This is a genomic window from Aquibacillus koreensis (genome assembly GCF_025154055.1).
Classification (GTDB): Bacteria; Bacillota; Bacilli; order Bacillales; family Amphibacillaceae; genus Aquibacillus_C; species Aquibacillus_C koreensis.
In genome coordinates this window covers 1-115,343 of record NZ_JAOALK010000007.1, presented here as the reverse complement: position 1 = coordinate 115,343, position 115,343 = coordinate 1, and the positions used below count along the sequence as shown (strand labels likewise).

At 37.7% G+C, this 115,343-nt stretch carries 124 protein-coding genes, 1 tRNA gene and 2 riboswitches (1 of these 127 running past the window's edge); of the genes, 83 read left to right on the top strand and 42 right to left on the bottom strand.

Annotated elements, in window-relative coordinates:
* From NYQ66_RS01650 to NYQ66_RS01610, 9 genes are all read left to right on the top strand, one after another.
* Positions 1-1,149 carry the 3' portion of a NupC/NupG family nucleoside CNT transporter gene (locus NYQ66_RS01650; protein ID WP_259866149.1) on the top strand. 66 nt of this gene lie to the left of the window's left edge, so only the last 1,149 of its 1,215 coding nucleotides appear in the window; the start codon falls outside the window, past its left edge; the stop codon is at positions 1,147-1,149.
* Between the two features lie 27 nt (positions 1,150-1,176).
* Positions 1,177-2,481: a pyrimidine-nucleoside phosphorylase gene (locus tag NYQ66_RS01645; RefSeq protein WP_259866147.1), complete on the top strand. Its 1,305-nt coding sequence runs from the start codon at positions 1,177-1,179 to the stop codon at positions 2,479-2,481.
* A gap of 107 nt (positions 2,482-2,588) precedes the next feature.
* Positions 2,589-2,762: a XapX domain-containing protein gene (locus tag NYQ66_RS01640; protein WP_259866145.1), complete on the top strand. Its 174-nt coding sequence runs from the start codon at positions 2,589-2,591 to the stop codon at positions 2,760-2,762.
* A 38-nt stretch (positions 2,763-2,800) separates the two neighbouring features.
* A complete protein-coding gene (deoB, locus tag NYQ66_RS01635; RefSeq protein ID WP_259866143.1) occupies positions 2,801-3,985 on the top strand; it encodes a phosphopentomutase in 1,185 nt (394 codons plus the stop codon).
* Positions 3,986-3,995: 10 nt separating this feature from the next.
* Complete coding sequence (locus NYQ66_RS01630; RefSeq protein ID WP_259866141.1) at positions 3,996-4,820, top strand: purine-nucleoside phosphorylase; 825 nt, start codon at positions 3,996-3,998, stop codon at positions 4,818-4,820.
* 27 nt (positions 4,821-4,847) lie between these two features.
* Positions 4,848-5,249, top strand: a complete 402-nt coding sequence (locus tag NYQ66_RS01625; protein ID WP_259866139.1) for a cytidine deaminase — start codon at positions 4,848-4,850, stop codon at positions 5,247-5,249.
* Positions 5,250-5,270: 21 nt separating this feature from the next.
* A complete protein-coding gene (gene deoC, locus NYQ66_RS01620) occupies positions 5,271-5,936 on the top strand; it encodes a deoxyribose-phosphate aldolase (RefSeq protein ID WP_259866137.1) in 666 nt (221 codons plus the stop codon).
* A gap of 338 nt (positions 5,937-6,274) precedes the next feature.
* Positions 6,275-8,638, top strand: a complete 2,364-nt coding sequence (locus tag NYQ66_RS01615) for a polyprenyl synthetase family protein (RefSeq protein ID WP_259866134.1) — start codon at positions 6,275-6,277, stop codon at positions 8,636-8,638.
* Positions 8,639-8,868: 230 nt separating this feature from the next.
* Entirely contained in the window at positions 8,869-9,399 is a 531-nt protein-coding gene (locus NYQ66_RS01610) for an RNA polymerase sigma factor (RefSeq protein ID WP_259866132.1), read from the top strand.
* Between the two features lie 273 nt (positions 9,400-9,672).
* Here NYQ66_RS01610 and NYQ66_RS01605 read toward each other — a convergent pair whose 3' ends face one another.
* The 4 genes from NYQ66_RS01605 to NYQ66_RS01590 form a co-directional block, all read right to left on the bottom strand.
* Positions 9,673-12,735, bottom strand: a complete 3,063-nt coding sequence (locus NYQ66_RS01605; RefSeq protein WP_259866131.1) for an efflux RND transporter permease subunit — start codon at positions 12,733-12,735, stop codon at positions 9,673-9,675.
* A gap of 373 nt (positions 12,736-13,108) precedes the next feature.
* Entirely contained in the window at positions 13,109-14,470 is a 1,362-nt protein-coding gene (locus NYQ66_RS01600) for a PFL family protein (protein WP_259866128.1), read from the bottom strand.
* 15 nt (positions 14,471-14,485) lie between these two features.
* Positions 14,486-14,758: an ACT domain-containing protein gene (locus NYQ66_RS01595; RefSeq protein ID WP_259866126.1), complete on the bottom strand. Its 273-nt coding sequence runs from the start codon at positions 14,756-14,758 to the stop codon at positions 14,486-14,488.
* A 118-nt stretch (positions 14,759-14,876) separates the two neighbouring features.
* Positions 14,877-14,952, bottom strand: a riboswitch (glycine riboswitch).
* Positions 14,953-15,133: 181 nt separating this feature from the next.
* Entirely contained in the window at positions 15,134-15,499 is a 366-nt protein-coding gene (locus NYQ66_RS01590) for a helix-turn-helix domain-containing protein (protein ID WP_259866125.1), read from the bottom strand.
* A gap of 207 nt (positions 15,500-15,706) precedes the next feature.
* Between NYQ66_RS01590 and sda (NYQ66_RS01585) the strand changes: the two genes are divergently transcribed.
* Complete coding sequence (gene sda / locus NYQ66_RS01585; RefSeq protein WP_259866123.1) at positions 15,707-15,859, top strand: sporulation histidine kinase inhibitor Sda; 153 nt, start codon at positions 15,707-15,709, stop codon at positions 15,857-15,859.
* A 62-nt stretch (positions 15,860-15,921) separates the two neighbouring features.
* Here the strand turns inward: sda (NYQ66_RS01585) and sda (NYQ66_RS01580) are convergent, their stop codons facing one another.
* The gene (gene sda, locus NYQ66_RS01580) at positions 15,922-16,077 is read right to left on the bottom strand and encodes a sporulation histidine kinase inhibitor Sda (protein WP_259866121.1); all 156 of its coding nucleotides are present in this window, start codon (positions 16,075-16,077) and stop codon (positions 15,922-15,924) included.
* A gap of 120 nt (positions 16,078-16,197) precedes the next feature.
* On the opposite strand from sda (NYQ66_RS01580), the gene NYQ66_RS01575 reads away from it, so the two are divergent.
* The 4 genes from NYQ66_RS01575 (at position 16,198) to gndA (ending at position 21,048) form a co-directional block, all read left to right on the top strand.
* Positions 16,198-16,917, top strand: coding sequence for a DUF2294 domain-containing protein (locus NYQ66_RS01575; protein ID WP_259866119.1), 720 nt, complete (start codon positions 16,198-16,200; stop codon positions 16,915-16,917).
* 425 nt (positions 16,918-17,342) lie between these two features.
* Positions 17,343-18,602, top strand: coding sequence for an MFS transporter (locus NYQ66_RS01570; RefSeq protein WP_259866117.1), 1,260 nt, complete (start codon positions 17,343-17,345; stop codon positions 18,600-18,602).
* Between the two features lie 18 nt (positions 18,603-18,620).
* On the top strand, positions 18,621-19,364 hold the full coding sequence (locus NYQ66_RS01565) for a Cof-type HAD-IIB family hydrolase (RefSeq protein ID WP_259866115.1): 744 nt from the start codon (positions 18,621-18,623) through the stop codon (positions 19,362-19,364).
* 265 nt (positions 19,365-19,629) lie between these two features.
* Entirely contained in the window at positions 19,630-21,048 is a 1,419-nt protein-coding gene (gndA, locus tag NYQ66_RS01560; protein WP_259866113.1) for an NADP-dependent phosphogluconate dehydrogenase, read from the top strand.
* A gap of 295 nt (positions 21,049-21,343) precedes the next feature.
* Here gndA and zwf read toward each other — a convergent pair whose 3' ends face one another.
* On the bottom strand, positions 21,344-22,834 hold the full coding sequence (zwf, locus tag NYQ66_RS01555; RefSeq protein WP_259866111.1) for a glucose-6-phosphate dehydrogenase: 1,491 nt from the start codon (positions 22,832-22,834) through the stop codon (positions 21,344-21,346).
* A gap of 257 nt (positions 22,835-23,091) precedes the next feature.
* Here zwf and NYQ66_RS01550 point away from each other — a divergent pair, with 257 nt between their 5' ends.
* Complete coding sequence (locus NYQ66_RS01550) at positions 23,092-23,865, top strand: TIGR01457 family HAD-type hydrolase (RefSeq protein WP_259866109.1); 774 nt, start codon at positions 23,092-23,094, stop codon at positions 23,863-23,865.
* 510 nt (positions 23,866-24,375) lie between these two features.
* On the opposite strand, the gene NYQ66_RS01545 is transcribed toward NYQ66_RS01550, so the two are convergent.
* Positions 24,376-24,507, bottom strand: coding sequence for an anti-repressor SinI family protein (locus tag NYQ66_RS01545; protein WP_259866107.1), 132 nt, complete (start codon positions 24,505-24,507; stop codon positions 24,376-24,378).
* Positions 24,508-24,516: 9 nt separating this feature from the next.
* A complete protein-coding gene (locus NYQ66_RS01540; protein ID WP_259866104.1) occupies positions 24,517-24,882 on the bottom strand; it encodes an XRE family transcriptional regulator in 366 nt (121 codons plus the stop codon).
* 342 nt (positions 24,883-25,224) lie between these two features.
* On the opposite strand from NYQ66_RS01540, the gene NYQ66_RS01535 reads away from it, so the two are divergent.
* The 3 genes from NYQ66_RS01535 (at position 25,225) to NYQ66_RS01525 (ending at position 26,375) form a co-directional block, all read left to right on the top strand.
* Positions 25,225-25,527 carry a DUF5658 family protein gene (locus NYQ66_RS01535; protein WP_259866102.1) on the top strand — a complete coding sequence of 101 codons (303 nt, stop codon included), beginning with the start codon at positions 25,225-25,227 and terminating at the stop codon, positions 25,525-25,527.
* 13 nt (positions 25,528-25,540) lie between these two features.
* Positions 25,541-25,753 carry an RING finger protein gene (locus NYQ66_RS01530; RefSeq protein ID WP_259866100.1) on the top strand — a complete coding sequence of 71 codons (213 nt, stop codon included), beginning with the start codon at positions 25,541-25,543 and terminating at the stop codon, positions 25,751-25,753.
* 94 nt (positions 25,754-25,847) lie between these two features.
* Entirely contained in the window at positions 25,848-26,375 is a 528-nt protein-coding gene (locus tag NYQ66_RS01525; protein ID WP_259866098.1) for a GNAT family N-acetyltransferase, read from the top strand.
* 17 nt (positions 26,376-26,392) lie between these two features.
* On the opposite strand, the gene NYQ66_RS01520 is transcribed toward NYQ66_RS01525, so the two are convergent.
* Genes NYQ66_RS01520 through NYQ66_RS01510 form a run of 3 tightly spaced genes read right to left on the bottom strand, consistent with a single transcriptional unit; the run spans position 26,393 to position 29,539 of the window.
* Positions 26,393-27,439, bottom strand: coding sequence for an ABC transporter permease (locus NYQ66_RS01520; protein WP_259866096.1), 1,047 nt, complete (start codon positions 27,437-27,439; stop codon positions 26,393-26,395).
* Positions 27,423-28,379 carry an ABC transporter ATP-binding protein gene (locus NYQ66_RS01515; protein ID WP_259866094.1) on the bottom strand — a complete coding sequence of 319 codons (957 nt, stop codon included), beginning with the start codon at positions 28,377-28,379 and terminating at the stop codon, positions 27,423-27,425. The genes NYQ66_RS01520 and NYQ66_RS01515 overlap by 17 nt, the downstream gene beginning before the upstream one ends.
* Before the next feature lie 2 nt (positions 28,380-28,381).
* The gene (locus NYQ66_RS01510) at positions 28,382-29,539 is read right to left on the bottom strand and encodes a COG1470 family protein (protein WP_259866092.1); all 1,158 of its coding nucleotides are present in this window, start codon (positions 29,537-29,539) and stop codon (positions 28,382-28,384) included.
* 137 nt (positions 29,540-29,676) lie between these two features.
* Here NYQ66_RS01510 and NYQ66_RS01505 point away from each other — a divergent pair, with 137 nt between their 5' ends.
* The 3 genes from NYQ66_RS01505 to NYQ66_RS01495 all read left to right on the top strand — a co-directional run bounded on the left by NYQ66_RS01505 (position 29,677) and on the right by NYQ66_RS01495 (position 31,241).
* Positions 29,677-30,249 (top strand): RNA polymerase sigma factor, encoded by a 573-nt coding sequence (locus NYQ66_RS01505; RefSeq protein WP_259866090.1) that lies wholly within the window; start codon positions 29,677-29,679, stop codon positions 30,247-30,249.
* Positions 30,249-30,956, top strand: coding sequence for an anti-sigma factor (locus NYQ66_RS01500; RefSeq protein WP_259866088.1), 708 nt, complete (start codon positions 30,249-30,251; stop codon positions 30,954-30,956). Before NYQ66_RS01505 ends, NYQ66_RS01500 begins: the two co-directional genes overlap by 1 nt.
* 63 nt (positions 30,957-31,019) lie before the next feature.
* Positions 31,020-31,241: a YdbC family protein gene (locus NYQ66_RS01495; protein ID WP_259866086.1), complete on the top strand. Its 222-nt coding sequence runs from the start codon at positions 31,020-31,022 to the stop codon at positions 31,239-31,241.
* A 109-nt stretch (positions 31,242-31,350) separates the two neighbouring features.
* Here the strand turns inward: NYQ66_RS01495 and NYQ66_RS01490 are convergent, their stop codons facing one another.
* From NYQ66_RS01490 to NYQ66_RS01475, 4 genes are all read right to left on the bottom strand, one after another.
* On the bottom strand, positions 31,351-32,820 hold the full coding sequence (locus NYQ66_RS01490; RefSeq protein ID WP_259866084.1) for a UDP-N-acetylmuramoyl-L-alanyl-D-glutamate--2,6-diaminopimelate ligase: 1,470 nt from the start codon (positions 32,818-32,820) through the stop codon (positions 31,351-31,353).
* Positions 32,821-32,943: 123 nt separating this feature from the next.
* Positions 32,944-33,300, bottom strand: coding sequence for a DUF1428 family protein (locus NYQ66_RS01485; RefSeq protein ID WP_259866082.1), 357 nt, complete (start codon positions 33,298-33,300; stop codon positions 32,944-32,946).
* 412 nt (positions 33,301-33,712) lie between these two features.
* Positions 33,713-34,720 (bottom strand): rod-share determining protein MreBH, encoded by a 1,008-nt coding sequence (mreBH, locus tag NYQ66_RS01480; RefSeq protein ID WP_259866080.1) that lies wholly within the window; start codon positions 34,718-34,720, stop codon positions 33,713-33,715.
* Between the two features lie 296 nt (positions 34,721-35,016).
* The gene (locus tag NYQ66_RS01475) at positions 35,017-35,148 is read right to left on the bottom strand and encodes a YflJ family protein (RefSeq protein WP_259866078.1); all 132 of its coding nucleotides are present in this window, start codon (positions 35,146-35,148) and stop codon (positions 35,017-35,019) included.
* 141 nt (positions 35,149-35,289) lie between these two features.
* Here NYQ66_RS01475 and NYQ66_RS01470 point away from each other — a divergent pair, with 141 nt between their 5' ends.
* The 5 genes from NYQ66_RS01470 to NYQ66_RS01450 all read left to right on the top strand — a co-directional run bounded on the left by NYQ66_RS01470 (position 35,290) and on the right by NYQ66_RS01450 (position 40,112).
* Positions 35,290-35,937, top strand: coding sequence for an MOSC domain-containing protein (locus NYQ66_RS01470; RefSeq protein WP_259866076.1), 648 nt, complete (start codon positions 35,290-35,292; stop codon positions 35,935-35,937).
* A 14-nt stretch (positions 35,938-35,951) separates the two neighbouring features.
* On the top strand, positions 35,952-36,326 hold the full coding sequence (locus NYQ66_RS01465) for a DnaJ family domain-containing protein (RefSeq protein WP_259866075.1): 375 nt from the start codon (positions 35,952-35,954) through the stop codon (positions 36,324-36,326).
* Positions 36,327-36,361: 35 nt separating this feature from the next.
* On the top strand, positions 36,362-37,081 hold the full coding sequence (locus NYQ66_RS01460) for a lysophospholipid acyltransferase family protein (RefSeq protein WP_259866073.1): 720 nt from the start codon (positions 36,362-36,364) through the stop codon (positions 37,079-37,081).
* A gap of 12 nt (positions 37,082-37,093) precedes the next feature.
* Positions 37,094-37,762: an SOS response-associated peptidase gene (locus NYQ66_RS01455; RefSeq protein WP_311201997.1), complete on the top strand. Its 669-nt coding sequence runs from the start codon at positions 37,094-37,096 to the stop codon at positions 37,760-37,762.
* Positions 37,763-37,967: 205 nt separating this feature from the next.
* A complete protein-coding gene (locus NYQ66_RS01450; protein WP_259866068.1) occupies positions 37,968-40,112 on the top strand; it encodes a sensor domain-containing protein in 2,145 nt (714 codons plus the stop codon).
* Between the two features lie 59 nt (positions 40,113-40,171).
* Here the strand turns inward: NYQ66_RS01450 and NYQ66_RS01445 are convergent, their stop codons facing one another.
* Positions 40,172-41,527, bottom strand: coding sequence for an alanine/glycine:cation symporter family protein (locus tag NYQ66_RS01445; RefSeq protein ID WP_259866177.1), 1,356 nt, complete (start codon positions 41,525-41,527; stop codon positions 40,172-40,174).
* Positions 41,528-41,866: 339 nt separating this feature from the next.
* Between NYQ66_RS01445 and NYQ66_RS01440 the strand changes: the two genes are divergently transcribed.
* Genes NYQ66_RS01440 through NYQ66_RS01430 form a run of 3 tightly spaced genes read left to right on the top strand, consistent with a single transcriptional unit; the run spans position 41,867 to position 43,522 of the window.
* On the top strand, positions 41,867-42,340 hold the full coding sequence (locus tag NYQ66_RS01440; protein WP_259866065.1) for a low molecular weight protein-tyrosine-phosphatase: 474 nt from the start codon (positions 41,867-41,869) through the stop codon (positions 42,338-42,340).
* Between the two features lie 13 nt (positions 42,341-42,353).
* Entirely contained in the window at positions 42,354-42,674 is a 321-nt protein-coding gene (locus tag NYQ66_RS01435) for a YtxH domain-containing protein (RefSeq protein WP_259866063.1), read from the top strand.
* A 20-nt stretch (positions 42,675-42,694) separates the two neighbouring features.
* Positions 42,695-43,522, top strand: coding sequence for a YihY/virulence factor BrkB family protein (locus tag NYQ66_RS01430; protein ID WP_259866175.1), 828 nt, complete (start codon positions 42,695-42,697; stop codon positions 43,520-43,522).
* Positions 43,523-43,813: 291 nt separating this feature from the next.
* Here NYQ66_RS01430 and NYQ66_RS01425 read toward each other — a convergent pair whose 3' ends face one another.
* Positions 43,814-45,748, bottom strand: coding sequence for a heavy metal translocating P-type ATPase (locus NYQ66_RS01425; RefSeq protein WP_407652035.1), 1,935 nt, complete (start codon positions 45,746-45,748; stop codon positions 43,814-43,816).
* 337 nt (positions 45,749-46,085) lie between these two features.
* Between NYQ66_RS01425 and NYQ66_RS01420 the strand changes: the two genes are divergently transcribed.
* From NYQ66_RS01420 to rbsK, 3 genes are read left to right on the top strand one after another with little or no spacing between them, the layout of a single operon-like run.
* Complete coding sequence (locus NYQ66_RS01420; protein WP_259866062.1) at positions 46,086-46,991, top strand: transporter substrate-binding domain-containing protein; 906 nt, start codon at positions 46,086-46,088, stop codon at positions 46,989-46,991.
* A 10-nt stretch (positions 46,992-47,001) separates the two neighbouring features.
* Positions 47,002-47,697 (top strand): amino acid ABC transporter permease, encoded by a 696-nt coding sequence (locus NYQ66_RS01415; protein WP_259866059.1) that lies wholly within the window; start codon positions 47,002-47,004, stop codon positions 47,695-47,697.
* A 30-nt stretch (positions 47,698-47,727) separates the two neighbouring features.
* Positions 47,728-48,630, top strand: coding sequence for a ribokinase (gene rbsK / locus NYQ66_RS01410; protein WP_259866057.1), 903 nt, complete (start codon positions 47,728-47,730; stop codon positions 48,628-48,630).
* Between the two features lie 101 nt (positions 48,631-48,731).
* On the opposite strand, the gene NYQ66_RS01405 is transcribed toward rbsK, so the two are convergent.
* Positions 48,732-49,220 (bottom strand): DUF4830 domain-containing protein, encoded by a 489-nt coding sequence (locus tag NYQ66_RS01405; RefSeq protein WP_259866055.1) that lies wholly within the window; start codon positions 49,218-49,220, stop codon positions 48,732-48,734.
* Between the two features lie 309 nt (positions 49,221-49,529).
* On the opposite strand from NYQ66_RS01405, the gene NYQ66_RS01400 reads away from it, so the two are divergent.
* The 4 genes from NYQ66_RS01400 to NYQ66_RS01385 all read left to right on the top strand — a co-directional run bounded on the left by NYQ66_RS01400 (position 49,530) and on the right by NYQ66_RS01385 (position 52,264).
* Positions 49,530-50,471, top strand: a complete 942-nt coding sequence (locus tag NYQ66_RS01400) for a prenyltransferase/squalene oxidase repeat-containing protein (RefSeq protein ID WP_259866053.1) — start codon at positions 49,530-49,532, stop codon at positions 50,469-50,471.
* A 152-nt stretch (positions 50,472-50,623) separates the two neighbouring features.
* The gene (locus NYQ66_RS01395; protein WP_259866051.1) at positions 50,624-50,803 is read left to right on the top strand and encodes a hypothetical protein; all 180 of its coding nucleotides are present in this window, start codon (positions 50,624-50,626) and stop codon (positions 50,801-50,803) included.
* Between the two features lie 44 nt (positions 50,804-50,847).
* Positions 50,848-51,126: a hypothetical protein gene (locus tag NYQ66_RS01390; protein WP_259866049.1), complete on the top strand. Its 279-nt coding sequence runs from the start codon at positions 50,848-50,850 to the stop codon at positions 51,124-51,126.
* A gap of 166 nt (positions 51,127-51,292) precedes the next feature.
* Entirely contained in the window at positions 51,293-52,264 is a 972-nt protein-coding gene (locus NYQ66_RS01385; protein ID WP_259866048.1) for an HD domain-containing protein, read from the top strand.
* A 301-nt stretch (positions 52,265-52,565) separates the two neighbouring features.
* Here the strand turns inward: NYQ66_RS01385 and NYQ66_RS01380 are convergent, their stop codons facing one another.
* Positions 52,566-53,273, bottom strand: coding sequence for a ferredoxin reductase domain-containing protein (locus NYQ66_RS01380; protein WP_259866046.1), 708 nt, complete (start codon positions 53,271-53,273; stop codon positions 52,566-52,568).
* A 520-nt stretch (positions 53,274-53,793) separates the two neighbouring features.
* Between NYQ66_RS01380 and NYQ66_RS01375 the strand changes: the two genes are divergently transcribed.
* Both NYQ66_RS01375 and NYQ66_RS01370 read left to right on the top strand, forming a co-directional pair.
* Entirely contained in the window at positions 53,794-54,276 is a 483-nt protein-coding gene (locus NYQ66_RS01375; RefSeq protein ID WP_259866044.1) for an NUDIX hydrolase, read from the top strand.
* Positions 54,277-54,352: 76 nt separating this feature from the next.
* Positions 54,353-54,643, top strand: a complete 291-nt coding sequence (locus NYQ66_RS01370; protein ID WP_259866043.1) for a hypothetical protein — start codon at positions 54,353-54,355, stop codon at positions 54,641-54,643.
* A 239-nt stretch (positions 54,644-54,882) separates the two neighbouring features.
* Here NYQ66_RS01370 and NYQ66_RS01365 read toward each other — a convergent pair whose 3' ends face one another.
* On the bottom strand, positions 54,883-56,052 hold the full coding sequence (locus NYQ66_RS01365) for an MFS transporter (RefSeq protein ID WP_259866040.1): 1,170 nt from the start codon (positions 56,050-56,052) through the stop codon (positions 54,883-54,885).
* A 186-nt stretch (positions 56,053-56,238) separates the two neighbouring features.
* Between NYQ66_RS01365 and NYQ66_RS01360 the strand changes: the two genes are divergently transcribed.
* The 3 genes from NYQ66_RS01360 to NYQ66_RS01350 all read left to right on the top strand — a co-directional run bounded on the left by NYQ66_RS01360 (position 56,239) and on the right by NYQ66_RS01350 (position 58,226).
* Positions 56,239-56,631, top strand: a complete 393-nt coding sequence (locus NYQ66_RS01360; protein ID WP_259866038.1) for an OsmC family protein — start codon at positions 56,239-56,241, stop codon at positions 56,629-56,631.
* Between the two features lie 123 nt (positions 56,632-56,754).
* The gene (locus NYQ66_RS01355; protein WP_259866170.1) at positions 56,755-57,354 is read left to right on the top strand and encodes a YczE/YyaS/YitT family protein; all 600 of its coding nucleotides are present in this window, start codon (positions 56,755-56,757) and stop codon (positions 57,352-57,354) included.
* A 74-nt stretch (positions 57,355-57,428) separates the two neighbouring features.
* Positions 57,429-58,226 carry a YfkD famly protein gene (locus NYQ66_RS01350; protein WP_259866037.1) on the top strand — a complete coding sequence of 266 codons (798 nt, stop codon included), beginning with the start codon at positions 57,429-57,431 and terminating at the stop codon, positions 58,224-58,226.
* Positions 58,227-58,287: 61 nt separating this feature from the next.
* Here NYQ66_RS01350 and NYQ66_RS01345 read toward each other — a convergent pair whose 3' ends face one another.
* A complete protein-coding gene (locus tag NYQ66_RS01345) occupies positions 58,288-59,136 on the bottom strand; it encodes a mechanosensitive ion channel family protein (protein WP_259866035.1) in 849 nt (282 codons plus the stop codon).
* A 182-nt stretch (positions 59,137-59,318) separates the two neighbouring features.
* Between NYQ66_RS01345 and NYQ66_RS01340 the strand changes: the two genes are divergently transcribed.
* The 5 genes from NYQ66_RS01340 (at position 59,319) to NYQ66_RS01320 (ending at position 62,587) form a co-directional block, all read left to right on the top strand.
* On the top strand, positions 59,319-59,468 hold the full coding sequence (locus NYQ66_RS01340; protein WP_259866033.1) for an SE1561 family protein: 150 nt from the start codon (positions 59,319-59,321) through the stop codon (positions 59,466-59,468).
* 208 nt (positions 59,469-59,676) lie between these two features.
* On the top strand, positions 59,677-60,978 hold the full coding sequence (locus tag NYQ66_RS01335; RefSeq protein ID WP_259866031.1) for a Na+/H+ antiporter family protein: 1,302 nt from the start codon (positions 59,677-59,679) through the stop codon (positions 60,976-60,978).
* A gap of 58 nt (positions 60,979-61,036) precedes the next feature.
* A complete protein-coding gene (gene pdaA / locus NYQ66_RS01330; RefSeq protein ID WP_259866029.1) occupies positions 61,037-61,825 on the top strand; it encodes a delta-lactam-biosynthetic de-N-acetylase in 789 nt (262 codons plus the stop codon).
* A 114-nt stretch (positions 61,826-61,939) separates the two neighbouring features.
* On the top strand, positions 61,940-62,113 hold the full coding sequence (locus tag NYQ66_RS01325; protein WP_259866027.1) for a hypothetical protein: 174 nt from the start codon (positions 61,940-61,942) through the stop codon (positions 62,111-62,113).
* Between the two features lie 27 nt (positions 62,114-62,140).
* Positions 62,141-62,587: a hypothetical protein gene (locus NYQ66_RS01320; RefSeq protein WP_259866025.1), complete on the top strand. Its 447-nt coding sequence runs from the start codon at positions 62,141-62,143 to the stop codon at positions 62,585-62,587.
* Between the two features lie 123 nt (positions 62,588-62,710).
* Here the strand turns inward: NYQ66_RS01320 and NYQ66_RS01315 are convergent, their stop codons facing one another.
* From NYQ66_RS01315 to NYQ66_RS01305, 3 genes are all read right to left on the bottom strand, one after another.
* A complete protein-coding gene (locus NYQ66_RS01315; protein ID WP_259866023.1) occupies positions 62,711-64,807 on the bottom strand; it encodes an RNA degradosome polyphosphate kinase in 2,097 nt (698 codons plus the stop codon).
* Positions 64,808-64,890: 83 nt separating this feature from the next.
* Entirely contained in the window at positions 64,891-66,429 is a 1,539-nt protein-coding gene (ppx, locus tag NYQ66_RS01310; protein ID WP_259866021.1) for an exopolyphosphatase, read from the bottom strand.
* A gap of 134 nt (positions 66,430-66,563) precedes the next feature.
* Complete coding sequence (locus tag NYQ66_RS01305) at positions 66,564-67,952, bottom strand: tetratricopeptide repeat protein (protein ID WP_259866018.1); 1,389 nt, start codon at positions 67,950-67,952, stop codon at positions 66,564-66,566.
* 249 nt (positions 67,953-68,201) lie between these two features.
* Between NYQ66_RS01305 and mbcS the strand changes: the two genes are divergently transcribed.
* From mbcS to NYQ66_RS01250, 11 genes are all read left to right on the top strand, one after another.
* Complete coding sequence (gene mbcS / locus NYQ66_RS01300; protein WP_259866015.1) at positions 68,202-69,776, top strand: acyl-CoA synthetase MbcS; 1,575 nt, start codon at positions 68,202-68,204, stop codon at positions 69,774-69,776.
* 409 nt (positions 69,777-70,185) lie between these two features.
* The gene (locus tag NYQ66_RS01295; protein ID WP_259866013.1) at positions 70,186-72,318 is read left to right on the top strand and encodes an ATP-dependent Clp protease ATP-binding subunit; all 2,133 of its coding nucleotides are present in this window, start codon (positions 70,186-70,188) and stop codon (positions 72,316-72,318) included.
* Positions 72,319-72,440: 122 nt separating this feature from the next.
* The gene (locus NYQ66_RS01290) at positions 72,441-73,334 is read left to right on the top strand and encodes a ComEC/Rec2 family competence protein (protein ID WP_259866011.1); all 894 of its coding nucleotides are present in this window, start codon (positions 72,441-72,443) and stop codon (positions 73,332-73,334) included.
* A gap of 66 nt (positions 73,335-73,400) precedes the next feature.
* Positions 73,401-74,267: a dimethylarginine dimethylaminohydrolase family protein gene (locus NYQ66_RS01285; protein ID WP_311201996.1), complete on the top strand. Its 867-nt coding sequence runs from the start codon at positions 73,401-73,403 to the stop codon at positions 74,265-74,267.
* 588 nt (positions 74,268-74,855) lie between these two features.
* Complete coding sequence (locus NYQ66_RS01280) at positions 74,856-75,224, top strand: GntR family transcriptional regulator (protein ID WP_259866007.1); 369 nt, start codon at positions 74,856-74,858, stop codon at positions 75,222-75,224.
* Positions 75,221-76,087, top strand: a complete 867-nt coding sequence (locus tag NYQ66_RS01275) for an ABC transporter ATP-binding protein (RefSeq protein WP_259866005.1) — start codon at positions 75,221-75,223, stop codon at positions 76,085-76,087. Before NYQ66_RS01280 ends, NYQ66_RS01275 begins: the two co-directional genes overlap by 4 nt.
* Positions 76,084-76,797, top strand: a complete 714-nt coding sequence (locus tag NYQ66_RS01270; RefSeq protein WP_259866003.1) for a hypothetical protein — start codon at positions 76,084-76,086, stop codon at positions 76,795-76,797. The genes NYQ66_RS01275 and NYQ66_RS01270 overlap by 4 nt, the downstream gene beginning before the upstream one ends.
* Positions 76,798-76,894: 97 nt before the next feature.
* A complete protein-coding gene (locus NYQ66_RS01265; RefSeq protein ID WP_259866000.1) occupies positions 76,895-77,095 on the top strand; it encodes a PLD nuclease N-terminal domain-containing protein in 201 nt (66 codons plus the stop codon).
* Positions 77,096-78,004, top strand: a complete 909-nt coding sequence (locus tag NYQ66_RS01260) for an ABC transporter ATP-binding protein (RefSeq protein ID WP_259865998.1) — start codon at positions 77,096-77,098, stop codon at positions 78,002-78,004.
* Positions 78,004-78,780 (top strand): ABC transporter permease, encoded by a 777-nt coding sequence (locus NYQ66_RS01255; protein ID WP_259865996.1) that lies wholly within the window; start codon positions 78,004-78,006, stop codon positions 78,778-78,780. The genes NYQ66_RS01260 and NYQ66_RS01255 overlap by 1 nt, the downstream gene beginning before the upstream one ends.
* A gap of 101 nt (positions 78,781-78,881) precedes the next feature.
* A tRNA-Ala gene (locus NYQ66_RS01250) sits at positions 78,882-78,954 on the top strand.
* Between the two features lie 269 nt (positions 78,955-79,223).
* Here NYQ66_RS01250 and NYQ66_RS01245 read toward each other — a convergent pair.
* Entirely contained in the window at positions 79,224-79,880 is a 657-nt protein-coding gene (locus NYQ66_RS01245; RefSeq protein ID WP_259866169.1) for a transcriptional regulator, read from the bottom strand.
* Between the two features lie 76 nt (positions 79,881-79,956).
* Here NYQ66_RS01245 and NYQ66_RS01240 point away from each other — a divergent pair, with 76 nt between their 5' ends.
* The 3 genes from NYQ66_RS01240 to NYQ66_RS01230 all read left to right on the top strand — a co-directional run bounded on the left by NYQ66_RS01240 (position 79,957) and on the right by NYQ66_RS01230 (position 83,112).
* Complete coding sequence (locus NYQ66_RS01240) at positions 79,957-80,568, top strand: DUF421 domain-containing protein (protein ID WP_259865994.1); 612 nt, start codon at positions 79,957-79,959, stop codon at positions 80,566-80,568.
* Positions 80,569-80,702: 134 nt separating this feature from the next.
* A complete protein-coding gene (locus NYQ66_RS01235; RefSeq protein WP_259865992.1) occupies positions 80,703-80,975 on the top strand; it encodes an atypical membrane-integrating protein (Mistic protein) in 273 nt (90 codons plus the stop codon).
* 188 nt (positions 80,976-81,163) lie between these two features.
* Positions 81,164-81,258: riboswitch (cyclic di-GMP riboswitch) on the top strand.
* 117 nt (positions 81,259-81,375) lie between these two features.
* Positions 81,376-83,112, top strand: coding sequence for a methyl-accepting chemotaxis protein (locus NYQ66_RS01230; RefSeq protein WP_259865990.1), 1,737 nt, complete (start codon positions 81,376-81,378; stop codon positions 83,110-83,112).
* A 68-nt stretch (positions 83,113-83,180) separates the two neighbouring features.
* Here the strand turns inward: NYQ66_RS01230 and NYQ66_RS01225 are convergent, their stop codons facing one another.
* On the bottom strand, positions 83,181-84,635 hold the full coding sequence (locus NYQ66_RS01225; protein WP_259865988.1) for a SulP family inorganic anion transporter: 1,455 nt from the start codon (positions 84,633-84,635) through the stop codon (positions 83,181-83,183).
* A gap of 132 nt (positions 84,636-84,767) precedes the next feature.
* On the opposite strand from NYQ66_RS01225, the gene NYQ66_RS01220 reads away from it, so the two are divergent.
* Entirely contained in the window at positions 84,768-84,908 is a 141-nt protein-coding gene (locus NYQ66_RS01220) for a hypothetical protein (RefSeq protein ID WP_259865985.1), read from the top strand.
* Positions 84,909-85,195: 287 nt separating this feature from the next.
* Here the strand turns inward: NYQ66_RS01220 and NYQ66_RS01215 are convergent, their stop codons facing one another.
* On the bottom strand, positions 85,196-85,441 hold the full coding sequence (locus NYQ66_RS01215; RefSeq protein ID WP_259865983.1) for a YuzB family protein: 246 nt from the start codon (positions 85,439-85,441) through the stop codon (positions 85,196-85,198).
* A 142-nt stretch (positions 85,442-85,583) separates the two neighbouring features.
* Between NYQ66_RS01215 and NYQ66_RS01210 the strand changes: the two genes are divergently transcribed.
* The 4 genes from NYQ66_RS01210 (at position 85,584) to NYQ66_RS01195 (ending at position 88,480) form a co-directional block, all read left to right on the top strand.
* Positions 85,584-86,261: a helix-turn-helix transcriptional regulator gene (locus tag NYQ66_RS01210; protein WP_259865980.1), complete on the top strand. Its 678-nt coding sequence runs from the start codon at positions 85,584-85,586 to the stop codon at positions 86,259-86,261.
* A 172-nt stretch (positions 86,262-86,433) separates the two neighbouring features.
* Entirely contained in the window at positions 86,434-86,946 is a 513-nt protein-coding gene (locus tag NYQ66_RS01205; RefSeq protein ID WP_259865978.1) for a hypothetical protein, read from the top strand.
* Positions 86,947-87,248: 302 nt separating this feature from the next.
* Positions 87,249-87,908 carry an HAD family hydrolase gene (locus NYQ66_RS01200; RefSeq protein WP_259865976.1) on the top strand — a complete coding sequence of 220 codons (660 nt, stop codon included), beginning with the start codon at positions 87,249-87,251 and terminating at the stop codon, positions 87,906-87,908.
* A 203-nt stretch (positions 87,909-88,111) separates the two neighbouring features.
* The gene (locus NYQ66_RS01195; RefSeq protein ID WP_259865974.1) at positions 88,112-88,480 is read left to right on the top strand and encodes a hypothetical protein; all 369 of its coding nucleotides are present in this window, start codon (positions 88,112-88,114) and stop codon (positions 88,478-88,480) included.
* 123 nt (positions 88,481-88,603) lie between these two features.
* Here NYQ66_RS01195 and NYQ66_RS01190 read toward each other — a convergent pair whose 3' ends face one another.
* From NYQ66_RS01190 to NYQ66_RS01170, 5 genes are all read right to left on the bottom strand, one after another.
* Positions 88,604-89,296 (bottom strand): LrgB family protein, encoded by a 693-nt coding sequence (locus NYQ66_RS01190; RefSeq protein ID WP_259865972.1) that lies wholly within the window; start codon positions 89,294-89,296, stop codon positions 88,604-88,606.
* Entirely contained in the window at positions 89,289-89,654 is a 366-nt protein-coding gene (locus tag NYQ66_RS01185; RefSeq protein ID WP_259865970.1) for a CidA/LrgA family protein, read from the bottom strand. The genes NYQ66_RS01190 and NYQ66_RS01185 overlap by 8 nt, the downstream gene beginning before the upstream one ends.
* 593 nt (positions 89,655-90,247) lie before the next feature.
* Positions 90,248-90,373, bottom strand: a complete 126-nt coding sequence (locus NYQ66_RS01180) for a YfhE family protein (protein ID WP_259865968.1) — start codon at positions 90,371-90,373, stop codon at positions 90,248-90,250.
* Between the two features lie 94 nt (positions 90,374-90,467).
* Complete coding sequence (locus tag NYQ66_RS01175) at positions 90,468-91,028, bottom strand: GNAT family N-acetyltransferase (RefSeq protein ID WP_259865966.1); 561 nt, start codon at positions 91,026-91,028, stop codon at positions 90,468-90,470.
* Positions 91,029-91,416: 388 nt separating this feature from the next.
* Complete coding sequence (locus NYQ66_RS01170; RefSeq protein ID WP_259865964.1) at positions 91,417-92,328, bottom strand: TIGR01777 family oxidoreductase; 912 nt, start codon at positions 92,326-92,328, stop codon at positions 91,417-91,419.
* A gap of 182 nt (positions 92,329-92,510) precedes the next feature.
* Between NYQ66_RS01170 and recX the strand changes: the two genes are divergently transcribed.
* Positions 92,511-93,329 (top strand): recombination regulator RecX, encoded by an 819-nt coding sequence (gene recX / locus NYQ66_RS01165; RefSeq protein WP_259865962.1) that lies wholly within the window; start codon positions 92,511-92,513, stop codon positions 93,327-93,329.
* Between the two features lies 1 nt (position 93,330).
* Here recX and NYQ66_RS01160 read toward each other — a convergent pair whose 3' ends face one another.
* The gene (locus tag NYQ66_RS01160) at positions 93,331-94,131 is read right to left on the bottom strand and encodes an HAD family hydrolase (protein ID WP_259865960.1); all 801 of its coding nucleotides are present in this window, start codon (positions 94,129-94,131) and stop codon (positions 93,331-93,333) included.
* A 188-nt stretch (positions 94,132-94,319) separates the two neighbouring features.
* On the opposite strand from NYQ66_RS01160, the gene NYQ66_RS01155 reads away from it, so the two are divergent.
* Positions 94,320-94,652, top strand: coding sequence for a YfhH family protein (locus NYQ66_RS01155; RefSeq protein WP_259865958.1), 333 nt, complete (start codon positions 94,320-94,322; stop codon positions 94,650-94,652).
* A gap of 41 nt (positions 94,653-94,693) precedes the next feature.
* On the opposite strand, the gene NYQ66_RS01150 is transcribed toward NYQ66_RS01155, so the two are convergent.
* Both NYQ66_RS01150 and sspK read right to left on the bottom strand, forming a co-directional pair.
* Positions 94,694-94,852 (bottom strand): YpzG family protein, encoded by a 159-nt coding sequence (locus tag NYQ66_RS01150; protein ID WP_259865956.1) that lies wholly within the window; start codon positions 94,850-94,852, stop codon positions 94,694-94,696.
* Positions 94,853-94,870: 18 nt separating this feature from the next.
* Complete coding sequence (gene sspK / locus NYQ66_RS01145; protein ID WP_259865953.1) at positions 94,871-95,017, bottom strand: small, acid-soluble spore protein K; 147 nt, start codon at positions 95,015-95,017, stop codon at positions 94,871-94,873.
* A gap of 132 nt (positions 95,018-95,149) precedes the next feature.
* Between sspK and NYQ66_RS01140 the strand changes: the two genes are divergently transcribed.
* A complete protein-coding gene (locus NYQ66_RS01140; RefSeq protein WP_259865951.1) occupies positions 95,150-95,419 on the top strand; it encodes a YfhJ family protein in 270 nt (89 codons plus the stop codon).
* A gap of 82 nt (positions 95,420-95,501) precedes the next feature.
* On the opposite strand, the gene NYQ66_RS01135 is transcribed toward NYQ66_RS01140, so the two are convergent.
* The gene (locus tag NYQ66_RS01135; RefSeq protein WP_259865948.1) at positions 95,502-96,491 is read right to left on the bottom strand and encodes a metal-dependent hydrolase; all 990 of its coding nucleotides are present in this window, start codon (positions 96,489-96,491) and stop codon (positions 95,502-95,504) included.
* A 153-nt stretch (positions 96,492-96,644) separates the two neighbouring features.
* On the opposite strand from NYQ66_RS01135, the gene mutY reads away from it, so the two are divergent.
* Entirely contained in the window at positions 96,645-97,727 is a 1,083-nt protein-coding gene (mutY, locus tag NYQ66_RS01130; RefSeq protein ID WP_259865946.1) for an A/G-specific adenine glycosylase, read from the top strand.
* A gap of 79 nt (positions 97,728-97,806) precedes the next feature.
* Here mutY and NYQ66_RS01125 read toward each other — a convergent pair whose 3' ends face one another.
* Positions 97,807-97,992 carry a hypothetical protein gene (locus NYQ66_RS01125; RefSeq protein ID WP_259865944.1) on the bottom strand — a complete coding sequence of 62 codons (186 nt, stop codon included), beginning with the start codon at positions 97,990-97,992 and terminating at the stop codon, positions 97,807-97,809.
* A gap of 172 nt (positions 97,993-98,164) precedes the next feature.
* Here NYQ66_RS01125 and NYQ66_RS01120 point away from each other — a divergent pair, with 172 nt between their 5' ends.
* From NYQ66_RS01120 to NYQ66_RS01095, 6 genes are all read left to right on the top strand, one after another.
* Entirely contained in the window at positions 98,165-98,341 is a 177-nt protein-coding gene (locus NYQ66_RS01120) for a gamma-type small acid-soluble spore protein (RefSeq protein ID WP_259865943.1), read from the top strand.
* Positions 98,342-98,533: 192 nt separating this feature from the next.
* The gene (ntdP, locus tag NYQ66_RS01115; protein WP_259865940.1) at positions 98,534-99,061 is read left to right on the top strand and encodes a nucleoside tri-diphosphate phosphatase; all 528 of its coding nucleotides are present in this window, start codon (positions 98,534-98,536) and stop codon (positions 99,059-99,061) included.
* 211 nt (positions 99,062-99,272) lie between these two features.
* Positions 99,273-101,060: an ABC transporter ATP-binding protein gene (locus NYQ66_RS01110; RefSeq protein ID WP_272480020.1), complete on the top strand. Its 1,788-nt coding sequence runs from the start codon at positions 99,273-99,275 to the stop codon at positions 101,058-101,060.
* A gap of 320 nt (positions 101,061-101,380) precedes the next feature.
* Complete coding sequence (locus NYQ66_RS01105) at positions 101,381-101,764, top strand: NUDIX hydrolase (protein WP_259865936.1); 384 nt, start codon at positions 101,381-101,383, stop codon at positions 101,762-101,764.
* The gene (locus NYQ66_RS01100; RefSeq protein ID WP_259865934.1) at positions 101,764-102,294 is read left to right on the top strand and encodes a hypothetical protein; all 531 of its coding nucleotides are present in this window, start codon (positions 101,764-101,766) and stop codon (positions 102,292-102,294) included. The genes NYQ66_RS01105 and NYQ66_RS01100 overlap by 1 nt, the downstream gene beginning before the upstream one ends.
* A gap of 52 nt (positions 102,295-102,346) precedes the next feature.
* Positions 102,347-102,532, top strand: a complete 186-nt coding sequence (locus NYQ66_RS01095; protein WP_259865932.1) for a hypothetical protein — start codon at positions 102,347-102,349, stop codon at positions 102,530-102,532.
* A 25-nt stretch (positions 102,533-102,557) separates the two neighbouring features.
* On the opposite strand, the gene NYQ66_RS01090 is transcribed toward NYQ66_RS01095, so the two are convergent.
* From NYQ66_RS01090 to NYQ66_RS01075, 4 genes are all read right to left on the bottom strand, one after another.
* Positions 102,558-102,998 (bottom strand): cell wall hydrolase, encoded by a 441-nt coding sequence (locus NYQ66_RS01090; protein WP_259865930.1) that lies wholly within the window; start codon positions 102,996-102,998, stop codon positions 102,558-102,560.
* A gap of 126 nt (positions 102,999-103,124) precedes the next feature.
* Entirely contained in the window at positions 103,125-104,030 is a 906-nt protein-coding gene (locus tag NYQ66_RS01085) for a dienelactone hydrolase family protein (protein WP_259865928.1), read from the bottom strand.
* A 135-nt stretch (positions 104,031-104,165) separates the two neighbouring features.
* On the bottom strand, positions 104,166-105,230 hold the full coding sequence (locus NYQ66_RS01080; protein ID WP_259865926.1) for an FUSC family protein: 1,065 nt from the start codon (positions 105,228-105,230) through the stop codon (positions 104,166-104,168).
* A gap of 678 nt (positions 105,231-105,908) precedes the next feature.
* Complete coding sequence (locus NYQ66_RS01075) at positions 105,909-107,198, bottom strand: glutamate-1-semialdehyde 2,1-aminomutase (protein ID WP_259865924.1); 1,290 nt, start codon at positions 107,196-107,198, stop codon at positions 105,909-105,911.
* 192 nt (positions 107,199-107,390) lie between these two features.
* On the opposite strand from NYQ66_RS01075, the gene NYQ66_RS01070 reads away from it, so the two are divergent.
* The 7 genes from NYQ66_RS01070 (at position 107,391) to perR (ending at position 113,273) form a co-directional block, all read left to right on the top strand.
* Entirely contained in the window at positions 107,391-107,852 is a 462-nt protein-coding gene (locus NYQ66_RS01070; protein ID WP_259865922.1) for a potassium channel family protein, read from the top strand.
* Positions 107,853-107,907: 55 nt separating this feature from the next.
* Positions 107,908-108,378 (top strand): thioredoxin-dependent thiol peroxidase, encoded by a 471-nt coding sequence (gene bcp, locus NYQ66_RS01065; protein WP_259865920.1) that lies wholly within the window; start codon positions 107,908-107,910, stop codon positions 108,376-108,378.
* 189 nt (positions 108,379-108,567) lie between these two features.
* Complete coding sequence (locus tag NYQ66_RS01060) at positions 108,568-109,566, top strand: DUF3231 family protein (protein ID WP_259865918.1); 999 nt, start codon at positions 108,568-108,570, stop codon at positions 109,564-109,566.
* Between the two features lie 190 nt (positions 109,567-109,756).
* Positions 109,757-110,866: an aminopeptidase gene (locus NYQ66_RS01055; RefSeq protein ID WP_259865916.1), complete on the top strand. Its 1,110-nt coding sequence runs from the start codon at positions 109,757-109,759 to the stop codon at positions 110,864-110,866.
* Positions 110,867-111,137: 271 nt separating this feature from the next.
* A complete protein-coding gene (locus tag NYQ66_RS01050; RefSeq protein WP_259865914.1) occupies positions 111,138-112,088 on the top strand; it encodes a D-2-hydroxyacid dehydrogenase in 951 nt (316 codons plus the stop codon).
* 2 nt (positions 112,089-112,090) lie between these two features.
* Positions 112,091-112,651, top strand: coding sequence for a cob(I)yrinic acid a,c-diamide adenosyltransferase (locus NYQ66_RS01045; protein ID WP_259865912.1), 561 nt, complete (start codon positions 112,091-112,093; stop codon positions 112,649-112,651).
* A 178-nt stretch (positions 112,652-112,829) separates the two neighbouring features.
* Positions 112,830-113,273, top strand: coding sequence for a peroxide-responsive transcriptional repressor PerR (perR, locus tag NYQ66_RS01040; RefSeq protein WP_259865910.1), 444 nt, complete (start codon positions 112,830-112,832; stop codon positions 113,271-113,273).
* Positions 113,274-113,361: 88 nt separating this feature from the next.
* On the opposite strand, the gene NYQ66_RS01035 is transcribed toward perR, so the two are convergent.
* On the bottom strand, positions 113,362-113,742 hold the full coding sequence (locus NYQ66_RS01035; protein ID WP_407652034.1) for a YgzB family protein: 381 nt from the start codon (positions 113,740-113,742) through the stop codon (positions 113,362-113,364).
* Positions 113,743-114,068: 326 nt separating this feature from the next.
* Between NYQ66_RS01035 and NYQ66_RS01030 the strand changes: the two genes are divergently transcribed.
* Complete coding sequence (locus NYQ66_RS01030; RefSeq protein ID WP_259865908.1) at positions 114,069-114,935, top strand: nucleotidyltransferase-like protein; 867 nt, start codon at positions 114,069-114,071, stop codon at positions 114,933-114,935.
* Positions 114,936-115,343: the final 408 nt, after the last annotated feature.

The window sequence follows — 115,343 nt, the reverse complement described above, 5'->3', positions numbered from 1 at the left end:
AAAAAGAAAGCGATTAATTTAAGAACGATTCTTGGTGGATTGGCAATCCAAATATTTTTTGCTTTTATCGTATTAGAGTGGGAAGCTGGACGAAATGCTTTAAAGAAGTTAACCCTTTTAGTCCAAAATGTTATTGATTATGCAAACGAGGGAATTGGCTTCTTATTTGGATCCCTAGCAGATAGTGATGAATTTGGTACGATTTTTGCATTTCATATCCTACCGGTTATTATCTTCTTTTCCGCACTAATTTCTGTTTTGTATTACCTAGGAATTATGCAATGGATCATTAAGATTATTGGCGGAGGACTATCAAAGCTATTAGGAACGAGTAAGTCGGAATCATTATCTGCCGCAGCAAACATTTTTGTTGGGCAAACAGAGGCACCATTAGTAGTACGCCCGTTCTTGTCAAAAATGACCAATTCCGAGTTGTTTGCTGTTATGACAGGAGGCCTTGCTTCTGTCGCGGGTTCTGTATTAATTGGTTACTCATTATTGGGTGTACCGTTAGAGTACTTACTGGCGGCGAGTTTCATGGCAGCACCTGCAGGCCTAGTCATGGCAAAAATCATGATTCCTGAAACAGAGAAATCTGAAACATCCGATGAATTAAAGTTAGAGAAAGATAAAGATACAACGAATGTGATTGATGCTGCAGCAAAAGGTGCTTCAGATGGTTTGAAATTAGCATTAAACGTTGGTGCAATGCTACTTGCGTTCATTGCATTAATTGCGCTAATCAATGGAATATTAGGAGGAATTGGTGGCTTGTTTGGTGCTGAAGACCTAACACTACAAAGTATCCTAGGATATATTTTCTCCCCACTTGCTTTTGCAATAGGGGTACCTTGGTCAGAGGCAGTTACTGCAGGTAGCTTTATCGGTCAGAAACTTGTATTAAACGAATTTGTTGCTTATGCAGCATTTGCACCTGAGATCGCAGCGTTATCTGAAAAAACAGTACTAGTAGTAAGTTTTGCGTTATGTGGATTTGCGAACTTAAGCTCGATGGCAATTCTATTAGGTGGTCTTGGTGGACTTGCGCCAAACCGTCGTGCTGATATTGCAAAACTAGGACTTCGTGCGGTGGCGGCTGGTATGCTTGCGTCATTATTAAGTGCAGCAGTCGCAGGTATGTTCTTCTAATACACGATCAAAAAGGATGATGATATAATGAGAATGGTAGATGTTATAAGTAAAAAAAGAAATGGTGAAGCACTATCGAAAGAAGAAATAGATTTTGTTATAAAAGGATATACGAACGGGGATATTCCTGATTATCAAATGTCTGCCTTGGCAATGGCGATTTATTTTCAAGATATGACGACAGAAGAAAGAGTCCACCTTACCATGGCAATGGTAGAGTCAGGTGATCAAATCGACTTATCCGATATCGAAGGAATTAAAGTCGATAAGCACAGTACAGGCGGAGTTGGTGATACAACAACGCTAATCTTAGCTCCACTTGTTGCGGCTGTTGGTGTACCAGTAGCAAAAATGTCTGGAAGAGGCCTAGGACATACTGGTGGTACCGTCGACAAATTGGAATCAATTGAAGGCTTTAAAGTAGAATTAGATAGTAAAACATTTAATGAGTTAGTCAATAAAAATAAAGTAGCAGTTGTAGGCCAAAGCGGTAATTTAACACCAGCTGACAAAAAGTTATATGGCTTACGTGATGTTACGGCAACGGTCAATTCTATTCCGTTAATCGCAAGTTCGATCATGAGTAAGAAAATTGCTTCTGGTGCAGATGCTATTGTACTAGATGTGAAGACTGGATCTGGTGCATTTATGCAGGAACTAGAAGACTCGAGAGCACTTGCACAAGCTATGGTTGAGATTGGCAATGGTGCTGGACGTAATACAATTGCGGTTATTTCTGACATGGATCAACCACTAGGATTTGCGATTGGGAATGCTTTAGAAGTGAAAGAAGCGATCGATACGTTAAGAGGACAAGGACCTGCAGACCTTCATGAATTATGTCTAACACTTGGCAGTCAAATGGTATATTTAGCAGGGAAAGCAGATACAATCGAAGCTGCAAGAGAGAAGTTAGAGCACGCGATGGAATCTGGGGAAGCGATTGAAAAGTTTAAGACGTTTATTGCTTCTCAAGGTGGAGATGCGTCAGTGATTGATGACCCTAGCAAACTACCAACAGCAAACTACACGTTTGAAGTGGAAGCCAAAGAAGATGGTGTGATCGCTGCGATTGTGGCAGATGAAATTGGAATTGCTGCAAGTATCTTAGGCGCTGGTCGTTCAACAAAGGATGATGTCATCGATTTAGCAGTTGGTTTGGTGCTTAATAAAAAGGTTGGGGAACAGGTAACAAAAGGAGATTCGCTTGTAACGATTCATAGTAATCGTGAAGATGTAGCCGAAGTTATCGAAAAGATCTATCAATCTTATACGATATCAAAAGAAGTTGTCGAGACGAATCAGTTGGTGTATGATATAATTCGAGCATAAGCAAAATTTTGATAGGATCCATGAGAAGTGGATCCTATTTTTAGACAACTAGAGGTAGGACGTCTTACAAATTAGTTCTACGACTATACAACGAGGAGAGAAAAATAATGAAAGAATTAATATTAAGTTTACTTGCGGGGTTAGTAATTGGTATTGCATTTAAGGTATTGAAATTACCACTTCCGGCACCACCAGTACTTGCTGGCGTACTAGGTATTGTTGGGGTATATAGTGGAGGCGTGTTAGTAGATTGGTTAGCAAGAACATTTTTTCAAGCATAAGAGATCGGTAACTTAATAAGAAAGAGGAGGAATTTTTGATGGAATCTAAGTTTAAACGTGTTTTCTTAATCGTTATGGACTCAGTCGGAATTGGAGAATCCCCTGATGCAGAAAAGTATAATGATCGTGGGGCAGATACGCTTGGTCACATAGCTGAACATAAAAATGGACTAAACATGCCAAATATCGCGAAGTTAGGTTTAAGTAACATCCGTGAAATAAAAGGAATTAATAAAGCAGACAAGGCGCTTGCGCATTTTACGAAAATGCAAGAGGCTTCTGCGGGTAAAGATACAATGACAGGACATTGGGAGCTTATGGGACTTCATATTGATACACCGTTTCGGACTTTTCCTGATGGATTCCCTGACGCATTAATCAATGAAATCGAAGCAAAGACAGGGAGAAAGATAATCGGAAATAAGCCTGCTTCAGGTACAGGAATTCTAGATGAACTTGGAGAAGCGCATATCGAGACAGGGGATCTAATCGTATATACTTCAGCCGATTCCGTTTTACAAATTGCAGCACATGAAGAAGTAGTACCTTTAGAAGAGTTGTACGAAATATGTGAGATTGCACGTGAATTAACAAAAGCACCGGAATACATGGTAGGTCGAGTGATTGCTAGACCATTTGTAGGTAAACCAGGAGCATGGGAACGCACGCCAAATCGTCATGACTATGCATTAAAACCATTTGATCGTACAGTCATGAATGAATTGAAGGATGCAAACTATGATGTTTTATCGATTGGCAAAATTGCTGATATTTATGATGGAGAAGGCGTAACAGAAGCAGTCAGAACAGTCTCTAACATGGACGGCATGGATAAGTTACTCGCTTCCATGGATCAAGACTTTACTGGTCTAAGCTTTTTAAATTTAGTAGACTTTGATGCAATCTATGGTCACCGCCGTGATCCACAAGGGTATGGGGATGCTTTAGAGGATTTTGATGCGCGATTACCAGAAGTGTTTGCGAAAATGCGTGAAGATGACTTGCTAATTATAACGGCGGACCACGGAAATGATCCTGTTCATCATGGTACCGATCACACAAGAGAATACGTACCACTTTTAGTACACCATACAGGAATCAAAGCGGGAACGGAATTACCGGTTAGAGAGACTTTTGCGGATGTTGGCGCAACGATTGCCGATAACTTTTCTATAAGAAAACCAGCGTACGGAACAAGTTTCTTAGATCATATAAAAGGTTAGGAGAATGGAAATGCAAATAGAAGCAATCAGAAAAGCGTCTAGCTTTATTTCAGAACAAATTAATCATCAACCAAAGGTAGGACTGATCTTAGGTTCTGGCTTAGGTATGTTAGCAGATGAAATTACGAATCCAGTTAAAATTAAGTATGATACCATTCCAGGTTTTCCAGTTTCCACTGTGGAAGGACATGCAGGTCAACTTGTGATTGGTGAATTACAAGGAATGCCTGTATTAGCAATGCAAGGTCGTTTTCACTACTATGAAGGCTATGACTTAGATAAGGTTACGTTTCCTGTTCGCGTGATGAAAGAATTAGGCATTGCGTCTATTGTCGTTACAAATGCAGCGGGTGCAGTTAACCCGGAACTAGATCCAGGTGATTTAATGCTAATAACCGATCACATTAATAATGCAGGAGCAAACCCCCTAATCGGACCTAACAATAATGAGCTTGGTGTAAGATTTCCTGATATGTCAACTGCATATTCGAAGGACTTGCAAGACCTTGCACGTCGCGTAGCCGGGGACCTATCGATCAGTCTTAAAGAAGGTGTTTATGTTTGGAATAGTGGACCTAGCTACGAAACACCAGCTGAAGTTCGTATGCTTCATCAATTAGGGGCAGATGCGGTTGGTATGTCAACTGTACCAGAAGTAATCGTGGCGCGTCATGCAGGTATGGAAGTCGTTGGAATCTCTTGTATATCCAACATGGCAGCAGGTATTTTGGATCAACCATTAACGCATGATGAAGTAATCGAGACAACGGAGAAAGTAAGAGAAGTGTTTTTAAGCTTTGTAAAACAGCTAGTAAATAACATGAAAAACAACTAATCCTAAGGGCAAAGGGATGTGACTAAAATGTTGAACAAACATTTGATTGAAGAGGCGAAAAAGGCAAGAGAACAAGCTTATGTACCGTACTCTAAATTTAAAGTAGGTGCTGCATTACGTACAACCGATGGTAAAATTTATCATGGGTGTAATATCGAAAATGCAGCGTATTCGATGTGTAATTGTGCAGAGCGTACAGCTTTATTTAAAGCCTATTCCGATGGAGAAAGAACCTTTGATACCCTTGTAGTGGTTGCCGATACAGACAACCCTGTTTCTCCATGTGGTGCTTGTCGCCAAGTTATTTCCGAGCTGTGTGCGCCAGAAATGAAGGTAGTTTTAGCAAACATGAAAGAAGACGAATATGAAACATCGGTAGCGGATTTACTTCCAGGTGCATTCTCGCCGAGTGATTTAACAAAAAACTAAATGTATGAAAGGGGATCAAAAATGAACATAGCAAAGATGATTGATCATACCGTATTAAAAGCAGATACAACAAAAGAGCAGATTGTTACAGTATGCCAAGAAGCAAAGGAAAATGGTTTTTACTCCGTTTGTGTAAATCCTACTTGGGTAGAAGAAGCAGCTTCACTACTTAAAGATTCCGAAGTAGAAGTTTGTACGGTTATTGGGTTTCCATTAGGTGCTTCCACTTCTGCTGTAAAAGCATTGGAAACGAAAGACGCAATTGCAAAAGGTGCAACAGAAGTAGACATGGTGATCAATATTGGTATGTTAAAAGACGGAAATGATGAAGCTGTCCAAAAAGATATAGAAGCAGTAGTTAATGTTGCAAAAGGTAAAGCGTTAGTTAAAGTGATCATTGAAACAAGTCTATTAACAGATGAAGAAAAAGTGAGAGCATGTCAGCTAGCTGTTAAAGCAGGCACAGACTATGTGAAAACATCTACCGGATTCTCCACTGGTGGAGCAACGGTAGAAGATATTAAGTTAATGCGCGAAACAGTTGGACCAGATCTAGGGGTCAAAGCATCAGGCGGTGTAAGAGACCAAAAGGGTGCGCTCGCCATGATTGAAGCAGGTGCTACAAGAATTGGCGCAAGTGCGAGTGTAGCAATTGTAAAAGGTGAAGTTTCTAATAGCGATTATTAAATAAAAGTGTAGCTGGATGAAGGCAATCTATATTATAGGTTGCCTTTTTTTGTACGTTAAGAAAGTATAAATTTTTAGCTAGGAAGTCATTCGACGTAGTGAAAAATTTAAGTAGTACCAAGTATAAGAAAAGCTAACACATTCGCTAAAGGACGAGCGAATGCGAGTTTTTCTAATATGTGAGAAAGTTTAATATTATTTGTTGGGAAGTGTAATCGCATTGGCGTAGTGAATGTTAGAATAGAAGATAGAGAGCGTGAATAACTTGAAACAAATACACAGGTTATTTCGTATTCCTTATTAATTAAAATCTAGATCATAAATCGAGGTTATGTATAATGAATCAACCGATTATCACGCATACAGAGTCAAGTTACCGACAAGCGGAAGAGAAGGCCATAAGGTACTTTGAATCGTTATATAGTCAAGTGATAGAGAAGGGGTATATCCCGACCCTTACACAAGATTTTCATACATGGAAAAAAACCCATATTCGTCACCCGTTACATTTTGCTCCTTTTTCATTCGGGAAGAAAAGAGCAGAAGGACTAGGTTATTATGCATATATCCAATGGTTAAGTAAAACGGGTAAGCTTGATCATTACCTCGATCGAAGTATTTCTTATATCTATATGAGAGATTTAGGGAAAGCGTTAGATGAAATGGATACCCAGGCAAGTATCACGCGAGCTGTTGAAAAGATAAAAGAGCACATACTGTCTGAACCTAGTGATGAGGCGGATAGTTTTAATCAGAGTGGTTTGTATCGTTGGGCACAAAAAGAAGGCGTAGAATCCGCTACCATGTGGGTGCTCCATAAACTGAAACGTGTAAGTGATCATATTCCGGTTGGAATGGATGCTGACCATGCACAACGCAAGTTAATAAAAACGATCGCCGGGGTCATTATGCACGCGGTGGAAGAAATGGATGATAGCATCACAGGAAAAGTACGTTCGAAAAAAGTAGATGAGGCAATTCGATTAGGTTATTCCTATGGACTCACGTATCCTTTTATTGATGATCTTTTGGATGCAAATATTCTTACACCACAAGAAGAAAAAAGGTATTCGAATTTAATCCGGACGTCACTAGTTACAAGAAATGTTCCGAAGTTAGGAGAATGGCAAGGAAAGAATAAGGGTCTCATAGATTTTATTCATGCAGAGCTAAAAGAAGCCTTTGAGTACATTAAGAGACATCAGAATCCGGAGACAATTGATGCGTTTTTTGAGCAATCTTACGTTTTTTTTCACGCGCAGGAAGTAGATCGCGATAAGGATTTGTCCAATCGGAATTACACGAATGAAGAGCTTTTTATACCAATCATTTTAAAATCATCATCTTCTAGGTTGATTGTTCGATCGGTCATTAGTGCGGAAGAAGACCAAGGTTTTGATCGTCGTACTTTCTATTATGGGATCTATAATCAGTTAGCAGATGATTTTACCGATATGTTTGATGATTTAAAAGAAGGAGCAGTAACACCTTACACGTATTATCTTACCTATCACGAGAGTCGACCAGACCTTATCAATCCATTTGAGTTATATTGGACGGTAATTTCTCATTTAATTCATGAAGTCTATCACAATGATCCGAAGACATGTGAAGTAATTTTAGATCGAGCAATTAATGGCCTGAAGCGCTATAAAAATAGAATGGGAAGTAAAACATACAACGAAGTCATGCAATTGTTTTCTTCTGGCCACTCTGCATTTAATCATATGATTCAACAGCTGGTTCGAAAAGCGGATGAAGTTGATTTTTTTGATAAGTTGCTTCGAGACCATATTATTCTATCGTTGAAAGATCAAAAGCAAGAACAGGAAGAATTTTTAGACATTATTGAGAAAGTACGAGAACAAGTAAATACGCATTTACCTATTGCAAAAGGTCCATTGTCTGATGACAATATTGTGGACGGGGCAAATTATAGTTTAATAGGCGATGGGAAAAGATTGCGTCCGATCCTAACGTGGGTGATGGGAGTGAAGGAATTCGGATTATCAGCGTCTGCGATTGTGCCTTTACTGAAATCACTTGAATATATGCATACAGCTTCACTGATCTTTGATGATTTACCATCCCAAGATAATGCTTCTATACGTAGAGGAAATCCAACGCTTCATGAAGTACACAATGTTGCAGTTGCGGAATTGACGGGACTCTTTTTAACGCAAAAGGCAATTGAAGAACAAACATGCTTAGATCAATTTGACTCGAAAGTAGTACTGCAATTGATTCAATATACAGCACAAATGACAGCTGATATGTGTAAGGGCCAGGTGATGGATTTAGAGGCGAAAGGTAAGCGCCTTAGTTTACAGGCCTTGAATCAAATGTGCTTTTATAAAACGGGTATAGGATTTGAAGCGTCCCTAATCATGCCGGCGATTCTTGCTCAAGCTAATGATACTGAAATCAAAGCTTGGAAAACGTTTGCTTATCATGCAGGGATTGCTTTTCAGATAAAGGATGATTTGCTTGATGTAGAAGGAGACCAGCAAACATTAGGAAAACCAATTGGGAATGATGTGGATCATGACAAGTCTACGTATGTATCTGTACTTGGTGTGGAAGGTGCGAAAAAGGAAATGTGGGAACATTACTGTACTGCACTCGAATTGTTATATGAAATCAGTCCTAAAACTCCCTTTTTAAAACACTTTTTGCATTATATCGTGAACCGAGATCATTAATGGCTCAACTTGTAATCTCGTAATCATGTATTGGGTAATAATACCTATTAAGTGTCATGGTTTTGTGGAAAGTAGTATAAGTTAAGTCTGTTTTTGCTATGTATATTTAACTGTTTATCCATTTAACAAGATTCCTCTAGTTCTATTGTCGTTTTATTCCGAAATATCGTATATCTTGTCCTTATCTATATGGTAAAATATAGGTAAAATAGTGGGGTTGGGGAAGAGATATGGATGAGAATTTAATTCAAGATGCGAAGCAAGGCTGTCCACAGGCTATTGAACAAGTTGTATTAAAGTATAGTCCAATTGTTGAACGTTATGCTTTCTCAATTAAATTTCCTCACGATGATATACCAGATCTAATCCAAGAGGTTTTTATAAAGGTTTATCGTTTTATTGATCAAGTGGAGGTACCGACCTTTCACTTTTGGTTATATAAGATCACGTTAAATACAGCTAGGGACTTAGCGAGAAAGCATGCGTGTTGGCAAAGTAAATTTTCGTTACTAAAAGCAGAAAAGCTCTATGATGGGTTTACTTGTAATGTAGAAGAGAACCTAGTGAAGAAGATGGAATATGAACATGTAATTTCTAAGATGCAGGAATTAGATGATAAATATCAAGTTCCGATGATGCTACATTTTCAACAATTCTTAAGCTATAAAGAGATTTCTGACGTAATGGGTATGAACACCTCAACAATTAAAGTTAGAATCCTGAGAGGTAAAAGGAAGGTTGCGCAAAAGGTAAATCTATAACATTAGATTATGTAGCGTATATAACCGATGCAAAAACATTATAGATAAAGCGTTGATCCTTAAAGGATTGGCGCTTTTTTTATTGAAAGTGTAATGGTGTTGATGTTAGTGAAATCATTAGCCGTGGGGAAGATGCAAAATACTTTGTAATTACTGATCCAACAGGTAACCATATTGAGGCTGCGTGGTCGAAGTGGGATTAAGAGTGTGCAGTCATAAAAAAAGAAAAGAGTTCCGTACAATTGTACGGAACTCTTCATTAGTCTTTTATAATTATAAAGAAATTGATTTTGCTGGTAATTGCTCGATATTTTCGATCTTCTTTTCTTCCGGTTGTTGTTGTTTTTCCTTTTTACTAAACAGTCGATACACAGCAGGGATTAACAACAACGTAATAAATGTTGCGAAAAGTAATCCCGAAATAATTGCTGTTGCCATTGGTGCTTGATAGTTACCTGCGGATCCTGAAGCTAATGCTAAAGGTAACATACCACCAACAGTAGTTAACGTTGTCATGAAGATTGGTCTGATTCGATCAGAACCAGCTTGAACCAATGCTGCAGGGACAGTGAGTCCTTTGCTGCGTAATTGATTGGTACGGTCAATTAATAAAATTGCATTATTTAACACGATCCCAATTAACATGATAATACCCATCCCAGACATCATGCTCAATTCTTGTTGCGTTAAGAATAATCCGATGATCACACCAACGATTGTCATTGGGATAACCGACATGACTACGATTGGGTGAACCAAGTGATTAAACTGTACAGCCATAACAAGGTAAACAAGGAATATAGCTAGACCTAAAACGATTAACATTTCCTGCATTAACTCTTGTTGCTGTTCAATGTCACCAGCTGCAGCTACAGTATATCCTTGTGGTGTTTCCGATTCAAAATCATTGATTAATTGTTGTACCTCACGATTGATGGTACCAAGGTCTTTTCCTTCAATATCAGCTGACACAGAGATATAACGCTCCCCATCAACATGCGTAATGGAATTAGGTGTTTCAACTGTTGTTAGCTCGATAAATGTAGATAGTGGTTCTAGCCCTTGAGCAGTCGGAACTTCAATATCTAATAGGTCTTCTTTTGTCACCGTTTGTTGATCCCATCGAATAGAAAGCGGTACATTTTCATCATCTACAGTCATTTCTCCTACAGGCGTGTTTAGAAAGGCCTGTTCTACATATTGTTTGATTTGCAACTCTGACAATCCTGCCTCATCTATTTCTGCTTGATTTAATTCTATAATTTGCTCAGCAGAAGTTCTTTCCATAGAATTGGTAATCCCAACGATTCCATCAATGCTAGAAAGTTTTCCTGTGAAACTGTCTGTTACATTTTGTAATTCGGTAAAGTCTTCACCTTTAATATTAATCTGAACAGGTGATCCTCCGCCGCCATTCATAGCGCTATGCACACCATCTACAGGATATTCATCTTGTAAGTCACGTAAAGTACGAAATACTTCTTCATTGACGTCATCTTGGTCTCTCGTTACATCGTCCCCTTTTGTCATATTGATTACGGCGTATAAAACGTCACCATTATCCATCACATAATTAGATGTTACATCCTGAATGGAACTCAGCTCTTCATTTATTCTCAATGCTAAATCTTCTTTATCATTTGCTGTTAAACCAGTTTCCACATCGATCAAAATTTCGTTATATCGATTCAATACATCTGGCATAATCGTCATCGGAATTTTCGTTACAAAAAACATAGATCCAACAAAAATTAATACAAACGATCCAACAACTGCTAGACTGTATCGCTTCTTTCTTACGACCCATGAAACAATTCGGTTATATCCTTTCACAAGCTTCCCTTGCTTCTGGGCCTTTTTCTTTTTGTTGTTAACTCTCAAGAACTTATCTGAAAGTGCTGGAATCAAAGAGAATGATATGATAACCGAGCTAATTAATGTCGCAGCTACAATGACAGACAAGATGATCATAAACTGACCGACCTCTCCGCCAATCATTCCAATTGGTAAAAACACTACAATGGTTGTTAGCATCGAAGCAATAACGGCTGTTGCAACCTCTTTTGTTCCTTGGGTTACTGCCTGTAGATTATTTAATCCTTGTTCTTTTTTGCGATAGATAGATTCGAGAATAACGATGGATGAGTCTACCATCATTCCAATACCTAAGCCAAGACCTATTAAGGAAAGCATATTAAAGCTATAATCGAATAGCCACATTGCGGTGAATGTCAGTAATACCGATGTTGGTATGGATAAACCAACAATAATCGTAGCTCGAACATTTCTAAGGAAGAGTAGTAAGATAACAACGGCTATAACAGCTCCGATTAAAATATTACTCGTTACACCGTTAATCGCATCCTCCACGTAATCTGCCTGTGCAACCATTTCATTTAACTCGAAATTACTCACTAAACCATCATCACGAATGTTTTCAATCTCCGCACGAACGGCGGTTGCCAACTCAATTTGTGTTACATCAGAAGTTCTTCCAATTTGGACAAACACTAAATCCTTACTACCATCTTTCCAAACAAATGAAGATGCTTCTAATGGCTTTAATGATACATTTGCGATTTCATCTAATGTGATATGCCCAGTTGCAGTAGGAATCTTAATCGATTCTACATCATCTACACTTGTTAATTTTGTGTTCCACCGAACGGATGCAGTGTCTTTATTCTCTTGTACTTCTCCAAGCGTTGCTTCACTATTTGCTTGTTGGATTACGGACATTACTTGCATCACATCTAAACCGCGTTCACTTATTTCATCACGGTCAAATTCTACTGCCATTTCGTGTTCTAATAAACCACCTAACATTACATCTCTCACTTCAGGTAGTTCTTCTAAACGTGGCTCTAAGATATCTTTTGCAAAGGCAGTCATCTCTTCCATTTCACCACCAGAAACGTCCATAAAGAATTCATAACTGCTATCCATGCTAACTTGATCTGTTTGTACATCCTTAATACCTGTCATATTTGAAGTTGAGGCAAGCACAAGCGACTCTATATCTTTAAATATTGCATCTCCTTGGCCACTTGCTAATGTTATATTCATCGAGCTGACACCGATGTTAGATACAGATTGTACCCCTTCGACACCATCGATACCTAAAATTTGTTTTTCTAAGGGATTCGTAATATTACGTTCCACTTCAATAGCTGACATTTCTCCTGCATCGATGTTTACATAGGCACCATCAAATGTAATAGATGGCATAAGTTCCTTATCTAACTTCATTATCGCGAAGCTTCCTACAAAAAACACAAGAACGACCATTAACCCGACTAAAATCTTTCTTTGCACGATAAACTTAATTAAATTCATACTGAACCTCACCTTTCGTTTTTCTAATTTGTTTTATACTCAATCACGGTCGTGAGTATTTTTTCACTAATTTCTTTATCCATGGATAATCATAATCTTGATGGGATTTTTCCAAAATGATCCAGAGATGTATTTTATCTAAGCCTCTGGTCGTAGTTTTTGGTTGATTACGTTGAGAGAACAACGCGAAAGTGAGAAAAAGTGCAGAGTGCGCGTCACAAAGCGGGGGAAGCGACGCAAAAGTCAGAGAAAGTGAAAAGTGCGCGTCGCAAAGCGGGGGAAGTCGTGTTAAAAAACGGCAATGGAATCAAGCAACCCTTCAAAACAAAAAAAGCTCTCGAATAAACTCGAGAGCCTTAACACTAGCATTTATTTAGTTAATCAAAGCCTGTAATGGAGCTGGAATACGCCCGCCACGCTTAATAAACTTTTCGGAACCATACGGATTGACACCAATTACTGGTGCGCGGCCAAGTAAGCCACCAAATTCAACCGTTTCTCCTTCGCTTTTTCCTACAACAGGTATAACGCGGACTGCGGTGGTTTTTTTGTTGATCATACCAATCGCAGCTTCATCCGCTATAATAGCTGATAAAGTTTCAGGACTAACGTTGCCATCAAGTGCAATCATGTCCAAGCCAACGGAACAAACACACGTCATCGCTTCAAGCTTAGATAAGGTTAGCGCGCCATCTTCAATCCCTTTAATCATTCCGTTATCTTCACTAACTGGAATAAATGCACCGCTAAGCCCGCCAACATAGGAACTCGCCATGGCGCCACCTTTTTTGACGGCATCATTCATTAAGGCAAGTGCAGCGATCGTACCATGTGTACCGACACGCTCTAACCCTATTTCTTCTAAAATTTCAGCAACACTATCATTCATTGCATTGGTTGGTGCTAAGGATAAATCCATTATTCCAAATGGTACATTAAGTCTTTCTGCTACTACGCGACCAAGTAACTCACCAGCTCGTGTGATCTTAAAAGCCGTTTTTTTAATAATATCGGAGACCTGACCTAAATCGGCATCTGGGAATCGTTTTAAAGCATTAAGAACTACACCTGGTCCACTTACCCCAACGCTAATGACAGCTTCGCCTTCTCCAGAACCGTGGAAAGCTCCTGCCATAAATGGATTATCTTCGACTGGGTTACAAAAGACAACGAGCTTTGCACAGCCAATGCCGTTATTGTCTTTTGTTTTCACTGCTGTTTCTTTTATGATCTTTCCCATTTGACGAACGGCATCCATGTTAATGCCTGTTTTGGTTGTGCCGACTGAAATAGATGAGCAGACACGATTTGTCACGCTTAAAGCTTCTGGTAGAGCATCGAGTAGTACCTGATCCCCTTTTGCAATGCCTTTATGTACAAGGGCTGAGTAGCCACCAAGAAAATCAACACCTAAATCCTCAGCAGCTTTATCTAATGTTTTCGCTAAGGTGATCGCTTGTTCCACATTAGCATTTCCTAGAATTTCCGCAACAGGAGAAACAGCAATACGTTTGTTGATGATCGGTACACCATATTCTTTTTCAACTTGTTCTACGACAGGTCTTAACTGGCCTGCATAAGAGGTGATTTTGTCATAGACTCTCTGATTCATTTTTTCGAAATCGGAGTCTGCACAATCGCGTAAACTTATTCCCATGGTGATCGTTCGTATATCAAGGCTTTCCATCTGAACCATTCGAATCGTTTCTTGAATCTCAGTAAATGCAATAGACACGATCATCGCTCCTTTTTAAACTCGGTGCATAGCTTGGAAAATATCTTCTAGTTGTATGCTTACTTTAAGACCTAGCTCTTTTTCAACAGGTTGAAACTCTTTTTCAAGCTCCTCTAAGTTGCTTAAATCCGTTACATCTACAAGCATAATCATCGTAAAGAAATCTTGCAGGATCGTTTGACTGATATCCAATATGTTCATCTGATTATCTGCCAAAACGGTGGTTACTTTAGAGATAATTCCTACTTGGTCCTTCCCGACAACACTGACAACTGCACGTTTTTGCATGTTCATCACCTCACATTTGTATACATGATTACCTGAAAAATCCTATTTATCGATAGCCAATAAAAAAAGATTGGATACATTCCAATCTTGGCAGGTCATAAGAAAATAAAATCACGAAGATTCATCTTCTGTCCTGTTGCCTGAGATTGTGAATCCTTCGGCGCCGTTATAACGGACTCTCCAGAAGTTGCTCCAATTATAGTGTTATCCATAACCTTCATCGCTAACTAGTATGTAATTGATTATAGTGATATTATCAGTTCCATATGAGTAAGTCAACGTAAATACAAAATAGTGATCCGGAAAAAATGAAACGAAAGAAGTTTCGTTCCGGTAAATAGATAAATAACCAAATGGGCAAACAGTTCGTACCTGTTAACCACTTGGTTGCTCTTTGTTCGTCCGGTCTCTCCAATCGATTAAGATATTAATCATATCTAATAAAGTTTCCCTATCTTGATCACTAAATTCTGACAAATGTTTGTTCAATTGAACGATGGCACCATCGACATCTTTATTTAGTCCAGAGAAGCGAAACAACTCCTCAAGTGAGATGTTTAGAGCATTTGTGATTTTTTCTAACGTATCAATCGTTACGTTTTTTTCGCCTCTTTCCAATTGACCGATATAGGTGGGGTGAATAGCGGCGAGATGGGCTAATTCTTCTTGACTTAGTTTTTGTTTTTTTCTTAATGAGCGAATTCGCTCACCAACAATCTTGGCTAATTCTGTTTTAGGCATTGTTAAGCGTCACCTCTTATAAAAATATACCTTCTATTTGAAAACATTCGAAGATACTAGAGATATTATTTTTCGTTTATTGAAATACTATAAGTATTGGTGTTATGATATATTGTATGTGATTAAGATACGTGTACATATTTTAGAACGAATCACTTCCTTATTCTTAGATAGGAAGATCAATATATAATCTACGAGGTGATTATAATGTTTGAAAGTTTAACGAATCAAAAGTTAATCGCTGCTTACAAGAAAGCAATAGATTTAAAATTAGACGCAGATTTTATTAAATTACTAGAAAAGGAGTTACAAGATAGAAACGTAAGTATAGCAAGTGAGCATAGTTTAAACAAAGGATGAAGGGAGAGCCATCCTTTATAGATGTAAGTATTTTTTTGTGACCTGTTATACATTATAGTAGCTTAATACCCATGCTCTCCACAATTTAAAACCTCTTCAAGGCTGATTTCCCTCAGTTTTATCTCTTTTTCTAAATGCGTGATTATTTCATCACTATATTCTAACGTTACTGCCTTGACATACAATTCGACAAGCAATCGATCACTTATAAAGTTCAAAGTAAACAAATTCCCCTTTAGCGAATGGCATTCTATCCCTTCACCTATGTTTAGTATAAAATGGATTCTGTTATCTTCCAAGTGTAATTTTTGCCAATTGGTGCATGCTAGGAATAGCTAATGAGAATGGAAGGGTTGAAACAAATGGACCAATCAGATGTAACGGCAAGGGTTAGTAGCTATATTAGTAAGACGCTAAGAGATAACTTCGGCAAGGGGCCGGAATCCGTACATACGTCAATTAATGACATGTATATAACCATTTATATCCGAAATTTTGTTTCGCCGACAGAAAAAGTCTTATTAACACAAAGAAATCAGTCAGTTGTGGAAGAGACAAGGGACTTAGTTATGTCGACACTAATTCCTGAAATAAAAGCAAACCTTTTACAACTCACTGGGATGAGTGTTGATAAGTTTTTTTATGATTGGTCTTTACATAACAAAAGTGCCATGTTCACCTGTATTAGTTCAGAAGATACGAAAAGTGATATCCCATTAAGGAATGATTATAAGGGGAAAGAAGGAGTAGAAAAAGAAGTCATCCACTTGAGTAAAGTTGCACAAAGAGTGCCGGATGAACTAAAGTCATTTTTATTAAATAATAGAACATTACTCATAATCCGTAATGGTATCTTAGTTAATATTGAAAAACAACTCATACGTGATGGTTACCAGGAGACTTTGAAGCTTGCCAAAAGGAAATTAGAGAAGAAATTATTGCATAACAATAGTTACTTTGATCAGCATTTAGAAACGAGAGTGGTCGATATTTTTGTGGATTGGGATTTTGATGATGATAAGAGTGTTATCTTATTTATATTGAATCCCACTAAATAAATGGCGAAAGGGTGCCCATCTGAATGGGCACCCTTTACTTATCGTAACTTTTTACAAGGTGTAAAAAAGTTTAAATTGTATTTTTTATCTATTTCATTTAAACCGCCGCGGTCTAAGTTCCACCTGGTTTTAACCTATACGATGTAAGCCCTACCTCTCTTACATCCTTACGACTCCGAAGCCGATCCAGTGTGAATAAGTGTTTCTATAAAAAAACATTGGCAGAAAGCCAGTAATTTCCCTTGCACCATTAAGTTACATGTTCACTTGTTTATTGCGAACAGTTTTTAATTATACGTTATAGAAATACACATGTCAAGAGGTGAGGTCAGATTCTTGTGATTAAGTGATTTGGTGATATAGTTTTAGATAGAAAAATGTGTTATATACATAAATTAGTATGCACAACAAAAGAGGGGTACAACATGATTAGAACGGGTCGTATCTATTATGGCTGGGTGATCGTCTTTATCGGTGCGTTAGGGTTGTTTTTTTCAGGTCCTGGACAGACATACTCTAATTCGATGTTTATTGACCTATATATTAATGATTTCGGGTGGTCGCGTTCAGAGGTATCCAGTCTATATTCTTTCGCTACATTAGCTGCAGGACTAATGATGATGTTTATCGGTCGATTCATTGATCGGTTTGGTCAGCGGATGATGATGGTATTGATTGGTGTTATTTTTGCGTTCGCGTGTTTTTTTAACAGTTGGATTTCCAATATATGGATGCTTGGTATTGGTTTTTTTCTCATTCGATTACTTGGGCAAGGTAGCATGACATTATTACCTAATACGTTAGTAGCGCAATGGTTTGTGAAAAAGCGTGGAGTAGCCTTGAGTATTATGACACTAGGAAGTTTCGCGGGTGCAACACTATTTCCTATCATTAATACATGGTTGATCCATACGTGGAGCTGGCAGTTTGCGTGGCAATTTTGGGGGATATTACTGTTAGTTGTGTTTGTGCCAGTCTCACTAATTGGTGTTCGAAATAAACCTGAAGACGTGGGGCTAGAACCGGACGGGTTGGATAAACATAACTCTTCCAATGCTAAATTAGGTGCATCGGTAGAAGTGGCTGAAGAGGACTGGACGTTGAAGGAAGCAATGAGAACGAAAGCCTTTTGGCTAATCCTAGTTTGCGTAGGGATTCCCGGAGCAGTGAATACAGGCATTACATTTCATATTACATCGATATTTGGATCGAATCAATTATCACCGGAAATTGCTGCGATGGTTTTAAGCTTGATGGCATTTGTTGGGATTCCCATGTCATTTGTATCAGGTGTGATCACGGATAAGATAAAAACAAACTATTTACTACTCGGTATTTTTATTATTGAAATTATTTTATTAATGTTACTTCTTTTCACAAGCAATATCATCATCGCAATTATCTTCGGTATATTCTGGGGGATTGCTAACGGATTAGAGCGGATAGGCCTCAATATCATTTGGCCTAATTACTTTGGTAGAAAATATATTGGTAGTATCAATGGAGTTGGAGCAACAGTTGGTGTAATTGGTTCGGCATTCGGACCACTTCCATTCGGGGTGGGCTTTGATCTTTTTCAAAGCTATACACCGATCATACTTATCACTCTTTTGTTTCCAGTCATTGGAGGCATTTGTGCATGGAGTGCGAGAAAGCCAACCAAAGCATCTCTGGCTCAAACTTGATTTGGAAAGGGGATCAACATGCGGAAGGATAAAAAGATTCGGTTAATTGCCTTGGATTTAGATGGTACCCTGCTTAGTGAGCAGGATATGATTTCACAAGAAAACATAGAAGCGATTAAGCTGGCAAGGGAGCATGGGGTGGAAGTTATTTTTTCTACAGGAAGACACTACTCTACTTGTAAAGCTTTTGCAGAACAATTACAACTATCCTCCTATTTAATAACGGTTAATGGTAGTGAAATACGAACTGTATCTGGAGAGTTAGTCGATCGCCAATTACTCGATATTGCAGTAGTGGAACACTTGGTTGCATTACACAAAAAGTACAAAACATATGCATGGATGACTTCGACAGAACAAATTTGGAGAGGTGAACTACCAAGTGAATTGGAAGTGCATCAGTGGCTGAAGTTTGGATATGATACAGATGATCCATCTGTAAAGATGGCAATCATGGAGGAGCTTGCGAGTCTCGGTGAGCTAGAAATAAGTGATTCCAGTCCAACGAATATTGAAGTAAATGCGGTTGGAATAAATAAGGCAGTGGCAATTGAAAAGGTTTGTAAACGGTTAGGATTATCCATGGATGAAGTAATGGCAGCTGGGGATAGCTTAAACGATATAAAAATGATAGAAGCTTGTGGTCTTGGTGTAGCAATGGGAAATGCACAGGATCAAGTAAAAGCATCGGCAGATTGGGTGACCAAATCGAATGTAGAACATGGTGTTGCCCATGCTATTCACACGTGGGTATTACAATAGTTAATGAATTTGTCGATAATTCAGAAATTCGAAGGGGATTTTACTTGCAGGTTGACTGCGCTTGTAATAAGTTTATATATGGGGGATTTTTATTCACAGATAATTTGTGAACAAAAATGATAGAAATAGAGATAAAATCTTACTGAAAATCCCATCTGAAGGGTTTGTTCGTTTAAATAATTCCTTATTCCTTATACATAAGTTGATATGTTTTTTATTTAACCTTATGATGGATGAAGGAAAGAATTTGGAAGGAGCTTAAACAATGGCAAAACAAGACATAGGTGTTGTAGGACTAGCAGTAATGGGAAAAAACCTTGCTTTAAATCTTGAAAGCAGAGGCAATTCCGTATCTGTTTTTAACCGTTCATACGAAAAAACAGAAGACTTTTTAGCGAACGAAGCAGCAGGTAAGAACTTTGTTGGTGCTAAAACAATTGAAGAGTTTGTTGACTCTTTAGAAAAACCAAGAAAGATTTTATTAATGGTCAAAGCAGGTGCTGCTACAGACGCAACAATTGAATCATTACGACCGCATCTTGATGAAGGTGATATCCTTATTGATGGAGGAAACACATTCTATGAAGATACGATTCGACGTAATAAAGAATTAGAAACAACTGGTATCCACTTCATTGGTACTGGTGTATCTGGTGGAGAAGAGGGTGCATTAAAAGGACCTTCCATCATGCCTGGTGGACAAAAAGAAGCATATGATTTAGTAGAACCAATTCTTAAATCCATTGCTGCAAAAGTTGGCGATGATGCTTGTACAACTTACATCGGTCCAGATGGTGCTGGTCACTATGTTAAAATGGTGCACAACGGGATCGAGTATGGTGACATGCAATTAATTTGTGAAGCATACTTCATTATGAAGCATGTTTTAGGATTAGGTGCTGAAGAATTACATGAGGTATTCGCGGATTGGAATACTGGTGAGTTGGATAGTTACTTGATCGAGATCACTGCTGACATCTTCACGAAAAAAGATGATGAAACTGGCAAACCGATGATCGATGTAATCCTAGATACTGCTGGTCAAAAAGGTACTGGTAAATGGACGAGCCAAAGCTCTCTAGATCTTGGTGTTCCACTTCCGATCATTACAGAATCTGTATTTGCTCGCTTCATCTCTGCAATGAAAGATGAGCGTGTGAAAGCTAGCAAAATCCTTAAAGGACCTTCTGCACAGGAAACTCCTTTTGAAGGTGATAAAGATGAGTTAGTTGAAGCGATTAGAAAAGCACTATACATGAGTAAAATCGTTTCTTACGCACAAGGCTTTGCGCAAATGCGTGCTGCTTCAGATGAATACAATTGGGATCTTAAATACGGAGATATCGCGATGATCTTCCGTGGCGGTTGTATTATCCGTGCGCAATTCTTACAAAAAATTAAAGAAGCTTACGACCGTGAGCCTGGTTTGGCTAATTTATTATTGGATCCTTATTTCCAAGAAATCGTAGAAAGCTACCAAGCATCGTTACGTAAAGTGTTATCTGTGGCGATTGAGCGTGGAATTCCGGTTCCAGGTTTCTCAAGTGCACTTGCATACTACGATAGCTATCGTACAGAAACACTGCCTGCAAACTTACTACAAGCACAACGTGATTACTTTGGTGCACACACATACCAACGTGTGGACAAAGAAGGCGTATTCCATACTGAGTGGATGAAATAATGAAGTAACTCCCTTTTAGGAACTAAATTTCTGGTTCCTGAAAGGGAGTTTTTTTGATGCTTGCAGTTTCCTTTAGGAAATGCACCTAAACCTGAGTTATATGCGCCAACTGAGCTAGAACCCAAACGACAAAAATTAAGAATGCGTAACTCTTCTAGAGGAATAAAGAGATAAAGAGGCAGGGACATAACTAAAATGTCTGATTAAAATTTCGAACAAATCAATATTTCAGGAGCGGTGGCTACAAACGAAAAAAAAGCACCGCATACAGCGGTGCTTTTCTCTATATCGAAGCTTACTCTTCCTCTGGTGTAACAGACCACCAGTGGAAGCCGTCTTTTTCAAGTAGCGCATCGGAATCTTTTGGACCATTTGATCCAGATTCGTAGTTAGGGAATTGTGCTTTTTTGTTTTCCCAAGCTTGTGAAATAATATCAACAAATTTCCAAGAGAGAGCAACCTCGTCCCAGTGCGTGAAGTTTGTTGAATCACCACGCATACAATCGTGTAATAACACTTCATACGCTTCAGGTGTGTTCATCTTATCGTTGTTATCATTGTTATTATATTTCAGAGAGATTGGTGTAGACGTCGTGCCATAGTCACCTTTTTTCGCATTAAGATGAAGGGTAATACCTTCATAAGGCTGAATGTGAATAACTAATAGATTAGGATGAATGGCTTCCCCTTTATCATAATATAAGTTCATTGGTAAATCTTTGAATTGAACGACAATTTCCGTTGACTTTTGCTGCATTCTTTTACCTGTACGGATATAGATAGGCGTGCCGGCCCAACGGAAGTTGTTGATTGTTAACTTACCTGCAACAAAGGTTTCTGTATTTGAATCAGGGTCAACAGAATTCCCTTCACGATATCCAGGTTTCTCTTCACCGTCAACAATACCTCTGTCATATTGGCCACGAACAAAATAGTCTTCTACTTCATCTACGCTCATCGGTTTTAACGCACGTAACACTTTTACTTTCTCACTTCTGATTTCTTCTGGTGTTAGCTTGATTGGTGGTTCCATTGCTAGAAGCGCCATCATTTGTAACATGTGGTTCTGTACCATATCACGAAGCGCACCAGATGATTCATAGTATCTTCCTCTGTCTTCCACACCAAGCACTTCACTAGAAGTAATTTGGATATTAGAGATAAATTGATTATTCCAAAGAGGTTCGAACATTGCATTAGCAAAGCGAATCACTTCAATGTTCTGTACCATTTCTTTACCCAAGTAGTGGTCAATACGATAGATTTGATCTTCATCAAATGCTTCACGAATTTGATTGTTTAATTTCTGTGCAGACTTGAAGTTATGACCGAACGGCTTTTCAATTACTAATCTAGACCAACCTTGTGTTGATGTTAAGCCTTCTGACTTAAGATTAGCTGCAAGGGTGCCAAAGAAATTAGGAGCCATTGCAAGGTAAAAGATTCGATTTCCTTCTGTTTCATGCTTTTCATCTAATGAATGTAATAGTGTATTTAAACTTTGATAATAACTTAAGTCTTGAACATCAAATGGGTGGTAATGGAAGTGGGAAGCGAATTTATCTGGATCGATGTTATCATCTTCAAATTGACTAATCGAATTCTTAACGTTATTACGGAAATCTTCGTTTGTTAGAGGTCTTCTAGCTACCCCAACTACTGCGAAATTTTCCGACAGTTTACCATTTCGAAAAAGTCTATAGATCGATGGATATAATTTACGATTAGCTAGATCACCTGTTGCACCAAAAATTACAATAACTGCTTTTGGAGTATTCGTTGTCATTTTACGTAACTACCTTCCTATAATTTTTTTATGACCGTCTCATGTTGCGGTCTTGAGTTGAACGTATGTTTATACACTTTTTTGTATAATAATCATAAATATAATACTTATTATACAATATCATGAGTAAGGTTATTGATAAACTGTTTTACATGATATGTCGAAAAAGTTTATAATTTCAGTTAGTTGACATACTTACTATAGTACCATGTGTACGAGAAATAACAAATGAAATACATAATAGGAGGAACATATATATGAACAAGTATCGTGGATTTCTTATCGATTTAGATGGGACAGTATATAAAGGCACAGAGAAGATAGAGGAAGCGATCACTTTTGTAAAGGAGCTTGAAAAAAGAAACTTGCCATATCTTTTCTTAACTAACAATTCAACTAAGCATCCTAGTAAGGTTTCTGAAACGTTAGTTAGCATGGGTGTACCATCAACTACGGAGCATGTGTTTACAACGAGCATGGCTACTGCGAAGTACATCTCTGAATTGAAGCAAGGTGCTCGTGTTTATCCGATTGGAGAAGAAGGGTTAATCTCTGCTTTAAAAGAAACAGGATTAGAGATTGTGGAAACAGATGCGGACTTTGTGGTGATGGGATTAGACCGTACGATTAATTATGAAAAATTGGCAAAAGGAGCGTTAAATATACGCGCTGGTGCAAAGTTTGTGGCCACAAATGGGGACATTGCGCTTCCAACAGAGAGAGGATTTTTACCTGGTGCCGGTTCACTTATCTCGGTGTTATCCGTTACAACAGGTGTAGAGCCTAAGTTCATAGGGAAGCCAGAGTCTATTATCGTAGATCAGGCATTAGAAGTGCTCGGAACATCTAAAGAGGAGACGTTAATGGTTGGTGATAATTATGCAACAGACATTCTTGCGGGAATTAATGCGGGAATCGATACGTTACTCGTTCATACGGGTGTTACGACGAAGGAACACTTACTTGATATACAAACACAACCAACATATGCGATAGATACTTTAGCAGAATGGCTATTTGATGAATCTTGAGATCAAAACTATTATAGGCCTTAGGTAGTAGATGCTAGCTATATTATTCTAAAAAATAGTTTTTATGACTGAATTTGTATAGAGTGCGTCATTAGCCATCTTCTGACATTTCCAAAGCAGGAATTCGAAAAGTAGTCAGAGAAGTGCGCGATCACGGACAAGAAAGTGCCACGAGAGCAGAATGAAGTCAGAGAAGTGTGCGATCACGGACAAGAAAATGCTACGAGAGCAGAATGAAGTCAGAGAAGTGTGCGATCACTGACAAGAAAGTGCCTCAAGAGCAGAATGAAGTCAGAGAAGTGTGCGATCACGGACAAGAAAAAACCTCGAGAGCAGAATGAAGTCAGAGAGGGATCCAATTCCCAAAAGTTAGCTAGTACATTGTTAAATATTTTACTTTTTTGTTACGACGGATTTTACATCAACTCCGACATTATAAAAGCAACAATGCTTTTGAAAAGAGGCAAAAAAACTAGGGTGCGGATGATGATAATCCATACCCTAGCCTATTTAATGTTGTATGTTCGATTCATCGGAGTTTAGAAATTCTCGTATTTCTTCCGCCGTTAAACCCAAATGCTTTGCTGTAATCATTAATAAAATCCATTCTTTATCCACTGTTTCCGATCCCAGCTCTCCCATTAGTTCCTCCTATACCTTTTTTTGTGAGGACATCCAATTTTTATATTTAACGAAATCATGGATTTCCATGAAGTCCTCCTTGCTCATCCCTTGTTCAATAGCTTTTTGAAAAAGAACTTCCCATTCTTCATCGATCATGTTGGAATCTTGCTTCATGTAGGAGGTTGTGTACATTTCTTGTTGTTCACCTAATAAGTATTCAATAGTGGTATCTAGGGTGATCGCTATTTTCGATAGAACTTGTAATGATGGATTCTTTTGAATGTTTCGTTCAATGTAACTTAAGTAGGATTTAGATATGCCAGCTAATGAAGCAAGCTTCGTGATAGAAAGTCCTTTTTCTCTTCTAAGTAATCTGATTCTTTCTCCAATCATGCTATTCTCCTTAATGTTTATTCGCTTACGAACGGTCATAAAGGTTATTCTACTACATATGTTCATTATATAGCACATATTGTTCTATAAAAAATATGATAATCTGAGTAAACGCATGAAAACGGAAGAATTTGGATGTATAATGTTCTTAATCAAGAAATTTGAATAAATTTAAGTATTTATCAAATCAGGCATTTATTATATATTTACTATAGATATTCAATGATTTTCCCTTATTATTAAAGTTCTGTTTAATAAGACTTTGACTAGGCCATAATGGTTATCAAAGTCTTTCTTATAGCTTAATCTGTTCTTTATAGAGAACTTAAGGTGAGGGTTAGTATGTTTGTCAAATATTTGTTTATCTATTTAGCTATTTTAAATCTGTTCGATGGTGTAGTTACCATATATGGCTTAAAACATGCATATATTAAGGAATTAAACCCGGTAATGAACCATTTATACGAGCAAAGCCCAACAGTCTTTTTTATAACTAAACTAGCATTATCTATTTGTTTACTTTTATTTGTTTTCAGTAGTCGTTTGACCTTTTCGAAAGGCTGGATGAAAAGTCTGACTTTAGCAGCTGCCTTTTTATATACTTGTACGTTATTTTTGCATGCCATTTGGTTGTTACAAATTTAATGGGAGTGACAATATGTATAAAAAAACATGTAATCATTGTTTTCAATTATCTTTTAGTAGCCAAAAAAATGGTTTGTGGAACTGTCCTGTTTGTGGAATGAATATTACAACACTGAGAGCCTATGATGCAGAATCTACTTATAAAAGAAATCCAAATAGTTTATTGCAGTTGTACACATTGGAAGGGAAAGAGCAAACGAAAACGAATGTTTCTACATATATTTGAATGAGAAGAAGCAGATTTTCTGTTTCTTTTTTGGTTTCAGAGGTTTGAAAGTGGCATTATTAGGTAAGGGATAGAACTTGAGGGGGAGGTTGAAGTGCAGTATTTATGGAAGACCGAGCGACTTGCATTTCGTGAGATGGATATGGAAGATGTATCGCGTCTACAAATGATTTTTGATGACCCGGTTGCAATGAAATACTATCCAAATCGTAAAAACAAAGAGGAAACGGTTCGCTGGATTGTTTGGAATAAAAACAATTATAGAATATTTGGTGTAGGTCTTTGGATTGTGGAATGCAAGTATTCTGGTTTATTTTTAGGGCAATGTGGACTCGTTCCGCAGAAAGTGGATGGGAAAGTAGAGATGGAAGTTGGTTATCTATTTGTTCGGGACCACTGGGGAAAGGGATACGCTACCGAAGCAGCACAGGCTTGTGTGGATTACGGATTACATACACTAAGAATAGGCCAATTGATCTCATTAATCGACCCGGCTAACGAACCATCCATAAAAGTAGCCAAAAGAATCGGGATGCAAAAACAAAAAATGGTAGAAAAATGGGAAAAACAATTAATTGTATATGCGATAGAGAAAGAAAGTGACGTTCATACTGATGGATGAGCGTCACTTTCTAATTTCTAATTTGATCTAATTTCCTGTCGCATGAACAATAGATAAGAAATTGCAAAACAAATCATCGTAGCAGCGATCAGACCAGTTAATTGTGGCCAGATCAATAATAGACTTTGATCAAGTGGTAATGGTCCAGCTACTGCTCCAATCGTCTGTTCTTGCGATAAAGGTCCAAGACTTCGAACCGTTGGTGATAATAGTGTAGTAGTGGATTCACTAAATAAATAGTTTGGTGATAAACGCATTAGATTTAGTATAAATCCTTGCTTATCGATGGCTTGGGCTTCACTTGTTATTGTTTCCGGATTCAACACTGTTTTGGAGATCATTTCAATGATCATAGAATAAAAGATGCTAAAAAAGATCCAAATGGCAATGCCGGATAGTGCTGATGTTGCTGCTTGCCTGAACTGGACTGAAAAGAGAATGCCAAGATTTAGCCAAAAGGCAATATAGAAGATGCATAAAACTAAAAAGCATCCAATTCTAGCAAACTCTTCAAAACTCGGTGGAATCCCAATAATCAAAATGCCTAATGCAGTCACTAACAACCCTAGTGAGAAAAATAATACGATGTTGATTAGTAAGGCTGCTGTGAACTTTGCATTCAAGACATAGTCTCTTGGAATGGGTTGAGCCATTAAGCGACTTAAGGTCCCTTTATTCCGTTCAGAATTGATCGCATCAAATCCTAAGGCAATACCCAGTAAAGGACCTAAAAACGTAACGAAACGGATAAAAGATGGCATCGTTCCGTCAGAGACTGTAAATAGCTTTAAAAATAAGAACGATTCTTTTGCAATTTCCTTGGCGTCATCCGAAGCATCCATTGCATCATTGATCGTTGTTAAAGCTGTATAAAGAGAACCGAAACACGTGAGCATAATGATAATTAATAAAATGATAATGCGCCAGCTTGTCATATAATCGGTGAACTCTTTACGTACGATCGCTTGAAATGCCTTATGACTAGTTGCTCGCTCTTCCTTTATGGTAATTGAGCTAAAGGCCGATGGAAGACGAAGCTTCGGCAAGTTATTTAGTAGCTTCATTAAGCTCACGCCCTTCAAAATAACGATGATAGATTTCGTCTAAGCCGTAATTTTTTTTATTGATATGATATAAAGCTCGATCATGTTGGATAATAGTTCGAGCAATATCTGGTGTAACATCTTCCTGGCAATAAACATCCATCGTTGAGTGGTTCATTTCAACGCGGTTCACCCCATGAATATCGTGAATGGATTGAATCAGGGAGTCATCAATCGGATCAGCAAATACATTCACAACAAATGTATCCTCAAAAAAAAGTTGCTTTGCAAGACTTTCGATATTTCCTTCAGCAAGTAATTTTCCTTTTACAAAAATACCCACACGGTCACAAATTTGTTGTACTTGATGTAATTGGTGGGATGATAATAATACGGTGATCCCGTCCTGTTCATTTAGGTGTCTGATCAATTGTAGTAACTCGCGAATACCTTCCGGGTCAATACCTAATGTTGGCTCGTCTAGAATAATAACGTCAGGCTTTTTCATTAAAACATCGGCTAAGCCCAATCTTTGTCTCATTCCACGTGAATATTTTCCGTTTTTTTTAGTGGCGGCATCGACTAGACCTACTTGATCTAAGACGTGCATGGCTCTTTTGTATGCAGCCTCTCTTGACATTCCATTAAGGGCAGCAGTGTACATTAAATTCTCTAGCCCTGTCATGTGTTGATAAAAACCAACGTCGTCAGGTAAATAACCCACTTTTTGTTTCACTCCAAGTGGGTGCCGTGTAGGGTTAAGTCCACATACATGAACAGTCCCGGATGTTGGTTCACTCAAACCGAGCATCATAAGAATCGTAGTTGATTTACCGGCGCCATTAGGTCCTAATAAACCGAATATCTCACCCTTTTTAATGGAAAGAGATAAGTGGTCGACAGCGAGTTGATCATCATATTGTTTGGTAATTTCTTTTAGCTCTATGATCGATGTGGCCACGTTTATCTCCTCCCATATTTTTTAAATAAAAAGTATAGACCGAAAATGACTACCGCGATAATGAAGACCCCAATAAATCCCCAAAGTGTTGACGTCTCAACCGATACGCGAAACGCGGCATCAGACGAGGCTTCTGGAGTCTCAGCGGTGAATGAAGTCACGTAGTCACCAGCAATTGCATCATCAGGTGCTGTAATTGTTGCCTTTACCGTTTTAGACTTTCCAGCTTCGATTTCTGTGAGGTTACTTTGGTCAAATGCAACGTCCCAATTAGGTGGAGCTGATGAGGTGATCTCCACATCTGTTAATGTTGACGTACCAATGTTCTCTACAACAAGGTCCACGGTTCTTTTTCCGCCTGCATTAATATCGGTACTTAACTTTCCTGACGGTGAAGATATTTGAATGTCGTAGGACCCAGTAATAACTGTCTCTAAAGCAATCTCTGCAGATGTACTGCTTGTCGATGCTTTGATTGGAATAGTGTACGTGTCCGCAACGGCATTTTCTGGAGGAGTCACGTTGATGGTAATGTCTTTCGTTTCATTTGGCTCTAATTGAACAGAATTCACATTGTTGTTATCTGCTCGAAACTGAACCCTCCACCCATTTGGCACGCCACTGCTCAGCGCATAGTTTTGCGTGTCGGCCGTTCTATTTTTTAACGATGCTTGATAAGAAAAAGATGCATCAACATGACCTTCCATGTTTGGTTGATCGGATGTTAATTCGGTTTTAAAAGTTCCTTGTTCAGAAACGGTTGTTAAAAAAGGTAAGGTAGCATTCGCACTTCCATTTCCATTTGCAACTAACTGATAGCTGTAATCCGCTTTTTCTACAAGTAACGGAATGGTTATTTCGACATTTATTTGTTGCTGATCGTTTGGTTTAACTGATAATTGACGAATATCATTTCCGCTTGCAGTAATCGATTGTGTCCACCCCTCAGGCAAGTCCTCTAATGCGAAGGTAAGGTTTTGTACGCTTGAACTCGTGTTCATCACCTCAACTGGATAGTTAATCGTTTCCCCTGGTGTAACAGAAATTCCGGTATAAGGAGTGAATAAAGTAAGGGATTCATCTGCATGGATTGCATTCCCACCTATACCTAGACTTAAAGTTAGTAATGCGATAAAAGTAATGATTAATTTTTTTCCCATGGTTTATACCTCCAATAAGTTTGAAATGATAAATTCTATAAATTATTACGAAAAAAATTTAATTTTGGATTTGCAATTTTTAAAAAAATTTATAAAATTTTAAGTAAAAAAGGTTGTTTATAGAGGAGGGGTTAAAAATGAATGATACGTGTGAAAGTCGGCGTATGATGCTGCAAATTGCGGACGGTTCGAAGCAAGCATTTGATCTCTTTTATGAAACGCATCATCGATTTGTATTGCAGATTGCGTATAAGATTTTAGGAGATCGAGTAGAAGCGGAAGATGTATGTCATGATATTTTTCTTGAGGTATTTCAAAAATCAAACGAATACAGTCCTAGTAAAGGTAGTGTTAAGGCGTGGTTAGCTATAAAAACAAAAAGCAGGTGTTTGGATCGACTTCGGAAAAAGAAACCAGTATTAGTCAATAAACTAGAGGCGATATTAAATCAAGAGGTAACAGCAGTGGATAGTTATGTTTTAAGTCAAATAGAACGGGATATTTTATTAGATGCCTTGCAACACATTCCGGAAAAGCAACGGGAAGTTATTTATGAGGCTTACTTTAATGGCCGAACGCACATGGAATTGGCAGATTTATTGCATATCCCATTAGGGTCGGTGAAATCAATCATAAGATATGGCATAAACAATCTCAGGAAGCATCAATCATTAGTGCATTGGATGAATTCTAGTGGGGGTGAAAAGTAATGCGGGTAAAGGGGCATATAACAGAAGAGCAGATTATTGATTATCTTCTAGGGAATGTAAATGAAGAAGAGAAAGGGACTTATCAAGCACACCTAAATAGCTGTGAAGATTGTAGGCAAGTATGTTTGAGCTGGAATGAAATGCTTCAAGTGCAGGAAGCGTTAAGCCCTTCAACCATGGTGAAGCAGAGGTTGGATGTGGAAATAGAAAAGGAAAGGTTTACTAAAAAACGTCGCGATCCAAGAAAGGCATTGGTAATCGCTAGTAGTGTAGCTGCGGCTATATTGTTGTTAGTTGGATTGATTACGATGCCAAAGCAAACGATACACACGCAAAACCAATCGGAAGATCAATTAATCCATGCTATTCAGAACCAACCCGATACGGATAGGCTTGAGATTACCCCTGTATCAAATGAACAGAATCTGACTGGGAACGTTTGGATTAATGAAACGAATAATAAAATGGTGCTTGAAGTAAATGGACTTACGGATACAGGTTCCTATGACCATCAACTTTGGATTGTCTATCAAAACGAGGATGTACATGGTAATGTATTAACAGTTAAAGATGGGTTTACGAAGTTGTTGTGGACAGATTCACAGATCGATCAATGGAGTACAATAAAAGCAAGCCTCGAACCGGTAGGAGGAAGTGAAACCCCAACGGGACCGAATACATTTTTTGTGGATTTGGTAAATAGATAGTGGTGTAGTGTGGTATGAATATGTAAAAATGGTATAGAAAATACGATAAGGGAGCTGTGAATCATGGCAGAACTAAAGTATGAAATAGTGGAACATATTGGTGTGTTATCGGAGTCGGCAAAAGGTTGGAATAAGGAATTGAATTTAGTTAGTTGGAATGGTCGAGAACCAAAATATGATATCCGCGATTGGGCGCCAGAACATGAAAAGATGGGAAAGGGCATTACCTTATCAAACGAAGAGGCGAGTACCCTTGTGGCTTTGTTAGCTAAAAGGCAAGCCTAGAGTTGCAATGGAGTACTTCGTGTGAGAAAATCATAATCAAACGTTTGATTGATTCAAACAAGCCTAAGAAGGGACTGCGATATTTGCCAGTTCCCCTTCTCAGGCTTGTTTACTTTTTGTATTTCTTTTCAGCAAATTCACGTGCGAGGTCAAAATCACTATGTGGAACTTTTTTAGTTCCAACAACTTGGTAATCCTCTTGTCCTTTTCCTGCGAAAACAACAATATCACCAGGTTCACTAATTTCAATCGCATGGGCGATCGCAGCTTTCCGTTCTGTAATTGTTACATAGTTTTCGTGTAGCATTCCTTTTTCCATATCTGCTACTATTTTATTTGGATCTTCCGTTCGTGGGTCGTTAATTGTTAGGATGACATAATCTGCTGCCGAAGCCTTCTTCCCCATGTCAGGTCGCTTATGAGGATCCCGATCTCCGCCCGTTCCAACAAGGAAAATAAGTCTTTTTTGCTTGAATGGTAAGATGGCTTGGATTGATTTTTCGATGGCGTCTGAAGTATGTGCATAATCCACATATAGATCTACAGGTACGTCTAGTTTCAACTTCTCCATTCGTCCGTTAATTGGTTCCATGTCTATAAAAGCTTCGACCATTTCCGAAACATGAATTCCTTTTGCGAATAAAGAAGCCATAGCAGCAAGAATGTTATACACATTAAATTCACCAAGCAGTGGTGCTTTTAAGTCATATTCACCTTCAGGAGAGTGTAACGTGAAGGTTGTGTGATCACTCTTATATTGGATATTACTTGCGGTAAAGTCAGCATCCGTCTGTAAGCCGTAGGAAATCACCTCAAATGGGGACCAAAAACTATATGTTTTAAACCAGGGATCGTCTTCATTTAGCACGATATACTTTTCTCTTTTTAAGTCTTGTCCCAATTGTGCGAAAAGAAGTCCCTTAATATATCCATACTGTTCCATCGAGTCGTGGTAATCGAGGTGATCTTGGCTAAGGTTAGTGAATGTTACGACGTCAAAATCAATGCCCCAAAGACGACCTTGACAAAGGCCGTGTGAAGAAACTTCCATCACCATATTGCTAATATCACGATCAACGGTCTCTTGTAAGAGCTTTTGGTTAGTGAGGAGGTCACATGTAGTGTTTTCACTCTTCATTCTCGTCCCATTCATCTCAAAACCGATCGTTCCCGTTAATGCGGCTTTTTGGTTAACATGTTGTAGGAGGCGATAAATAAGCGTTGTCACCGTCGTCTTGCCGTTGGTGCCTGTGACCCCGAAAATATTAAGTTTTGACGATGGATAATCATAAAATTTATTTGCGATGTGTGCCAATGCCTTATACGTATCTTTTACAATCACGACAGCAGCCTTACTCTCATCCACATCAAGTGCTTTTTCTGAGACGATAACGGTTGCCCCTCGATCAATTGCTTCGTGATAAAATTCATGGCTATCAACCGTAAAGCCTTTCGTGCAAATAAAGATACTGTTTTCTTGTACCTCTCTGGAATCAACGTGTATATGGTCTATTTCTAGGGGGAGCTCCCCAATAACTGTTTTAATAGTAAAGTAAGAGAATAGTTCAGATGTCTGCATATGTTCAACCTCACAAAAAAATTGATAGCTACTAACAATAAGTTGTCCATTTTCTGAGTATCCATTCTTATTCACTTTTTTGAAGTGTTTTAAACCGAAAAACAAAAAAACGACAAAAGTCGTTCAAGAACCATCTGATGAAAAAGCACCCACAATTATTTTTTTTCGATTAATTATTTTAGAAAACTGCTCGTTTAATTCTGCAAATTCTTTATCTGCATTCACTTTAAGCATTACTTCTTCAAAGTGGGACTTATTACGAAACATCGTTTGCCCAAGCATCACTTCCTCTTTTGGTTTCGGGCGTAACAATGTTAAAAGCTGTCTACTCTTTTTATGCACAACCTTATTTGATGTGTGATAGATCTCATCTTCTAATGCTCCATATCCAAGCATGATATCAGCCATGCGTGATTTTATATCAATAAAAGATGTAACATTTTCATTATGAATGAAGTAAAAATAAATGTTTGTGTACATAACATTCACTCTCCCTTGAAGCCACTATATGCCCATTCTAGAGATGTGTGAATGTCCACATTTTATTTTGTGGAGAGGGACGCGTTCTGGCTAGTTTGTGGGGCTGATTTAGCGAGTTTATCAATAATTTAGCGCATACAGCCGTTAATTTAGCGCGAACACTCCTTAATTTAGCGGAAACACAGAACAATTTAGCGCATGCATTCAACATTTTAGCTTTCAGGTGATAATTCAGTGAGTTTATCCAATAATTCAGTAAGTCTCCCCGTTAATTCAGTGAGTTTAACCTATAATTCAGTAAGTTTTCCCGTTAATTCAGTAACAATCCCACATAATTCAGTTTCTGGTACTGAACACACCCAAAAGTGAAACAAAAAAGACCTGGATCACTCTCTCCAAGTCTTTTCTGCACTTACTTCAACGCTTTTTGTAATTTATGAATCATTTTTAAAGATCTTCCTGTTCCGATGGCAACCGATTCTAATGGGTTAGGAGCTAGATGCACAGGGACATAAATCTCATTAGAAATCCATTCTTGCATGCCTTTAATTAGCGCTCCGCCACCAGTTAGGGTGATGCCGTGATCAACAATGTCACCGCTAAGTTCAGGTGGGCAGCTTTCTAATGTGATATGAATGGTATCTAAAATGGATTCTAATGATTCTCGGATTGCTTGCTGTACCTGCTTAGAAGTGATGGTTATGACTTTAGGTAAACCGGTTAATAAGTCTCTACCACGCACGTCCATTAGTTCTTCCACGTGGTCAATTAATGCATATCCAATTTCCATTTTAATATTTTCAGCCGTTCTTTCGCCAATCAAAATATTGAAATGCTTTTTGACATACTGGATAATTTCCTCATCCATTTTGTCCCCGCCAACTCGTACGGAGTGACAAGAAACAACACCGCCGAAGGAGATAATAGCTACTTCACTAGTTCCACCGCCGATATCGACGATCACATTAGCGATTGGCTCTTCTACAGGTAAGTCAGCCCCGATTGCAGCGGCGATCGGTTCTTCAATAAGATGCACTTCTTTTGCACCAAAACTTTTGACGGCATTATGGATCGCACGTCTTTCCACGGATGTACTTCCAGATGGTGTACAAACAACAACTGTAGGTTTGCGCATGGATATCCCTACTTTTTTGCTAACCTTTTTCAAAATTTCTTTTAACATTTGTGCTGTAATATCATAATCAGCAATCACACCATCTTTAAGTGGACGAATAGGTACGATATTTCTTGGTGTTTTACCTACCATTTCTTTTGCTTCTGCTCCTACTGCTACGACTTGATTGGTACGCACATCAATTGCTACAACAGAAGGTTCATTTAAAACAATGCCTTTATTTTTTGTGTAAACTAAGATATTTGCAGTTCCTAGATCTATTCCAATTTCTGCATTTGAAAACATGATCGTTCCTCCATGGTGTTAATTTTTCTATTCATTACATAAAAACCTTATCAAAGGGGATTATTATTGAGTTATGATATCCATTAGTTAATAAGATCGTTGTTTGATTCCTTGCTACTTCCTTTCATAGCATTTCTCATTATACAGGATATTTATGGGGGTAGGAAGATTAGTAATTTATGGAACAACACTTTTTTCTATTTTATATTATTATCAAAGAAGTGCTTTATTATAAGTTTGTCCCAGATAGGGAATAAAAAAAGCAGGATCTTTATAGTCCTGCTTCGAATTGTTATTTAGTTTTTCTTTTCTTCTAATAGGTTTGCAAGTACGTGCTTCTTATATTTTTCGATTTTGCGTCCTTCATGTCGACGCACACCAATATTCTTAAGTTCTTCAACGTACCAACCTTTACTTCCTATATGCATCCCTATCATCCTCTCCCAAAAATTGCTTACGTGGTGATTGTAACATCTGTTTTTACCAATTTAAAATATAACGTTTTGCTTCTTTTATGAAAGCGATATAATAAGGTAATGCAGAATTTATAAGTTCGGAGGGGATGGATTGTGAACTATCAAGTGATCTCTTTAAATGTGGGGAAGCCTAGGGCGTACACGTGGAATAACAAGGAGTTGTTTACGGGTTTTGTTAAACAACCTGTGCACGAAAAAGTGTGGTTATCAAAGCTAGGCTTCACTGGTGATGGACAGGCTGACCGTAAAAACCATGGTGGAGAAGATAAGGCTTTATTAATGTATGCAAAAGACCATTACAATTTTTGGCAAACACAATACAGTCAAGAATTTAACATGCCATCCTTTGGTGAGAATATAACTATTGATGGTCTATTAGAAGAGGATGTATCAGTTGGGGATGTGTTTACACTTGGAGAGGCCGAAATTCAAGTGAGTCAACCGAGACAGCCCTGTTACAAAATAGCAGAAGTGCATCAAATAAAAGATATTCCCGCAGTTGTTACGGAAACTGGCTTCACCGGTTATTATTTCCGAGTTTTGAAAGAGGGTTATGTGTCACCAAATGATCAGTTAACATTGATGAAAAAAGACGAAAACAAAGTAAGTATTGCTTACATTCATCAAAGCCTATTTCACGAAAGGCAAGATGAAAATCGAATTAGAAAGATACTTGAGGTTGATGCGCTTGCCGCTTCGCTGCGCGCGTCTTTAACAAAAAGATTGATAAAATTGACATAGAACGGAGGATTGTCTTGGGATTATTTGATTCCTTAGCAGAAGAAAGGATAAAACAAGCTGCTCGAGATGGTGTATTTGATAACTTGCCGGGAAGTGGTAAACCTTTACCGGAAGATGATTTGTCAGGTGTTCCTGATGACATGAGAATGGGCTACCGAATTATGAAAAATGCAGGGTTTCTTCCGGAAGAGGTACAGCTTAATAAAGAGATCGTATCGTTAAGAGAATTAATTGACGCCTGTGACAATGAAGGGGAAAAAGGAACTTTGGAAAGAAAATTAACAGAAAAAGAGATTCGATATCAAATGCTCTTGGAAAAAAGACAAATAAATAAATCAAAAGCATTCCATCGATACAGTGGGCAAATAAATCGCAGAATCGGGCGGTAAATAAAAAAATAGCTCGATGACAAGAGGAGAAGCAGATGAGAAGTCTTTTCATATACGTATATGCAGGTTGGTTAGTATTTAAAAGTGTACCTAATTTGATAAAAGTAAAAAGAATGCCAAATACGGTTTCAATTGAGAATAAGAATGAACAAGTCTTTGAAACACCGAAACAGGTTTCACAGAATGTAATAAAAAAAATTGGGGTCCGTGTGCATACAAAGGGAATGGATAAGTTACCAGATGGACCCGTTTTATTTGTTTGTAATCATCAAGGATTATTCGATATTTTGGTTTTACTTGGATATGCGGGGAAACCATTAGGATTTATAGCAAAACAAGAAATTAAAAAAATTCCGATTATCCCTGCCTGGATGAAACAAATGCATTGTGTATTTATTGACCGTACGGATCGCAGAGGGGCAATAAAGGTAATAAACGAAGGAATAGAAAATATAAAACAAGGGCAGTCCATGGTTATCTTTCCAGAAGGTACAAGAAGTCGGGGTGGCAAGGTTAACGAATTTAAGTCTGGGAGTTTAAGGCTAGGCACGAAAGCAGAGGTACCGATTGTTCCGATCGCGATTGAGGGCACGTATAAAATATTAGAAGCGAACGATGGTAAAATTAAACCTGCAGATGTTTACCTAGAAGTTTGTGATCCGATTTATCCGAATGAATATAAAGATAAAAAGAATACAGAGTTAGCTGGTCAAATTCAAATGGCTGTAGAAAGAGCAATTCAAGCAAATTCTTAATGGAAAGGATGAATGACATTGTGTGGACGTTTTACCTTAGATGCGAATGAACTCGACATTTTAAGAGAATATGACGTAGAGAACGAGATCTCACATCAGCCACGATATAATGTTGCTCCTGGTCAAGAAGTACTTGCAATTATTCACGATGGTGAGAAGAAAAGAGCGGGTTTTCTAAAATGGGGACTAGTTCCCTCGTGGGCAAAGGACTCGAAGATTGGCTATAAAATGATTAATGCTAGAAGTGAAACTGCCCATGAGAAACCTAGCTTTAAACAATTGTTATCGAGAAAACGTTGCCTAATTTTAGCGGATAGCTTTTATGAATGGCAAAAGACGGAAGAAGGAAAACAACCGAAAAGAATTATGATGAAAGATCGAAAACTCTTTGCTTTTGCTGGTCTTTGGGACCAGTGGCGACAAGGAGATAATTCTCTGTTTACTTGTACGATTTTAACGAAAGATGCCGATTCATTTATGCGACCGATTCATGATCGAATGCCAGTTATTTTGCCGAAAGAAAAAGAAATGGATTGGTTATTTCCTGTCCAACGTGATATTGGTCATATCCATCAATTTGTTACACGAATTTCGACAGAAACAATGGTAGCTTACGATGTAAGTACAAAGGTGAATGCAGTGAAACATGATGATGAAACATGTATCCAACCACTTATTTAATAGGAATAAGCAGGAGTTTAGCTTTTTCTGGAGAATATATTAATGATGAAGAACTGCTTGGATATAGAATCTAGGTAGTTTTTTATTATATGGAAGTAGCGAAAAAAGGTGTTTTCTGTCGTTTGTTTTGATAAGTTCTATTTTTACTAGAATTAATTCGCTAAACTATTATATAAGCTTTTATTATGAATCCAAGGTGACCTACATGACTATATTTAGCATAGATAATATATTTGACGAAACGAAATTACACGATATCTACGACCAGCTTTCTAAAGTTGATGGGAACAAAAGTCTCGTGGATGAGTTGCAATCGTATGTGCAAGATCAAGTGAAGCTGTTGAAGGATTTTAAATATGCCATTGATCAATCGACTACGATCACGATGTCTGATCCCAAAGGACAAATTAAATATGTTGATGATAACTTTTGTAAGATAACAGGATATTCGAAAGACGAATTATTAAATCGGACGCATCGGGTTATTAATTCTGGATATCATGATTCTGCGTTTTTTAAAGACTTGTGGGATACGATATTGGCCGGGCATGTTTGGAACGGGGAAATAAAAATCAGAGCGAAAGATGCCTCTTTAATCTGGTTATCAACTACCATCGTTCCTATTTTGCATGATGATGGAACGGTGCATGCATTTATAGCATTTAGAAATGATATCACGGAGAAAAAGAATATTGAAGAACAATTGGTAGAGGCATTAAATAATGATTACCGGCGTGTACTACAAGAGTTAATGAATCTCGTGTTTCGTGTGAAAATGAGTGATACGGATGAAGGTTACTATTTCACGATGGTTGAAGGTAAGTTAGCGAAAAAAATTGCTTTCTCCAATGGTATGGTCTTTGATCAAAATCTGCAGATTAAATCGTTACTTATCCAAGAGAAATTGGATCAGGTTTTTCGTGGTGAGCAGGTGACGTTTAAATATAAAATTGGTGACTTGTCCTTATATACGATGCTTTCTCCTATTATGGAGGGTGATCAAGTAGTGGAAGTGATTGGATCTTCTGTTGATATTACATCGTTAGAGGAAGCGGAAGAACAAATTAAATACTTTGCTTATACCGATCCTTTAACCAATTTACCAAATCGAAGTAAATTCAGATCTGACCTGGAATCACATCTTGAGAAAAGGGATCAATATCCTTTTTCTGTTTTGCTATGTGACATAGATCGCTTAAAGTATATTAATGATGCTTTAGGTGAATTTGCAGGAGATAAAGTGATCGCAGTAGTAGCGAAACGGCTCGAAGAAATCTTGGGAGATCAGGGGGAGTTGTATCGGTACGGTGGCGATGAATTCATAGCGATCATGCACGGCTCTCATCAACAGGTGGATCTTATTAGTGATGAAATGATTAAAAGTATTAAAAAGCCAATTCCGATTGCGAGTAAAGAGTTTTATGTAACATCGACGATCGGTATTAGTAACCACAAACAAACGGGTATTACGCCAGATGAATTAATTCATCATGCTAGTGCTGCTGTCCATTACGGGAAGGTTAGTGGTAGGAATAGTAAGTTATTTTATTCCCCTAACATGAACAAAAAGTATAATAGTTTAATTTTACTAGAAGGTGAAATAAGAGCGGCCTTACATAAAAATGAATTTATGTTACATTATCAACCCAAGGTAAATGTGGTAACGGGTGAAATTATCGGAATGGAAGCGTTAGTTCGTTGGTTTCATAAGGAGCGTGGGTATATTCCGCCTAATGATTTTATTCCACTTACAGAAGAGACGGGTTTAATTATTCAGTTGGGTGAATGGGTCATTCGTCAAGCGTGTAAACAACATGTAGAGTGGATGGATAAAGGGATGGATCCTTTTTCGATTGCGGTCAATGTATCTGCAATTGAATTGCAACGGAATGATTTTGCAGAAAAAGTGTTCCGGATTATTGAAGAAACGGGTATGGATCCATCGCATTTAGTAATTGAAATAACAGAAAATAGTGTCATGCAAAATACGGAGGACTGCATCAATACAATGAATAAACTTCGTGAACGAGGCATTTCATTATCAATTGATGACTTCGGAACGGGATATTCTTCTTTTGGATATTTGCGTAAATTTCCAATCAACTATTTAAAAATAGATCAGTCCTTTATCAAGAATGCATTAACAGATGCAAGTAATGCTGAAATTGTGAAAGCGATGATTCAGATTGCACATACATTCGGTTTAAAAGTAGTTGCGGAAGGAGTGGAAGACCCAGAGATTTTATCCTTTATTGGTACACAACAATGCGATTATTACCAAGGGTATTTCTTTAGTGAACCACTACCACCGTTAGAGATTGAGAAATTGATGACTGTAAAAAGTAACTGAGTTGAAGAAAAGAAGCATAACCTACATTCGGTCATGCTTCTATTTTCTGGTAATCATTACTACATGGACATGGTCTTTTCTTTCTTTTGTCTTTTTTCTTGTTTTGCGACATCAAGGAATCGATTTGTTTCCGACACGACGACGCCAGAAAGCCCGATTAAACCAATTAAGTTCGGTAACGCCATTAAACCGTTCATGATATCAGCAACTCCAAATACAACGTCTAAGCTTGCAATCGCCCCTACAAATACAAACAAGATAAAGGCGATGCGGTAATAGGTGATTGCTTGATCGTTAAATAAATAGCTAAAGCACTTTTCGCCATAATAAGACCAACCAACTAATGTCGAGAACGCGAAGAAGATAATCCCAATTGCAACAATATACGTACCGGTATCACCTAAGAAATGCCCAAATGATGCTGAAGTTAAGTCGCCACCATCTATATTTCCACCATACATTTGTGCCATAACAATCGTAACACCTGTGATTGTACAAACAATAATTGTATCGATAAAAACTTGAGTCATGGAAACGAGTGCTTGACGACCAGGGTAGTCTGTTTTTGCTGCTGCTGCGGCAATAGGAGCAGAACCTAGACCGGCTTCGTTTGAAAATACACCACGAGCAACCCCGTAACGAATTACTGTACCTAAAATACCACCACCAACGGCATTAGCTGAAAAGGCATCTGTAAAAATAGTTTGGAATGCAGCAGGAACCAAGTCGAAGTTTAAAAAGATAATAATAAGACCTGCGATAACATAAAACAAAGCCATGATTGGAACAAAAAATGCCGTTACTCTTCCAATGCTTTTAATCCCGCCAAGAATAACAAGTGCCGTAACTACTGCTAGAACAAGGCCCGTTACCCATCCAGGGATACTAAAAGAAGTCTCGACTGCACCAGAAACCGCATTTGACTGAACCATGTTTCCAATCCCGAAGGCAGCAATCGCACCAAAAATAGCAAAGAGAACACCAAGCCATTTCGCTTTTAGCCCTTTTTCAAGATAATACATTGGTCCACCTGACATCTCGCCTTTATCGTTTTCAACACGATACTTTACTGCTAATATTGCTTCCGAATATTTGGTTGCCATCCCTACTAAAGCGGTGATCCACATCCAAAATACAGCACCGGGTCCACCTGCAACGACAGCGGATGCAACCCCTACAATATTACCAGTACCAATAGTAGCGGCCATTGCGGTTGATAATGCCTGGTAGTGACTAATATCCCCTTTTGATTTTTTGTCTTGTTTTGCAGGACTAAATGCTAGTTTTAATGCGTAAGGTAATGTTCTGAATTGAAGAAATCCTAGTCTGATTGTTAAATAGATACCCGTCCCAACTAAAAGGATGAGTAAAGGTGGGCCCCAAACAAAGCCACTGATTTCGCTGATAACTTCCATTGCTTTCCCATCTTTGCCCAGAAATTCACCCAATGCATCCATAAATTCTCCCATTGTAAAACCTCCTTAAGTATGATTATTTAAATTTCCTGAAAACTAAGCGAATAATTCAATAGATGAAAAAGGTATATTATGTCAATTGTTTAGAGAATGTTTGCGTGTTAAATGTAACACCTCCTAAAATTAATATTTGCCGTGGGAAGTATAGTTTGAATTATATAGTTAAAAGGTATAGTGATAATTAGAGTACATGTACTTATTAAAAGAATGTGTTTTTCTAATAATATGCTAACTTGTCTTGTATAATGAGGATAACAAATAAAGATTGGTGGTTATACTATGATTAAAGTTTTGTTTGTATGTCTTGGCAATATCTGTCGTTCTCCTATGGCGGAGGCGATTTTTCGTCATTTAGTTAAAGAAGAAGGTATAGAGGATCAGTTTATCATTGATTCAGCAGGAATAGGACGTTGGCATGTCGGGAATCCCCCGCATGAAGGAACAAGAAATCTATTAACGGAGAAGACGATATCATATGAAGGGATTACAGCAAGACAAATTCATGTGAATGATTGGGACGAGTTTGACTATATCATTGCGATGGATGAAAAGAATATGAGTGATTTACATGCTTTGCGTGAGGCACATGATCAGGTTGTGGTGAAGAGGTTAATGGATTATGTAGAAAACCCTAAAGAAAAGAATGTACCAGATCCATATTTCACTAATAATTTTGAGTACACGTATGAGTTAGTGGATGAAGGGTGTAAACAATTACTCAAGCAAATCAAAACAGTACATAAACAAGGATAAAGGAGTGTAACGCATGGGAAGTAGTAAATTTCTAAAAGGTATGATGATCGGTGCTGCTATTGGAGGGCTAGCAACTTTACTTGATCCTGACACAAGAAAAGCGGTTGGTAATAGAATAAGTAATACGGGTGCTACTGTTAATTACTATCGGAAGCATCCATCTGAAGGGTTTCACCAATTGCGCGACTACTATGAGCAAGCGTCAACATTTCTCATGCAAAACGTAAATAGTGGAATTGAAGTGGTGAACCAGATTCAATCAGTAATGGATACGTTAGATAAAGAAAGTGATGAGCAGACAGGAACAATGGAGACAACAAAGCTTATTGAATAAAGGAGAGGATAGATGTGCAATTGCAAAACATCTATGAATTCATAAAGCGTTTGATTAAGCGAATGTTGGACGATGATGTATTTGGTTTATCTGCGCAACTAGCCTATTTTTTTCTTCTGTCCTTATTCCCATTTATGATTTTCTTAGTTACTCTGATTGGCTATTTGCCAATACAGGAGATTGATGTTCTTAATTTTATTGACGAGTATGCACCGGAACAAATCATGCGCTTACTTGATGAGAATTTGAACCAGATTATGAACAATAGAAATGGCGGGTTATTGTCTGTTGGTATCATTGGTACTTTATGGTCGGCCTCGAATGGAATTAACGCCATCGTTCGGTCGTTTAATGCTGCTTATAATGTAGAAGAAACACGATCTTTTATCGCATCAAGACTAATTGCAATTGTATTAACCGTCGCTATGTTAATTGTTATTATTATTGCGTTTTTACTTCCTATTTTCGGGAAAGCAATTGGTGTGTATTTGTTCTCATTTATTGGATTGTCAGAGGACTTTATCCAAGTTTGGGAGACACTGCGTTGGGTAGTTTCATCAATCGTGTTCTTTATTGTCCTTTTGGCATTGTACACGTTAGCACCTAACAAAAAAATACACATAAAAGATGTTGCGGTAGGGGCGGCATTTGCAACAATTGGATGGCAATTGGTTTCACTTGCATTCTCCTTCTATGTAAATACAATGGGGAACTATTCAGCTACTTACGGAAGTCTAGGTGGTGTGATTGTCTTAATGATTTGGTTCTTCATCACAGGGGTTATTATTATTACTGGTGGAGAAATCAATGCATTATTGAAGTTGCGTAGAAAAGAGCAAAATTCCTAAAGGCGTGCTCTCGTAAATGAACTGCATCCCAATTGTTGGAAAGGAGCAACAATTGGGGTGCAGTTTTTTTGATCGTAATCTAAGATTTCGCGGACATCATCTAATCCGCTATTATCATGAAAATCGCAATTTTTAATGTATAAGCGGACATTTATTCCTTTATTTACCCAAAATTCATAATAGATCGCTATATGGCAAAATAGCGGAACGGATGTCCGCCAAGTAACCCAAAACAATGCATTTACCAAAAATAACGGAATAAATGTCCGCTTGCTTGCTTTGATAAAGGGATTACTGCTTCAACAATCGTAACCCATTCAAAATAACTAAAATCGTGCTACCTTCGTGTCCGATTACGCCTAAAGGCATATCTAATACTTGAATGAAGTTTGATGCGATTAATACAAGTATAACGCTGATCGAAAAGATGATGTTTTGTTTAACGATTTTGTTCATTCTTGCGGATAATGTAATAGCGTTTGCGATTTTTGATAGTTTGTTTTTCATTAACACGACATCAGCGGTATCTAGTGCGACATCCGTTCCTGCTCCCATGGCAATGCCAATATTGGCTGTGGCCAGTGCGGGTGCATCATTAATGCCATCGCCTACCATTGCGACGTTTCCATACTCCTCCCGTAATTGTTTTACATGTGTTACTTTATCCTCTGGTAAACAGTTCGCGATATAAGTATCAATATTTGCTTCTTTGGCAATCGCTCTTACTGTTGTTTCATTGTCACCAGAAAGCATTACGGTTTGGATGCCGTAGTTTTTAAAGGTTTTTATAGCTGCAATGGTATCCTTGCGAAGTATATCTTTTAGGGCAATAAGACCAACGACAGTTTCGTTCTTGGCGATAAATACAAGCGTTTTTGCTTCCCTTGCAAGCTGAGAAGCAATGCCGTTCTGGAATTCCTGTGCTTTATCCCCAACAAAAGCTAAGTTGCCAAGCCTCCAAATCTCTCCTTGTATGACGGCAGTAATGCCTTTGCCGCTAACGTCCTTCGTCTCTTCGATGTCAAAGGAATCATCGATATTGAATTCGTTGCAATAGCTCACAATAGCTTTGGCAAGAGGATGATTCGATTCTTTCTCAATGGCTCTCGTAACACCAAGGATGGTTTCTTTATTGTAGTTGGGATCTACGTAAACGTCCGTCACTTCTGGTTTTCCTTCGGTTAATGTACCAGTTTTGTCGATCGCGATGGCTTTTATGCTAGTGAGATTTTCGAGGTGAACGCCTCCTTTAAATAATACTCCGTTTCTAGCGCCGGTTGAAATGGCTGCTAATGTTGCCGGCATAATCGAAGCAACAAGAGCGCAAGGGGAAGCTACTACTAATAAAATCATCGCTCGATAAATTGTATCTGTCCATGACCATCCGAATATAAAGTGAGGTAAAAACATCATCACTGCTACGACGACCAAGACGATATTCACATAGATATTTTCGAACTTCTCAATGAAAAGTTGCGACGGTGATTTTTCGCTTTGTGCATTTTGGACAAGTGTGATGATTTTTTGGAAAAGGGAGTCACTAGAGAGTTTCGTAATTTCAACCGTAAGACTCCCTGTTAAATTTACTGTTCCTGCAAATACCTTATGATCTTTTTCTTTTTCTACAGGAAAGGACTCTCCTGTCAGTGCGCTCTCATCAATTGAAGTAGTACCTTTGACAATGACGCCATCTGCAGGTATTCTTTCGCCAGCTTTAATTAAGATTTCATCGTTAATTCTTAACGCAGACACATGAATGAACTCTTCTCTGCCGTTTGAAATACGTAATGCTTGTTCAGGTTGAAGATCCATGAGAGAGGATATTTCGCGTTCGCTTTTATTCATTGTGTACGTTTCAAGTGCACCAGATAAGGCAAAGATAAAGATTAATATCGCGCCTTCCGTCCAGTATCCAATCGCTGCTGCACCAATGGCAGCGAAAATCATTAGCATTTCCACATTGAGTTTTCGATCTTTGATTGTGTCTTCTATTCCTTCTTTTGCTTTTGCAAATCCACCAATTGTGAAAGCGGCAAGGTTTAAACTGATCCATGTGGTTGTAGAAAGATTGTTTTCGAACCCCCATGCTAGTGCGATTAAGAAGCCGCTTGTGATGGCTGCGATTAGTTCTGCATGTTTCCGTAGACGGTTTAAAAACAAGTGATTGCGTTCATTGTGTATCGGTGTAATATGTTTATTTGTAATTATTCTTAATAGTGTAGACAACCTAATCATCTCCTGTAATCTAATTGATAATAATAATCAGTACGTAAATGTGTTAATTACTATAATACTAAGGATTTTGATAATGATTATCATTACTACTAGATTATAATTATTATAATTTACTAATTAACTTAATCATATCATATTTTACCAAAGCGTCAATGTGCGTATTTCCTTTAGTGGGAGAAGGGATGGTTGAGGAGTTAGTAACACTTATGTATAACAGCAGAAAAAAATAATAGAAACAGAGTGTAAATAGATTGAATTGGTAAAGATAAACTGTTATCTTTTATAGAGTGAATAGCATATAACAATAAATTTAAGGTGGGACATAAAGATGAAAAATAAGGGGTTATTTTTTACAATTTTTATTAGTTTGATGCTTCTGTTAGCTGCATGTGGGACTTCTGATACGGAGCAAAATACACAGGAAGATACAGACCAAAATTCACAGCAAGCAGATGACAATGAAACAGCTTCAACACATTGGAATGAAATAGAAGAAGCTGGAGAAATAGTTGTAGGAACATCCGGAACGTTATATCCGGCTTCGTTTTATCCGGAAGAATCAGAAGAGTTAACAGGTTATGATATAGAAATTATTAAAGAAGTTGCAAATCGTTTAGGCTTAGAGATAAAGTATGAAACAATGGCAGTTGATGGTATGTTAGCATCTCTAAACAACGGCAGAGTGGACTTAGTTATCAATGATATGGAGATTACAGAAGAAAGAAAAAAACAATTTTCTTTCAGTGATCCATATAAATACTCCTATACTACGATGATTGTTAGAGCGGAAGATCATTCTGGAATCGAAACGCTTGAGGATCTAGATGGTAAAAAAGCTGGTGGTGGTGCAACAACGGTGTTTAGTCAAATTGCTGAGCACTATGGTGCAGAAGTTGTAACTTATGGTAATGCAACAAACGATACTTACTTAAGAGATGTAGATAATGGTAGAACAGATACAGTTATTAATGACTACTACTTACAGAGCTTAGCATTAAAAGCATTCCCTGAGTTTGATATTGTTTTACATCCGGACTTGAAATTCCATCCGACTGAACAAGCTATTGTCATGCCTTTAGAATCAAATGTTCTAAATGAGAAAATAAACGAAACGTTAGCCGAAATGCGTGAAGATGGCACGTTAACGGAATTATCCGAGCAGTTCTTTGGTGGTAAAGATGCGTCTAAACAACCAGAAGAGGATATTGTTGAAATTGAAGGACTAGACCTGTAGGTGAGAGACTATGCTTGAGATTGATGTAAATGATTTAGACTTTGGCAATCTTTTTGATGTAGAACTAGCATTTAAAAATTTACCGTTTGTTTTAGAAGGTTTACCGATGACCATCGCTGTTTCTTTTACGGCGATGGCCATTGGTCTATTATTAGGATTTTTTCTCGCACTAGGACGACAGTCGAAAAACATCTTACTAAGGTGGCCATCAAGACTCTATATTTCATTTATGAGGGGCACGCCAATCTTAGTGTTTTTATTTATTTTGTATAGTGGTTTGCCAATGGTTGGTATTCAGTTTAGTGGCATAACCGCGGCGATCTTAGGTTTTGGCTTAAATAGTGCTGCCTATATTGCGGAGATCAACCGAGCTTCGTTAAATAGTGTTTCTAATGGCCAGTGGGAGTCAGCGAAAGCGTTGGGATTTAATTATTGGCAGACACTTACGAGAGTAGTCACGCCACAAGCAGTACGAATTGCACTTCCGCCATTAACAAATGTGTTTTTAGATATTGTAAAAGCAACATCGCTTGCAGCAGTAATTACCGTTCCAGAGTTATTTCAAAAAGCGCAAATAGTAGGCGGTAGAACGTTTGATCCATTGACGATGTATATACTTATTGCTTTCATTTATTGGCCATTATGTATTCTTATTTCAGCATTCCAAGAGAGACTTGAAAAAAGGTTCAGTCGTTATGTAAGCTAATAGTAATTCAAGGAAATGTGGTGAACGTGGATGGCGAAAAAAATAGTTGTCATTGGTAGCTTGAATATGGATGTCATTGTATCAGCGAGCCGAATGCCAAAAACCGGAGAAACAATTCACGGAGAAAAAGTACGTTATTTACCAGGCGGTAAAGGTGCTAATCAAGCGGTAGCGATTAGGAAGCTTGGTGGGGATGTTACGATGATCGGTGCTGTTGGGGAAGATCAATTTGCTCAGCAAATCCTCAAACAACTCGAGGCATATCAACTTGATACGAAACTTGTCTCGCAAATTCCGGGGGTTGCTACGGGAATAGCAAATATCGTACATGTGCCACAAGATAACAGTATTATTGTCATACCTGGTGCGAATGGTCAGTGTACACCTGCATTGCTTCAAGATTTGGAAGAGGTTATCGCAAGTGCTGATTTTTTATTAATGCAACTAGAGATCCCGTTAGAAACGGTAACATATGCGCTAAAAATGGCGAAAGAACATCAGGTGACTACGATCTTGAACCCGGCTCCTGCTGTAAGTCTAAGTGAAGAAGTGATGATGTTGGTGGATTATATCACGCCAAATGAAACTGAACTTGAAGTACTGTTGAATGAAAAGGCTAGTTTGGAACAAGCTTTCACGTCTTGGTATCAATCCTATCAGACGGAATTGATTGTTACGTTAGGAGAAAAGGGCTGTGCTTATTACGACCAAGGTGAGGTTGTAACGATTCCTGCTAGTAAAGTGGCTGATGTTACAGACACAACTGGTGCAGGAGATGCTTTTAATGGGGCGGTTGCTTATGGGCTTGCCCAAGACTGGGAAATGGCTAAAATCATTGCGTTTGCTATTCAGGTCTCGGGTCTTGCGGTAACGAAGTTCGGTGCGCAAGAAGGGATGCCTTATAAGGAAGAAGTGGATCGTTTAAATGGATAAGAGAATGCTAAGGAGATGTGTGATGCATCTCCTTTTTTTAACCCAAATGAAAAAAGTAAAACTCCCAATTTAATAGAAGTTTTACTATATGGATCTGTTCTTTAATTAAAAGTCATTTCCACTTTAATTTCACCATCCAATGATGACCAATAACCACCACTTAACCCAATACCATCTAAAACATCAGGTACCGCAACTCCGCCAGCTACTTCGCCCTCTACAACATAAACATACGTGTAAACCTTCTCTTCTGCGTTAACATTGTCACAACATTGTTCTTCATTTAAGGGGTGATTCTTCACAGCAAATTTTTCAACATCAACTGTCTTACCTAAATAATGTTCAAAATCATTCATTTGCCCACTACCCCAATCGGAATTAGGATCAGGAGTACCAGCAAGAGCGTCCTCCTTAATCTTTTCTTCTGTTAACACATACTTTTCTTGGTGCTGTTCATAAGAAAGGACCTCAAATCCTTCTGCTTCAAGATAATCCTTCGCAACAGTTGCAGTTTCAGAAATACTATCTTGATTACAGCCTGCTAGAATAAAGAAAGATAGTACTAATATAAATCCAATCTTCATTTTCACTATAATCTTCCCCTTAGGAATTTTTGGTAACGCTATCATTTATGTGGAGTGTTCGGTGAACCTCTCGTATTCATTGGTTAAGAAACAGTACATATATCGTACTTCTTCTAACCTAAGTGTATCATATATTCCAGTTTTTGTATTATTGAAGTTGCGTTGATGCCAATTTTGTTATAAGCAAAATCTTTTAGAATAAAGACTTTAAATGAAGCAATAGAGCGTTATAATAAAAGAAAGTGAAGTCGGATTAAGTTAACCTCTATGTGTCTCTCATCAAAATCCGTTATATGGATAGGAGGGGAAATCTACATGCGCATAACAGAAGGTATGTTTTTTCAGTCAAGTAATTGGATGAAACGAAATGCTAGACCGTTAGAAATCGCTCTATGGGAATATTATTTCGAACAGGGAAGTCGTGATCGAGTCGTACAATACCTAACTGCATTTCAGAATGAAGATGGAGGCTTTGGTCATGGTGTCGAACCGGATTTTTGGTCCCCATACTCATCACCAATGGCGACTTGGGCTGCTGCGCAAATTTTATTTGATGTCGAAGTTGACTCAAATCAGGATATTGTGCAAAGGATGTTGGCCTATTTGGTAGATTCAAATGATCGAGAAACTGGGATGTGGCCATCCGTGCTACCCGGAAATAATCAGTTTCCTCACGCACCTTGGTGGCACTGGAGTGAAGGCGTACAGAACAACTGGATGTTTAATCCAGGAGTAGAGTTAGCTGCGTATCTTATACACTGGTCACCGGAACAAAGTGAAGCTGCTGCAATTGGCTGGTCTTCTATAGAAAAAGCAATCCAGCGCCTTCAACGTGTTACAGAAATGGATTGGCACGAAATTCATAATTATCAACGGCTTATCAAAGTATTGCGTGGGAAAGAAGAGACTGTTAATCATAAACTTGCATATTCCTTAAAAGACATCACGGATAAAGTTTCGTTACTCATCATGTCTAGTGTAGAGCGTGATGTAACAGCTTGGTCCACAGGATATAAACCTCTACCACTTGATTTTATGGATAGCCCGGAAGACCCTCTGTCTATAGAATTTGGATCGTTAATCGAACAAAACTTACATTTTTATGTGGATTCTTTATCCAATGAAGGTACTTGGGAAATACCATGGGACTGGGGAAGCTATCCAGAAGCCTTTACGGTCGCTAAAAGGTATTGGCAAGGCATCATGTTGGTACGCCGATTTATGACATTTCAAGCGTTTGGATATTTACAACGATAAACGTGATTACAGCGTGGTGGGAATGCAAGCCATTTTTTGAAAAAATCTGTTGCACAATGGTTAGTTCTCAGACTGTTGTTCGTAAAGGGATCACATTAATAAATTATAAAATGATAAAAAAATATAGCTATTGTCGGTTTGGAGGGGTCAGTTTGGATCGGTTTATCTTCATTTTTGGTATTCTCGTATTCGCGGCGTGTTTAATCATGTTTGTCATGAATTTAGTTGGTGAGTACGATGGCATTGTGTTGTTAATTTCTATTTTCGGGATGCTAAATGCAAGTATTGCCATTGGTGTATCTGAAATATTGGGAAGGGTAAAGCGTATGTAGTAGCGGTTTTGTACTAGTAACATGTCATTGAAGGGGAAGAGAAGATGGAAATCCTCCAATCGTTTTTACAAGATGAAATTTCTGATCAAGAATTTTATGATGGAATTATTGAATTTATTTATTCTCTTAATATTAGAAGTGGGGAATATGAGTGTAACCACTACATTATTAAGAAGATGGACCATTTCAACTATATTATTTATGATGAGTATGTCATTGAAGGGAAAAGAGAGATTCATGGGTCTGTATCCATACATAAAGGAAAACTAATTAGAATTATTAATAGATATGCCAAAAAGCAAGGATTTAAAATAAAAAAATAGCTTTTCAAAATAGTGGGTTATATTATATAATTTTCCATACATTTATTCACTTTTCTGACGAACTGATAAACCGTGGCATATTGCCACTCTCATTAATAAACGAGTGAGCCGGTTTCGTATCATTTATGATATGAAACTGGCTCTTTTTAATTAGGAGGAATTAATGATGTACTTGTTTAAAAACCTAAAAGAAGTTCATGACCCTTTTTACCAGCAAACATTTTCGATTTACCCGTGGGAATATGAATTGTTGCAAACAAAAACATTAAAACGATTAAAGTATTTATCACATTATGGAACAGGTTCACTGATCACTTCCGTAAAACATTCAAGGTTTGAGCATACCATTGGTGTCTGGACTATTATTTCAACGTTTTTCCCGAAAGAAGAGGAGCTACGAATAGCGGCACTGTTACATGACATTGGGCATCTACCTTTTTCGCATGCAGTGGAGCACCCGCTTGGTCTAAATCATCATACGATCACAGAGGAATATATAAGAGGAGAGGAAGTAGCAAGAATTTTACGTAAGTATGATTTTTTACCTGAGAAAATTATTGATCTGCTTAACCAAGATACACCTTTATCTCACAAGACAGCATACTTAAGTGCAGATCACTTAGATAGTTTCTTAAGAGATGCCTATATGTTAGGGAGGTTAGATAGGCGTCCAGCGCAAATGATTCAGTCTATATATTTTGAGGATAAGTACGTTGAAGCAGACCTTACTACTAGCCGGGAGATTATGAGCGCACTTTACCATGATCATTGTTCGTTCTTGCATCCCACATTGCTAGCATTAGACTACCTATTGTCAAAGGCTATTTCTATTTATGCCACAGAAAAGGCCCAAACTACGGAGGTTATTAAAACACTTACTAATAATGAGTTAATCCATTTGCTAGTACATTCACGGATCGAAAGTGTGGAGGAAATCATGTCCATCGTCATGTGGGAGCCTGAACGGATTATGGTGCATGATCATCTGGTGGACGGTGCAGAAACAATTGAGGTCCGGAAAGTGTACGATAAGTCGCCGTTGGTAGATGGAGAGAAACTAACCTCTATTTGTGCGGATTCTCATAAGTTACTTGAGGAGATTCGTTCATTGAAGAAAGTGTATTATATTTCTTATTAGTGTGGGTTAAGTGGCGTGTTGAACAATCTAAATAACGGTACTTGGATTTAAAAATGCAAGTACCGTTTATAATCCTAATGTAAACCGAAGACACGATAGATCAACTACTATAGTATTTGTACTGTTATTTAAGGTGCTAAAGTCATTGAGATTTCGTGTGATAAATGAACTGTTATCTAACATTTTCTCCACAATTCAGAACTACTTCGGTATTGGTGGTGCTCCTTTTTTTTGTTCACCTTACCTTGCTCCACTAATGCCCAGCTGATGGAATCTGGCAATATAAAATAATAAGTTTTACTTAAATGGATGCTAAAAAATCAGTCTTGAATTTTTCGTGTTTGTCGAGCATCAGTTGTTCAAACTTAATGCCTTGCTCACGTAAAACTTCAATGTTTTGAACGAGGAATTCGTCACTGCCGACAATATAGAAGATTCCGTCCTTGTCTGCGGCAAGCTTTTTCACTTCTTCATAGTAGTCTTTACGATTATCAACGAACTGTGATGTAAACTTCTTATCAGAAGCTGTTTCAAAAATAGTAGTGAATAAAAAGTCCCTTGAAGAATCGATGTTAAGGGAATGAATTTGTTTTACATTGTCAGCACGTTCGAAATAATCGAGTACAAGCGGTCTGAAAGTTGCAAGGCCAACACCTGATGATAGTAAGTAAACATTTTTGTCTTCTCTTTTAAGCGGTACATTCGAATGCGTTTTAAATAGAGCAACTTCATTACCAATTTCAAGATTTCTTAAAATTGTCTTAAACTCAGAGCACTGCTCTTTGATACGCGTTGTGATCCCAATTGAATTTTCCTGCGGTAACGTAGAGATGGACATATGGCGAATCAGGCTACGGTTTGGTTTATCTCCTGCATTGAACCCTTCCAGTGCGAGGTGGGTGTGGGAACCTTCTTCCCATGTGAAGTCTTCTGGACACTCGAGCATGTACGTTTTTACCTCTGGCGTTTCTTCAATAATCTTATTTATTTTAGTCCAATAAATATGCATGACATAATCTCCTCTTAATCTTTGGTATGTATCGTTATTATTTACTATACAATAAATGATAACGATTCTCAATTAAATTCATTAAAAGTTTCAGAAAATTTTAATCATGAAATAAATATGCCAACGTAACGCTTAATCTATAAGGATAACTTTTTGATCTAGGACTGGGATTTTATGTTAGTATATAAGTGTGAATATTCAGATTATTCATCAGAGGCGAAACGTATTGAATGCTGTTCCTCGTTGAATTATCTCAGGTGCGCTACTTTTGTGTGCAATATTGTTTTTCATGAAAGGATTTGAATTATGGTCATCAAAGAACAGTATAGATGGCGATAGAATTGGGGTTCATTTTTTAATTATCGAGATCAATGACCAGGTTCCGTTAGAAAGCATATCACCCTATGACATTAGGAATTTTTGGAGCAGCGCTACTAGCTACCGTTACTTTTATCACGCAATTAATAATAGCTCAAAAGTCATTTAGGAAAACAAGCTAAAGCAATCGGAGGAGATTTAAATGCAAATCCCAACACATATTGTCGCGGTAGGCGGTATAGTGGAAGACGATCAGGGAAATATTCTGTTAGTGAAAACTAAACATGGTGGGTGGGTTTTCCCAGGTGGACAAGTGGAAGTTGGGGAAAATCTAATAGATGCTTTAATTAGAGAAGTGAAAGAAGAAAGTGGTATCGATGTAACAGTCTCAAATCTAATTGGCGTTTATTCTAATACAGGAAAACATAAGGGTTATGACGGTGTCACCGATATCCCAACTAAAGTAATGATGGACTTTGTTTGCAAGCCTGTGGGTGGAGAATTGGATGTATCTGATGAAACAACCGATAGTCGCTGGGTTAAGAAAGATGAGGTGCTAGATTACGTTGAAACACCTGCATACCGAACACGCTATCAGGCTTATTTAGATTTTACAAATCAGACTCACTACATGGAGTACGTAACACATCCAACATTTGAACTGAAGCAAAAAAGAATGATATAAGTGTGAAAGATGGACACCCAATTAGCATAAAATGACTAGATGGATAATTGCTATATTGTTGGAGGAGGCGAATCCAATGAGATTCGGGCTATTGGTCATTAGCTTCATTTTATCCTTAGGCAGTGTTTTTCTATTTGTTGCTAATTCGGGTGAGGAAATAATTTTAGGCTTTCCGGTAAGGTTTGTAATTTTTCACCATTTGGATTTATATAACAGTCCATTTTCTGCTTTAAATCCGATAAACTTCTTGAGTATGGATTTTAGTATCCTTTTATTAATTGTAAATGCAAGTGTGTATTATGTTAGTTTGCTTATTATTGTTCGTACATATCATGAATTTACAAAAGGACATCGAAGAAGATTATGATAGATAAATTATTTGCTTAATTGGGTCCTCTTTTTATCGTTAGTGGGCCTAACTTCGGACACAAATAGGTCCTAGATTGGAAAACTAGTCCGAGGTAAGTGCAACCTCGGACAGAAACAAGCGCAAGTTTACTATTCTAGTCCGAAGTTAGATAATTGTGTTCCACCGCTATCATTACATCTTTAACAAATATGCGAAAACGCCAATATATCAGCGTTTTCGCATTAATTCATAATAAACTAGTTTGAATTTAGCTTATGCTCCCTATTAAAAATAATAAACAAAAACACAACCAACAACAGTACACTAACAATATGGAAAAAGCTCACCGAAGTAAAGTACTGGATAAATACACCGCCAATAAACGGTCCACCTAAGCTACCAAGACTAAAAGCAATGCCACAAAGTAGGTTGCCAGTCGGTAAAAGATTTGTTGGCATTAAGTCGGTCATGTAAGATATGCCAAGAGAAAATGTGGAGCCAACCACCATCCCTGCGACTAAGATACATACAAACAATCCCCAGAACGTGTTTTCTAAAAAGCTTGCTGTGAAAAAGCTAACAAATCCTAATGATAAAACGATCGATAAAACACGTTTTCTGCCAAGCTTATCACTTAAAATACCTAGAGGCAGTTGTGTGATAATACCTCCAACAGCAAAAGTCGCTAACAAAACGGAAACATTTTCAACGGTCACGCCGATCCGTAATGCATAGACAGGAAAACTGCCGTTAAGCGAAGCTTCAAGAAAACCATAGGCAAGTGGAGGTAAGAATGCTACCCATCCATAAAGCAATGCCTTTTTAAATCGTCCTGCTGTTTTTACGATAGAACTCACTTCTACTTCTTGGTCACTAGTAGGGTAATCATTAGGTAAGAAAAATACAAAAATCCACCCGATAAAACAGAGAACAGATGACAGTATAAATGGGAGCGCCACATTGATTTCAATTAATGGTGTCATCAACGGCCCTGCTGCAAATCCTATTCCAAAAAATAACCCGTAAAGAGAAATGTTCCTGCCGCGTCGATGTTCTGGTGAAATAGCAGTAATCCATGTTTGTGTCGCGAAATGCAGGGCGTTATCCCCGATACCAATTAAAAGCCTTAAGAAAAACCAGAACCAAAAGGATTCCCATAATGGAAATAGGGAAAGAGATACAAATACAATCAAACCACCATAGATAATGATGGAGCGGTATCCGAATCTTCGTAATGGTTGTTCCATAAAAGGAGAAGCTAACAATATTCCAATATAAAGACCAGTAGCATTTAATCCGTTTAACGAGGAAGAAACGCCGTTGTTTTCAAAAATAACTGCGATTAGCGGTAGGAGCATGCCTTGGCTAAAACCAGAAATTGCAACGATACTCACTAAAATCCAAAATTTAAACTTTTCATTTTGCATAGGTAACTCCATTTTTGCTATGATCATGTATGTACACTAAATACATAGCTTTATTTTTAAAACCCAAATACAAATGTAATACGAGGACGCAAGCTCGTCAATGGTAAAGCTTCACTCAAAAAAAGGTTAGAACTTAGTCTAAAAGGGATAAACTAGTAGGAAGGATTCAAAAAAGGAGTAGATGTTATGGAATTTACATTGAAAGAAAATGGTGTTCGTACAGCACTATCATATGGTACACTAGATATTTCCGGTGATGAGTTATATGGTTTTAGACCATATCAACTTATGGTTGCATCGATTGTTGGTTGTAGTGCATCTGTATTCAGAAAAATATTAGCGAAACAACGAGTGGAAATCGACGACTTAACGATTCAAGTAGAAGTCGAAAGAAACGAATTGGAAGCGAATCGAATTGAAAAGATTGATATACATTTTGTCATTAAGGGAAAAAATTTAGATGATGAAAAGTTATATAAGAACTTAGAAGTTGCTCGAAAAAATTGTTCGATGGTTCGTTCAGTAGAAAATAGCATTGAAATCAATGAAACACTTGAATCGATTGAGTTAAGTCAATAAATTCATGATTAGCTGCCTTTTTCTCTTCATTAGAGAGGGCAGTTTTTCTGTGTATAGGTTTAGGTTTAAGATAGAAAATAACATAATGAATGACGTAAAAAGGTGGCGTTTTTGGTGGGTAATATGTTAAAAAGATTTGTCGTTTTCTTCATTGGAATTATAGTTGTGTCTTTCGGAATTAGCTTGACCATTAAGGCCGACCTCGGTGCAGGGAGTTGGGATGCATTAAATGTAGGTTTATCCAACACGATTGGATTTACGGTTGGAACTTGGGTGTTTATTGTGGGAATTATTCTTATGTTCGTTAACGCCTGGTTAATGCAAACGAAACCAGATTATCTCGCTATTTTCACCATATTTTTTGTTGGCGTATGTATCGACTTTTGGTTAATCATCGCATTTGGGAATTGGGATCCAAATAACTTGCTATTGCAAGTCATTTTGTTTTTGATTGGGATGATCTTACTTGCTCTAGGGATTTCTATTTACTTACAAGCGAAGTTCCCTGCTATTCCTATTGATAAGTTAATGATTGCTATTCAAAAAAGAACAGGTCTGAATATGATGATTTCTAAAACGATTGGTGAAGTTTCTGCATTTATTCTGGCTTTCTTATTTGGCGGACCAATAGGTGTCGGTACGTTATTGTTAACTTTTTTAATTGGGCCTTTAGTGCAATTCTTTTTTCCACGGGTAGAACGTACAACCAAACGTTTTATATAAAAGCTCGTAGTTTTGCATAACTTTGGCGCGTCTCGAAAATACTAAGTTAAAAATAAAGGAAAGGATTGGGACGCATGAAAAAGATCATTGTAATGTTCATTGCTCTAATGCTTTGTATCGTTACTCCTTTATCGATATATGCCAAGGAAGAAGTGCCGTCAAAATCAACCGATAATGATGAAATACCGAGTCACGTATTAAACATATCCAAGGAAAACACATATCCAAATTCAACAAAAGACGAGACGATCCTTGAACCAAGTGATTTAGTTGAGGAATTAATTGAAGAGGCAGAAGTAGATATTGAAAATCCAGAATTAATTAAAATGTTAAATGAATCATCACTAAAACCATCCCCAATCGCTATTGGCTATCGTGGTATGATCTATATGGGGCACTGGCCATTAAGTTACGAATCAAAGGAAACAAACATTAATTGGGAATACCAAAAAATTAATGCAAATGAGTTAAATAATATTGGTGGTAATAATCAAAAAACGATGAGCTATAATCAGCTAGAAGAGAAACATATCAAGGGTGGATTGACTGCTAAGATTAATCGTCCTGATCAAATAAAGAAACTGATGATTTTAAATGCAAAACAAAATACAGAACTTCCGTTATCTTTCCACACTGTGGTAGGAAAAGGAACAAAGATGGATAACACGTATGCGATTCCAGTTAAAAAAATGGGCTATTTAAATGCATTTGCACCTGCCGTAAGCGAGAAAGGCACAGTTACTTTTGGTGAAGTGTATATCAAGTTAAAAGGTTCGAAAAAGGAAATCGTTGTAAAGAATGTAACAAAACAAGGTATTGGAGCTTGGATTCCAATTCAAGACCATGTATCTTTCTCTTTTAAACTGAAGTAAGGAAACAAAGCCCAGATCATTTTTGTGACCTGGGCTTTGTTTTTATAAAGTAGGCAAATTCTTATTGCATGTCGATATAATATTTGGCCATTTTTATGTTATGGTCAAACATCATTTCTGCGATGATTCTTCTTACTTCTTTTGATGCTGTGAAATAGACTTGATCCTCACATATACCTGTAATTCTGTATTGATAGCCATGAAATTGGTTGTTTAACGAAGAGATCCCATACATCGTAAAGGCTTCAACTGGATTCCCGCTTTCATCCTTTTTCAGATAACAACCGAGTTCCTCATTTAATCGGTCACTTATTTTTTCAAGAAGTGAAAACAACTTCCTAGGGTCTTCATAAAAGCTAACCGTGACATCTTCCACTACGCGCATGATCTCCATATTATAATTTTCTATCGAATTAACCTGTCCGTTATTCAAAGTAACAAGAGTACCTGACCACTGTCTTAATTTAAGAAAGCGTAAGCCGATATCTTCAACTTTTCCTGCATACATATTATTTACTTTGACCCAATCACCCTGATATAAACGCTTTTCAAATAATAGAAAAATACCTGCTAGTAAGTCCTTGACTAAACTACGCGCACCGAATCCTAGGATGACACCTAGTACACCAGCACCAGCTAAAATATTTGTGACATTTACATCCAAAATAGAAGTTAACACATAAACGATGAAACCGATTGTAGCAACATATTTGAATATAGAACTTAATAGTGATTCGATCGAACGTTCTTTTCTTTCATCAATTAGGTTAGTGCGTTTAAAAAAGTAAGAAATGATTCTTCTAGAAAGAAATACGAAAAGGTATGCAAAAAATAACCCCAACACAATCTTGGATACGGGATTACCGAGAATAGGGATGATGTATGACTCCAATAATGAATTAAGATCCATAAACAACCTCCTATTAATAAGAGCTCTTGTTTATTAGAAAAAGTTTTTGATGTAATTCCTCTTTAAAAATGGGAACCCTAGACATACACGTACATTTCTTATACGATAAAAAAGGTGTTTCTATAACATATAAGAATAAGAACGAACTTGACACACAATCTATACAATAAAGGAGTAGAATAATGGAACAACAACAAAAGATTCAGCAATTAAAAGCGCACTTAGAAGGTTTTTTATTACAATTGGATAACCTAGATCCGAGTAAGGCATCAGTTGAGGATATTGATCAATTAATCAAAATTATTGAAAGTATGGAGGAAGACCTTCAATAAAAGACCATGCATGTTTGTGAGAGGTATGTCATATATTAAATCGAAGTATTCCTCCGACTTGGGGGAAAAGTTGTCTCTCGGTCACTATTTATATAGATGTTCAACCGTTGTAATAAATTAACGGTTGATTTTTTTATATCCGCACTTTATTATGGTAAAGCGGTAGAGAGATAAAATATATATATAGAAGTCGAAGGGAAGGAAAAAAATGGCGTGGATTGTTATCGTCTCGGTCTTAATTATGACCGTTTTAAGTTTATTAAAAGTAAATGTTATTATCGCTATTATTGTTGCCGCATTATCGGCAGCACTTTTATCAGGATTATCAATAACAGATTCATTGGAAATGTTCGTAAATGGTATGGGAGGACAAGCGGAAACAGCGTTAAGCTATATTTTACTAGGAGCATTTGCGGTAGCGATTAGCTATACTGGCATAACAACGCTTCTCGTTCAATACTTAATTCGAGTGTTAACAGGGAAAAAGACGATGATGCTTTTGGCTATTGCAGGTGTTGCGTCTTTATCGCAAAACCTTGTCCCAGTGCACATCGCATTTATACCGATTCTTATTCCACCATTATTAAAGTTATTTGATCAAATGAAGATGGACCGTCGAGCAGTTGCAACGGCATTAACGTTTGGTTTAAAAGCTCCATATATTATGATTCCTGCGGGATTTGGGTTAATGTTTCACGAAACAATCCAAGAAGGAATGAAGAGCAGTGGCATCGACATTACTACGAATCAAATTGCTTTGTCTTTACTTATTCCTGGAGCGGGAATGGTTATCGGTTTATTTATTGCGATTTTTGTAACTTATCGTAAAGATCGCACAGTGGAGAGTACAAATCGTGAAGTAAAGGCGTTCGTGCAGCCAGAGAAACTAACTTTCAATCGAAGCCATTTATTAACGCTTATTGCGATCTTAGGAGCACTTGCGGTGCAATTATGGATCGGAAGTTTAATAATTGGTGCCTTAACAGGGTTAGTAATCATGTTCTTATTCTTTGTTGTACCATTTCATAAAGGTGATCGCGTCATTAGTGAGGGTGTGGCGATGATGGGTACGATTGCATTTGTGATGCTAGTTGCTGCAGGATTTGGGCACATTATTCAAGAAATTGGTGCGGTTGATGATTTAGTGAAAGTATCTTCAGGCGTACTTGGAGACAATAAAATGCTTATTGCGTTTGTGTTACTTTTAGTAGGTCTAGTTATTACCATGGGAATTGGTTCGTCCTTTGGAACAATCCCAATCCTAGCAGCTCTGTACGTACCGATTTGTTTAGCGGCTAGTTTCTCTCCGATGGCAACTGCAGCGCTTATTGGTACAGCTGGAGCACTGGGGGATGCTGGTTCACCTGCATCAGATAGTACACTTGGACCAACTTCTGGTCTGAATGCAGACGGAAAGCATAACCACATATGGGATACCTGTGTACCAACGTTTATTCACTTTAATATACCTTTGTTTATATTTGGATGGATTGCTGCGTTAGTTCTATAAGTTTTGCATAAGATCACCTGTAAATAGAGAAAATAAAAGAAAAAACAGGTGGGTTGTTATGAAGAAAAAAAGCTTAATTATCATCACACTCTTCCTATCGTTTGTATTATTTCCTATGTCAATGCAAGCGGAAAGCTATGGATGGGGATATAAAAAGAGTTCCGATAACCAACCTCCACAAGTTGGTAAATACGGCAACATTCTAAAAGAAAACGGAGGTTATTATATAGATGATTCTGGTGATAAAGTCGTCTATTTAACCTTTGATAATGGGTATGAGGAAGGTTATACAAATCAGATTTTAGATGTACTTAACGATAAAGATGTACCAGCAACTTTCTTTGTGACTGGACATTACGTGAAGGATCAACCGGATCTTGTGAGACGAATGGCGAACGATGGTCATATAATTGGTAATCACTCGTATCATCATCCAGATCTAACGGCTTTGTCTAAAGAAAAGATGAAGAAAGAATTAGATTTATTACAACAGGAAGTAGCCAAAATCACAGGTGAAGAAACGATGAATTATCTTCGTCCACCAAAAGGAACATTCAATGATCAAACGTTAAAATGGGCGAATGAATTAGGTTACATGCACATCTTTTGGTCTCTCGCATTTGTGGATTGGCATACGGATAGTCAACAAGGATGGAAAAGTGCCTATCATCAGGTGATGAAGCAAATTCATCCAGGAGCTATTATCTTGTTGCATACTGTTTCCAAAGATAATGCAGAAGCCCTGGAACACTTGATTGATGATTTAAGAAAGCAAGGCTATACCTTTAAAAGTATTGATGATTTAGTCATAAAGGATATGATTCCAAAACAGATTTTTGGTTTATAAGAAAAAGCGTGCAACTCGCACGCTTTTTTCTATGGCTAAATTTTAGTCAGTTCATCATAACGTGGAATAAAATGTTAAGATGGATATACAACCTTTTAAGAGGGAGAGATGTAAATGGAGTTCCTCATGATCATTCTCGTAATTGCGGTGGTGTTTTGTTCCATTGCTGCTTGGGTTAATACAAAAATTATTCTGCGTGATATCGCCAAAATTAAGGAGCGCCTGGAGATTGTTGAAGAAGAACCAACACGTTCAGGTTTTACTGTAGATGAGGATGGGCGTTTGTAATTGTATCTATCCTAAGGGAGAGGTTCGATGAAACATAATTATGTTACGTATGTTGTTGTGCTAGTTATTGGGATCTTTTTTCTATCCCCTAGTCCTTCATTTGCAACGTCTTGGGAGTATTTCTTTGTTGTGTGGGATGGAGACAAGTATGAGGTAACGGATGAAATTGTGGAGAAGGTCGATCAGAAAATCGGGGAAGTAACGAAGTATTCGGATATGGATACATATTCCGGTAATTTTTCTAATGCCTACCATGAAGGAACAGATTATTATGCGATTCAAGGTACGAGTACAGATGAAGCGATAGCGGTGGAAGAAGCGAACGGGAAATATAAGAAAGCAATTAATAGAGGGACCTATGATGGGGGAATGAACACGTTTATAGACCTTGCTACCGTTATTGGGGGAATAATCGTATTTATTTTGATCCTATCTCTTGTCATGACATTCTTTTATCAGAGCAGCAAGAAATGAAACCTTGCTTATATAATTACTAAAAACAAGCAGTCTTGAAGTAAAGACTGCTTGTTTTTGGTATGTGGTTGTATCCTATTGGTATGGTTATAAGGTATATAATCTAGCCAGAAATCGCACTACCTACTCTTCATCATCTAAAATATTATATGCCATATTAAACAAGACCATTTGACTGTCGATTACCTCATCACCTTCACGTGCCAAAACGTGATGATAATCGCCGTCTTCTAACTGCTCTCTGGCATTGACATTATCGGAAAGCATGATGGTTAGTGCTTTTTTAATTCGAATCTTAATGTGTCCTTCGTATATGGGGAAAGAGAGTTCCACCCGTTTGACCATATTTCTAGTCATTAAATCAGCTGAAGACAAGAATATCTTTTCTTCTCCGTTATGATGAAAATAATAAATCCGACTATGTTCTAAAAACCGACCTACGATACTCCGAACTCTGATATGGTCACTAATCCCTTTTATTCCAGGCCTCAAGCAACATATCCCGCGAACGATTAAGTCAATTTCTACGCCAGCTTGAGAAGCTTCGTAAAGCTTTTTAATTAAAGGTTTATCTGTTAAGGAGTTCATTTTTGCAATAATTCTCCCATTGCCGTGCATCTTATGATACATGATTTCATCATCTATATAATCGAGGAAGTCTTGTCTAATTTCAAAGGGGGCCATGGAGATATGATGGAACGCTGGCCTTTCTGTATAACCACTTAAGTAGTTAAAGAAGTTTGTAGCATCCGTACCAAACTTGCGCTTTGTTGTAATTAATGACATATCTGTATAAAAACTTGCGGTTTGGTCGTTATAATTCCCTGTCCCTAAATGAACAAATTGCTCAATTTTGCCATGATGTTTTCGAACTACCAATGTGATTTTACTATGCGTTTTTAAATAGTTCATTCCATAGATCACGTGGCATCCAGCTTTTTCTAACTCTTTTGCCCACTGTACGTTTTTTTCTTCATCGAAACGAGCCTTTAGTTCCACTAAGACGGTCACTTGTTTTCCGTTTTCAGCTGCTCGTTTTAACCCTTTAATAATTGGCGAGTCACCACTAACCCGATATAGGGTTTGTTTAATTGCTAATACATCAGGATCATCTGCTGCTTCCGTTATAAAGTCAATAACAGGTCCAAAAGATTCGTAAGGATGGTGACGGAAAATATCTCGTTTTTTTGCTGCCTCAAACACATTCTCGTCTTGGGTAATATCTTTTGCGGGTTGTGGCATTAAGGTTTCATACACTAAGTACTCATGCGTTTTAAAAAGCTCTGAATAGAATTTAAACAGAAACGTTAAGTCCAATGGTCCATCCACGATATATAAATCACTTTTGTGTATTTCAAGTACGTTAAGTAAGAAATGAACGATATCTTCGTCATATTTAGTTTTTCGTACCTCTAACCGGACTGCGGCACCCCACTTACGCTTTTTTAACTCTTTTTCAATCTCTTTTAAAAGGTCTCTTGCACCTTCTTCGTGAATCGTCATATCGGCATTTCTCGTAATTCGAAATTCTGTAGTCGATCGAACCTTGTAGCCTGTAAAAAATTTATGGATAAACTGGCCGATAATGTCTTCAAGGAGTACGTATCGATGTGTATTACGTATTTTAATATAGCGATCTAATAATGCAGGTACTTGTACAATAGCTGTCTTCTGTTTCATTTCAGTGTCTTCCAGTATATCTTCCAATACAACCGCAATGTTTAACGATTTATTTAAAAGCATTGGAAAAGGGCGATAAGCATCAATTGCCATTGGTGTTAATACTGGAAATATGTGATCATCAAAGTATTCCTCAAGTTCGTCTAATTCCTTTTGCATTAACAACTCAATGGGGATGATGGAGATATTTTCTTGATTCAACGGTTCTTGAAGTTGTGTATAGGTTTGATATTGAGTCTGCACGAGCGTGTGATTAAGCTCAGAAATTCTTGCTAATTGTTGTTTAGGTGTTAATCCTGACTTGTTATCGGCTTTATTGAATCCTGCTTTCACCTGATCTTTAAGACCGGCTACACGAACCATAAAGAATTCATCTAGATTGGAACTGAAAATAGATAGAAACTTAAACCGTTCTAATAAAGGGTTTTTTAAATCGGTTGCTTCCTCTAATACCCGCTTATTAAAATGTAACCAGCTAATTTCGCGGTTATTATAATACAATGGGTTATCTAGATCGATTTTTTTATCTAAAATTGACATCTATTCTCATCCTTTGTCGATAGTCTCTCCACTCTATCTTACTATCTATGATTGGATATAAATGTTAAGTTTCTGTAAATTTGCTAGGGCTTTTGTTTGATGTCTACAAATTCAAGCTCTATATTTTTCCTTATCGCTTTTTCCAGGTGCTTTTTTTGTTTTTCCGATTGGTATGCTTCTGGCATCCAATCTTTATTACAATACAATGTGACGTAAATCGCATCTTTTTTCACTTTATAATCAATATCTTGAACGACTTGCCTTCTTGTAGCATCCAAGCAATAAGCAAATTTAAGTAACGCTCCTAAAAAACGTAGTTTCTTTTGTTCTTCCTTTAGAAACCATGATTTATACGGTGCTAAAAATTGTTTGAAAACTGTTTTATTTTTAAAAGAGGCAACAATCGCTAGTTTCAATCTTTCCATATGTAGAAGTCCATCTATCGTTCTGTTCGCGAGTAAATAAAAGGTGTGTTGTGCACTCGATTCGGAATCAATATAGTTACCGAGGTTAAACACATAGCTCGCTCTTTTTAATATCGTCCAGTCATTTGTTGTTAAATTGCCGAGTCCTTGTTCGCGAAGGCACTGAAACATTTTTCTTGTCAGAAACTGTACGTGCAATATTTGTTTAGGATCCAAATCAAAATCATTGATTAGCTCTTGGATACTGTCTTCGAGCACGTTTGGGAACAAAAAAGAACCAAGATCCTCCGATAATTGTTCGTAAAAAACGCCGTCACGAAGCCCTTTTCTACTTAAAATAAAACTGTCTGCCTGCATCGTTTGGTATAAGCAATGAAAAACCTCGATGGCAGGAACAATAATATCTGCACGGTCCTTTGATAGCCCTTCGACTTTTTGTAATTGATCAAACGGTAATGTTGTTAAGTAGTTGCTTACTTGTATGATGTCACTTAACTGCATTTTATATTGATGTAGTCCGGCTAAAGGATACTTTTTCTTATTTTGGTCGATTTGTACTAGGTTTCGAGCACTTCCTCCGATCCCGACAAGTGGTATATGCTTATTCTTAATCCAAGGGAGTGTATCAAATTGAGAGCGTAGGAACGAACGTAGCTCATTAATCTCCTTATCCTGTGCACTATCGTTTTGAAAAAAATTCTTTAAAGTTAAAGCTCCAAAGGGAAAACTATGCGAGTGGACTAACTTTCGATCTTTGAAATAAGTGACTTCTGTACTGCCACCACCAATATCGACAGTAATCCCCTCTGTTAGGGAGGTGGAGTTAACCACTGCTAAATACCCATAAAAAGCTTCTTCGTGTTCGGATAGGACACGCATGTCGAATCCAGTCTGTTCCTTAATCGTTGTTTTCATTTCCTCTTGATTTGATGCTTGGCGGATTGTAGCTGTAGCAACACATTTTAAGTGAGTAATGTCATATGTATCCACTACTTCTTTGAATCCTTGTAGTGTTTCAATAAGAATATCTATCCCTTGCTTTGATAATGTGCCATCATCGCGAAGGTGGTTTCGTAACCTTGCGACAGCTTTAACGTTCTCTACTTCTCGTAAACGCCCTGCTTTTTCTTGCAGGTATATGACTAACCGCATTGTGTTAGAACCAATATCAATGATTGCATAGAATTGTTTTTGCATCGTATCACCTGTCCATCTCTAGTGTTGTTCACAGTATACCATAGTGATTTACTTGCTAAACCAATCTTACATTAATCTTTAGAGCACGAAAAAGGTTTTCCTACAAGAGACTTCGCACGTATGGAACAAACTTTTTATGATGACTTCTGCATTTGAATCAAGAGCTGTTGATAAACCGCAGCTTCTTCCGTTTCACCGGCTTTTTTTAGTAGAGCAACTAATGCTTGCACGATCTTTTTGTCTTCTGGGTGTAACTCCATTTCCCATTTAAAACAATCAATGGCCTTTTCGAGTTGGTTAAAATAGATATACAACTCGCCAAGTTCATATTGCTGATCAGGGTCATTTTCTAACTGTTGCATGGTTTTTAACTTTTGTTCAATCGGGAAATGCAGGTTTAGCTCATGGAAGGGAGCAAACCAATCGATAATCTCGTCAATCGATTTATGCGGAAGTGCGGCATACACAAAAGCTCGTATCAGTTGTTCCTGCTTTTTCACATCCGTTGGCACGATTTCGAGTATGCGTTTATTTGCAATACTAAAGAACGCAAGGAGTGTAGACGGGGCGGTATGGGTGAAACTATTCATAATCGCTTCTGATTGTTCATCGGAAGGTTGGAAGCCTGTTGAGAAAACAACTTTGATTGTTTCATCATATTGTTTTTCTTGTAAATGATGAGTGATTAATTGATTTTGTAATTCTGGATGTGTTTGAACAAATTGAGAAAGTGTTTGTAAGATATATGCCTGTCCTATTGGATCTAATTGATCAATCATTTCTTTAATTCGATTGAAATTGTCATGAGAATAGTAATGGCGCAGTAAGTGGGTGCGAACGATTAGCTCATCGTTCCAACGATTTTCTGTTTTATATAGATGTAGTAACGTAGACGTTTGTTGACGATCTTCGAGATGATCAAAACTTATCAACTCAAAGAAAATAGAGTCACTGTTTACAAGCTTTTCTGGATCTTCGTATAACTTCTCATAACGTTGAAATTGGAGGTTGTGGATCATATCTTTAACAAAAGCATCATTCGGATCGTATTGCTGCAGGATTCGTAACAGTTGATAAGCAGACAGCATCTGCCCATTTCTACGATATTGATAATAGGTTTTTTTAAATAATTTTATTATGGTTTCTTTAGAAATAAAGGAATCAAAGAAAGTGAACATGACTGCAATCTCTTTTTCAGAGAATTTATGTTGAAGATGCTTGAAAAGCTGATTAAAGCTTTGTAGATGAAAGGAGTTATGTAAACGGAGCAACGCTTGTACGGATGGATGATTGGCCTCCATCGTTATACCTCTTTGAAATGCACGATGCGTAAAAGAGTTGATGTTAATTTTGTTTGTTTTTACACCATTTATGAAATTGTTTTTGTAGAAGTAGAGGTAATAGGTGTTTCCTTCTTGATCCATACCTTCAATAATCTTGCACTGGTTAAACATCACCATCTGTTCAACTGTTAACGTTAAGTTTTTTTTATTCGATGTAACGTGGAGCTGATTACTTGTCACAATGAATCCCTCCTTATTTACCTTCATGATACCACAGACGTATTTAGAAAAGAAACTTCCGTATTATTCATTGTTTTACTGTCTAGGGCTTAAGTGTTTAGAAAAAATCATGTGTGAAGCCTATAAAGAGGATTTGCCCTTTTCAACTTCAAGTTCAATAGCAATTTCTTCACGAGCTAATAAAAAGATGCTATAATAATGTAATTAGTACCAAGTGCTAATATCTACTAACTATAAAAGGGTGATCTGATGAAAAGAGAAGATTTAATTGCCCCAGAGAATTACAATATAGCAATGGAAATGGAAAAGTATGCGGAAGATCCGCATCATAAAGCAATCGTGTGGCAAGATGAACAAGGGAATCGAAGAGAAATCACATATAGAAATCTAATGGAACAAGCAAATAAGGTTGGAAATGTCTTTAACCAACTTGGATTACGTAAAGGCGATAAAGTGCTTGTAATGATGCCAAGGCTAATTGAAACGTATCAAGTGTACGTAGCCGCTTTGAAGACAGGTGTTATCATTATTCCAAGTTCTGAAATGCTACGAACAAAGGATTTACAATATCGAATTTCGCATGGCGAAGTGAGCGGAATTATTAGTTATTCTCCTTTTGTTGACCAATATAGCGATATAGAGCAATTTGATGACTTGATAAAAGTTGCGGTTGGTGAGCATGTCGATGGTTGGAATCATTTAGATACATTAATAGATAGTGCCTCTGACCAGTTGGATATCGTCCCAACTAGCTGTGACGATATTGCCTTTTTACCTTATACATCTGGAACGACGGGTAATCCAAAAGGGGTTGTGCATACACATGCATGGGGATTTGCTCATTTACAAACTGCTCCTGCCAATTGGTTAAGCATTTCAGAAGGAGATACGGTTTGGGCAACTGCTGCTCCGGGTTGGCAGAAATGGGTTTGGAGTCCGTTGTTATCCGTGTTAGGATCAGGAGCAACTGGTTTCGTTTATCATGGTAAGTTCGATCCGAAGAAATATTTACATTTGTTAGAGTCTGAGAATGTAAATGTACTTTGCTGCACGCCAACAGAGTATCGTTTGATGGCAAAAGTAGATAACTTAGCTGACTTTGCACTTCCAAACTTACATAGTGCAGTTTCAGCAGGTGAACCACTTAATCGAGAAGTAATAGAAACATTTCAAAAGCATTTTGATGTAACCGTAAGAGATGGCTATGGCCAAACGGAAAATACATTGCTATTAGGTTTCCTTAAAGGAATGAAAGTAAAGCCAGGTTCGATGGGCAAACCAACTCCAGGCAATGAAGTCGTATTGATTGATGAAAATGGCAATCGAGTAGGAGTGGGAGAAGTAGGCGATATAGCGATCCCACTTGATACGCCAGCGTTGTTCAAAATGTACTATAAGGACGAGGCACGCACGAAAAAAACACAACGCGGAAATTATTATGTGACAGGTGACCAGGCTTCCATGGATGAAGAAGGTTATTTCTGGTTTGAAGGTAGAAGTGACGATATTATCGTTAGTTCTGGTTACACGATTGGCCCATTTGAAGTCGAAGATGCATTGGTAAAACACCCATCAGTGAAAGAATGTGCTGTCGTTTCAAGTCCGGATGAAATACGTGGTAATGTAGTAAAGGCGTTTATCGTACTACAAGAGAGCGCGGAGCCATCTGAAGAGCTCGTTAAAATGTTGCAAACACATGTAAAACAAACAACAGCACCATACAAATATCCGAGGAAGATCGAATTTGTTAACGAGTTGCCAAAAACATCTTCGGGTAAAATCCGACGAGTGGAACTGAGAAAAAGAGAACTGGTGACATTATAAGTTTACAAAACAATGGAAGAAAATTTAACAAACACCCTTCCAACTCCCTTATGATATGTTATCATAAACAAAATACTACATAGGGGGAACGGCTATGTGGAAGCAAATTACCTGGATTTTACTGATTGTATTAACGATCATCTTGATACCAATAGAAGCAATTTCTTAGTCTAAGAGACTAGTAAACTACCAATTCATGAGTGGATTGGTAGTTTTTTTACGTTTTAACACCTGAGTGAAGGGGAAACAAACCATTAGCGATGCATTCCTTTCTGAAAAATATAATCAAAATACTTGAAAGTCAAAGATAGTCAAATTATAATGTGATTAAGGTCAAAGTTAGTCAAAGTCAAATTGATCAAAACTTGATCCATAAAAAAATTACTTATTATTGAAGGAGGAAGCGCACATGAAATGTCAACAATGTGGCGTTCGTAATGCTAATATCAATGTAACCCTTCGATTTAATGATCAAACACAAAACTTACACGTATGTGATACATGCTTTCAAGAAATACAGAAAAATGCCAAACATCCAACAGGATTTTTTGGCAATCAACAAGGACCGATGGACTTTAACCAGTTCTTTCAACAAACAGGGGGGCCATCAGGTTTCCAAGATAATGGAACAAAGCAAACGAAAAATGGCAAAGGTGGCGGTCTGTTAGATGAATTAGGACGAAATCTATCGCACGCTGCAAAAGCAGGTCTTGTTGATCCAGTCATTGGTCGTGAAAAAGAAGTGAAACGTGTAATCGAAACATTAAATCGAAGAAACAAAAACAATCCAGTCTTAATTGGAGAGCCTGGGGTTGGTAAAACAGCCATTGCAGAAGGACTAGCTCTAAGAATTGTGGAAGGAAATGTACCTTCTAAGCTACTAAATAAAGAAATTTATATCTTAGATGTAGCATCCCTAGTTGCAAATACAGGGATTAGAGGGCAATTTGAAGAGCGTATGAAACAGTTGGTTGCTGAGCTTCAAGAAAGAAAAAATGTGATTCTTTTTGTTGATGAAATTCACTTATTGGTTGGTGCGGGTACCGCGGAAGGTTCGCAAATGGATGCAGGAAACATCTTGAAGCCAGCACTTGCACGAGGTGAGTTGCAATTAGTTGGGGCAACAACATTAAAAGAGTACCGCCAAATTGAGAAGGATGCTGCGCTAGAGCGTCGCTTCCAACCAATTATGGTAAAAGAACCAACAAGAGAAGAAGCGGTGTTGATTTTACAAGGATTGCAAGAAAGGTATGAAGCGTATCATAAAGTGACATATGCAGAGGAAGCAATTAAAGCTGCAGTTACGTTATCACAACGATACTTGCAAGATCGTTTCTTACCAGATAAAGCAATTGATTTAATGGATGAAGCAGGGTCCAAATTAAACTTAGCTTATGCTGAAACAGATACGGATTCGATTCAACAACGTCTAGATGAAATAGCGAAAGAAAAACAAGCGGCTGCGGAAAAAGAAGATTATGAAACTGCGGCAAACCTAAGACATCAAGAGATTATGTTAGAGAAAAAACTAAATGAAACAACCGAGCAACCAACAGCAGAAGTGACGGTTGAAGATATTCAATTGATTATTGAAGAAAAAACAGGTATTCCAGTTCGGAAAATCCAATCCGATGAACAATCGAAAATGAAGCATTTAGCGAGCAACTTATCTGCAAAAGTGATTGGCCAAGAAAATGCGGTACAAAAAGTAGCGAAAGCGGTTCGTCGTAGCCGTGCCGGATTAAAATCTAAGCACCGCCCGATTGGATCTTTCCTATTTGTTGGTCCAACTGGTGTTGGTAAAACAGAATTAACGAAATCACTTGCAGAAGAATTGTTCGGTACGAAAGAGTCTCTCGTTCGACTTGATATGAGTGAGTATATGGAAAAGCATGCTGTATCAAAAATTATTGGTTCACCTCCTGGTTATGTTGGCCATGAGGAAGCGGGTCAATTAACAGAACGTGTGCGACGAAATCCATATAGCTTAATTTTGTTAGACGAAATTGAAAAAGCACACCCTGATGTACAAAGCATGTTCCTACAAATCATGGAAGATGGACACTTAACGGATAGTCACGGTAGAACAGTTAGCTTTAAAGAAACGGTTATCATCATGACTAGTAACGCAGGAACTGGTGAGAAACATATCACTGTAGGCTTTAATAATGCCAATAATGAAGCTGTATCTCAATTAGAAACATTAAGTGGATACTTTAAACCGGAATTTCTGAACCGTTTTGATGCGATCATTCCATTTAATGAATTAAAACAAGACGATCTAATTCAAATTGTGGATCTGATGCTTGGTGAGCTTGAAGGTAACTTGAAAGAAGAAGGTTACAGTCTTGTTGTATCAGATGAAGCAAAACGCTTCTTAGCTGACAAAGGTTATGACCCACGTTTTGGTGCACGTCCATTACGTCGTGTCATCCAAGACAAAGTGGAAGATGGCATTACAGATCTAATTTTAGAAGAAGAGGATGTAACTGCGATCGAGATAGACTTGATCGAAGAAGATATACAAGTAAGAAAAGCTTAATGAGACACCAACTAGTGGTCAGCTGCCCGCTAGTTGGTTTTTTTTGTTAATTACAGATATTCATAAATCTGATAACTCGAGAAGAAACTAACAAAAGAGTCCAATCATAGGAGCGGGTTTTCATGAGAATACATCACAGATTAATGATCGGCTTGAGTATATGGATCGTAGTACTCTCCATTTGCACGGATGCTCTTACCGTAATTGCTATTCCAATTGATGACGAAGAAAATTTACTTCAAGTTCATTTTATTAATGTTGGTCAAGGGGATAGTATGTTAATTGAGACGCCAGAAGGGAAAAATATCTTGATTGATGGCGGTCCACCTGCCGCAGGAGATAAAGTAGTTAACTACTTAAAACAACAGGATATAACGACGCTAGATTTGGTAATTGCGACACATCCTGATATTGATCACATTGGTGGACTTGTGGAAGTAATAAAACAGGTTGAAGTGAAAAATATAGTAGACAGTGGAAAACTTCATCATACCTTAACCTATTTTGAGTATTTAAAACAAATTAAGCAACAAAAAATACCAACCACAATAGCTAGAGAATCTGGGGAGAAAGAAATTGAACCTGAGTTATCTTTACAAGTATTAAATGATTATGGAATATTTAAGGGCAATAATGAATCATCGATTGCGATCCAACTAAGCTATAAAGAAATAGACTTTTTACTTATGAGTGATGTTGAAACAAAGCAAGAAATGGAAATGATAAAGAAATATGATTTAGAATCAGAAATCTTTAAGGTTGCACATCATGGTTCTGATACTTCTACCTCCGAGAAACTGCTAGAAGAAGTTCGGCCAGAGAAAGCGATCTTGTCGTACAGTGTAGAAAATGATTACGGTCACCCTGTTGGCGCAACAGTAGACAAATTATTAGAAGCTGGTGCTACCATTTATTCTACTGCTAGGTCTGGAGATATCGTAATTGGTACAGACGGGTATAACTATCGAGTCGAGATTTCTGGTAAAGATCGAATAATTCAACACAGGTTCGGGTAAGTTGTAACGTATAACTTTTGGTATAATGATATAAAGATAGAAATTAGTGGTAATAAAAGGGAGGTCGTGTTGGAATTGGAAACAGAAAAAGGAACACAACAAGTAGCTAGTTATCACGAATACGATGTTTTACAGAAAGTAATTGTTTGTTCACCGGAGTATATGAGAATTGGAAAAGTAATCAATGAAACACAAAAGCATTATCAAGATGAAAATATTGACGAAAAACGCGCGACAGAGCAACATGATCAATTTGTAAAAGCTATGCAAGATAATGGTATAGAAGTAATCGCGATTAAATCACAGGAAGAATTACATGAGCAAGTGTTTACAAGAGATATCGGTTTTTGTATAGGTGATCAGTTATTTACAGCAGCTATGGGTAGTGACATCCGCGCTCCTGAAGTAGATGCGTTGCAATCAGTCCTGAAGCAACACAACTTTCCGTTTAGACCGTTTACAGAGAAGTCTATTGAGGGAGGAGACGTCATTATTGATGATGATCTAGTATGGGTCGGGATTAGTGAACGTACCACATATGAAGCAGCAGATGCGCTTCAAGCATTATTACCTTCACACAAAGTGATGTATCTGCCGATTGCAGAAAGGATTTTGCATCTCGATTGTTGCTTTAACGTTATTGGCCCAAAAACTGCGCTCATCTATTCACCTGCTTTGACTGATGATGACCTAAAAAAGGTATCGCAATATTACGATCTAATTGAAGTATCCAAAGAAGAAGAGTTTACTTTAGGTACAAATGTCTTGTGCATTGGTAATAAAAAGATCATTAGCTTACCTGAAAATAAGCAAGTGAACGCCGAACTAACAAGATTGGGCTACCAAGTGATCGAGGTAGAGTTTAACGAAATTATTAAATCAGGCGGTTCATTCCGATGTTGTTCATTACCTGTTTTACGTACAAAAGAGTAATTGATTATTTTAGAACACCTAAGCTTTGAGGGAATTCCTTAGAGCTTGGGTGTTTTTTTGATGGCAGATCCAAATGTAAGTTAATCCCTAAGAAGGAGAGTTACAGAATCTACTCTAACTCGGCTGGAAGCTCTACTTTCTTACGCGTTAGCTTAAGGGTAAGGCTCTGACGCGTTCGAATGACTCTCAATCGAGCGCGTTAGCTTAAGGGTAAGGCTCTGACGCGATCGAATAACGCTCAATCGAGCGCGTTGGCTTAAGGGTAAGGCTCTGACGCGATCGAATAACGCTCAATCGAGCGCGTTAGCTAAAGGGGAAGGCTCTGACGCGTTCGAATGACGCTCAATCGAGCGCGTTAGCCTAAGGGGAAGACTCTGATGCGATCGAATAACGCTCAATCGACCGCGTTAGCCATAAGGGATTGCCCTAACGCGTCTGAATTACAGAACTTGTCCAAAAACACGCTATTAAAAGTTATGATGCAATATATAAAAATAAAATAATTACCTTGACGAAATACAGTAATGGTTGTATGGTTAATTACATAAGTAACTAACCAATTAACTAACCAAGAAATTAGGTGGTAAGATGAATAACTCACTTGACGATAGCAAACCCATTTTTCAACAGATAAAAGAACAGATCGAAGACATGATTATCAACCATTCTATTTTAGAAGGGGAACGAGTCCCGTCTACAAATGAATTCGCCAGTTATTACAAAATAAATCCTGCAACCGCCGCGAAAGGTATAAACCAGCTAGTTGATGAAGGTGTGTTATATAAACGGAGGGGTGTAGGTATGTTTGTGTCAGATCAAGCAAAACATATTTTGTTTCAAAAGAGAAAAGCGTCATTTATTGAAAACTATGTAGTTCCATTGAAAACAGAAGCGAAAAAACTAAATATCTCAGAAGAAGAATTACAAGAATTAATTAAGGGAGGGGATGAAAGATGAAGATTGAGGTAAACAACTTAACGAAATTGTATAAGGGAAAAAAAGCGCTAGATCAATTATCATTCAGCTTAGATGAACCGAAAATATATGGTTTACTAGGCAGAAATGGTGCGGGGAAAACAACGTTTATGCAAATACTAGCTGGTTTACTATTGCCTACAAGCGGGAGCTTACTTGTCGATGGGGAAGCTCCATTTGATAAGCAACGCCTGACGGAATCCATGTGCTTGATCAAAGAAGGTGACAATTTCAAAAAAGATCTAAAGATTAAAAACGTGCTTACCATCGCATCCATGTTTTATCCAACTTGGGATCAAGAATTAGCGAGACAACTACTGGAGGAATTTTCACTTCAGGAAAATATGAAAGTAAAAGGATTATCCAAAGGGATGGAATCGGCACTAGGTATCATTGTTGGGCTAGCTAGCAAAGCACCAATCACGATGTTTGATGAACCGTATATCGGATTAGATGCCTCTGCGCGAAGTCGTTTTTATGAGTTGCTAGTAGAATCGTACCAAAAGGAAAAACGCACGATCATTTTTTCTACGCATTTAATTGATGAGGTAAGCTTACTTTTCGAGGAAGTATTAATTTTTGATGATGGAAAGCTAATTGTGCAAGAAGAACCGGATCAACTTAGGGATACATGCTTTTCTATCTCCGGCCCTGCTTCATTACTTGAAGATTATATTTCAGGGAAATGGGTCGTGCATACACAGAGGCTAGCAGGTAACATGACTGCTACGGTTATTGGGTTGGATAAGCATGAAGCACAAGCAAACGGATTTCAAGTGGAAGGTGTATCGATGCAACAACTCATGATTTATTTAACTTCTAAACAAGGAGGCGTCAAAAAATGATCAGACAAATAAAAGCTTTATTATATTTCTTTGTTGCGGATTTTCGCTTCTCCTTTCTGATTTTTTGGACGATCTTGAGTGCTACTGTTGTCATCTCATTAGGGGCCACTTATTATCTGCAGGACGTGGAAAATAGCAGTATGTATTTGGCCATCTCTGGGGCGATCTACGTTTATGGTGCAATTTTAGGTTTTATTACAGTTAGGGAGAGTTTAACTTTTGCGCTGAAAATGGGTGGAACAAGGAAAAGCTATTTCGTTGCAGTCGGAGCATTTTTCTTAGGATTATCAGTCGTTATGGCAATATTAGATAACTTGTATCACGTCATCATTATGGCATTTGTTAATAACGTTGGACTAGATATCTTCACATTAATTCATCCAGCTATGATTCTGGGTGAGGCAAATTCTATTTGGTATCGTTTTAGTATCGATGTGTTTGTAATTTTTCTACTCATGAGCATATTTTACTTCCTGGGGCTGGTTTTTCATAAATATAACTTAATAGGTGGCTATGTCGTGATCGGAGTAGTTGCATTAGTTCTATTCATAAGTTCTGCGGCAGGTGTGCTACTAGATTTATTGCAGGAATTGTTTGTGAATCCGAGCTTTAACCATTATGTTATTGCATTTGTTATCGGAATTGTGCTTTACCTTACATCATGGTTACTTGTCTATAATATACCAGCAAAATCTGCACGCGCATCCTAAACAAAAAAGGGTTCCTTTTAAAAATAAAAGTGAACCCTTTTTGTGACTCTTATCGTATATTAAGGAAGGGAAGATATGTCAATTGGAGGTGAGTATTGTGGAAGAATTAAAGGAACTAGACTTAGCGGTTATTGCTCCTTTTATTATTATTCAACTTGTATTAATGATCGTGGGCCTTATCGCTTGGTTTAAAACAGATGAAACGAATGGTCCTAAATGGATGTGGTTACTCATTATTGTCTTCGGTAGTATGTTAGGTCCAATTCTCTTTTTTATTGTCGGAAGGAGGCAGAACTAGATGGCGATTATTAAAGTCGATCAATTAAAAAAAGCATTTGATAAACAGGACGTAGTGAAAGGATTATCCTTTGAATTGACTCCGGGTAAGTGTGTTGCGTTACTAGGTCCGAATGGTGCTGGTAAAACAACTACATTGCGTATGCTGTCAGGCTTATTAAAGCAGACGAGTGGCTCTGTTACGTTTGAAGGCATGAAGGAAAATGGAGATATCCGAGCGTATATAGGGTATCTACCTCAGTATCCAGTTTTTCATAATTGGATGACTGGGAAAGAATTTTTAGTCTATGTTGGCCAGTTGGCGAAACTAACAAAGGCTGAAGCAACTAGTCGAGCGGATGAGTTACTTGAGCGAGTTGGGATTTCGGATGCTGGTAATCGCCGTATTGGTAAATATTCAGGTGGGATGAAGCAGCGTCTTGGGATCGCGCAAGCAATGATTCATAAGCCGATGCTCATTATGCTTGATGAACCAGTTTCTTCCTTAGATCCGATTGGACGTAGAGAAGTGTTAACGTTAATGGAAGAACTAAAGGAACAAACGACGATCCTTTTCTCGACGCATATTTTGAGTGATGCGGAGGAAGTAAGTGATGACCTTCTTTTAATGTCACAAGGTGAAATTGTGGAATCAGGTTCGATTCAAGAGTTGAGAGAAAAACACCAAACGTCGAAGATTCATTTAGCTTTTCGTGGTGAAGTGGATACATACTATGAAGCACTAAAACATTTAAACTCCATCTCTGAAAGTGCGATGGAAAAGGGCGAAATACAATTATTAGTCGACAACATCGATCAAGCAAGAGTAGATATTTTATCCTTAGCTGCAAAAGAAAATTGGCCATTAACCAAGTTTGAGATAAGTCGCGTATCGTTAGAAGAGTTATTCATGAAGGTGGTGAAGAGCTAATGCAATGGAGAACAATATTTGCAAAAGAGATGTCAGAAGACTGGCGTAACTTTAAGTGGGTATGGGTACCGCTCGTTTTTATTTTAATCGCAATTATGGATCCTATTACTACCTATTTTCTACCTAAAATTCTAGATTCAGTTGGAGGCATGCCGGATGGTGCCGTGTTTGAAATGCCAGAAGTCTCTCCGGTTGATGCGATCATGATGAGTCTAACGGAATTAAGCATGTTTGGTGTTTTAGTGACAGTAGTTATATCGATGGGTGTCATTTCTGGTGAAAGAAAAAGCGGTGTGGCAGAGCTAGTCCTTGTGAAGCCAGTTGGTTATTTCACGTATATCTCTAGTAAATGGGCTGGAAAGCTTTTACTAGTTTTAACTTCCTATATTATTGGTATGTTAGTTAGTTGGTATTACGTCAATATTTTATTTGGGGAGATTACTTTCAGTGATTTTATGAGCTTATTATTCTTTTATGGATTATGGCTTGTGCTAGTTATTACGATCACCATCTTTTATAACACATTGTTCAAAGTTCCTGGAGTAGTTGGAGCTGTTTCTATTGGGACAATCATAGTGATGAGCATTTTAAATCAAATTTTCTCTCACAAGTTAACATGGTTTCCTAATAGCCTTAGTTCACATATCGGAGAAATGCTTACTACGGGTGAGATTTCAGGTGACCTGTGGGGAACATCGGTCGTGATTATTATCCTAGTAATTGTGCTATTAGTTAGCTCACTATTTACTTTCCGAGGAAAAGAAATGGCGGGTTAATTTGATGGAGCCTCCTGCCATTGTGGGAGGCTTTTTAGTTTGTTATTTATATTGAACATGTATTGGAAATGTTCTATAATACATCTTAGTTAAATAATTTCGGGGCATTAGCTCAGCTGGGAGAGCGTTTGGCTGGCAGCCAAAAGGTCAGCGGTTCGATCCCGCTATGCTCCATCCATGTGAAAAGACACCGTTTCTATTAGAATGGTGTCTTTTTGCGCGGTGGTGGGTGGAGCACGGTGGTAACACGGTATGAACGGACATTTTTTCCGTTACTTCCTCTGAAATGCCTTATTTATATGAGTAAGCGGACATTTTTTCCGCTATTAGGGCGATTTTCAGCAAAAACAATAGTATTTTACTTAAATAACGGAAAAAATGTCCAAATGCTCTTAGTGTGATAATGATATTTCTAAAATAACGGAAAAAATGTCCGTCTGCCTTTATGGAGTAGGATTATTAAGGCTGTATGTCCGCACACGTTCTTTTCCACTTTCCACCTTAAGGATTTGAGAGTCAACGAGTTTATGTAAAATGCGTCTAGCTTGTCGATCACTTACATTTAGATGATTTATAACATCACTAGGTGTTATCGGACGTAGTTTTCGTCTAGCAAATCGTATAATTTCTGCTTCTACCCAATTTAATGAGGCAGATGTTTCACTAGAAATGAATTTACCTATAAAAGCCAGGATCAATTGTTGGCACTGTTTAGTTTCGTCCTTGATTGATAAATAAGCTATGGGTAACAACGTCCAACCATCCAGTGCTAATAGCGAATGTCGCCAGCATAAATCCTTAAACCGTCTGACATCCAGATCGCGGGCATGTGGTCCGAATCCTTGAATTTCAATTCCTCCTTTTACTTCTCCAGGCATATAAGCAAGATCTAGGTAACGGTATCCATTGTTGAAATCACGAACTTCCCACTCTGGATATAAATGATCGAAGTTACCGATAGTTGGATACCAGATAAGACGAAGAAATTCCACAGTACCGTGTCCCAACCCTTTCATCAATAATTCGCGTCGTCTAAGGTTTTTCTCCTCAACAATATTTTTCTGAAGCCATATATCATACGCTTGTTGAAATTTTTGCATGATAAACACATCCTTTTTCAAAGTATTAGTGAAACCTACTTATAATTTCCTACCTAATAATTTAGTGAAAATGGTTTTGCAAAGTCTAATTCAAGCAATTATATATCTTGTAGCAACAATTATTTTATTAAGATTAGCGGGAAAGCGAACGATTTCTCAGGCGACTCCAAGTGAAGTTATTATAATGATTGGTATTGGTACGGTTTTGGTACACCCTTTAAAGTCAGTGGAACCTTTAACTAGTGCTTTTAATGGGTTACTAATTGTTTTAGGTGTGATTCTCATTACGTTTTTACAGATGAAAATAAAGAAGTTTAAAACGTTAACGATGGGGCAGCCGATCTTATTAGTGAGAGATGGAGAAATCCTATACGATAACTTAAAGAAAGCTAGAATACCTATTGATGAATTAAAGATGAAATTAAGAATTAAAAAGATCAATGATATTTCAAAATTAGAGTCTGTGGCACTTGAGGTAAGTGGAGATTTATCAGTAGAGCTAAAAGACGAATACTCCAGTGTAACCAAAAAAGATTTAGAGGAGTTAAAAAAAGCGATTCAATTAATTGGTGACAAAGTTGGTTCTCCAGTTATTTTTTATACACCCCCACCTGACCCGAAACAAAATTTGTTCAATCAGGTGGAAAAAATATATGAACAGGAGAGAGTTAATAAGAATTTGAGATAGTTGTGAGGAGTTAGGCTTTTATTTCTTCATATCACTTCTCCTTAAAAGGTTATTAACTATAAATTCCATATCCATTACTGATTATCCTTCATGTAATTTACATAGTTGGATACCCTATTAATGGGTGATTAGAAATGAAAGCGACGGAGTTAGAGAGCAAGCGGTTTGATAAAGCGCTAGATGAGATTATTGATCTTTTTAATAACATAGAAAGTGACGAGCCAATCATCAGGTTTAGTGATGAGGTTATAAATAATATAGAACTGGCGAAAAAAAAGTATGGGGATAGTGTTGTTAACGAAAAAATAAATACTGTTGTTCATGAGATGCTCTCCTGGTTAGATTTATCCGATGTAGATTTGAATGAGCCAGAAGAAGAAATTGATGAGGAAGATACAGAATCGTGAGAAGCAGCATTCCCAAGGGTTGGAATGTTGCTTTTTGATTTTGATGAATGGCACAGATAAAAGTGAAGGGGGTGGGGATTTAAGTATAAATTACAAGATGTAAGAAAATCTTACAATTCATGTAATGTATTGCAAAATGTTGGAATTTGGGGTAATATGTAGAAATGATATTTTTAATTACATAGAGGGGGTTAAAAAGGCAAACTATTTGAAAAAATAGGACGCAAAGCCCAGGATCTAAGGCCGTCTTTGGAAGGACTGTTATGATCGCCTGGCTACTAATCTAGGTCATGTACTTTTATTTAGTAAGCTATGCCAGGAGATGGATAGCTTTTTTATTTTAAGAAATATAAACAAGTAAGGAATAGAAAAAAGAGAGAAAACTCAAGGGGGAGTATCCATGAAGGGCATACCTAGATTTAAGAAAATAAATGTAAAGAAATTTAGTTTGAAAAATTTAAAAATTGGATCGAAATATGGATTTGCACTTATTATTGTATTTATTTTATTTGGAATCTCTACAGCGGTAGTTACAAAGTTAGTCTCAACTGTTGGTGAGAATATCGAGTTAATTGAACAAAAAGGTAATGATGCGGTTGATGTCACAGAAATGGGTTCTGTATTGCGTGAAAAAGGGGTTTATATCCATGATTTTTCACAAAATCGTCTTTCAAGATTAGTTACCGATTTTGAACAAGCGAGAGAAGATTTTAATGACTTGTCGGTTGAGGTGGCGGCTCAATTAGATGCAGAAGAAAAAGCAGTGTTATACCAAGTGATTGCATTAGATGAAGAAATCAACACATTGTTTTTAGAAGATATGTCCAAAGCAGACCAAGAGGGAAATGTAGGTATGTTAAAATTATCTGCAATGAATGCAAATGAGATCCAAGCAGAAGCGGTTGTGCTGTTGGACGAGCTACGCGAGTTAGTAAAGGAAGAGCGTCTTGCTTCGGTAGATGAAGCAAAAACGAGTCAGCAGATCACGTTTATTGTTCTAATATCTTCGATGGTTGCCTCTATTTTGATTGGAGGAGCCCTTGTATTTTTAATTAGCAGGGTTGTGTCAAAGAATCTTGAGCGTGTTGTTCAAGTCAGTAATGAGATCGCATCTGGAAATTTAGCTGTAGAATCGATCGATTATCGTGCAGATGATGAGATAGGTAAAATTGCAACTGCGATGAATACAATGAGTAATAGCCTTCGTCATATGATCCGAGAAATTTCTACGATTGCAGAAACCGTTAGTAGTCAAAGTGAAGAGTTAACGCAGTCTGCAAATGAAGTGAAAATGGGCTCTGAACAAGTAGCTACTACGATGCAAGAATTAGCATCAGGTGCAGAAACACAAGCGAATAGTGCTGGTGAGCTTTCAGAGACGATGGGAATATTCGCCGATCAAGTCACAAGTGCGAATGAAAATGGAGAGCAAATGTATCAATCATCGAATCATGTGTTGGAAATGACCGACGATGGTAGTCGTTCGATGCAAGCCTCGATTGATCAAATGGATAAAATTGATCGGATCGTAAAGGATGCAGTGGAGAAGGTACAAGGATTAGACGTCCAGTCACAGGAAATTTCTAAGCTAGTGAATGTGATTAAAGATATTGCTGACCAAACGAACCTGTTAGCGTTAAATGCAGCAATTGAAGCAGCACGAGCTGGAGAGCAAGGACGAGGATTTGCGGTTGTTGCCGATGAAGTACGTAAGCTTGCCGAACAGGTGTCCGAGTCCGTAACAGATATTACGTCAATTGTTGGAAATATAAAGAATGAATCAAGTGTCGTAACGGAGTCTCTGCAAAATGGATACAAAGAAGTTGAACATGGCACGACGCAAATTCAATCAACGGGTAAGACGTTTGGTGCGATCAATCGTGCAGTAAAAGATATGGCTAGTAATATAAGTGTGATTACGACTAACCTATCAACAATTGCATCAAGTAGTCAGGAAATGAATGCATCGATACAAGAGATTGCTTCTATATCTCAGGAATCGTCTGCAGGAGTAGAAGAAACATCAGCGGCTTCGGAGCAAACAAATAGCTCCATGGAAGAAGTAGCGAATAACGCAAATGAACTATCTAAACTGTCGGAAAATCTAAACGCGTTAGTGAAGAAATTTCAGATATAGTAGCAAAACCCAAATCACATGACATTCAAGGTGATTTGGGTTTTTAATTTTATACTCCCGACACATATCTAATGACCTCCACCTAAACCACCAGATTTCTCAAAGAGCTCAGCACTCTCTTCATTGAAACCAATAAATTCTACAGGAATGCCACTACTTTCAAACTTTGCCCGGACCTTGTCAAGTGCCCCAACGGCCGAATCATCCCATACATGTGAGTTGGTTAGATCAATAATGACCTTATCGATTTCCTCTTGAGTATCGAAATAAGTAAGGAACTCCGTAACCGAAGCAAAAAATAATTGACCGTAGACAAAGTAAGCACGACTCTTTTCGTCACTTGAGGTGGCAGAATAGACATGTATTTTAGAAATTTTAGAAGCGAAGAACATCGCGCTCAATACGACTCCTGTAATAACGCCGTAAGCTAAGTTGTGGGTAAACAGGACGGTTCCTACTGTTATAACCATGACGGCTGTATCTGTAATCGGAAGTTTTCGTATATGTTTTACAGAACTCCAATCAAACGTCCCGATTGCAACCATGATCATCACTCCAGCAAGTGCAGCCATCGGTATTTGTACGACTATATCGCCAAGTACAATGATGAGGAATATGAGAAAAACACCAGCAACAAAAGAAGAAAGACGTCCATTTCCACCTGATTTCACATTGATGACAGATTGCCCAATCATCGCACAACCAGCCATCCCACCAAAAAATCCAGTGATAAAGTTAGCAATCCCTTGCCCTCTACATTCCATATTCTTGTCACTTTCCGTATCTGTTGCATCATCAACAATGGTTGCTGTTAATAATGATTCTAAAAGACCGACGATCGTAAGTGCCAAAGCATATGGAAAAATAATGGCCAATGTTTCAAAGTTTAATGGAACATCGGGAAAAAAGAAGGTAGGGAGTGATCTGGTTAACTCCCCCATATCTCCAACAGTCCGAACACCCGCATTCATATAAATAGCCAAAGCGGTGACAACAATAATAGCTACTAATGTGGAAGGGACTACTTTTGTCGCAATCGGTAATAGATAAATAATCGCTAATGTCAATCCGACAAGTGCATACATGACCCATGTTTCATCGACAAAATGCTCTAATTGCGATGTGAATATTAATATTGCCAGTGCATTGACGAATCCGACCATTACGGAACGTGGGATGAACTTCATGAACCTTGCCAGATTACATAAGCCAAATATAATCTGCAAAATTCCAGTTAATATCGTTGCTGCGAGTAGGTATTGTAAGCCGTGTTCTGCAACTAGAGTGATCATCAATAAAGCCATTGCACCTGTTGCGGCAGAGATCATTCCTGGTCTTCCACCTACAAAAGCAATAATAACGGAAATAGAAAAAGAGGCATAAAGACCGACCATTGGGTCAACCCCAGCAATAATGGAAAATGCGATCGCCTCTGGAATAAGAGCCAATGCCACCACTAAACCTGCGAGTATATCTCCTTTTATATTACCGAACCACTGCTGTTTATAAGTTTGAGTTTGCATCATTAGCCACCTTTTGTTATTCGTTTCCTTTTAATACTTTCTCATATAATTGAAAAATATATTCTGGTTTATTTGACCAATCATGATTCAATGCGTAAAGGATAAAATAGAAAAAAGAAGGAGGAAATTCAAATGGCTAAAAATGAAAGGCTTAATGAAGAGGCTGCGTTAAATAATAACCTTGGTTCCTCAACACTTAGGATGAATGATGAAATAAAGGAATCCCAACAAAAAGCTAAGATGAAAGGCCGAACGAAAAAGGATAAAAAATAACGAGGTCGGGTCAAAAACGTTTGAACTAATTGAAAAACCGAACCAAAAGAGGATAGCGTGTAGCCACGCTCCTGGAATATAAACTGGCGCCCCAGAAAATAGCGATAGGGAATAATGTTTCTGCGTAGAAATAAATAAGTAGCATGATCACACTACTTTGTTTTGTAACTCTAATTCCCATGAGTTCTTCTCGAGGCTTGCCACATTTCTTTAATTTTCGATAAGTCAAATGACGTTTTACTATAAAGATGGAGGTATCATCCAAACGGATGATACCTCCAAAAATGTTATGCGTAAAAAGCTAATTCTGCTTCAATTGCTTCCTTGATTTTTTCTAGGCATTCTTCTGGCGTTTTGCCATGAATCCTTTTTCCATTGACCATTGCATATGGCTTTAGACGACATAAACCACAGAAACCTAAACAATCATTGAAGAGTACCGCCACTTCAGGGTACTTAGATTCTATGATCTCTTCTATATTTAATGAAAGTAAGAAGTTACTATCACAAATTTCTACAACTACAATTCCCATTTTTATCACCTTTTCATTGGAACCTGTTCATAAGCTACCGCGTTGACACAACTTTGTCAACATTTAAGTACAAAAACCGTAAGTTTGTTATTTACTTCACAAACTTTATGAATTAGAATAAAAGAAAGGGTAGGTGGTGAATATGGCACAACAAATGTCGACGCGACAGGCAATCCTCGAATTATTGAAAAAGCACAAAGATTTGTCTGTTAGTGGACTGAAGAAAAATTTAGATATTACGGAGATGGCTGTCAGAAAGCATTTAGTTAAGCTAGAGGGTGAACATTTAATCACTTCTCGCACCGTTCGACAACCAATGGGTCGCCCTGTAATTTTTTACGCTTTAACCAATGATGGTGAAAACTTGTTTCCTACTAACTATGATGGTATTGCAATGGAATTTTTATGCGACATAGAAGAATCCATGGGAGAAGAAGCAATTGATCGTCTTTTCGAAAACAGAGAAAAACGAATGCGCAAAAAGTATGCCCGACGTATTTTCAAAGAAGATACGATAAAAGATCGAGTAAAAGAATTGGTTGATGTTCAAAACGAAAGTGGGTACATGACCGAGCTTGATGGCGATGGTGAAAAAGAAGTACTCTCTTTTGCGCAATACAACTGTCCAATTGCTGCGATTGCTAACAAGTACAGCAAACCATGTGAGTGTGAGCTCTCACTATTTAAAGATGTACTTGGTACGGACAATGTGGATAGAGTCGCGTGTATTGCAAAAGGTGACAATAGCTGTAAGTATGTGGTGAAAGAGGCTACTGAAGAAAGACAAAATGAGAGTTCTTCCATACCAACACCTGTATAAATAGATAAAAGAAAACTGGGGACAATTTCAATACAGAGAATAAGTAAAGTGCATCATTTTTTTGGTGTGTTTTACTTATTTTTTTTGTGCGAATGTGGGCTAGGTGTTTATCACAATCTCTATACATTCCTCATATAGTAAGCATAGATAAAGATCTAGGAGGATTATAGCTATGCATTTACCTGCAATGGATGTTGGTTTAATGGATGAACATTTAGCTGCACATGAAGGTATTCTTTATAAATTGAGAAAATATGAAGAGATTGTTAATGACCCCTATGTAAGAAAGTTATTGAAAGATCAAATAATCATAATGATGGATCATGTGCGTGTCATGTTAGCATTATTAGATCCAGAACGTGATGCCTGGGTATCCTTAGCAACGACGAATCCAGAAGTCGATACTGCGTTGATCAACCAATCAACTATGAATCCCAATCTAAAAAGAATTGTTGCAGAACTGGTTGCCACCTCGAAACAAATGGCTAGTGACAATTATACATCTGCGCTTCGAATGAAGAATGACAATGTAAAACATGTGCACTTTCAAATGGCAATGCAACAAGCAACATTCCAGAATTATTATGCGTTTTTTATGGAAAAAATGGGATGGAACGTTTCACCAAAAGCAGTCCTAGCTGACCAAGCAAAAGTTGTTCAACATTTTAAGCATTTGTTGAACTAATCGTAACCAGAGTGCAGTGTGAAGGGTATTCTTTGGGTGGGAGTAAATAATGGATATAACCAAAACTTGTGCAGTCTGATTAGCGTTATCGGATTGTTTTTTTTATGAAAAGTATGACGTATCTCCGAAGAAAATTGAATTTCGGTTTCTTCTTCTGCTCTTTTAATTTATATAAATCTAACAAATTGGATATCTGTGTTAAAATTTATGTGATATTGTGGAAATGAAGAGTATAGCAATAAAAGTATTAGAATCCATTTGCTTTGCTTGTAATATTAAACGTTAGATTGGAGGAGTTTCGCATGCGCACCTATAAGGTGATTTTATTTGATTTAGATGGTACACTTTCTGATCCAAAGATTGGAATAACGAAGTCAGTACAGTATGCATTACATAGAATGGGAGTCGATGAGCCAGATCTTGATCAATTAGAATGTTTCATTGGACCACCATTACAAGTTTCCTTTAATGAGTTTTACAAATTTGATGAATCAAGCATAAGATTAGCGATAGAATATTATCGAGAAAGATTTAGAGAGAAGGGCATGTTTGAAAATGAGCTATATCCAAATATTCCTTTGCTATTAAAATGTCTAAAAGACCATGGATTTACCTTAGTGGTTGCAACTTCAAAGCCGACTGTTTTTGCAAAACAAATCGTAGAGTATTTTAAAATTAAGCCTTATTTTGATCTAGTTGTAGGGAGCAACCTTGACGGAACTAGATCTTCAAAAACAGAAATAATACAATACATCATCAACAAATATAAAGATTATGGGATAAATGATTTTGTTATGATTGGGGATAGAGAACACGATATTATTGGAGCGAATAATACGGGTGTTGACTCCATTGCAGTTACATATGGGTATGGCTCTTTAGAAGAATTGAGTCTTGTTAAGCCTACCTATATAGTCGAAAGTGTGGATCAAATACAAGATATTCTCATAGCAGATAAGTAAACGATACAAGCTTGCTCGTAATATCCATTGGTTGTGGCAGTTCAATTATAATTGGGCTGTTTTTTTTGCGTTCATAAATGGATATATATGTTAAAGTTATCATAAGATTATAGTCCTCAAATAATGGCTATTGTCACTGATGTATAGATATTAGAAATGAAGATTGGTGTAATGTCAACCTATCAGCATTTGGGAGGGATATAATGGACGTAGTAGAAATTATTCTCTTAATAGCTTTATGGGTTATCCCTATTTCATTTATTATTTTCAACTATAGAAAACTTGACGATGAGGAAAAAGAGGCACTAAAGATAGAGTTGAAAGACCCCTTATTCTATTTGGTTGAGGGATGTAGATACTTAGGTATGTTAATCTTATTCACTGGAACTGGTACCTCCATCCCTTTACTCATACATATTGGTATAGGGATGATGGCGACCAGTTGGATTACCGCAGCAATTATGATGTGGAAGGTCAGTCAAAAGAGAAGTGTTCTGTTAAATAATTTTGCTTACGGTTATTTTGGTCTTTTTTTATATTCTAATTCAAAGGAAGGGAGGAATGTGATATGAAAAAGATAGTTGGTATTGCGGTTATTGTGAGGTAAAGAAACCGGTCTTTACCCCCATCCATATAAAAGGACTATCAGAGAAAGAAGAATTAATCTATTCAACACTTCCTAAATGAGTGAGTGCTTAACCCATCATTACATGCACAAACGTAGGTGTAATCATTGCGACAATCACTGCACTAATCGTCAACGAAACAGTGCTTACGGCAGCTTCTAATTCACTATTTTCCATCGATCGTGCCGTACCAATGGCATGAGAAGCGGTCCCCATACTGACACCTTTCGCAATCGTTAAATTCACGCGAGACAACTTAAGAATGCTTGGACCAAATACTGCTCCACCAATTCCGGCAAACATGACAAACACAGCGGCGAGTGGTGTGGTCCCCCCAATTGTGTTAGCAATATCCATCGATACGGGAGTAGTCACGGATTTAGACGTAATCGAATAAATAATCGTATCACTAAATCCAAGCCATTTTGCTGCAATGAAGCCAGTACTAATGCCAATAAAAGACCCAACAATGACACCGGAAAGAATCGGTACCATATACATTTTCAAGAGGGGCCATTGTCGATAAAGTGGATAAGCTAATGCAACGACAACTGGACCGAGTAAATGATCAAGCCATTGTCCGCCAATCATATATGTCTCGTACGGTATATCAAAAATAAGTAGACCAACAACAATCACCCAAGTTGAAGTTAAAATTGGCAAAGTAAATGGACTTGGGTATTTTTTATATATTTTTTTAGTTAGAAAGAATAATAGAATTGTAGCAGTAAGAGTGGACAGTCCTATTAGAAAGCTATTCATGTATGTCATTCCTTTTTAATAAAACTTGTGTAATATGTCCAGAGCAAATCATCACCATAGCTGTACTTATTAACACAATTGCGATGAGGAAAAGTCCTTTTCCGACGAACAAGTCGAGATGATTAACGATTCCGATGGTGACAGGCAAAAACAATAGTGGCATATCCTTCATTAATGTGTGAGCTCCTGTTTCGATCCAAACAGGTTTGATCACTTTGGTTACGAGTAAGCAAAAGAGTAAGATCATGCCTATAATACTGCCAGGAATAAAAAGGTTAAGTGATTCCTGGATCCAGACGCCAACTGAATAAAAACCATATAAAATAGCAATTTGTAAAATGATGTGTAAAACTTTCATGGTGATGTCTCCTTAACTGTTCTTTATAATGCTTTATCAGTTTACAACGAGCAGTAGGCTTTTGTATAGGATAAGCAAGCAAAGAAAAGACAAATGAACTTATACACAACGGTGCACCGTTAGTGTTCAAAATAAAAAAGTTATACACATCTAAACTAAAAAAAGCGAAACTCAACGCCTCAGAAAGGTTTGAAGTTTCGCTATATTTATACGTTAAGAAAAGATAAGTTTTTAGCGGAGAAGTGTAACCATTGTAGTAAAAAATTTAATGTACCAAGTATAAGAAAAACTAACGCATTCGCTAAAGTGCGAGCGAATGCGAGTTTTTTCTAAGATTGTCTCAACTCTACCGAAAAAGGGGAGGAATCGGGTTAAAAAACTGATGAGATTGACAATCACTTACTAACAGTCTTATCCACATTGATAACCTTTTATACACAATAACCGCAGAAAGTATCCACACTATCCACAAAATGGCGGTTATTTATCCACAAAAAGTTATACACAAGTTAAATAGTTATGGTTAGTATGTTTTCTAAATGTTATTCACACTATCCACACAAATGTGGATAAGTCGTGTGGATAACCTGTAATTACACCTGGTTTTTGGTGTCATTATACATTCTGTTGGCTGCTTTAAACTCTTTTTGATACAACACTTGTTGTGTTTTGGATAAACCGTTCTTTCTTGCTTTGTCTTCTCTAGTTTTTCCCTTCACGATCGATGACCTCACTTTATCGTATTTTCCGACATCTTAACCGAATATCGGTTATTTTCAGCGGTTAATACTATAATTTCCCAAATCGTGTAGATTATACGACCGCTTCTCCTTCATTGGATACAACTTCAAGCTCAGTGTGGATCATATATTGTTCTCTAGTGATTACAAATAACTCGTAAATAGGTTCATCTAAGGATGCAACGTTAATTTTTTCAAATGTTTCTGGATATAACACGTTTCCTAGTGAAACAAATGGTAGCTTTAGTATCGCTTTTAATGATCTTGTATTTGTTTTTCTAATTTTTATAAAAATCGCTTCAATACCTTGGCGGAAAAACAGTTCGTCGAAGAAGGCATCTTTTGCTGGCTTGTTGTAGCCTTTGCCAAAGTATGGTTGGCCAATCCAAGTTGCTAAAAAGCCTTTTCTGTCTTCAATATCAAATAAATTTATCGTTCCGATCGGTTGGTGGTACTCATCCATAATTGTACGTGAAATTAATTCACCATTCTCTTCCGCTTCAATTGTTTGTTTGGTTAAAAAGTAAAATTCATCTGAAGAATAGGCTTTATGTCTCACAAAAGGAAACACCTCTGGATGTTTCATCAAATCATATAAAGCTGGTGCATCTTGTAATTCACGTTTTTTAAGCATAGAAAAACCCTCCTTATTTCTTGGAGGGTGAAAAAACACTACGGGAAAGTAGTGTGGCTCGATCACCCTCGAATTTTTATCAAAATACCAACAAAAATTCGGGGTGGGAATCGAACCCACTAGGACCAGCTGTTTCACTGGTGGCGCACCATTTGCCTTCCCTATATATCAACGATTAGCTTCTATGATGTAGTTCTAAACGCTTGATTCGTACGTTGTATATAACGATTAAATAATTACCTTTATACTTTTTTAAGTCATTTCCCATGACTATATTACACAAAAACATGCGAAATGAAAACAATAATTTTGTAAAATTTATCGACAAAATTATAGGCGGAATTGCAAGAAAAATCTGTTAGCTTAAGTATATGCGAAAACACTGATTTCAGTGCGTTTTTTGTAAGTAAATCTCACGTAAAGCTTCGGTTAATTCAGGGTATAAAAAAGTGTATCCAGACTCGGTTGCTTTGTTTGGTTTTACACACTGTCCTTCTAGTACAAGTAAGCTCATTTCTCCAAGGATCGTTTTCATCGCAAAGGCGGGAGCTGGTAGCCAATAAGGTCTCCCTAAGACACGCGCTAGTGTCTTGCTAAACGCTTTATTTCGAACTGGATTTGGCGCAGTCACATTTAATGCACCTTCTACATTGGAATGATGTAAGGAGAATTTGATCATTTCAACGACATCGTCAACGTGGACCCATGACATCCACTGCTCGCCAGTTCCAACTTTCCCACCTGCAAACATTTTAAACGGAAGTGCCATCATAGGTAAGGCACCTTCTTTTCCTAATACAATACCAAACCGAGTAAAAACTGTACGGACACCTAATTCATTGGCCTTTTTTGCAGTCTGTTCCCATTGACTTGTTACTTCTGCTAAAAAGTCATTGCCGGGTGTGGTCGTGTTCTCTGTGAATGTTTCCGTATCAGAGGTACCATAAAAGCCAATAGCGGATGCATTAATGAAAACGCTCGGTTTTTGGTCTAACTTTTCGATTAATGCAACGGCGTTCTCGGTAGCTTGGATTCGGCTATCTATGATTCGCTGTTTTTTCGTTTCGGTCCAATAGCCAAATAAAGAATCCCCTGCTAGGTTAATGATGGCATCAAGGTTTGGCAATTCTGTTTCAGGTTTGTATGTTTCTTTTAGCCATCCAACATAAGTGATTTGCTCCGTATTCTCATGTTTGTCTGGAGAGCGAGTCAAAACATAGATGTGGTGTCCTTGTTTGATAAGTGATTCAGTCACCTTACTTCCTATAAAACCGGTGCCACCAGTAACGGCAATGTGCATGGGAAATCCTCCTTTAATTCTGTACCTTATTTATTCCTCTTTAAGAAAAAAGTAAACCTTGATCGGAAGAGTATTTTTGATAAGAGCAGTCCCTTATTGGTAACGCGTATAGATCTAACTGTATTGCAATTTCACGATCTACTTTTAGCTATGATACTATATAGGAAAGGAGTTGCTCTAAGATGCCAAAAATTTCGCGCATTACGACGCAAAAGAGAAATAAAAATCGCTATAATATTTTTTTAACGCAGGCTGATGGCAAAGAGGCTTATGGATTTAGTGTGAGTGAAGACATATTAATCGAATTTCATTTACGAAAAGATCTTGAGTTAGATGAAGAAACCATTCAATTGCTACAGACGAAAGATACATTACATAAATCATACACGATGGCGATCAATTTTTTAAGCTATAGAATGCGTTCCAAGCAAGAAATAGTTACGTACTTAAAAAAGAAAGAAGTCGACGAGGAACAAATTCCACAAGTGATCGACAGACTAGATGAAGATGGTTTATTAGATGATCGTGCATTTGCTGAGGCACTTGTGCGAACGCGTGCACAGTCAACGAGTAAAGGACCACTATTGATTAAAAAAGAACTTTTAGATAAAGGGATTACGGTAAGGACGGCAGAGGAAGCTTTACGTCATTTTCCTTACGATGCCCAACTAGCAAAGGCGAAAAAATGGGTAGAGAAAAAGATGAACAGTAGTAGCAAGAAATCATTTCAACAACAACGCATTAGTGCGCAACAAACCTTAATGCAAAAAGGCTTTAGCCAAGTTGTCATAAAAGAAGCACTTACAGAGGCAGATAGCGCGAAGGACGACAATGAAGAGTGGGAAGCAGTGCAAGTGCAAGGGGAGAAATTGGTACGTAAATATGAGAAAAAATATGAAGGCTACGAACTAAAGCATAAAATAAAAGCGGCCTTGTATCGTAAAGGCTTTAAGATTGATGACATCGACCGCTTCTTAGAAAACTTACAGGATGGTATATAGATTAGAACAATTTTTGCGCTCTTAAATCTTCAATCGCCTCATATACATAATCGACAACTTTGCTTGCTTTCTTTTGCACATCAGGGTGTGCAGTTGACATGGCATAGCTATAAGGCGTCATTTCTAACATAGGCACATCATTAAAGGAATCCCCGATTACGGCAATTTCATCTGGCGCCATATCTAGATGTTTCATTAAATGTGATAATCCGTCCGCCTTACTAATTCCTTTTGGAACAATGTCCACACAATGGTTATCAGACAAGTAGCTTTCTGCCTCACCAGAGAATTGTTCCATTAAAACTTTTTGATGCCCGAGAATTTCGTCTGTTTCACCAATTACAATGAATTTAGTCGGATGTAGCGTTGTCCCGTATTCGTCAATAAAATCGACGCCTTCTTTTAAAGGAAAATACATTAAGTGTTCGAACGCCCTTATTAATCCTGTTTTTTCAGTAACAAATGCATCGTCTTCGGTTGTCACACAATAAAGCTTTGTATGCTTTGCTATTTCGGTATGTAATCTTTTACTTAGCTCACCAGAAAAAGTTTGTGAATGAACGAGTTGTCCTTGGTGGTCATAGACAAAACCGCCATTTTGACTTATGCGGTGCCCAGATTGGTTGAGATGTTTTAAGACTTCAACGATATCACGGTCCATACGACCAGTTGCAATCGCAAAATGGACGTCGCTTTGAACAAGATCCTCGATTGCTTCAAAGTCTTTTTTATCTATATTGTTGCCGCCTTTGTTATGTTGAAGTAAAGTTCCATCTAGATCAGTTGCAAAAAGTTTAAGCATCGTTTTTTCTCCTCTTTCATAGTTTGTTTAAGGTAATTGGGAAATTGCCTCATTGCTTATTTGATAACTTAAATTATACACATAGAAAGAAATCAAATTCAAAATCAACGTTTATTATTATTTTTCTAATCGACTATTTGGTAAAATGGATAGTAGGATTGAAAACGAACACTGAGGGGTCAAAACATATGCAGAAACGATATAGTGAATATACAGTGGAAGAATTGCAAGTGGAAGTAGCAACCTTAAAAGAACAAGCGAACAAGGCAGAACAAATGGGGAATATCAGTGAGTATGCAATTTTAGAGAGAAAAATTCAAATGGCACTTGCTTATACATTGAATCCTGCGGAATATAAAAAGGGGCAAGTATATGAATTAAGAGGAGATCCAGGTTATCGTTTTAAGATCACCTATTTGAATGGCGTGTTTGCCTGGGGTAACCGAATAAATTTATTAGATGAAACGTTTGAAACAGAAGAAGCGATGCCGATCTCTGTGTTAGGAGAATTGGTAAAATAACGTGCAGCCCCTGGAGGCTGCACGTTTTTGCGTCGATGGAGTTAGACGCGTTTATTCATTTGAACTTCTGTGATAATTTCGGCTTGGCTTTTTTTCGTTTCGCCGTTTACTTGATGCCCAGTATGCTTTCTACTAGCACGTGGCGACTGAAATGGGTCTTGATACAGATTTGCATAGAATGGTTTTCTTTGTTTAGCCATGGTAGAATTCCTCCAACGTTATTGTTTAGAAGACTTTTGCATGCGTTCTTGGGGACGCGTGTTTATTGTACCATTTGCTCGTTTCGGGCTAAATTTCGCCTTTGCACGTGGCAGACCATCCATATGTGGTCGATCCACTGGAAATCCATATTTTTTATTCCGCATTCGTCAGACCTCCCGGCTAGGGTAAGCAATCACTCTTAATCAGTGATGCATTTATTAGGTTATACAATTTTGGACTCCTTATGTGATACAATAGCAAACAAAAGTATGGAAATAATGATGAGGTGATGTGTCATGCAAGATATTTTTCAGAGGCTAGCAGAAAGACTTTATGAAAAAAATCCAACATTAACGATAGATGAAGCGAGAGTCTGGGTCGAGTTATTATGGGAAGATTTTGAAACAACCCGAGCAAAGGCAGGACGAGAATATGAAGGAAAAGAAATGACGGAACAGATAGTTGTTAGGTGGATTGATCACTACGGTCCAAATCTCCATGACTTTCTGGCAAATAACGAAAAGTACAAAGCGATGTTTGAGAAAGCGACCAAGTATTTACATTAGTGGTTATTGTAGAACAAGTGCTTAGGTTTACCAAAAGAAAGGGCTGTGCACCTTATCAAGAGTGCACAGCCCTAATACTTCCTTATAGTAATGATGGGTCGTCAACAAGCAGTTTGCTTTGAAGCTTTTTCTCTGAAAAGATCCAACCTGTATAAGAGTTCATGATCCGATCATTGTCATCGACCTGTACGACGGCGACAAAGGGATAATAGTCTCTGGAGCGATATCTAAGGTCGATAAAACGAACCTCTGTAAAATCGTCATACATGTTTATTTCCCAATTGTACACAGGAGAGAAAGAAAGAAACGCAGAGACGTTCTTATCTTGTTGTGCAATCTCCATGACCTTATTTTGTGGTAAAGGAACACGTTCGAACTCATCCACTATTTCAATCTGACCATCGACTGCTCTTCCTGCAAAGAGGTGCGTATCGGTTGTGATTGCTAAACGCCAGTAATTTTGTTTTAATGTTGGAGAAGTTGCAATCTCCACCACATCAGGGTATTTTTGATGAATCTTTTTGACAATGCTCCGTTTGTCGAGATAACGTTTCACGTAATATAACGCGAGTATCATATAGATAATGATCCACGTGTAACCTGGATTTGCACCGAACATCCAAGCTAAAATCCCGATGACGTGTAGCCCGAAAATGTATGGATCAAACGTGTTAATAAATCCATATGCGACCCAGCGGCGCGTGAAAGGTCGATATGCTTGTGTTCCATATGCATTAAACACATCGACAAAAACATGTAAAATGACGGCAATGAAACTCCATAACCAGAGGTGGAAAAAACTTACTTCTGGCATAAAAGCATGAATTAAACTTGGAATGGCAATACCCCATAATACAACGGCGGGCATCGAATGGGTTATTCCACGATGGTGTCGTAAATAGACGGCGTTATTTTTAAGTTTTAAAACGGTATCGAAGTCAGGTGCGTGGGAGCCGACAACTGTACCAATTAGGATAGCCTGAAATAACTCATTATCATTTGCTACTACAGGATCTAGAGTTGCTAGACCACCAAGTGCAACCCCCATTACAATATGGGTTCCTGTATCCATCTAATAAAGTCCTCCTTTATTGGTGTATATAGAAAGTCTTTGTCCATGAATTAGTAAATAGTAATAGTATAACCAATGCGTAAGTGATTTAAAAAGAGTCAAACACCCAATTCTGTTAATTTATTCATTATTGTACATGAAGGATGAAATACAGTGAAACAAAATGAAATTAAAAGTTTGTTAAATAATTTTAATATAGACGCATTTCAACAAGACTTGATCGACTGGTTTGAGTCTGGTCAACGAGACTTGCCTTGGCGTTTAGACCAAGACCCTTATAAAGTTTGGGTTTCAGAAATAATGCTTCAACAGACGAAAGTCGATACCGTTATTCCGTATTTTAATAATTTTCTTGAAAAGTTCCCTACGTTACAAGACCTCGCCGATGCACCTGAACAAGAAGTGTTAAAAGCCTGGGAGGGCCTAGGGTACTATTCCCGAGCTCGTAACCTACAAAACGCAGTTCAGGAAGTTGTAGCATCTTATGGTGGTGAAGTTCCGGATAATCCAAAAGATTTAGGAGACCTAAAAGGGGTTGGCCCCTATACAAAAGGAGCGATATTAAGTATCGCATTTGGTCAACCTGAACCAGCTGTGGATGGAAATGTGATGCGTGTTTTGTCACGGGTGTTATTAGTGGATCAAGACATTGCAAAACAAAGTACGAGAAAATTGTTTGAGGCATGTATATACGACATGATCGCAAAACAAAACCCTTCTGCGTTTAATCAAGGCTTGATGGAATTAGGTGCTTTAATCTGTACACCAAAATCTCCGTCGTGCCTGCTTTGTCCTGTTCAAAAAACGTGCAGAGCATTCCATGAAGGTGTGCAAGATGAGCTTCCGATAAAAGGGAAGGCAAAAAAACAGAAAACAATTCAATATGCAACATTAGTGATTGAAAATGAACAGGGCGAAATTCTAATTGAGCAACGACCATCCAAGGGTTTGCTTGCAAATATGTGGCAGTTTCCAATGATTCCACTAGCAAGTGTTGATCTGGAACATGCTGCTGCCTATATCGAGCAACTATTTGGAATCGAGATCGAACTAAGGGAAGAACTTCTTCAGGTGAAGCATGTGTTCTCTCATATTATTTGGGAAATGAAAGTATTTAAAGCAAAAGCAGTAAGTGCAACTACACAAGCGCATGAACGATCCGAATTTGTTTCCGTGAAGCAGTTGACTGACTATCCTTTTCCTGTTCCGCACCAAAAAATAAGAAACACACTTTAAGCAGGAAGCTGGGACAGGTATATCCAACCTGTCCCAGCTTTCTTTTATTGTATAGTAGTAGCAAAATTGCCGGTCTCACCTATATATTTTGTAAGCCGCCTCGGTTCTGGATCTCTTTATTTATTTCTCGTAGTATCGTTGTTCCTTCTGCATTTAAATAGGGGACTACTTGCGATAAAGAGTGATGGAAATATTCTAGTTCTCCGCTATCCCAATCGTTTTTTTCTAGCATTAATAACTCTGTCATATCCCTTCCGTCATACATCGAATGATTCTCCTTTTTCATGTTTATCTCATAACTAATCCTATTTTTGAGCTTAGGGCTGCAGTTTATGCAGAGCAACAAGATCTTAAAAAATATTCATGCAATTTTTCATTTTTTTTAGGATAACTTTTGATTAACATGGACAAATTAATTTCTGCGGAGGTGATATGAGATGGCTAAAAACAAAAAACAGGCTAACCAAACTGTTGCAGGTACTAACGTACAAGAAGTGAGACAACAAAACCAACAGTCTCAACAAGGTCAAGGACAATATGGTACTGAGTTTGCTTCTGAGACTAACGCACAAGAAGTAAGAAAACAAAACCAAAAGTCTCAACAAAAGAAGTAAAACATTAACCCCCGAAGATCAAAAGGAGCTCTCTTCACACGTTGAGAGCTCCTTTATTTTTGCTTATCCTCACAAAATTCACATCATTATTTCGATAAGTGGCCTTTCATTTCCAATTCTCTACATTTAAAGTTATAATAAGAACTAACTCAAAATAGCAGCAATGGAAAGAAATAAAGAAAGGAAGATATGATGGCTGGACCTAGACCCGGTACATCCGTTCAAATACATAGCTATAAACATAATGGTCAGCTACATCGTGTCTGGAACAGTAGTATGGTCTTAAAAGGGACAAGTGATACTGTCATCATTGCGAACGATAAAGCACTTGTCACCGAAAGTGATGGACGTACTTGGATCACGAGAGAGCCAGCCATATGTTATTTTCATTCTAAATATTGGTTTAACATCATAGGGATGTTACGTACGGATGGTATTTATTATTATTGTAATATTAGCTCCCCTTTTGTTTTTGAAGAAGGTACGATTAAGTATATTGATTATGATTTGGATGTAAAAGTATTTCCTGATATGACCTATACCCTCCTCGATGAAGATGAATATGAATTGCATAGTCAGTTAATGAATTATCCAAAGGTATTAGATCGTATTTTGAAAAATAATATTGAATATTTAATTCGATGGGTTAGACAAAGGAAAGGTCCTTTCTCACCTGAGTTTGTGGATCAATGGTATGAACGCTATCTAACTTATCGCTAATGCATGTTTTAGCATGCCTATAAGATCCTTGTCTCGTTATGTGACAAGGTTTTTCTGTTGTATTGTCCATTTTGATGGAGTACTATATAGTTTCGGTCTTCCATGTGAAGGGCTTGAAATTAATTTTTTTAAAATAGTAGCGTAATCTATTAGATATAGCACTGCGGTTTGAACGCCTGAGCTTCAGACACCAATGAAAGAGGTGCATAACTTGGATAGTATAAAAAGGTATATGGAATTTGTTAAACCATATAAATGGAAGATCCTCCTGACAGTATTAATCGGTGTGTTTAAATTTGGTATTCCTTTATTAATGCCGTTAATCGTCAAATATGTGATTGATGATATTGTCATTGCCGAGGGATTAACAAACGCTGAGAAAATCTCGCAATTACTTTGGCTCATGGGTGGAGCATTTCTTTTATTTCTCGTTTTGCGCCCACCGATTGAATATTACCGCCAATATCTAGCACAATGGACGGGTAACAAAATTTTGTATGACATTCGTGAACGACTCTTTGATCATATTCAAAAACTTAGTCTGAGCTTTTACTCAAGGTCGAAAACAGGTGAGATTATATCAAGAGTGATCCATGACGTGGAGCAAACAAAAAACTTTGTTATGACGGGGCTTATGAACATTTGGTTAGACATGGTCACGATCTTAATTGCAATTGGTATTATGCTTAGTATGAATGTTTGGTTAACGCTCGTGTCTATTGCTTTATTTCCACTTTACGGTTTTGCGGTCAAGATCTTTTATGGAAGATTACGTCAGCTTACCAAAAGTCGTTCCCAAGCACTAGCACAAGTCCAAGGGCACTTGCATGAACGTGTTCAGGGTATTCCTGTTACGAGAAGTTTTGCTTTAGAAGATTATGAACGTGATCAATTTGACGTGCAAAATAAGAACTTTCTTGATAAAGCAATCCACCATACGTCTTGGAATGCAAAAACGTTTGCTGTGATGAATACCATTACAGATTTGGCGCCTTTGTTAGTGGTCGCATTTGCGGGATATTTAGCGATCACTACAAACTTAACTGTCGGTACAATCGCTGCTTTTGTTGGTTATATGGATCGTGTTTACAGCCCGTTAAGAAGGTTAATTAGTTCATCAACAACGTTAGTCCAATCGATTGCGTCGATGGACCGTGTCTATGAATTCATTGATGAAGAATACGATATTAAAGATCGAGATGATGCCAAACCTTTAAAGAATGTGAAAGGTGATGTAGAGTTCGACCGTGTGTCATTCCGATATGAACAAGACGAAGAAATGGTGTTGCGTGATATCTCACTAAAAGTAAAACATGGCGAAACGATCGCCTTAGTAGGTATGAGTGGTGGGGGAAAATCAACGATCATTAGCTTGATTCCACGCTTTTATGATGTCACAAGTGGCAGTATCAAAATCGACGGCACCGATCTAAGGGATATGCAAGCACGAACGCTTCGTGACAAAATTGGGATGGTATTGCAGGACAATATTTTGTTTAGTGAATCGATTGCGATGAACATTCGAATGGGGAAACCGGACGCTACCGATGAAGAAGTGATTGAAGCTGCAAAAGCGGCGAATGCACACGACTTTATTATGGGTCTTACCAACGACTATGACACGCTGGTTGGTGAGCGTGGTGTGAAATTGTCTGGTGGCCAAAAACAACGCGTTGCGATTGCACGGGTATTCTTAAAAAATCCACCGTTGTTAATTTTAGATGAGGCAACATCAGCACTTGATTTAGAGAGTGAACACTTAATTCAAGAAGCGTTAGAAAAATTAGCGTCAGATCGAACGACATTTATTGTGGCGCACCGCTTATCCACCATTACACATGCAGATCGCATCGTGCTAATTGAAAATGGAGAAGTAAAAGAACAAGGATCCCACCAACAGTTGATGGAGAAGCAGGGGAACTATTACAAGCTATTTCAGGTACAACAGTTGGATGATAACATAGAAGAAGTGCCTTATTTTATAGGTGATCAAAAATAAAAACTTATCATATGAGTGGAGACGTTAAGCAGTCCAATTTATGTTTCAATTGGACTGCTTATTTTTTTGTTTAAAAGACAGATAGTATTGGTGGAAAGTGACGTTTTGACAGTTGAACTCCCGAAATGGGTGGTGGAACTGTCAAAAGCGTCTCGTTATTGACAGTTGAACTCACTAAATGGGGATAGAACTGTCAAAAGGGTTCAGGTGATAATCAAACAAGCAGTTGACTTAACAGTTAACTGGATAATTATGTTAAAATAATAGTTAATTATTAGAATGTCACAATACATTAAATGAACATGAATAGGGGTAAATGTATGATTGCTCAAGCGATTGTCACGAAAAATAATAAAGTGTTAATGGTTAGACAATTTGTTCAACGAGGAGCAATTGTTTGGAATTTTCCCGGTGGAGGTATTGAAGAGGGGGAGTCTCCAGAGGAAGCTTGTGTAAGAGAAGTACATGAAGAAACTGGATATATAGTGAAAATTAATAGATTACTTTATAACGATAGTTACAAGTTTACATTTATAGCAGAAATTGTGGGTGGAGAGATGTTCCTGAACAAAGAATTAAAAGATAATGACGATATTCTTGAGGTATCTTGGGTTTCTTTGGATGACAATAAGAAGTGGGATCAAGTTACATTGCCAATACTAGAAATATATATAAATGTAACAAATGAAATGAGGTCTGATTAATGAAGAAAGTGTTCATGGGTGTACTTCTCACCGGCTTGATTTTTATAGTAGGATGTAATGAAGATTTTGACTATGAAAACGAAGAGGTTGCTGCAATTGTAAGAGGAGAGGAAATTACGATTGGAGAACTTCGATTTTTATATCCTGACAAAAAAGCGTTGGATAATCTTGATGGTACAATTAAGGCAACATTAGCCATTCAAGAAGCAAAGAAAATGGACCTCGATGTTTCTGAAGAGATGAAGGAAATAGAAGGCGCGAATGTATATCCTGAAGAAGCTAACAATTCTGAAACAGCAAAGAATATTCGTCAGTTCGCACATACGCAAGCTGCCAAGTTTGGAATGGAACCGGAGGAGTATTATAAGGAATACACCGAGAAAACACGTGAAATTAGTTTCTATGTGGTCGGCTATATAGAAGAAATGATAGGAGAAGCCGACGATAAGGCATTTACAGAACAGGCAAACAAGTTGTTGGACGATTTAGTAGAAGAAAATAGAGATGAGATTAATATACGAATACAATAGTTTATTTGGAAGATAGGTGCATTTTCGTTTTTTTAAAAGATGGGGTGATTACATGGAACGCAGATTAAAGATTTTATTGTTCGGTATAGCTGGAGTCATGTTCGGTATGGTTATTGGAAATGTATTTCGAAATGGAGAAGTAACTGGGGATCCATTTGGTATCATCCTAGCTATTGCTATCCTAATTTCATTAACAACCTTAGGGTTTCATTTGTATAAAAAGCGGTATAACAAATGAAAAACCCCACGATGTGGGGTTTTCTTTACCAAAGATAAGCGCCTTCGCAAGTATCAGCAATCGGTTCATAATAACAATGCTCTTTATATTGTCCTGTGAATGGTTGATTGTACCAGGTAGGAGGGCATTCACCATAAGGATTAAAGTACCAGAGCGCATACTTAGAAGGGTGTTCTCTCCAAAATTTTAAGGTTTCTCTTGCTAACTTTTTCTCTACTTCTCTCGCTCGATTATAAAAAACATTTCCTTTTTGAACGGCCTCAAAAGAGTAATTCCCACCTTGTACTTGGAAAATCACATCCCGTATCGATCTTAAATCTTTAAAATCAAGACAATTCGCTTTTAGTCGATTTACAATGACATTGCCAACCATGAGCATTCCTAATCGTCCTTCACCTTCTGCTTCTGCTCTCATCATTCTTGCCATTACATCAACATCAGCATCGGTATATTTTACTCTTGCCATTTTTATCACCTCTACAAGAATTGTATTAACAAGTGTCTAGAAAAATGTGGGCTCAGAGAAAATTTACTGTGGTGGACAAACTGAAATTTTTTAATCAAGGATTGGACAAGTTATCAATCAAGTAAATCAAAACCATTTCTTAAAAAAGTCAATGACCTGTTTTCTCATTGCAGCTGTTTCGAAATGACCAATATTATATCGAACAAGTTTCCACGCTTCAGAAACACCTTCCTCTAGGTACACCGTTTTCAACTCCTCGTCAATAATATCTAAACCTTTTCTAGGAGTTAACATATCGTCATTGCCATTCAGGCTTAAATGCGGCCGTGGTGCAATTAGTCGATTAATATCTGCTGTGGTAAAATGCTTGATTAATTTTGGAACATAAAAGTATATACCGTGATGATCAAGGCCTCTTTGTTCTATTAATGTATGGAAATCAACTAAACCACATAGATCCACGCAAACTTTTATTCTTGTGTCCAAAGCTGCGATCCACCAAGACATGACACTTCCCATCGATATCCCCATTGTTCCAAGCCGGTCCGGATCCACATCATCTCGTGCTGTTACGTAATCAATAGCCCGTAACGTATCATAAACCATTTTCCCCCATAATACTTCGCCAGACCAAAGCGCCTCTTTAAAAAGTTCACCCTCTGTTTTACCTCTTCTACTACCAAACCCCCACGCGTCAATACATAGGACTGCATATCCTTGTTTTGCGAGCTCTTCTGCATACGGAGGATCTTGGAGATAAGTATTTCCTTTAATTAACTCATCTTTACCAAGCTCATAGTTTCCGCCATGGGAATGATTAAAAATGATCGTTGGAAAAGGGCCTTCCTGGTTTATTGGACGGACAAAATATGCCGGAACAAGATCGACGCCATTTAAATCAAGTAACCATGTTTCTAGCACATAGTGAGTATGGGCTTTTTCTGCTATTTTTTGTGATGATATTGGTAGTGATCGTGATGGCAATTCACCAAGTAGCTCATATAATTCTTGTCTGCGAGTTTCAGTTTCCATGCGTGTACAACTCCTGATTATGATTTTGATTATTTTTTTTTCTTAGTGTATAGTTGAATATCCTGCTTAGTGGAAACAGAGGGACGGTTCTTGTGTTCACAATTTGTGAACACAAGAACCGTCCCCTTGTTTCCGTTATTCGTTCTTTGTGAATTCTAAATGTTCATCTTCATGGTATTGTTGGTAGCTTTTTAATAGAACTTGTAAGTGAGCGAGCTCATGTTGATACTCCATTAGCTGTGCAGCTAGTGGTAAGAATGTGAGACTATTATCATCATCTTCTTTATAGTCGATGATTAATGCTTCCACTACTCTTGGGATATCAGGTTCCGCAATCGTTAGCAACGATTCCTGTTGTTGTTTTTTAATTCGCCCCATGGAACTAAGTAAGAGTCGCTCATGGGAGTGGATCACTTTATCGACCTCTTCAATCAGTGCAGCTTGCAATTTCGTTGGAATCGATTCTATTTTTTCATCTAATTGATGGAATGCTTTTAATACATCAAACGATTTATTTGCAGTAGCAATTAGTTGGCGAAATACGATTAATTTACGTGCTTTGATTAAGCGATTCTTCTTTAGATACGTGCGTTCCTCTGAAAATAACAAATATATTTGGTCTATTTTTTTCAAATCTTCCTGAATTCTTGTTATTTCTCCCTTTAAGGATGGAAAGTCGGATAAATGTCTAGTTGTTACGCGTAACCATTGCAATATATCGGATGTCGTTTGGTCTACCTTATGAAATAGCTTCGTCTCATATTTAGGTGGTAAAAATAATAAGTTCACTAAGAATGCTGAAAAAATACCTAAAGTTAAAGCTGAGAAACGTAACAAAGCAAATGTGGTAAATGTCATTTGCGTTGAATCCATGACAGCGATGACTGCAACAATTGCTAAAGGAATCGTTTCTGTCATCTTCAAATACATACAAATACCAATGACTAATATCGTGGTAAATCCAATTACGAAAGGGTCATTACCTAATGTAAATACAATTAGCATCGCGGTACCGACACCAATAATATTTGCTTGGATTTGTTCAATAATTGTTTGAAATGACCTGTAGATGGACGGTTGAATTGCAAATACTGCAGCGATACCAGCAAATACAGGGGATGGAAAACCAAGTAGTGTTGCTGCGTAAAGTGCGATTGCAACAGCTAGCCCAGTCTTAAGCATACGTGCGCCGAGTTTCATGACATCATCCTCTTGAAATAATAAAGTGATAGGTACGACAAAGGTTTGTCCATCCTTTTAGGATCAGAAAGGCCAATTATAAACATCATACCTCATCTCACTATGAAACAAACTAATACCTTCATCATTATAGCAAACTTTCTTTACATTATATTTCAACAATGTTGAATAATTCATGTCATTATTATTTTTCGTTATAATTTGTCCAAAAAAAAAGACTTTTGCACAGCGTGTGCAAAAGCCAAGTCTTCATGCTTTGAAGGGAAGTCAAAAGACAAAAAAAGCATGAGTTGAAAATTTAAAATTTTCAAAATAATCATAACATATCCAAAAGTGATAATCAATATTTATTCATAATAATGTATATTTATTAAAACGCTTACATTTTAAAGTTACATATATTATACCATTTTATTAAAGAGATAGCTCTAACAAATGTGAGTCTTTTAACAATTAAGAGAACGGATTTCAATTATTAGAGCATATTGGTATTATGATTAACCGGTTAGAAAGTGGTACATACTTGTATTTTTATAAAGAAATTTAACTGGTCATTTTTTTAAAGCAATTCGGTACTTTCTAAATGTAGATACGAAATAGCCGTTATCTTTGTTTCATAGATAAAGAAAAAAAAGACCAAACCCAATGTCGATTTGGTCCAAAATGTGAATATCTCCTTTAAGCCATTTGTTCAAACGCGTGGTTAACAGCTTTGAGTGTTTCTGTGATATCTTTTTCCGTATGTGCAATGGTTAAAAACCATGCTTCATATTTGGATGGAGCAAGATTAATTCCTTGTCTAAGCATAAGTTTAAAGAATTTACCAAACTGCTCGGTATCGGTTGCCTCTGCCTGTGCGTAGTTTTCGATTTTTTCTTTTGTGAAATAGACAGTCAATGCACCTTTCAAACGATTAACAGTGATAGCGATGTTGTGTTTGTCTGCCGCACGGAGAATCCCTTCTTCTAACATTTGGCCAAGTCGATCTAACTTTTCGTACGTGCCTGGTTCCTTTAGTACTTCTAGACAGGCAATGCCAGCTGTCATCGATGCAGGATTTCCTGCCATTGTACCAGCTTGGTAAGCAGGCCCAAGCGGAGCAACTTGTTCCATAATTTCTTTTTTTCCACCATAAGCACCGATAGGTAAGCCTCCACCGATGATTTTTCCTAAAGCAGTCATGTCAGGCTCTACCCCTACTAATTGTTGGGCACTTCCATAGGTAAAACGGAAAGCGGTAATTACTTCATCATAGATGACTAATCCGCCCGCTTCGTGCATCAGGTCATTTACTTGTTGTAAAAAGCCTGGCTTTGGTTCGACAATTCCGAAGTTACCGACGATCGGTTCGACTAACACCGCGGCAACTTGATCACCCCAATGATCGAGTGCTTCTTTAAATGCGTCGATGTCATTAAATGGAACGGTGATCACTTCTTGTGCTGTAGATTTTGTTACGCCGGCAGAGTCAGGGTTACCAAGTGTAGATGGACCGGATCCAGCTTGAACCAAAACGATATCCGAGTGGCCGTGGTAACAACCAGCAAATTTAATGATCTTATCCCGATTCGTGTACGCTCTTGCAACACGGATCGTCGTCATTACTGCTTCTGTCCCAGAGTTTACAAAACGAACCTTTTCTAAGGAAGGAATAGCGTCTTTTAACAATTTTGCAAATGTGTTTTCGAGTGCAGTGGGCGTGCCGTATAACACACCGTTATGTGCGGCCTTTACGATAGCTTGTGTTATATGAGGATGCGCGTGCCCAGTGATGATTGGACCATAAGCAGCAAGGTAATCGATGTATTTATTGCCATCGACGTCCCAAAAATAAGCGCCTTCTCCTCTCTCCATATAGACCGGTGTCCCGCCACCAACCCCTTTATAGGCGCGTGATGGTGAATTCACTCCGCCAACAATGTGCTCTTGTGCTTCTTTATGTAATTTTTCTGAATTAGTTATATGCATGATTTTTCCTCCAATAAACAGTATCGATACCTATTTTATCACTAAAAGATTCTCGCGGAAAATACGGAGCTAGCGTTAGCTTCCACTAGATTAATTGGCATGACTCGCGTTTTCCTATCGTAATCTATAAATAGAGACAAGCGTAATTTTTGAAAGAGGGCGTTATTGGTCTAGGTGGAAAGGGGTATTGGAATGGTTGCAGTGGTCGCCATCATCTTAATTATTGTGTTATTGGGTGGGAGTTTATATTCTTTTTTTCATCATAAGTCCTACCAACGAAGTTATTTCTCTTATGAAATTTTCTACACATTAATTCTTGTATATTTTAGTGTGTTAATAAGTTTTGGACTATTATATTTTATGCTATCGTTTAGTGGCGTCATCTTAGTCGAGGGCGGAGTGCTTCAAGAAGTAGGTGTGCTTGAGTCGCTTGCCCATTCGATGTATTTCAGTGGTGTAACACTGATGACGGTAGGTTATGGGGATATTACGCCAATTGGCTGGGGGAGACTTCTTGCTTTATTAGAAGCGATGATCGGATACCTTTTACCTGCTGCGTTTTTCTTGAAGGTTTGGCTTGAGTCGAAGGAGAAGGATGATGATGAACGAGGAGAGCAAGAAAAAGAGAAGAAACATGAAGTGGATTATTTGTAAGTATCGTCCAAATTGGATACGCTTATAGTATGTTAGTACATTGGAGGTAATATAGATGAGTTTAGAAGTAGGAAACCAAGCACCAGGTTTTGAATTGAAAGCGAATAATGGTGAAACTGTAAAACTATCTGATTATAAAGGTAAAAATGTCGTGTTGTATTTTTATCCGAAAGACGATACACCGGGTTGTACGACTGAAGCATGTGATTTCCGTGACAATCACGAAAGCTTTGCTGATTTAGATGCAGTAATCTTAGGTGTGAGCCCTGATTCAGAAGAAAGCCATAAGAAATTTATCAACAAACACGAGCTTCCATTCCAATTGTTAGTTGATGAGGACCATAAAGTAGCGGAAGATTACGGCGTATGGCAGTTGAAGAAAAAATTCGGAAAAGAATACATGGGTATCGTGCGTTCCACGTTTATCATTGATAAAGAAGGCGTACTCCAAAAAGAATACCGCGAAGTAAAAGTAAAAGGACACGTAGATGACGCACTAACCTTCATCCGCGAAAACCTAAAATAAAATGAACGATATATAAACGGAGGGACAGTTCCTGGAAACAGGGGGACGGTTCTTCCGTTTCTTTTTTTCGTTAAGAAGAAAAACGTGAACGGAAGAACCGTCCCCCTGTTTCCGCCTCTGTTTCCATATGTATATTTGGAAAAATAATGGGAAATTTAAAGTGGTGAATTACATAAGGAGGGTATTAAGGTGGATCATAATCCTAATTTAGCCTCATCAGAGTTGGGGAGCATCTGGGGCTCCTATATGGCAGAGAGTTTAAATATATGTTTGATGAAGCATTTTATTGCAAATGTAGAAGACCCAGACATTAAGGAGATTGTGCAATTTTCAAAAGCACTTTCGGAAGGGCATTTAAAATCGGTAACAAGCATTTTTCAACAAGAAGGTATTCCGATTCCACAAGGGTACACGGATGCGGATGTCAACGAAGAGGCACCAAGGTTATTTTCCGATACTTATTATTTAAGATTTTTACAGTTCATGGCGAGAACAGGTGCTAGCATAAACGGTATGGCGTTAGGTACATCTTATCGAGAAGATACGTTAGCCTATTACCGAGCGGCAATAAATGAGAGTACGGAGTTATATAATAGAGTTATTAATCTTATGAAAGTTAAAGGAATCTTGGTACGAACCCCTTACATGAACTATCCTACTAAGGTGGAGTTTATAGAAGATGATTCTTTTCTTTCTGGTATTCTAACAACGAATAAAAGATCCTTGTTGGCGATTGAAATCAACCACTTATCTAATAATATTGAGGCAAATGCCATTGGTAGGACCTTAATGGATGCCCTAACACAAGTTACTGCATCGAATAAAGTGAAACAACATCTTCAAGATGGCTATAAGTTAGCAACTGACGTGATTAAAACACTTCAAAATACGTTAGATAAAAATCATACGTATTCACCGTTCCCATCCGATTCAACGATTACGGATAGTAAAGTTGCTCCGTTTTCGGACAAGATAATGATGGGATTGAGTTCCATTCTATCTACAATCTCCATGGGTATGCTAGGACAAGGTTTAGCGGCAAGTATGCGGACAGACTTAATCGCATCCTATACGCAATTAATTGCCAAAGTAGGAAAATACGCATCCACTGGTGCAAAAATAGCAATAGGAGAAGGGTGGATGGAAAAACCACCACAAACCACCGACAGAAACAAACTGCAAAAATAGGAAACATGGGGACGGTTCTTGTGAGCACGAAACGTGCACACAAGAACCGTCCCCATGCGTTTTTTCTAAGTCCTGAGGTGGAGGTGATCTCCTACTTGTGCCGTATTTATCTTTCATGCAAAAGGAATTTGCTTATGTAGCACGAATAAAGAATAAATACGAAAGAATAACCAAGTAGGAGGAGATAGTATTGAAAGATCCACGCTTAGCGGACCTAGCAGATTTGCTTTTAAAGCATTCCTTAAAAATAAAACCGGGTGAAAAGGTGCTTATTTCAGGGAACACGAATACAAAACCCCTTATAAAAGAACTAATCGAAAAAGCATACACATATGAGGCGCTCCCATTCGCTGAATTGTTTGATGATGAAGTAAGAAGGCTTATGATTACAGAATCAAAAGAAGAGCAATACGAACTTATGAATAAATGGAACATGGCTAAATACCAAGACCTTGATGCATTTATCCAAATTATTGGCGAAGAAAATGATGCAGAGTTCGGTGATGTTCCGGCAGAAAAATGGCAAATATCTGGGCGACTACTAAAGCCGTCAAATGACTTTCTGGTGGATAATAAAAAGTGGGTGTTGCTAAATTACCCAACGCAAGGTGCTGCCCAGAAAGCGACGATGAGCTATGACCAATATTATGATTATTTAATCGAGGTATGTACCGTAGATTATAACAAAATGGAAGAGGCCCAGAGACCATTAAAGGATCTTATGGACCGTACAGATCAAGTCCGAATTACGGCAGAAGGAACCGATTTAACTTTTTCCATTAAAGATATTCCTGCAGTAATGTGTTATGGTGAGTTAAACATCCCGGACGGTGAAGTTTACACTGCACCTGTAAAGGATAGCGTCAATGGTACGATCACATATAATACCCCATGTCCTTATCAAGGAATTACATTTCATAACGTGTCGCTAACATTCGAAAATGGAAAAATAGTCAAGGCGACAGCAGATAAAACAGAGGAATTGAATAAGATACTGGATACAGACGAGGGCGCTCGTTATATCGGTGAATTCGCACTTGGATTAAATCCAAAAATCACCGAACCAATGGGAGATATTCTATTTGATGAGAAAATCACAGGTAGTCTACATTTCACGCCAGGTGCTGCCTATGATGACGCGCAAAACGGAAATGACTCTGCTGTCCATTGGGATATGGTACTCATTCAACGACCAGAATATGGTGGTGGGGAAATATATTTTGATGATGTACTTATTCGAAAAGACGGACAGTTTGTACTAGAAGAATTAAAAGGCCTAAATCCAGAAAATTTGTCGTAAAAGTAGGCAAACCTTCTATACAAAGAGGTAAGGGGCTACATATAGTATCTTAGAACCCTAAAACCTCCCCTTTTCATATAATATAGAATATATGAGTGGCACAAGGACTTCCCTTCCTTGTGCTTTTTTTTTTTTGGACTAAACCTTATTTATAGTAGTATTCAACCCGAGTCTCTGGAAAAAAACATAAAAAAATCTAGTCACTACTGCAATATATTTTAGCTATCTTAGTAAAAGCTATATAATAAATGTTAAATAGGAGGGAGAACAATTGCTTGTATTATCAACAACAACTGAAATTAAACAATCATGTCAAAGCCTGATTGATACATACCCGGACATAGAATTTCAATTTTACGAAAACATCGAACAAGCGATGGAGGAACTGCCAGAAGCGGAAGTACTTGTTACATACGGGGAAGACTTGAATGAGGAAATCATCGCAAAGGCAACGAAACTGAAATGGATTATGGTAATTTCCGCTGGGCTGGAAGAAATGCCACTTGCGGCTATAAGCGAGCGGAATATCCTTGTGACAAATGCAAGAGGGATCCACAAAGTTCAAATGGCGGAATATGCGATTGGAATGCTCCTTCAAGTATATCGAAATACGAAGGTCGTAATCGAAAATCAACAACAACACCATTGGGATCGAAATATCCCTGTCGATGAGATAAGTAGAAAAACAATGCTAGTAGTTGGTGCCGGTGCCATTGGCCAGGAGTTAGCGAGATTAGCAAAAGCGTTTCGAATGAAAACGATCGGAGTTTCAAAAAGTGGAGCACAAAAAGAGCATTTCGATCAGGTACATACGATGGATGAACTCTCAGGCATCCTACCAGAAGTAGATTTTGTGATATCAATCTTACCGAGCACAGACGAAACCATTGATTATTATCAAGCGGAGCATTTTAGTCAAATGAAGAAGACAGCTGTATTCTTAAATATGGGACGAGGAAATGCCGTAAAAAGTGAAATACTTATCGATGCTTTAGATCAAAAAGAACTTGCTCATGTTGTCCTGGATGTGTTTGAACAGGAACCATTACCCAAAAACCACCCATTATGGGGTCATCCAAATGTAACATTAACACCTCATATCTCAAGTAGAACACCTTATTATATCCCAAGAGCGATTGAAATTTTTGAGCAGAACTTTAAAAAGTACATGCTTGGGGAAACGAATTACATAAATAAGATTGATTTGAAGAGGGGGTATTAAGGATGAGGATTTATACTAGATCAGGTGATAAAGGGAAAACTTCTTTAATATATGGAAAACGTGTTGCGAAAAATGATTTGAGAGTGGAAGCTTACGGAACCTGTGATGAAGCAAATTCAATGATTGGATTAGCCGTTAGTTATGTAACGGAAGCGTCTGAGTGGGAAGGGAAAGAAGACTTCTTGGATATGTTACATAAAATACAAACTTGGTTGTTTCATGCAGGAGCGGAATTAGCAACGCCGAGTGATAAAGAAGTGACATGGAAACTTAGACAAGCGCATATTGATCAACTGGAAAGTCAAATAGATAGGTGGGACGAGCAACTTCCACCTCTAAAAAACTTTATTTTACCCTCTGGTCATCAGGCTTCCGCAGCCTTACATACTGCTAGAACAATTGTAAGAAGAGCGGAACGACATGCAGTAGGTTTACTAGATGAATTGAAAGAGGATATCGTCCTTATCTTTTTAAATCGACTATCGGACTTTTTATTTGTTGCAGCAAGGTATGTGAATCAGTCATTAGGTGGTAAAGAATTGCTGTTAAAGGTGGACGAATAGCATAAAAATAGCATTATAATAATATACTTTTATTGACAGAATGTTTATTAAAAAGTACACTAATTATAAGAATTATAAAATAATAATTGTTAGAATACAATAGCTGTAGTAATATACTTGGTAATAGATAACCGATGCTTACTTTATCCTATTTTATTTGAAAGTGAGGTGCATGACGATGACTGAAGTAAGACTTCAAGAAGCTGTTGGAAAGTTGAAAGAATCAGGAGTTAGAATTACACCACAGCGTCATGCGGTACTAGAATTCTTATTAAATGCAGAAATCCACCCTACCGCAGATGATATATACAAAGCGCTCGAAGGGAAATTTCCGAATATGAGCGTAGCAACAGTATATAACAATCTTCGCGTATTTCGTGAGATCGGTTTAGTAAGAGAATTGACCTACGGGGATTCTTCTAGTCGATTTGATTGCAACACATCGAAGCATTACCATATTATTTGTGACTCTTGTGGAAAAATAGTTGATTTTCATTATCCGAGTTTGGATGAAGTGGAATCACTTGCGGAACAAGTTACAGGTTTTGATGTAAGTCATCATCGAATGGAAATATACGGTGTGTGTAAAGAGTGTAAAGAAAGTAAGAAACAACTCGTTTAACAAATTAGTCCTTTTTAAGAGGATATATTATTAAAATAAAAAAACAATCCAACCTATTCGGGTGGATTGTTTTTATGTGCAAGTATAATTATTTGCTGTCTTTTTCTCTCAATTCTTTACGATACTCTTTTGAATTGTATTTCTCATCAAATTCTACGCCTTCTAAATTCTTGTCCATAGTCAAAGGCTGTTTGCAATGCATGCAGGCATCCACGCGCCCTAATAACTTGGTAGGCTTCTCGCAAGAAGGACAGATAATTTGAATTGCCCTCGTTGATAGCAAACCGATCCAAAAATAAACGACAGTACTAAATACAATACACAAAAGACCAAGAATAAAGAAAATGACCATTAACCACGCTACATTTTTAACTAGAATTCCTAAGTACATCACACCAAAGCCAATAAAAATTAAACTAAGTGCAAAAGTTCGAATCTTATTTATCTTATTTGAATAATTTAAGGCCACTTTAATCCCTCCATATGTTCAAATCGTAGTATAGCATATTTTTCGTGAGAAGAAGTAGGATTGCTCCTATATTAATTGAAAGCGCAAAATGGTAGTAGGGTGTGTTCGTTTATAAGACGTCAAGGACCCTAAAAAAATAGCTACCATTTTCGAAAGGTATGTTACATAAAATACATAGATAAAAAAAGGATTTCGGCTCTATTTTATCGAAATAGTTTTTACTAGAGATAAATTTGCTTATAAAGCTTTAAGAACAAGACATAAATAGAAAAAAATATAAAAACTCGGCATGTGTATTTGTCGGGTTTTATAGTGGGGGAAATATAATGGAAGACTTATTGCGTCCTATTTACCAAGAAAGAGCGAGTCATGCCAATACACTAGGAATCTTAATCATGGAAAAGAGCAAAGAGTTCAGTCCAGAAACGGATAATTTTGATGTTATCTTACTTGTTATAGTTACAGATGGTACTGAACCTTGGCTAGTAAAGCACTATGAATTTGAAGGGAAATCAGCTGCGCTTCATGTAGTGGAAGAAAGTTTACTGAAAAACTGGATAGATACAAGCACATATCGACGTGCTGTGGAATGGGTTATAAATGGGAAGGCAATTTTTGATCGCAATGAATATATTGCAATGTTAAAAGAGGAACTTAGAACCTTTCCGCAAGAAAAAAGAAATTTAAAGCTTACGATTGATTTTGCTAGACTAACAAGAAGTTATAGTGAGTCAAAAGATTTATTTGCATCTGGCAACTATTTAGATGCCTACAGTCGAGTGCTTCGTTCCTTACATTACCTTGGCCGTCTTGCGATTATTGAAAAAGGCTACCATCCAGAAGTTCTTGTATGGAGTCAAGTGAAGCGGATCGATCCAGAAGTGTTTAAGCTTTACGAAGAGTTAATCAATAGTAATGAAGAAACAGAAAAACGAGTGGAACTTATGCTATTAGCAGTAGAATTTGCATTAAACGCAAGAGCGAAAAGCTGTTGTGAGCATTTATTAGAGATCATGCGCTCCAAAGATGAACCATGGAGCTTTGGCGAATTAAAGGTACATCCAGATGTCAGATCATATGCGTTAGATTTAAGCACATTAGTGGAATACTTAACGAGTAAGCAGATCTTAGAAGTGATTCAAGTCGAGACTAAAGGGCAAGGCATTTACCATCGCAAATACAAAGTGATGTGATGTTTCTTCTATAGAAGGAATTGGTTTCGTGTAAAGGTCTAATCCAGAGAAGAATAGTGAAGTTGAGAAAAAATGATAAAAGATGTTGACTCTGAACCGTCCATCGTGTTATATTAATATCCGTCGTCAGAAAGGCGGCGGGTTACACATCACAAATGAAAGCTGAAATACTGGTTGACTTTGTGAATGTTCCTATGCTATATTGAATTGGTCGCTTCGAACGAAGTGATTAACAAAAAAACAAAAAAGTTGTTGACTTTGAGAATGCAACCTGATATTATATAGAGGTTGTCGCAAAAAAACAACAACACACATTGATCTTTGAAAACTGAACAAAACAATCATTTATGTCAAGCAAGAAAAAAGCTAGTTTTTTGAATGAGTTAACACTCAAACACTTTATGGAGA

What these genes read in the sequence shown, in the direction of transcription:
- NYQ66_RS01645 (WP_259866147.1), top strand. Translation starts at nt 1,177, where the DNA reads ATGAGAATGGTAGATGTTATAAGTAAAAAAAGAAATGGTGAAGCACTA.
- NYQ66_RS01640 (WP_259866145.1), top strand. Translation starts at nt 2,589, where the DNA reads ATGAAAGAATTAATATTAAGTTTACTTGCGGGGTTAGTAATTGGTATT.
- deoB (WP_259866143.1), top strand. Translation starts at nt 2,801, where the DNA reads ATGGAATCTAAGTTTAAACGTGTTTTCTTAATCGTTATGGACTCAGTC.
- NYQ66_RS01630 (WP_259866141.1), top strand. Translation starts at nt 3,996, where the DNA reads ATGCAAATAGAAGCAATCAGAAAAGCGTCTAGCTTTATTTCAGAACAA.
- NYQ66_RS01625 (WP_259866139.1), top strand. Translation starts at nt 4,848, where the DNA reads ATGTTGAACAAACATTTGATTGAAGAGGCGAAAAAGGCAAGAGAACAA.
- deoC (WP_259866137.1), top strand. Translation starts at nt 5,271, where the DNA reads ATGAACATAGCAAAGATGATTGATCATACCGTATTAAAAGCAGATACA.
- NYQ66_RS01615 (WP_259866134.1), top strand. Translation starts at nt 6,275, where the DNA reads ATGAATCAACCGATTATCACGCATACAGAGTCAAGTTACCGACAAGCG.
- NYQ66_RS01610 (WP_259866132.1), top strand. Translation starts at nt 8,869, where the DNA reads ATGGATGAGAATTTAATTCAAGATGCGAAGCAAGGCTGTCCACAGGCT.
- NYQ66_RS01605 (WP_259866131.1), bottom strand. Translation starts at nt 12,735, where the DNA reads ATGAATTTAATTAAGTTTATCGTGCAAAGAAAGATTTTAGTCGGGTTA.
- NYQ66_RS01595 (WP_259866126.1), bottom strand. Translation starts at nt 14,758, where the DNA reads ATGCAAAAACGTGCAGTTGTCAGTGTTGTCGGGAAGGACCAAGTAGGA.
- NYQ66_RS01590 (WP_259866125.1), bottom strand. Translation starts at nt 15,499, where the DNA reads ATGCCTAAAACAGAATTAGCCAAGATTGTTGGTGAGCGAATTCGCTCA.
- sda (WP_259866123.1), top strand. Translation starts at nt 15,707, where the DNA reads ATGTTTGAAAGTTTAACGAATCAAAAGTTAATCGCTGCTTACAAGAAA.
- NYQ66_RS01575 (WP_259866119.1), top strand. Translation starts at nt 16,198, where the DNA reads ATGAGAATGGAAGGGTTGAAACAAATGGACCAATCAGATGTAACGGCA.
- NYQ66_RS01570 (WP_259866117.1), top strand. Translation starts at nt 17,343, where the DNA reads ATGATTAGAACGGGTCGTATCTATTATGGCTGGGTGATCGTCTTTATC.
- NYQ66_RS01565 (WP_259866115.1), top strand. Translation starts at nt 18,621, where the DNA reads ATGCGGAAGGATAAAAAGATTCGGTTAATTGCCTTGGATTTAGATGGT.
- gndA (WP_259866113.1), top strand. Translation starts at nt 19,630, where the DNA reads ATGGCAAAACAAGACATAGGTGTTGTAGGACTAGCAGTAATGGGAAAA.
- zwf (WP_259866111.1), bottom strand. Translation starts at nt 22,834, where the DNA reads ATGACAACGAATACTCCAAAAGCAGTTATTGTAATTTTTGGTGCAACA.
- NYQ66_RS01550 (WP_259866109.1), top strand. Translation starts at nt 23,092, where the DNA reads ATGAACAAGTATCGTGGATTTCTTATCGATTTAGATGGGACAGTATAT.
- NYQ66_RS01545 (WP_259866107.1), bottom strand. Translation starts at nt 24,507, where the DNA reads ATGGGAGAGCTGGGATCGGAAACAGTGGATAAAGAATGGATTTTATTA.
- NYQ66_RS01540 (WP_259866104.1), bottom strand. Translation starts at nt 24,882, where the DNA reads ATGATTGGAGAAAGAATCAGATTACTTAGAAGAGAAAAAGGACTTTCT.
- NYQ66_RS01535 (WP_259866102.1), top strand. Translation starts at nt 25,225, where the DNA reads ATGTTTGTCAAATATTTGTTTATCTATTTAGCTATTTTAAATCTGTTC.
- NYQ66_RS01530 (WP_259866100.1), top strand. Translation starts at nt 25,541, where the DNA reads ATGTATAAAAAAACATGTAATCATTGTTTTCAATTATCTTTTAGTAGC.
- NYQ66_RS01520 (WP_259866096.1), bottom strand. Translation starts at nt 27,439, where the DNA reads ATGAAGCTACTAAATAACTTGCCGAAGCTTCGTCTTCCATCGGCCTTT.
- NYQ66_RS01510 (WP_259866092.1), bottom strand. Translation starts at nt 29,539, where the DNA reads ATGGGAAAAAAATTAATCATTACTTTTATCGCATTACTAACTTTAAGT.
- NYQ66_RS01505 (WP_259866090.1), top strand. Translation starts at nt 29,677, where the DNA reads ATGAATGATACGTGTGAAAGTCGGCGTATGATGCTGCAAATTGCGGAC.
- NYQ66_RS01500 (WP_259866088.1), top strand. Translation starts at nt 30,249, where the DNA reads ATGCGGGTAAAGGGGCATATAACAGAAGAGCAGATTATTGATTATCTT.
- NYQ66_RS01495 (WP_259866086.1), top strand. Translation starts at nt 31,020, where the DNA reads ATGGCAGAACTAAAGTATGAAATAGTGGAACATATTGGTGTGTTATCG.
- NYQ66_RS01490 (WP_259866084.1), bottom strand. Translation starts at nt 32,820, where the DNA reads ATGCAGACATCTGAACTATTCTCTTACTTTACTATTAAAACAGTTATT.
- NYQ66_RS01485 (WP_259866082.1), bottom strand. Translation starts at nt 33,300, where the DNA reads ATGTACACAAACATTTATTTTTACTTCATTCATAATGAAAATGTTACA.
- mreBH (WP_259866080.1), bottom strand. Translation starts at nt 34,720, where the DNA reads ATGTTTTCAAATGCAGAAATTGGAATAGATCTAGGAACTGCAAATATC.
- NYQ66_RS01475 (WP_259866078.1), bottom strand. Translation starts at nt 35,148, where the DNA reads ATGCATATAGGAAGTAAAGGTTGGTACGTTGAAGAACTTAAGAATATT.
- NYQ66_RS01460 (WP_259866073.1), top strand. Translation starts at nt 36,362, where the DNA reads ATGAGAAGTCTTTTCATATACGTATATGCAGGTTGGTTAGTATTTAAA.
- NYQ66_RS01455 (WP_311201997.1), top strand. Translation starts at nt 37,094, where the DNA reads ATGACATTGTGTGGACGTTTTACCTTAGATGCGAATGAACTCGACATT.
- NYQ66_RS01450 (WP_259866068.1), top strand. Translation starts at nt 37,968, where the DNA reads ATGACTATATTTAGCATAGATAATATATTTGACGAAACGAAATTACAC.
- NYQ66_RS01445 (WP_259866177.1), bottom strand. Translation starts at nt 41,527, where the DNA reads ATGGAAGTTATCAGCGAAATCAGTGGCTTTGTTTGGGGCCCACCTTTA.
- NYQ66_RS01440 (WP_259866065.1), top strand. Translation starts at nt 41,867, where the DNA reads ATGATTAAAGTTTTGTTTGTATGTCTTGGCAATATCTGTCGTTCTCCT.
- NYQ66_RS01435 (WP_259866063.1), top strand. Translation starts at nt 42,354, where the DNA reads ATGGGAAGTAGTAAATTTCTAAAAGGTATGATGATCGGTGCTGCTATT.
- NYQ66_RS01420 (WP_259866062.1), top strand. Translation starts at nt 46,086, where the DNA reads ATGAAAAATAAGGGGTTATTTTTTACAATTTTTATTAGTTTGATGCTT.
- NYQ66_RS01415 (WP_259866059.1), top strand. Translation starts at nt 47,002, where the DNA reads ATGCTTGAGATTGATGTAAATGATTTAGACTTTGGCAATCTTTTTGAT.
- rbsK (WP_259866057.1), top strand. Translation starts at nt 47,728, where the DNA reads ATGGCGAAAAAAATAGTTGTCATTGGTAGCTTGAATATGGATGTCATT.
- NYQ66_RS01400 (WP_259866053.1), top strand. Translation starts at nt 49,530, where the DNA reads ATGCGCATAACAGAAGGTATGTTTTTTCAGTCAAGTAATTGGATGAAA.
- NYQ66_RS01390 (WP_259866049.1), top strand. Translation starts at nt 50,848, where the DNA reads ATGGAAATCCTCCAATCGTTTTTACAAGATGAAATTTCTGATCAAGAA.
- NYQ66_RS01385 (WP_259866048.1), top strand. Translation starts at nt 51,293, where the DNA reads ATGTACTTGTTTAAAAACCTAAAAGAAGTTCATGACCCTTTTTACCAG.
- NYQ66_RS01380 (WP_259866046.1), bottom strand. Translation starts at nt 53,273, where the DNA reads ATGCATATTTATTGGACTAAAATAAATAAGATTATTGAAGAAACGCCA.
- NYQ66_RS01375 (WP_259866044.1), top strand. Translation starts at nt 53,794, where the DNA reads ATGCAAATCCCAACACATATTGTCGCGGTAGGCGGTATAGTGGAAGAC.
- NYQ66_RS01370 (WP_259866043.1), top strand. Translation starts at nt 54,353, where the DNA reads ATGAGATTCGGGCTATTGGTCATTAGCTTCATTTTATCCTTAGGCAGT.
- NYQ66_RS01365 (WP_259866040.1), bottom strand. Translation starts at nt 56,052, where the DNA reads ATGCAAAATGAAAAGTTTAAATTTTGGATTTTAGTGAGTATCGTTGCA.
- NYQ66_RS01360 (WP_259866038.1), top strand. Translation starts at nt 56,239, where the DNA reads ATGGAATTTACATTGAAAGAAAATGGTGTTCGTACAGCACTATCATAT.
- NYQ66_RS01355 (WP_259866170.1), top strand. Translation starts at nt 56,755, where the DNA reads ATGTTAAAAAGATTTGTCGTTTTCTTCATTGGAATTATAGTTGTGTCT.
- NYQ66_RS01350 (WP_259866037.1), top strand. Translation starts at nt 57,429, where the DNA reads ATGAAAAAGATCATTGTAATGTTCATTGCTCTAATGCTTTGTATCGTT.
- NYQ66_RS01345 (WP_259866035.1), bottom strand. Translation starts at nt 59,136, where the DNA reads ATGGATCTTAATTCATTATTGGAGTCATACATCATCCCTATTCTCGGT.
- NYQ66_RS01340 (WP_259866033.1), top strand. Translation starts at nt 59,319, where the DNA reads ATGGAACAACAACAAAAGATTCAGCAATTAAAAGCGCACTTAGAAGGT.
- NYQ66_RS01335 (WP_259866031.1), top strand. Translation starts at nt 59,677, where the DNA reads ATGGCGTGGATTGTTATCGTCTCGGTCTTAATTATGACCGTTTTAAGT.
- pdaA (WP_259866029.1), top strand. Translation starts at nt 61,037, where the DNA reads ATGAAGAAAAAAAGCTTAATTATCATCACACTCTTCCTATCGTTTGTA.
- NYQ66_RS01325 (WP_259866027.1), top strand. Translation starts at nt 61,940, where the DNA reads ATGGAGTTCCTCATGATCATTCTCGTAATTGCGGTGGTGTTTTGTTCC.
- NYQ66_RS01320 (WP_259866025.1), top strand. Translation starts at nt 62,141, where the DNA reads ATGAAACATAATTATGTTACGTATGTTGTTGTGCTAGTTATTGGGATC.
- NYQ66_RS01315 (WP_259866023.1), bottom strand. Translation starts at nt 64,807, where the DNA reads ATGTCAATTTTAGATAAAAAAATCGATCTAGATAACCCATTGTATTAT.
- ppx (WP_259866021.1), bottom strand. Translation starts at nt 66,429, where the DNA reads ATGCAAAAACAATTCTATGCAATCATTGATATTGGTTCTAACACAATG.
- mbcS (WP_259866015.1), top strand. Translation starts at nt 68,202, where the DNA reads ATGAAAAGAGAAGATTTAATTGCCCCAGAGAATTACAATATAGCAATG.
- NYQ66_RS01295 (WP_259866013.1), top strand. Translation starts at nt 70,186, where the DNA reads ATGAAATGTCAACAATGTGGCGTTCGTAATGCTAATATCAATGTAACC.
- NYQ66_RS01290 (WP_259866011.1), top strand. Translation starts at nt 72,441, where the DNA reads ATGAGAATACATCACAGATTAATGATCGGCTTGAGTATATGGATCGTA.
- NYQ66_RS01280 (WP_259866007.1), top strand. Translation starts at nt 74,856, where the DNA reads ATGAATAACTCACTTGACGATAGCAAACCCATTTTTCAACAGATAAAA.
- NYQ66_RS01275 (WP_259866005.1), top strand. Translation starts at nt 75,221, where the DNA reads ATGAAGATTGAGGTAAACAACTTAACGAAATTGTATAAGGGAAAAAAA.
- NYQ66_RS01270 (WP_259866003.1), top strand. Translation starts at nt 76,084, where the DNA reads ATGATCAGACAAATAAAAGCTTTATTATATTTCTTTGTTGCGGATTTT.
- NYQ66_RS01260 (WP_259865998.1), top strand. Translation starts at nt 77,096, where the DNA reads ATGGCGATTATTAAAGTCGATCAATTAAAAAAAGCATTTGATAAACAG.
- NYQ66_RS01255 (WP_259865996.1), top strand. Translation starts at nt 78,004, where the DNA reads ATGCAATGGAGAACAATATTTGCAAAAGAGATGTCAGAAGACTGGCGT.
- NYQ66_RS01245 (WP_259866169.1), bottom strand. Translation starts at nt 79,880, where the DNA reads ATGCAAAAATTTCAACAAGCGTATGATATATGGCTTCAGAAAAATATT.
- NYQ66_RS01235 (WP_259865992.1), top strand. Translation starts at nt 80,703, where the DNA reads ATGAAAGCGACGGAGTTAGAGAGCAAGCGGTTTGATAAAGCGCTAGAT.
- NYQ66_RS01230 (WP_259865990.1), top strand. Translation starts at nt 81,376, where the DNA reads ATGAAGGGCATACCTAGATTTAAGAAAATAAATGTAAAGAAATTTAGT.
- NYQ66_RS01225 (WP_259865988.1), bottom strand. Translation starts at nt 84,635, where the DNA reads ATGCAAACTCAAACTTATAAACAGCAGTGGTTCGGTAATATAAAAGGA.
- NYQ66_RS01220 (WP_259865985.1), top strand. Translation starts at nt 84,768, where the DNA reads ATGGCTAAAAATGAAAGGCTTAATGAAGAGGCTGCGTTAAATAATAAC.
- NYQ66_RS01215 (WP_259865983.1), bottom strand. Translation starts at nt 85,441, where the DNA reads ATGGGAATTGTAGTTGTAGAAATTTGTGATAGTAACTTCTTACTTTCA.
- NYQ66_RS01210 (WP_259865980.1), top strand. Translation starts at nt 85,584, where the DNA reads ATGGCACAACAAATGTCGACGCGACAGGCAATCCTCGAATTATTGAAA.
- NYQ66_RS01205 (WP_259865978.1), top strand. Translation starts at nt 86,434, where the DNA reads ATGCATTTACCTGCAATGGATGTTGGTTTAATGGATGAACATTTAGCT.
- NYQ66_RS01200 (WP_259865976.1), top strand. Translation starts at nt 87,249, where the DNA reads ATGCGCACCTATAAGGTGATTTTATTTGATTTAGATGGTACACTTTCT.
- NYQ66_RS01195 (WP_259865974.1), top strand. Translation starts at nt 88,112, where the DNA reads ATGGACGTAGTAGAAATTATTCTCTTAATAGCTTTATGGGTTATCCCT.
- NYQ66_RS01190 (WP_259865972.1), bottom strand. Translation starts at nt 89,296, where the DNA reads ATGAATAGCTTTCTAATAGGACTGTCCACTCTTACTGCTACAATTCTA.
- NYQ66_RS01185 (WP_259865970.1), bottom strand. Translation starts at nt 89,654, where the DNA reads ATGAAAGTTTTACACATCATTTTACAAATTGCTATTTTATATGGTTTT.
- NYQ66_RS01175 (WP_259865966.1), bottom strand. Translation starts at nt 91,028, where the DNA reads ATGCTTAAAAAACGTGAATTACAAGATGCACCAGCTTTATATGATTTG.
- NYQ66_RS01170 (WP_259865964.1), bottom strand. Translation starts at nt 92,328, where the DNA reads ATGCACATTGCCGTTACTGGTGGCACCGGTTTTATAGGAAGTAAGGTG.
- recX (WP_259865962.1), top strand. Translation starts at nt 92,511, where the DNA reads ATGCCAAAAATTTCGCGCATTACGACGCAAAAGAGAAATAAAAATCGC.
- NYQ66_RS01160 (WP_259865960.1), bottom strand. Translation starts at nt 94,131, where the DNA reads ATGCTTAAACTTTTTGCAACTGATCTAGATGGAACTTTACTTCAACAT.
- NYQ66_RS01155 (WP_259865958.1), top strand. Translation starts at nt 94,320, where the DNA reads ATGCAGAAACGATATAGTGAATATACAGTGGAAGAATTGCAAGTGGAA.
- NYQ66_RS01150 (WP_259865956.1), bottom strand. Translation starts at nt 94,852, where the DNA reads ATGGCTAAACAAAGAAAACCATTCTATGCAAATCTGTATCAAGACCCA.
- sspK (WP_259865953.1), bottom strand. Translation starts at nt 95,017, where the DNA reads ATGCGGAATAAAAAATATGGATTTCCAGTGGATCGACCACATATGGAT.
- NYQ66_RS01140 (WP_259865951.1), top strand. Translation starts at nt 95,150, where the DNA reads ATGCAAGATATTTTTCAGAGGCTAGCAGAAAGACTTTATGAAAAAAAT.
- NYQ66_RS01135 (WP_259865948.1), bottom strand. Translation starts at nt 96,491, where the DNA reads ATGGATACAGGAACCCATATTGTAATGGGGGTTGCACTTGGTGGTCTA.
- NYQ66_RS01125 (WP_259865944.1), bottom strand. Translation starts at nt 97,992, where the DNA reads ATGTATGACGGAAGGGATATGACAGAGTTATTAATGCTAGAAAAAAAC.
- NYQ66_RS01120 (WP_259865943.1), top strand. Translation starts at nt 98,165, where the DNA reads ATGGCTAAAAACAAAAAACAGGCTAACCAAACTGTTGCAGGTACTAAC.
- ntdP (WP_259865940.1), top strand. Translation starts at nt 98,534, where the DNA reads ATGGCTGGACCTAGACCCGGTACATCCGTTCAAATACATAGCTATAAA.
- NYQ66_RS01105 (WP_259865936.1), top strand. Translation starts at nt 101,381, where the DNA reads ATGATTGCTCAAGCGATTGTCACGAAAAATAATAAAGTGTTAATGGTT.
- NYQ66_RS01100 (WP_259865934.1), top strand. Translation starts at nt 101,764, where the DNA reads ATGAAGAAAGTGTTCATGGGTGTACTTCTCACCGGCTTGATTTTTATA.
- NYQ66_RS01095 (WP_259865932.1), top strand. Translation starts at nt 102,347, where the DNA reads ATGGAACGCAGATTAAAGATTTTATTGTTCGGTATAGCTGGAGTCATG.
- NYQ66_RS01090 (WP_259865930.1), bottom strand. Translation starts at nt 102,998, where the DNA reads ATGGCAAGAGTAAAATATACCGATGCTGATGTTGATGTAATGGCAAGA.
- NYQ66_RS01085 (WP_259865928.1), bottom strand. Translation starts at nt 104,030, where the DNA reads ATGGAAACTGAAACTCGCAGACAAGAATTATATGAGCTACTTGGTGAA.
- NYQ66_RS01080 (WP_259865926.1), bottom strand. Translation starts at nt 105,230, where the DNA reads ATGAAACTCGGCGCACGTATGCTTAAGACTGGGCTAGCTGTTGCAATC.
- NYQ66_RS01075 (WP_259865924.1), bottom strand. Translation starts at nt 107,198, where the DNA reads ATGCATATAACTAATTCAGAAAAATTACATAAAGAAGCACAAGAGCAC.
- NYQ66_RS01070 (WP_259865922.1), top strand. Translation starts at nt 107,391, where the DNA reads ATGGTTGCAGTGGTCGCCATCATCTTAATTATTGTGTTATTGGGTGGG.
- bcp (WP_259865920.1), top strand. Translation starts at nt 107,908, where the DNA reads ATGAGTTTAGAAGTAGGAAACCAAGCACCAGGTTTTGAATTGAAAGCG.
- NYQ66_RS01045 (WP_259865912.1), top strand. Translation starts at nt 112,091, where the DNA reads ATGAGGATTTATACTAGATCAGGTGATAAAGGGAAAACTTCTTTAATA.
- perR (WP_259865910.1), top strand. Translation starts at nt 112,830, where the DNA reads ATGACTGAAGTAAGACTTCAAGAAGCTGTTGGAAAGTTGAAAGAATCA.
- NYQ66_RS01030 (WP_259865908.1), top strand. Translation starts at nt 114,069, where the DNA reads ATGGAAGACTTATTGCGTCCTATTTACCAAGAAAGAGCGAGTCATGCC.